This window comes from Gammaproteobacteria bacterium (assembly GCA_014075255.1).
GTDB lineage: Bacteria > Pseudomonadota > Gammaproteobacteria > UBA4575 > UBA4575 > JABDMD01.
In genome coordinates this window covers 70,001-185,343 of sequence record CP046178.1, presented here as the reverse complement: position 1 = coordinate 185,343, position 115,343 = coordinate 70,001, and the positions used below count along the sequence as shown (strand labels likewise).

The 115,343-nt window shown below is 39.8% G+C and carries 114 protein-coding genes, 5 tRNA genes, 2 rRNA genes and 2 pseudogenes (2 of these 123 running past the window's edge); 16 read left to right on the top strand and 107 right to left on the bottom strand.

Annotated elements, in window-relative coordinates:
- The 5 genes from ruvA to nudB form a co-directional block, all read right to left on the bottom strand.
- Positions 1 to 500 carry the 5' portion of a Holliday junction branch migration protein RuvA gene (gene ruvA / locus GKR92_00985; GenBank protein ID QMU60342.1) on the bottom strand. Its footprint begins 109 nt before the window's first position, so only the first 500 of its 609 coding nucleotides appear in the window; it begins with the start codon at positions 498 to 500; the stop codon falls past the left edge of the window.
- 37 nt (positions 501 to 537) lie between these two features.
- Positions 538 to 1,071 (bottom strand): crossover junction endodeoxyribonuclease RuvC, encoded by a 534-nt coding sequence (gene ruvC / locus GKR92_00980; protein ID QMU62677.1) that lies wholly within the window; start codon positions 1,069 to 1,071, stop codon positions 538 to 540.
- 41 nt (positions 1,072 to 1,112) lie between these two features.
- The gene (locus GKR92_00975; protein ID QMU60341.1) at positions 1,113 to 1,859 is read right to left on the bottom strand and encodes a YebC/PmpR family DNA-binding transcriptional regulator; all 747 of its coding nucleotides are present in this window, start codon (positions 1,857 to 1,859) and stop codon (positions 1,113 to 1,115) included.
- Between the two features lie 163 nt (positions 1,860 to 2,022).
- Entirely contained in the window at positions 2,023 to 2,646 is a 624-nt protein-coding gene (locus tag GKR92_00970) for an alpha/beta hydrolase (protein QMU60340.1), read from the bottom strand.
- An 80-nt stretch (positions 2,647 to 2,726) separates the two neighbouring features.
- The gene (nudB, locus tag GKR92_00965; protein QMU60339.1) at positions 2,727 to 3,152 is read right to left on the bottom strand and encodes a dihydroneopterin triphosphate diphosphatase; all 426 of its coding nucleotides are present in this window, start codon (positions 3,150 to 3,152) and stop codon (positions 2,727 to 2,729) included.
- Positions 3,153 to 3,203: 51 nt separating this feature from the next.
- On the opposite strand from nudB, the gene pilW reads away from it, so the two are divergent.
- Together pilW and GKR92_00955 are read left to right on the top strand one after the other, a co-directional pair.
- Positions 3,204 to 4,049 carry a type IV pilus biogenesis/stability protein PilW gene (gene pilW, locus GKR92_00960; GenBank protein ID QMU60338.1) on the top strand — a complete coding sequence of 282 codons (846 nt, stop codon included), beginning with the start codon at positions 3,204 to 3,206 and terminating at the stop codon, positions 4,047 to 4,049.
- Between the two features lie 20 nt (positions 4,050 to 4,069).
- Positions 4,070 to 4,435, top strand: coding sequence for a DUF2288 family protein (locus GKR92_00955; protein ID QMU60337.1), 366 nt, complete (start codon positions 4,070 to 4,072; stop codon positions 4,433 to 4,435).
- 31 nt (positions 4,436 to 4,466) lie between these two features.
- Here GKR92_00955 and aspS read toward each other — a convergent pair whose 3' ends face one another.
- On the bottom strand, positions 4,467 to 6,248 hold the full coding sequence (gene aspS / locus GKR92_00950) for an aspartate--tRNA ligase (GenBank protein ID QMU60336.1): 1,782 nt from the start codon (positions 6,246 to 6,248) through the stop codon (positions 4,467 to 4,469).
- Positions 6,249 to 6,385: 137 nt separating this feature from the next.
- Positions 6,386 to 6,763, bottom strand: a complete 378-nt coding sequence (locus GKR92_00945) for a zinc ribbon domain-containing protein (GenBank protein ID QMU60335.1) — start codon at positions 6,761 to 6,763, stop codon at positions 6,386 to 6,388.
- A gap of 159 nt (positions 6,764 to 6,922) precedes the next feature.
- On the opposite strand from GKR92_00945, the gene arsC reads away from it, so the two are divergent.
- Together arsC and wrbA are read left to right on the top strand one after the other, a co-directional pair.
- Positions 6,923 to 7,276, top strand: a complete 354-nt coding sequence (gene arsC / locus GKR92_00940) for an arsenate reductase (glutaredoxin) (GenBank protein ID QMU60334.1) — start codon at positions 6,923 to 6,925, stop codon at positions 7,274 to 7,276.
- On the top strand, positions 7,276 to 7,857 hold the full coding sequence (gene wrbA, locus GKR92_00935; GenBank protein ID QMU60333.1) for an NAD(P)H:quinone oxidoreductase: 582 nt from the start codon (positions 7,276 to 7,278) through the stop codon (positions 7,855 to 7,857). Before arsC ends, wrbA begins: the two co-directional genes overlap by 1 nt.
- On the opposite strand, the gene hda is transcribed toward wrbA, so the two are convergent.
- On the bottom strand, positions 7,854 to 8,576 hold the full coding sequence (gene hda, locus GKR92_00930) for a DnaA regulatory inactivator Hda (GenBank protein ID QMU60332.1): 723 nt from the start codon (positions 8,574 to 8,576) through the stop codon (positions 7,854 to 7,856). The two genes, wrbA and hda, sit on opposite strands and share 4 nt — an antisense overlap.
- A gap of 24 nt (positions 8,577 to 8,600) precedes the next feature.
- Positions 8,601 to 9,320, bottom strand: coding sequence for a CDP-alcohol phosphatidyltransferase family protein (locus GKR92_00925; GenBank protein QMU60331.1), 720 nt, complete (start codon positions 9,318 to 9,320; stop codon positions 8,601 to 8,603).
- A gap of 57 nt (positions 9,321 to 9,377) precedes the next feature.
- Here GKR92_00925 and purM point away from each other — a divergent pair, with 57 nt between their 5' ends.
- Genes purM through GKR92_00910 form a run of 3 tightly spaced genes read left to right on the top strand, consistent with a single transcriptional unit; the run spans position 9,378 to position 11,857 of the window.
- A complete protein-coding gene (gene purM, locus GKR92_00920; GenBank protein ID QMU60330.1) occupies positions 9,378 to 10,400 on the top strand; it encodes a phosphoribosylformylglycinamidine cyclo-ligase in 1,023 nt (340 codons plus the stop codon).
- Between the two features lie 7 nt (positions 10,401 to 10,407).
- Positions 10,408 to 11,091 carry a phosphoribosylglycinamide formyltransferase gene (gene purN / locus GKR92_00915; GenBank protein QMU60329.1) on the top strand — a complete coding sequence of 228 codons (684 nt, stop codon included), beginning with the start codon at positions 10,408 to 10,410 and terminating at the stop codon, positions 11,089 to 11,091.
- A 10-nt stretch (positions 11,092 to 11,101) separates the two neighbouring features.
- The gene (locus GKR92_00910; protein QMU60328.1) at positions 11,102 to 11,857 is read left to right on the top strand and encodes a DUF3108 domain-containing protein; all 756 of its coding nucleotides are present in this window, start codon (positions 11,102 to 11,104) and stop codon (positions 11,855 to 11,857) included.
- 8 nt (positions 11,858 to 11,865) lie between these two features.
- On the opposite strand, the gene pmbA is transcribed toward GKR92_00910, so the two are convergent.
- The 11 genes from pmbA to holA form a co-directional block, all read right to left on the bottom strand.
- Positions 11,866 to 13,203, bottom strand: a complete 1,338-nt coding sequence (pmbA, locus tag GKR92_00905) for a metalloprotease PmbA (GenBank protein ID QMU60327.1) — start codon at positions 13,201 to 13,203, stop codon at positions 11,866 to 11,868.
- A gap of 21 nt (positions 13,204 to 13,224) precedes the next feature.
- Positions 13,225 to 14,667 (bottom strand): metalloprotease TldD, encoded by a 1,443-nt coding sequence (gene tldD, locus GKR92_00900; GenBank protein ID QMU60326.1) that lies wholly within the window; start codon positions 14,665 to 14,667, stop codon positions 13,225 to 13,227.
- Between the two features lie 58 nt (positions 14,668 to 14,725).
- Positions 14,726 to 15,541: a carbon-nitrogen hydrolase family protein gene (locus tag GKR92_00895; GenBank protein QMU60325.1), complete on the bottom strand. Its 816-nt coding sequence runs from the start codon at positions 15,539 to 15,541 to the stop codon at positions 14,726 to 14,728.
- A gap of 115 nt (positions 15,542 to 15,656) precedes the next feature.
- A complete protein-coding gene (locus GKR92_00890) occupies positions 15,657 to 19,568 on the bottom strand; it encodes a TIGR02099 family protein (protein ID QMU60324.1) in 3,912 nt (1,303 codons plus the stop codon).
- Between the two features lie 40 nt (positions 19,569 to 19,608).
- Positions 19,609 to 21,117, bottom strand: coding sequence for a ribonuclease G (locus tag GKR92_00885; GenBank protein QMU60323.1), 1,509 nt, complete (start codon positions 21,115 to 21,117; stop codon positions 19,609 to 19,611).
- Between the two features lie 19 nt (positions 21,118 to 21,136).
- Entirely contained in the window at positions 21,137 to 21,718 is a 582-nt protein-coding gene (locus tag GKR92_00880; protein QMU60322.1) for a septum formation inhibitor Maf, read from the bottom strand.
- Positions 21,719 to 21,735: 17 nt separating this feature from the next.
- A complete protein-coding gene (rlmH, locus tag GKR92_00875; protein ID QMU60321.1) occupies positions 21,736 to 22,209 on the bottom strand; it encodes a 23S rRNA (pseudouridine(1915)-N(3))-methyltransferase RlmH in 474 nt (157 codons plus the stop codon).
- A 46-nt stretch (positions 22,210 to 22,255) separates the two neighbouring features.
- Positions 22,256 to 22,594 (bottom strand): ribosome silencing factor, encoded by a 339-nt coding sequence (rsfS, locus tag GKR92_00870; GenBank protein QMU60320.1) that lies wholly within the window; start codon positions 22,592 to 22,594, stop codon positions 22,256 to 22,258.
- Between the two features lie 9 nt (positions 22,595 to 22,603).
- Positions 22,604 to 23,269 carry a nicotinate-nucleotide adenylyltransferase gene (gene nadD, locus GKR92_00865; protein ID QMU60319.1) on the bottom strand — a complete coding sequence of 222 codons (666 nt, stop codon included), beginning with the start codon at positions 23,267 to 23,269 and terminating at the stop codon, positions 22,604 to 22,606.
- Between the two features lie 86 nt (positions 23,270 to 23,355).
- Positions 23,356 to 24,627, bottom strand: coding sequence for a glutamate-5-semialdehyde dehydrogenase (locus tag GKR92_00860; GenBank protein QMU62676.1), 1,272 nt, complete (start codon positions 24,625 to 24,627; stop codon positions 23,356 to 23,358).
- Positions 24,628 to 24,669: 42 nt separating this feature from the next.
- A complete protein-coding gene (holA, locus tag GKR92_00855) occupies positions 24,670 to 25,698 on the bottom strand; it encodes a DNA polymerase III subunit delta (protein ID QMU60318.1) in 1,029 nt (342 codons plus the stop codon).
- 175 nt (positions 25,699 to 25,873) lie between these two features.
- On the opposite strand from holA, the gene GKR92_00850 reads away from it, so the two are divergent.
- Both GKR92_00850 and GKR92_00845 read left to right on the top strand, forming a co-directional pair.
- Entirely contained in the window at positions 25,874 to 28,411 is a 2,538-nt protein-coding gene (locus GKR92_00850) for a DUF1631 family protein (GenBank protein ID QMU60317.1), read from the top strand.
- Between the two features lie 94 nt (positions 28,412 to 28,505).
- A complete protein-coding gene (locus tag GKR92_00845) occupies positions 28,506 to 29,384 on the top strand; it encodes an NAD-binding protein (protein ID QMU60316.1) in 879 nt (292 codons plus the stop codon).
- Between the two features lie 35 nt (positions 29,385 to 29,419).
- On the opposite strand, the gene GKR92_00840 is transcribed toward GKR92_00845, so the two are convergent.
- The 19 genes and pseudogenes from GKR92_00840 to GKR92_00750 form a co-directional block, all read right to left on the bottom strand.
- Positions 29,420 to 29,905, bottom strand: coding sequence for a hypothetical protein (locus GKR92_00840; protein QMU60315.1), 486 nt, complete (start codon positions 29,903 to 29,905; stop codon positions 29,420 to 29,422).
- Positions 29,902 to 32,373 (bottom strand): leucine--tRNA ligase, encoded by a 2,472-nt coding sequence (locus GKR92_00835; protein QMU60314.1) that lies wholly within the window; start codon positions 32,371 to 32,373, stop codon positions 29,902 to 29,904. The genes GKR92_00840 and GKR92_00835 overlap by 4 nt, the downstream gene beginning before the upstream one ends.
- Positions 32,374 to 32,484: 111 nt before the next feature.
- Entirely contained in the window at positions 32,485 to 33,909 is a 1,425-nt protein-coding gene (locus tag GKR92_00830) for a mannose-1-phosphate guanylyltransferase/mannose-6-phosphate isomerase (protein ID QMU60313.1), read from the bottom strand.
- Between the two features lie 30 nt (positions 33,910 to 33,939).
- Positions 33,940 to 35,433: an apolipoprotein N-acyltransferase gene (gene lnt / locus GKR92_00825; protein ID QMU60312.1), complete on the bottom strand. Its 1,494-nt coding sequence runs from the start codon at positions 35,431 to 35,433 to the stop codon at positions 33,940 to 33,942.
- Between the two features lie 52 nt (positions 35,434 to 35,485).
- Positions 35,486 to 36,325, bottom strand: a complete 840-nt coding sequence (locus tag GKR92_00820) for a CBS domain-containing protein (GenBank protein QMU60311.1) — start codon at positions 36,323 to 36,325, stop codon at positions 35,486 to 35,488.
- 7 nt (positions 36,326 to 36,332) lie between these two features.
- On the bottom strand, positions 36,333 to 36,776 hold the full coding sequence (ybeY, locus tag GKR92_00815; protein QMU60310.1) for an rRNA maturation RNase YbeY: 444 nt from the start codon (positions 36,774 to 36,776) through the stop codon (positions 36,333 to 36,335).
- 14 nt (positions 36,777 to 36,790) lie between these two features.
- Positions 36,791 to 37,757, bottom strand: a pseudogene (locus tag GKR92_00810) (AAA family ATPase).
- Between the two features lie 13 nt (positions 37,758 to 37,770).
- Complete coding sequence (gene miaB / locus GKR92_00805) at positions 37,771 to 39,102, bottom strand: tRNA (N6-isopentenyl adenosine(37)-C2)-methylthiotransferase MiaB (protein ID QMU60309.1); 1,332 nt, start codon at positions 39,100 to 39,102, stop codon at positions 37,771 to 37,773.
- Positions 39,103 to 39,117: 15 nt separating this feature from the next.
- Positions 39,118 to 40,527 carry an undecaprenyl-phosphate glucose phosphotransferase gene (locus GKR92_00800; GenBank protein ID QMU60308.1) on the bottom strand — a complete coding sequence of 470 codons (1,410 nt, stop codon included), beginning with the start codon at positions 40,525 to 40,527 and terminating at the stop codon, positions 39,118 to 39,120.
- A gap of 43 nt (positions 40,528 to 40,570) precedes the next feature.
- A complete protein-coding gene (locus GKR92_00795) occupies positions 40,571 to 41,326 on the bottom strand; it encodes a WecB/TagA/CpsF family glycosyltransferase (GenBank protein QMU60307.1) in 756 nt (251 codons plus the stop codon).
- A 19-nt stretch (positions 41,327 to 41,345) separates the two neighbouring features.
- A complete protein-coding gene (locus GKR92_00790) occupies positions 41,346 to 42,209 on the bottom strand; it encodes a glycosyltransferase (protein QMU60306.1) in 864 nt (287 codons plus the stop codon).
- A 123-nt stretch (positions 42,210 to 42,332) separates the two neighbouring features.
- Positions 42,333 to 43,421, bottom strand: a complete 1,089-nt coding sequence (locus tag GKR92_00785; protein QMU60305.1) for an aminotransferase class I/II-fold pyridoxal phosphate-dependent enzyme — start codon at positions 43,419 to 43,421, stop codon at positions 42,333 to 42,335.
- Between the two features lie 154 nt (positions 43,422 to 43,575).
- Positions 43,576 to 44,524, bottom strand: a pseudogene (locus GKR92_00780) (hypothetical protein).
- Between the two features lie 187 nt (positions 44,525 to 44,711).
- On the bottom strand, positions 44,712 to 45,377 hold the full coding sequence (locus GKR92_00775) for a transferase (protein QMU60304.1): 666 nt from the start codon (positions 45,375 to 45,377) through the stop codon (positions 44,712 to 44,714).
- Between the two features lie 125 nt (positions 45,378 to 45,502).
- Positions 45,503 to 46,762: a glycosyltransferase gene (locus GKR92_00770; protein QMU60303.1), complete on the bottom strand. Its 1,260-nt coding sequence runs from the start codon at positions 46,760 to 46,762 to the stop codon at positions 45,503 to 45,505.
- A gap of 157 nt (positions 46,763 to 46,919) precedes the next feature.
- Complete coding sequence (locus GKR92_00765; protein QMU60302.1) at positions 46,920 to 48,335, bottom strand: hypothetical protein; 1,416 nt, start codon at positions 48,333 to 48,335, stop codon at positions 46,920 to 46,922.
- A complete protein-coding gene (locus tag GKR92_00760) occupies positions 48,332 to 49,669 on the bottom strand; it encodes an oligosaccharide flippase family protein (protein QMU60301.1) in 1,338 nt (445 codons plus the stop codon). The genes GKR92_00765 and GKR92_00760 overlap by 4 nt, the downstream gene beginning before the upstream one ends.
- Before the next feature lie 205 nt (positions 49,670 to 49,874).
- Positions 49,875 to 50,318, bottom strand: a complete 444-nt coding sequence (gene ssb, locus GKR92_00755) for a single-stranded DNA-binding protein (GenBank protein ID QMU60300.1) — start codon at positions 50,316 to 50,318, stop codon at positions 49,875 to 49,877.
- A gap of 117 nt (positions 50,319 to 50,435) precedes the next feature.
- Positions 50,436 to 51,617 (bottom strand): glycosyltransferase, encoded by a 1,182-nt coding sequence (locus GKR92_00750; protein ID QMU60299.1) that lies wholly within the window; start codon positions 51,615 to 51,617, stop codon positions 50,436 to 50,438.
- A 171-nt stretch (positions 51,618 to 51,788) separates the two neighbouring features.
- On the opposite strand from GKR92_00750, the gene uvrA reads away from it, so the two are divergent.
- A complete protein-coding gene (uvrA, locus tag GKR92_00745) occupies positions 51,789 to 54,626 on the top strand; it encodes an excinuclease ABC subunit UvrA (protein QMU60298.1) in 2,838 nt (945 codons plus the stop codon).
- A gap of 351 nt (positions 54,627 to 54,977) precedes the next feature.
- On the top strand, positions 54,978 to 55,619 hold the full coding sequence (locus tag GKR92_00740; protein ID QMU60297.1) for an FkbM family methyltransferase: 642 nt from the start codon (positions 54,978 to 54,980) through the stop codon (positions 55,617 to 55,619).
- 15 nt (positions 55,620 to 55,634) lie between these two features.
- Here the strand turns inward: GKR92_00740 and rplQ are convergent, their stop codons facing one another.
- The 52 genes from rplQ to GKR92_00480 form a co-directional block, all read right to left on the bottom strand.
- Entirely contained in the window at positions 55,635 to 56,003 is a 369-nt protein-coding gene (rplQ, locus tag GKR92_00735; GenBank protein ID QMU60296.1) for a 50S ribosomal protein L17, read from the bottom strand.
- A gap of 37 nt (positions 56,004 to 56,040) precedes the next feature.
- Positions 56,041 to 57,033: a DNA-directed RNA polymerase subunit alpha gene (gene rpoA, locus GKR92_00730; GenBank protein QMU60295.1), complete on the bottom strand. Its 993-nt coding sequence runs from the start codon at positions 57,031 to 57,033 to the stop codon at positions 56,041 to 56,043.
- Between the two features lie 29 nt (positions 57,034 to 57,062).
- Positions 57,063 to 57,683, bottom strand: coding sequence for a 30S ribosomal protein S4 (gene rpsD / locus GKR92_00725; protein QMU60294.1), 621 nt, complete (start codon positions 57,681 to 57,683; stop codon positions 57,063 to 57,065).
- A gap of 11 nt (positions 57,684 to 57,694) precedes the next feature.
- Positions 57,695 to 58,084, bottom strand: a complete 390-nt coding sequence (gene rpsK, locus GKR92_00720; GenBank protein ID QMU60293.1) for a 30S ribosomal protein S11 — start codon at positions 58,082 to 58,084, stop codon at positions 57,695 to 57,697.
- An 87-nt stretch (positions 58,085 to 58,171) separates the two neighbouring features.
- Positions 58,172 to 58,528 carry a 30S ribosomal protein S13 gene (gene rpsM / locus GKR92_00715; GenBank protein ID QMU60292.1) on the bottom strand — a complete coding sequence of 119 codons (357 nt, stop codon included), beginning with the start codon at positions 58,526 to 58,528 and terminating at the stop codon, positions 58,172 to 58,174.
- Positions 58,529 to 58,664: 136 nt separating this feature from the next.
- Complete coding sequence (gene rpmJ / locus GKR92_00710) at positions 58,665 to 58,778, bottom strand: 50S ribosomal protein L36 (protein QMU60291.1); 114 nt, start codon at positions 58,776 to 58,778, stop codon at positions 58,665 to 58,667.
- Between the two features lie 23 nt (positions 58,779 to 58,801).
- Entirely contained in the window at positions 58,802 to 60,142 is a 1,341-nt protein-coding gene (gene secY / locus GKR92_00705) for a preprotein translocase subunit SecY (protein ID QMU60290.1), read from the bottom strand.
- A complete protein-coding gene (rplO, locus tag GKR92_00700) occupies positions 60,142 to 60,576 on the bottom strand; it encodes a 50S ribosomal protein L15 (GenBank protein ID QMU60289.1) in 435 nt (144 codons plus the stop codon). Before rplO ends, secY begins: the two co-directional genes overlap by 1 nt.
- A 46-nt stretch (positions 60,577 to 60,622) precedes the next feature.
- Complete coding sequence (gene rpmD, locus GKR92_00695) at positions 60,623 to 60,805, bottom strand: 50S ribosomal protein L30 (protein QMU60288.1); 183 nt, start codon at positions 60,803 to 60,805, stop codon at positions 60,623 to 60,625.
- A gap of 26 nt (positions 60,806 to 60,831) precedes the next feature.
- The gene (gene rpsE, locus GKR92_00690) at positions 60,832 to 61,338 is read right to left on the bottom strand and encodes a 30S ribosomal protein S5 (protein QMU60287.1); all 507 of its coding nucleotides are present in this window, start codon (positions 61,336 to 61,338) and stop codon (positions 60,832 to 60,834) included.
- A 53-nt stretch (positions 61,339 to 61,391) separates the two neighbouring features.
- Complete coding sequence (gene rplR / locus GKR92_00685) at positions 61,392 to 61,745, bottom strand: 50S ribosomal protein L18 (GenBank protein QMU60286.1); 354 nt, start codon at positions 61,743 to 61,745, stop codon at positions 61,392 to 61,394.
- A 53-nt stretch (positions 61,746 to 61,798) separates the two neighbouring features.
- Positions 61,799 to 62,326, bottom strand: a complete 528-nt coding sequence (gene rplF / locus GKR92_00680) for a 50S ribosomal protein L6 (GenBank protein ID QMU60285.1) — start codon at positions 62,324 to 62,326, stop codon at positions 61,799 to 61,801.
- Positions 62,327 to 62,370: 44 nt separating this feature from the next.
- On the bottom strand, positions 62,371 to 62,766 hold the full coding sequence (gene rpsH, locus GKR92_00675) for a 30S ribosomal protein S8 (GenBank protein ID QMU60284.1): 396 nt from the start codon (positions 62,764 to 62,766) through the stop codon (positions 62,371 to 62,373).
- Positions 62,767 to 62,808: 42 nt separating this feature from the next.
- The gene (gene rpsN, locus GKR92_00670; GenBank protein QMU60283.1) at positions 62,809 to 63,114 is read right to left on the bottom strand and encodes a 30S ribosomal protein S14; all 306 of its coding nucleotides are present in this window, start codon (positions 63,112 to 63,114) and stop codon (positions 62,809 to 62,811) included.
- 30 nt (positions 63,115 to 63,144) lie between these two features.
- A complete protein-coding gene (rplE, locus tag GKR92_00665) occupies positions 63,145 to 63,684 on the bottom strand; it encodes a 50S ribosomal protein L5 (protein ID QMU60282.1) in 540 nt (179 codons plus the stop codon).
- Positions 63,685 to 63,695: 11 nt separating this feature from the next.
- Positions 63,696 to 64,013 carry a 50S ribosomal protein L24 gene (gene rplX / locus GKR92_00660; GenBank protein ID QMU60281.1) on the bottom strand — a complete coding sequence of 106 codons (318 nt, stop codon included), beginning with the start codon at positions 64,011 to 64,013 and terminating at the stop codon, positions 63,696 to 63,698.
- Positions 64,014 to 64,066: 53 nt separating this feature from the next.
- Entirely contained in the window at positions 64,067 to 64,435 is a 369-nt protein-coding gene (gene rplN / locus GKR92_00655; protein ID QMU60280.1) for a 50S ribosomal protein L14, read from the bottom strand.
- A 2-nt stretch (positions 64,436 to 64,437) separates the two neighbouring features.
- Positions 64,438 to 64,701: a 30S ribosomal protein S17 gene (gene rpsQ / locus GKR92_00650; protein QMU60279.1), complete on the bottom strand. Its 264-nt coding sequence runs from the start codon at positions 64,699 to 64,701 to the stop codon at positions 64,438 to 64,440.
- Positions 64,702 to 64,781: 80 nt separating this feature from the next.
- Entirely contained in the window at positions 64,782 to 64,976 is a 195-nt protein-coding gene (gene rpmC / locus GKR92_00645; protein ID QMU60278.1) for a 50S ribosomal protein L29, read from the bottom strand.
- Positions 64,977 to 64,978: 2 nt separating this feature from the next.
- Positions 64,979 to 65,392 (bottom strand): 50S ribosomal protein L16, encoded by a 414-nt coding sequence (rplP, locus tag GKR92_00640; protein ID QMU60277.1) that lies wholly within the window; start codon positions 65,390 to 65,392, stop codon positions 64,979 to 64,981.
- An 18-nt stretch (positions 65,393 to 65,410) separates the two neighbouring features.
- Positions 65,411 to 66,124: a 30S ribosomal protein S3 gene (gene rpsC, locus GKR92_00635; protein ID QMU60276.1), complete on the bottom strand. Its 714-nt coding sequence runs from the start codon at positions 66,122 to 66,124 to the stop codon at positions 65,411 to 65,413.
- A 74-nt stretch (positions 66,125 to 66,198) separates the two neighbouring features.
- Positions 66,199 to 66,531 (bottom strand): 50S ribosomal protein L22, encoded by a 333-nt coding sequence (gene rplV / locus GKR92_00630; protein QMU60275.1) that lies wholly within the window; start codon positions 66,529 to 66,531, stop codon positions 66,199 to 66,201.
- A gap of 5 nt (positions 66,532 to 66,536) precedes the next feature.
- A complete protein-coding gene (gene rpsS / locus GKR92_00625) occupies positions 66,537 to 66,806 on the bottom strand; it encodes a 30S ribosomal protein S19 (GenBank protein QMU60274.1) in 270 nt (89 codons plus the stop codon).
- Between the two features lie 53 nt (positions 66,807 to 66,859).
- The gene (gene rplB, locus GKR92_00620) at positions 66,860 to 67,687 is read right to left on the bottom strand and encodes a 50S ribosomal protein L2 (GenBank protein ID QMU60273.1); all 828 of its coding nucleotides are present in this window, start codon (positions 67,685 to 67,687) and stop codon (positions 66,860 to 66,862) included.
- Positions 67,688 to 67,703: 16 nt separating this feature from the next.
- Positions 67,704 to 68,000, bottom strand: coding sequence for a 50S ribosomal protein L23 (gene rplW, locus GKR92_00615; protein ID QMU60272.1), 297 nt, complete (start codon positions 67,998 to 68,000; stop codon positions 67,704 to 67,706).
- The gene (gene rplD, locus GKR92_00610; protein QMU60271.1) at positions 67,997 to 68,602 is read right to left on the bottom strand and encodes a 50S ribosomal protein L4; all 606 of its coding nucleotides are present in this window, start codon (positions 68,600 to 68,602) and stop codon (positions 67,997 to 67,999) included. The genes rplW and rplD overlap by 4 nt, the downstream gene beginning before the upstream one ends.
- A 21-nt stretch (positions 68,603 to 68,623) precedes the next feature.
- Positions 68,624 to 69,355, bottom strand: a complete 732-nt coding sequence (gene rplC / locus GKR92_00605; GenBank protein QMU60270.1) for a 50S ribosomal protein L3 — start codon at positions 69,353 to 69,355, stop codon at positions 68,624 to 68,626.
- 298 nt (positions 69,356 to 69,653) lie between these two features.
- Positions 69,654 to 69,968: a 30S ribosomal protein S10 gene (gene rpsJ / locus GKR92_00600; protein QMU60269.1), complete on the bottom strand. Its 315-nt coding sequence runs from the start codon at positions 69,966 to 69,968 to the stop codon at positions 69,654 to 69,656.
- Positions 69,969 to 70,039: 71 nt separating this feature from the next.
- Positions 70,040 to 71,230, bottom strand: coding sequence for an elongation factor Tu (tuf, locus tag GKR92_00595; GenBank protein QMU60268.1), 1,191 nt, complete (start codon positions 71,228 to 71,230; stop codon positions 70,040 to 70,042).
- Between the two features lie 62 nt (positions 71,231 to 71,292).
- A complete protein-coding gene (gene fusA, locus GKR92_00590; GenBank protein ID QMU60267.1) occupies positions 71,293 to 73,392 on the bottom strand; it encodes an elongation factor G in 2,100 nt (699 codons plus the stop codon).
- 18 nt (positions 73,393 to 73,410) lie between these two features.
- Positions 73,411 to 73,881, bottom strand: coding sequence for a 30S ribosomal protein S7 (gene rpsG / locus GKR92_00585; GenBank protein ID QMU60266.1), 471 nt, complete (start codon positions 73,879 to 73,881; stop codon positions 73,411 to 73,413).
- Positions 73,882 to 73,961: 80 nt separating this feature from the next.
- Entirely contained in the window at positions 73,962 to 74,336 is a 375-nt protein-coding gene (gene rpsL / locus GKR92_00580; protein ID QMU60265.1) for a 30S ribosomal protein S12, read from the bottom strand.
- Positions 74,337 to 74,541: 205 nt separating this feature from the next.
- Positions 74,542 to 78,810, bottom strand: a complete 4,269-nt coding sequence (rpoC, locus tag GKR92_00575) for a DNA-directed RNA polymerase subunit beta' (protein QMU60264.1) — start codon at positions 78,808 to 78,810, stop codon at positions 74,542 to 74,544.
- A gap of 74 nt (positions 78,811 to 78,884) precedes the next feature.
- Positions 78,885 to 82,970 (bottom strand): DNA-directed RNA polymerase subunit beta, encoded by a 4,086-nt coding sequence (gene rpoB / locus GKR92_00570; GenBank protein QMU60263.1) that lies wholly within the window; start codon positions 82,968 to 82,970, stop codon positions 78,885 to 78,887.
- Positions 82,971 to 83,064: 94 nt separating this feature from the next.
- A complete protein-coding gene (rplL, locus tag GKR92_00565; protein QMU60262.1) occupies positions 83,065 to 83,442 on the bottom strand; it encodes a 50S ribosomal protein L7/L12 in 378 nt (125 codons plus the stop codon).
- A 63-nt stretch (positions 83,443 to 83,505) separates the two neighbouring features.
- A complete protein-coding gene (gene rplJ, locus GKR92_00560; GenBank protein QMU60261.1) occupies positions 83,506 to 84,036 on the bottom strand; it encodes a 50S ribosomal protein L10 in 531 nt (176 codons plus the stop codon).
- Positions 84,037 to 84,334: 298 nt separating this feature from the next.
- Positions 84,335 to 85,027, bottom strand: coding sequence for a 50S ribosomal protein L1 (gene rplA / locus GKR92_00555; GenBank protein ID QMU60260.1), 693 nt, complete (start codon positions 85,025 to 85,027; stop codon positions 84,335 to 84,337).
- Positions 85,027 to 85,461, bottom strand: a complete 435-nt coding sequence (rplK, locus tag GKR92_00550; GenBank protein QMU60259.1) for a 50S ribosomal protein L11 — start codon at positions 85,459 to 85,461, stop codon at positions 85,027 to 85,029. The genes rplA and rplK overlap by 1 nt, the downstream gene beginning before the upstream one ends.
- 69 nt (positions 85,462 to 85,530) lie before the next feature.
- Positions 85,531 to 86,064, bottom strand: coding sequence for a transcription termination/antitermination protein NusG (nusG, locus tag GKR92_00545; protein ID QMU60258.1), 534 nt, complete (start codon positions 86,062 to 86,064; stop codon positions 85,531 to 85,533).
- A 13-nt stretch (positions 86,065 to 86,077) separates the two neighbouring features.
- Positions 86,078 to 86,446, bottom strand: a complete 369-nt coding sequence (secE, locus tag GKR92_00540) for a preprotein translocase subunit SecE (GenBank protein QMU60257.1) — start codon at positions 86,444 to 86,446, stop codon at positions 86,078 to 86,080.
- Between the two features lie 57 nt (positions 86,447 to 86,503).
- Positions 86,504 to 86,579 (bottom strand) — tRNA-Trp (locus GKR92_00535).
- A gap of 138 nt (positions 86,580 to 86,717) precedes the next feature.
- On the bottom strand, positions 86,718 to 87,908 hold the full coding sequence (gene tuf, locus GKR92_00530; protein QMU60256.1) for an elongation factor Tu: 1,191 nt from the start codon (positions 87,906 to 87,908) through the stop codon (positions 86,718 to 86,720).
- Between the two features lie 73 nt (positions 87,909 to 87,981).
- Positions 87,982 to 88,057 (bottom strand) — tRNA-Thr (locus GKR92_00525).
- Between the two features lie 160 nt (positions 88,058 to 88,217).
- A tRNA-Gly gene (locus tag GKR92_00520) sits at positions 88,218 to 88,291 on the bottom strand.
- A gap of 60 nt (positions 88,292 to 88,351) precedes the next feature.
- A tRNA-Tyr gene (locus GKR92_00515) sits at positions 88,352 to 88,436 on the bottom strand.
- 263 nt (positions 88,437 to 88,699) lie between these two features.
- Entirely contained in the window at positions 88,700 to 89,590 is an 891-nt protein-coding gene (locus tag GKR92_00510; protein QMU60255.1) for a DUF3445 domain-containing protein, read from the bottom strand.
- Between the two features lie 29 nt (positions 89,591 to 89,619).
- Positions 89,620 to 90,369 (bottom strand): hypothetical protein, encoded by a 750-nt coding sequence (locus tag GKR92_00505; protein ID QMU60254.1) that lies wholly within the window; start codon positions 90,367 to 90,369, stop codon positions 89,620 to 89,622.
- A gap of 101 nt (positions 90,370 to 90,470) precedes the next feature.
- Positions 90,471 to 91,922, bottom strand: a complete 1,452-nt coding sequence (locus GKR92_00500; protein ID QMU60253.1) for a hypothetical protein — start codon at positions 91,920 to 91,922, stop codon at positions 90,471 to 90,473.
- Between the two features lie 332 nt (positions 91,923 to 92,254).
- Positions 92,255 to 92,330: transfer RNA gene (locus GKR92_00495), tRNA-Thr, on the bottom strand.
- Between the two features lie 137 nt (positions 92,331 to 92,467).
- Positions 92,468 to 93,220, bottom strand: coding sequence for a hypothetical protein (locus GKR92_00490; GenBank protein QMU60252.1), 753 nt, complete (start codon positions 93,218 to 93,220; stop codon positions 92,468 to 92,470).
- Positions 93,221 to 93,256: 36 nt separating this feature from the next.
- Positions 93,257 to 94,003, bottom strand: a complete 747-nt coding sequence (locus tag GKR92_00485) for a type III pantothenate kinase (GenBank protein ID QMU60251.1) — start codon at positions 94,001 to 94,003, stop codon at positions 93,257 to 93,259.
- Positions 94,000 to 94,845: a biotin--[acetyl-CoA-carboxylase] ligase gene (locus GKR92_00480; protein ID QMU60250.1), complete on the bottom strand. Its 846-nt coding sequence runs from the start codon at positions 94,843 to 94,845 to the stop codon at positions 94,000 to 94,002. Before GKR92_00480 ends, GKR92_00485 begins: the two co-directional genes overlap by 4 nt.
- Positions 94,846 to 95,055: 210 nt before the next feature.
- On the opposite strand from GKR92_00480, the gene GKR92_00475 reads away from it, so the two are divergent.
- Entirely contained in the window at positions 95,056 to 95,649 is a 594-nt protein-coding gene (locus GKR92_00475; protein QMU62675.1) for a transglycosylase SLT domain-containing protein, read from the top strand.
- A 2-nt stretch (positions 95,650 to 95,651) separates the two neighbouring features.
- On the opposite strand, the gene GKR92_00470 is transcribed toward GKR92_00475, so the two are convergent.
- Entirely contained in the window at positions 95,652 to 96,158 is a 507-nt protein-coding gene (locus tag GKR92_00470; protein QMU62674.1) for a DUF3465 domain-containing protein, read from the bottom strand.
- 108 nt (positions 96,159 to 96,266) lie between these two features.
- On the opposite strand from GKR92_00470, the gene GKR92_00465 reads away from it, so the two are divergent.
- Complete coding sequence (locus GKR92_00465; protein ID QMU60249.1) at positions 96,267 to 97,940, top strand: glutamine--tRNA ligase/YqeY domain fusion protein; 1,674 nt, start codon at positions 96,267 to 96,269, stop codon at positions 97,938 to 97,940.
- Between the two features lie 164 nt (positions 97,941 to 98,104).
- Here the strand turns inward: GKR92_00465 and GKR92_00460 are convergent, their stop codons facing one another.
- The 10 genes from GKR92_00460 to GKR92_00415 form a co-directional block, all read right to left on the bottom strand.
- Positions 98,105 to 98,638: a DUF1641 domain-containing protein gene (locus GKR92_00460; GenBank protein ID QMU60248.1), complete on the bottom strand. Its 534-nt coding sequence runs from the start codon at positions 98,636 to 98,638 to the stop codon at positions 98,105 to 98,107.
- Between the two features lie 12 nt (positions 98,639 to 98,650).
- Entirely contained in the window at positions 98,651 to 99,778 is a 1,128-nt protein-coding gene (locus GKR92_00455; protein ID QMU60247.1) for an NAD(P)/FAD-dependent oxidoreductase, read from the bottom strand.
- A gap of 88 nt (positions 99,779 to 99,866) precedes the next feature.
- On the bottom strand, positions 99,867 to 100,097 hold the full coding sequence (locus GKR92_00450) for a hypothetical protein (protein QMU60246.1): 231 nt from the start codon (positions 100,095 to 100,097) through the stop codon (positions 99,867 to 99,869).
- Between the two features lie 14 nt (positions 100,098 to 100,111).
- Positions 100,112 to 100,504 (bottom strand): hypothetical protein, encoded by a 393-nt coding sequence (locus GKR92_00445; GenBank protein ID QMU60245.1) that lies wholly within the window; start codon positions 100,502 to 100,504, stop codon positions 100,112 to 100,114.
- A 242-nt stretch (positions 100,505 to 100,746) separates the two neighbouring features.
- Positions 100,747 to 100,923, bottom strand: coding sequence for a zinc-finger domain-containing protein (locus GKR92_00440; protein QMU60244.1), 177 nt, complete (start codon positions 100,921 to 100,923; stop codon positions 100,747 to 100,749).
- Positions 100,924 to 100,941: 18 nt separating this feature from the next.
- Positions 100,942 to 102,027 carry a mechanosensitive ion channel gene (locus GKR92_00435; protein QMU60243.1) on the bottom strand — a complete coding sequence of 362 codons (1,086 nt, stop codon included), beginning with the start codon at positions 102,025 to 102,027 and terminating at the stop codon, positions 100,942 to 100,944.
- Positions 102,028 to 102,042: 15 nt separating this feature from the next.
- Positions 102,043 to 102,528, bottom strand: coding sequence for a phosphoribosyl-AMP cyclohydrolase (hisI, locus tag GKR92_00430; protein ID QMU60242.1), 486 nt, complete (start codon positions 102,526 to 102,528; stop codon positions 102,043 to 102,045).
- A gap of 81 nt (positions 102,529 to 102,609) precedes the next feature.
- Positions 102,610 to 103,536, bottom strand: a complete 927-nt coding sequence (locus GKR92_00425; GenBank protein QMU60241.1) for an NAD-dependent epimerase/dehydratase family protein — start codon at positions 103,534 to 103,536, stop codon at positions 102,610 to 102,612.
- 16 nt (positions 103,537 to 103,552) lie between these two features.
- Positions 103,553 to 104,635: a GDP-mannose 4,6-dehydratase gene (gene gmd / locus GKR92_00420; protein ID QMU60240.1), complete on the bottom strand. Its 1,083-nt coding sequence runs from the start codon at positions 104,633 to 104,635 to the stop codon at positions 103,553 to 103,555.
- Positions 104,636 to 104,670: 35 nt separating this feature from the next.
- On the bottom strand, positions 104,671 to 105,714 hold the full coding sequence (locus GKR92_00415; protein ID QMU60239.1) for an alpha/beta fold hydrolase: 1,044 nt from the start codon (positions 105,712 to 105,714) through the stop codon (positions 104,671 to 104,673).
- A gap of 80 nt (positions 105,715 to 105,794) precedes the next feature.
- Here GKR92_00415 and GKR92_00410 point away from each other — a divergent pair, with 80 nt between their 5' ends.
- A complete protein-coding gene (locus GKR92_00410) occupies positions 105,795 to 106,466 on the top strand; it encodes a DUF3047 domain-containing protein (GenBank protein ID QMU60238.1) in 672 nt (223 codons plus the stop codon).
- Position 106,467: 1 nt separating this feature from the next.
- Complete coding sequence (gene mnmH / locus GKR92_00405) at positions 106,468 to 107,550, top strand: tRNA 2-selenouridine(34) synthase MnmH (protein ID QMU60237.1); 1,083 nt, start codon at positions 106,468 to 106,470, stop codon at positions 107,548 to 107,550.
- Here the strand turns inward: mnmH and GKR92_00400 are convergent.
- A complete protein-coding gene (locus GKR92_00400; GenBank protein QMU60236.1) occupies positions 107,547 to 109,430 on the bottom strand; it encodes an ATP-binding cassette domain-containing protein in 1,884 nt (627 codons plus the stop codon). The two genes, mnmH and GKR92_00400, sit on opposite strands and share 4 nt — an antisense overlap.
- Positions 109,431 to 109,622: 192 nt before the next feature.
- Between GKR92_00400 and GKR92_00395 the strand changes: the two genes are divergently transcribed.
- Entirely contained in the window at positions 109,623 to 110,066 is a 444-nt protein-coding gene (locus GKR92_00395; GenBank protein QMU62673.1) for a group 1 truncated hemoglobin, read from the top strand.
- Positions 110,067 to 110,125: 59 nt separating this feature from the next.
- Here GKR92_00395 and GKR92_00390 read toward each other — a convergent pair whose 3' ends face one another.
- The 4 genes from GKR92_00390 to GKR92_00375 form a co-directional block, all read right to left on the bottom strand.
- Positions 110,126 to 110,791 carry a hypothetical protein gene (locus GKR92_00390; protein ID QMU60235.1) on the bottom strand — a complete coding sequence of 222 codons (666 nt, stop codon included), beginning with the start codon at positions 110,789 to 110,791 and terminating at the stop codon, positions 110,126 to 110,128.
- Positions 110,792 to 110,806: 15 nt separating this feature from the next.
- Positions 110,807 to 112,165 (bottom strand): hypothetical protein, encoded by a 1,359-nt coding sequence (locus GKR92_00385; protein QMU60234.1) that lies wholly within the window; start codon positions 112,163 to 112,165, stop codon positions 110,807 to 110,809.
- Between the two features lie 244 nt (positions 112,166 to 112,409).
- Positions 112,410 to 112,525: ribosomal RNA gene (rrf, locus tag GKR92_00380) — 5S ribosomal RNA — on the bottom strand.
- 133 nt (positions 112,526 to 112,658) lie between these two features.
- Positions 112,659 to 115,343, bottom strand: a 23S ribosomal RNA gene (locus tag GKR92_00375) (it continues 232 nt past the right edge of the window).

Below are 115,343 nucleotides of genomic sequence, written 5' to 3'. Positions count from 1 at the left end.
GAGACTAATGCTGAAACCGCATCTGCAATCGGATCTTGCACAAACCCATTTACGCCATTTCCATTTTTACCATTACTGGTAACTTGTAAGGTAACTTCTTTATCTAATCGATCGCGCATATCTAAAATTAACCGCTCCGCAGTCTTTTTGCCAACTCCCGGTATTCTCACAAGTGAATCCACATCGCCATGATGAATACATTGCGCAAAAGCATTCGAATCCATACCAGATAAAATAGCCAACGCCATTTTGGCTCCCACACCATTCACTTTTAATAAATTACGAAACAAACTTCGATCATGCACTTGTTTAAATGCATAAAGTGTATGCGCATCGTCACGAATCATTAAATGAGTATGCAACATCACCGACTGGCCGCACTCCGGTAATTCGTAAAACGTAGACATAGGTGCTTCTAATTCGTAACCTACACCGTTAACCTCTAATAGAAGATGCGGCGCTTGCTTTTCAATGATCTCGCCCTGCAAACGACCGATCATGAGCTCAGCCTTATGAACCTAGTGTCACGAAAAAACCTCATGCAATACTCTCAACAATTGATTTGCTAGAAGTCCGTCTGCTATTAAGCATTAAAGCAGTATGCGCATGGCATAAACTTACCGCTAATGCATCTGCCTCATCTGCTTGCAACTCTCCACGCAAGCCAAGCAAACGAAGCACCATGTGCTGGATTTGATCTTTATTGGCCGCACCATTTCCTACTACAGCTTGTTTCACAGAACGTGCACTATATTCGCTCACCGGAACACGTTGATGTACTGCTGCACAGATGGCAGCACCGCGTGCATGACCCAGCTTTAAAGAAGAAGATGCATTTTTATTAATAAACACCTCTTCAACCGCCACCTCATCTGGTTGAAATTGTTCAATCGCTTCTGACAATTTACTAAAAATAATACCTAAACGGTGCGGGATGGTTACATCACCCTCTTTGGTATTTTTAGCGCGAATGTTTGCACTATGAATATAACGGCTCGTTCTACCATCGCTTTCAATGATTCCAAAGCCTGTTATTTGTAATCCAGGGTCTATACCCAAGATTCGAATCATGTTGTCTTTCTTTTCAGGCACGTTGTATTGCATGCAATACTCTACGCAACAGCCTCGTAAACTGAATCTGGTATATCGGCATTAGAGAAAACATTTTGCACATCATCAAGCTCATCCAACATGTCCAAAAGCTTCAACATAGTTTCACCGTGCTTATCTGATAAAGAAGCTCTATTTTCTGCGCGCATTGTAAGCTCAGCCTCTACAGTTTCTAGACCTGCAGCAACCAAAGCATCTTTAACGTTTATAAATTCTTCAGGGGACGTTAATACTTCAATACTGCCATCATCCGAGGTGACGACATCTTCAGCACCAGAATCTAACGCCGCTTCCATTACCGCATCTTCATCCGTCCCAGGTGCAAACTGTATAACGCCCATCTTCTCAAACATGTAGGCAACCGAACCTGACGTGCCCATGTTGCCATTAAATTTGGTAAAAGCATGACGCACTTCTGCGACTGTCCGGTTACGGTTGTCTGTCATACAGTCCACTAAAATTGCGCTACCGCCAGGTCCGTAACCCTCGTAACGAATTTCCTCATAATCATCGCCATCCTGCTCACCCGCGCCACGCTTAATGGCACGCTCCACCGTATCCTTGTTCATGTTTGCGGATAGGCCTTTGTCTACAGCAAGACGCAGACGTGGATTAGCATCCATATCTGAGCCACCCATACGAGCGGCTACTGTGATCTCGCGAATAAATCGGGTGAATAACTTCCCGCGCTTAGCATCTTGCGCTTTTTTACGATGCTGGATATTGGCCCATTTACTATGACCCGCCATTGAAACTCCTCTAGTTTTCTACCTTCGATATACCTTGAGTAGGCATAGCAAAGCTCTCCCAAATCAACGGCAGTATTTTAGCACTTTCATCCTCATTAGTAGACCACCCTTATATAAAGGATAGGCTTAGATAAAATGAGCAAAGTTAAAATGGATAATTTTGTTAATGACAATCTCCAGTGCGAATAAACTCATCTACCAGTGTTGCCACATTTTTTGATAGCAGTAAACCAGTATGACTATAGGGCACCTGGATATGCACGGTACAGTTACTCACTTTGGTTTCAGATACCGCTACTGTGCCATCATTAGGCTTATCCAATGAAGCACCTAGCATTTGACCTACACCATAGCCTTTAGTACCCGCAATAACCGCCAGAGGATGCGTACCTTTCCAATTAGGCGCGCTCCCAAGTAAAGACTTAGAACTTGCTCCTAAGATATTATTTTTTAACAAATTGTTTTTTGATAAATGCTTTGCTACACCACTACCGGTTAGCGGCGATCCTAACATGACGACCCTACCTGGCTTCGCCGCATCAAACATTTGAAAATAATGCAGAAGAATGAGTCCGCCATAGCTATGGGCCACAAAATGTACGATATCAGCATCTAATTGTTGAACAAATTTGCCCAGCATCTGAGCATTTTCTTTAGGGCTGCGTCTAACACTCTTATAGGAGTACTCCACACACTCATGCCCATGGGTACTTAAATAACGCGATAGAGGTTTCATCACCCAGCCATTCATCCAAATACCATGTGTACAAACAACAACTTCGCGCATTATCTTAATACAATATTTAAGTTAACAATCAACCTTGGATGGCACTGAATTATAGAACCGTTCCATGATTATTACCTTGCTTAGGGAACCCAGCGCTTAATGGCTTCTTTATTGGTATGTGAGAACGCCAAATCACCTGCCTCTTGCTTCGATAACCAAATAAACTCTTCGTGCTCTCTAGGGTCCAACTGAATATCAATTTTTTCAGGAAGCTCTATAGCAAACACATGTTCTTTATTTTCGGTCACTCCAGGGGCATAGCGTTCACGCCAAATAGTATAAATCTCAAAATTTTGGGAAAACTCACAATCGTGAAGCGGGTTTCCAGAAATACCCGTTTCTTCTTGTAATTCACGCAGCGCAGCCTGCTGAGGACTCTCATCCAACTCAAGGCTTCCAGTAACCGACTGCCAAAAGTCATTAGGATATTTGCGTCGCAGCATCAAGACTTCACTGGCTTGCGTGTATACTAAGACAAGTACAGATTCTGGTCGTTTATATTCCATTTAAAACTAGATAAATTAGTATTTTATAACAGGCTTTACAAGAAACTTATTATGTTCCCATCGTTAAAGTGTACAGATAAAACACAGATTTTTCCTAAGCGTTTACCCTGTATTTTAATTGCCATCACACTCATTGGCTTACTCACATCCTGCGCAAGCACACCACCAAATACTGAAGTACAAGATGAGGGATATGTTATCCAAGCCGTGCAATATATGAATGCTGGCAGATTAGACGCGGCATTGGCATCTGTAAAGAAAGCTTTAGAACTCAACCCCAAGTCTGCCGATGCTTATACTGTAGCCGGCCTGATTTATAATAAGAATGGCCAAACTGAACAAGCCGAACGATATTTCAAACGCGCTTTATCACATGACCCCAATCATTCTGCGGCACAAACCAACTACGCAAGCTTTCTATGTAAACACGACAAACCGTTAGAAGCTGAGAAAATTTATGTTGCTGCAGCTAAAAATATGAATAATGCTCAACCCGATGTGGCACTCACTAATGCAGGACTATGTGTATTAGGGATACCAGACAAAGTGAAAGCCACTAACTATTTTAGTGCTGCATTAAAAATCAACCCAAAGTCTCCCGTACCGTGGTATCAACTTGCTAAAATCCAATATGGTAACTATAGCTACGACAATGCTTATAAGTTATTGCAAGAATATGAAAAAGTGGCTCAACCCACCCCTAAAACACTTTTGCTAGGCGCACAAATCAATGATGCAAATGGAAAACCAGACCAAGCAAACCAATACAAACTTTTATTAGTACAGCAATTTCCAAACTCTAAAGAAGCCAAGCAATTCTCTTCCTCATCTGATATTCAGCAACAACCTGCTGCCTACGATGTACGCGAATTACTAGAAAACGAACAAGCCTACTAAGATTTGTTTGGTAATTCTCAATGGATCAAGAAAATGACCAGGCAAAAGACCAGCAAGAAGATCAACCAAAAGATCAACTAGAAGAATTCATTCTACGAGAAAAAGCCAAAATTGTTAGCGAAACCGCAAAAGCACCCTGGAAAGAACTGGAAAGATTTTACGCGCAAGGCACCCTCATCTTAGTAAGCAATACTCTAGACTTGGTTGAAGTCGGCTATACCATCTCTATAGACGATGCAGATCAAATTAAACAATGGATGGTAACTGGACTGATAGCAAAAAACTTCGACCAACAAGCTATTGAATGGGAAAAAGACAATGCAGACGTGTGGACTGTAGTGATTAGACCTTGGATTTTAATACAAGAACCAAACAGTAAAAACTAATCGAGTCTGATGTACATAGAAGTACATATGCTTAACTCTTTTCAGATTTCGAAACACGCTTGCGAATATGCAGTTCTTTCAATTGACGTTCACTTACATCTGCAGGTGCATCGGTGAGCATACAAGTCGCATTTTGTGTTTTAGGGAATGGAATCACATCACGAATAGACTGGCTACCTGTCATTAACATTACTAAGCGATCTAAACCGAATGCGATACCACCATGTGGTGGTGCGCCGAATTTTAGCGCTTTTAGTAAGAAGCCAAATTTTTCTTCCGCTTCTTGTTCTTCTATACCCAACACTTTAAATACTGCAGCTTGCATATCTTGTTTATGAATACGCACTGAACCGCCACCGACTTCAGTGCCGTTTAATACCATGTCGTAGGCTTGTGACAAGGCTTCGCCAGGATTGTCGATTAGCTTTTGCGAGTCTGAAAAATCTGGCGCAGTAAATGGATGATGTAATGCTGACCAGCGTTTTGCATCTTGATCCCATTCAAACATCGGGAAGTCGACTACCCATAGTGGTTTCCAACCTTCTTCTACCATATTTAAGTCATGACCAATCTTTACACGCAATGCACCCAACGCTGCATTTACTACAACCTTCTTGTCTGCACCAAAGAATAACAAATCGCCATTCTCTGCTTTTGAAACTTCAACTAGTTGCTGAATGGTTTCTTCTGGTAAGAATTTTAATATTGGCGACTGCAAGCCTTCTTTCAGATCACTTACATCGTTGCATTTAATGTAAGCCAAACCTTTTGCACCGTATTGCCCAACATAATCGGTATAGCCGTCAATTTCTTTGCGTGAAATTTTTGAGCCATTTGGAACCTTAAGCATTGCAATACGACTTTCTTCGTCGTTTGCAGGTGCATTGAATACTTTAAATTCAACCGTTTTCATTAAGTTGGTTATATCTATAAACTCAAGCGGAATGCGTAAGTCAGGCTTATCACTTCCAAAACGATGCATCGCATCTGCATAAGTCATCCTTGGAAATGGATTAACAAAATCAACATTACAATTTTCTTTAAATGATTCACGCATCATGGTTTCCATAATGCTCATGATTTCATCTTGACTCATGAATGAGGTTTCGATATCTAACTGAGTAAATTCTGGTTGACGGTCGGCACGCAAATCTTCATCGCGGAAACAACGCACTACTTGATAGTAACGATCAAAACCACTCATCATTAAAAGTTGTTTAAACAACTGCGGTGACTGCGGTAACGCAAAAAATGAACCTGGCTGCGTTCGACTTGGCACTAAGTAGTCACGTGCACCTTCTGGTGTGGCCTTAGTAAGAATTGGTGTCTCAATATCTAAAAAACCGTTATCGTCTAAAAAGTTTCGAATACCGCTGGCAACTTTTGCTTTGGTACGAATACGCTCTTGCATGAATGGCCGACGTAAATCTACATATCGATATTTCAATCGATTTTCTTCATGCACATCATCATCGTCTAATTGGAATGGCGGTGTATCGGATTCATTTAAAACTTCTAAGGACTTTGCAAGTACTTCTATTTGCCCGGTAGGCAGATCTGAATTAATTGTACCTTCAGGTCGCATGCGCACACGGCCTTTAATATGCAACACAAATTCGTTACGAATTTGCTCGGCCAACGCGAATATTTCGGGAGTGTCTGGATCAAAAACGACTTGCAAGATGCCTTCTCGATCTCGAAGGTCAATAAAGATGACCCCACCGTGATCACGTCTCTTATTTACCCAACCGCAAGCAGATACTTCTTGATCGATCAGTTTTTCGGTGACCTGGCCACAATAATGACTTCTCATTCCTTACCTTATATATATGTATTACAAGCGGCGAATAGTACGTTTTGGAACTATTCTATGCAATATACGGGGCAACATAAGGCCTATGCAATATAGCTAATGATGGTCAGTCTGCAACCTATCTATGATTTGGCCTGCTATTTGGTCTTTTTTGATTTGGCTTTAGGCTTATCTGCTGTGGCTTTTTTATCTGTCGCCTTGCTATCCGTTTTTGATTTACTATCTTTTGACTTGCTATCACTAGCATCGGATTTCTTTTTGCCTTCCTTTTGGCTTTCTTTTTGGCTTTCCTTTTGAGAATCGTCCGAGGCAAGATTGCGCTTTTTGTCATTGTCTGTTTTGAAATCGGTCTCATACCAACCTGTGCCACTCAACCTGAAACTCGGCGCAGAAACTAATTTCTTAAGCTTTGGTTTTCCGCATTCGGGACACTTCTTTAATAGAGGGTCACTTATCTTTTGCAGGGCCTCATGAACAGCCTCACATACTTGGCATTGATATTCGTAAATTGGCATAAGTGGGATATTTTAAAAAATCTGTGGCAATAGCTCGACAATTGCTTAAAACTTGGAAACCTGATTGCTTTATTATATTGATCTATACAATCAAATTTAATCTTAGTCTATTTTAGACCAACTAAATATAACCGGATTTATACAGGAGAAAAAGCCGTAATGGGTACGAATCAGACCGTTATCTATTTCAATCCTCAATGCTCGAAATGTCGTATGACGTTAGAGCTATTGAATGAAAAAGAGACAGAACCTGAAGTTGTCGAATACCTACAATCGACCCCTTCAAAAGCAGAACTCACAGAGATTCTCACTAAACTAGGCATATCTGCTGACCAATTACTTAGGAAGCACGAAGGTGCTTATCAAGAAGCCGGTTTAAGTGACACCTCTTCTGAGGAGGATATCCTCAATGCCATGATGAAGTTTCCAATACTAATTGAACGCCCTATCGTGGTTCACAATGACAAAGCTGCAATTGGTAGGCCTCCTGAAAATATTCTGGATATTTTATAATGAAAAATATTTTAGTCTTATATTATTCACGCTACGGTGCCACCAAAGATATGGCACAGCATATTGCGAGAGGCGTGAACTCTGTAGAAGGTACAGAGGCTAAACTTCGCACCGTAGCACCTGTCTCTACTACCTGTGAAGCTATTGATGACAGCATTCCAGAAGAAGGACACCCCTATGCCGAACCTACTGATCTTGAGCAATGCAATGGTTTACTGATGGGGAGTCCAACTCGATTTGGAAATATGGCCGCACCGCTTAAATACTTTTTGGATAGCTCCAGCCCGCAATGGTTATCCGGTGCACTGATTGATAAACCTGCGGGATTGTTTACCTCTACTTCAAGCTTACACGGCGGACAAGAAACCACTCTGCTCTCTATGATGTTGCCCTTATTACATCATGGCATGATGATTGTCGGCATTCCTTATAGTGAAAGTGAATTACTCAGCACTAATACCGGTGGCACCCCCTATGGAGCAAGCCATTTAGCAGGGCCTGAAAGTAAAAACAAACTTAGTGAAGAAGAAAAGAAATTGTGTTTTGCACTGGGCAAACGAGTCGCCACTTTATCGCTTTAATTAATATTTAAAACTGATTTTACAAAAGGCACGGTAACCTTTTTTTGCTGAATTAAAGACGCTTCGTCAAGCTTATCTAGCAATCCTATAAGTTTGCTTAAGTCGCGTGGAAAACGCTTAAGCAAGAAACTACATACTTCATCTGATACTTCTAAACCACGTACTTTTGCATGTTCTTGAATCGCGCAACTTTTCTCATCATCTTCTAGTAAGTCTAGTTTATACACTGGACCCCACACTAGTCTTGAAGCTAAGTCTGGAAATGAAACCATAGCTTCGTGCGGATTATGTGCTGCAGTCATCACAGTACTTTTATTATTTGTACGCAGTTCGTTTATTAATAAAAATAATTGTCGATCCCATTCTTTATCACCTAATACAGCATCTATATCATCTATACACAAAACATCTAATTGCTGCATATCATTTAAGATAGTTGCCTGTTGATTAACCAGCTCCTTCATGGGTAAATAAATTACATTTTGCTCAGTGCTGACAAGTTGGTTACAAATTGCTTGAAGTAGATGTGTTTTCCCCGTACCAACCGATCCCCACAGAAAGTATTGGCGAGGTTCAGATAATGATTCTTGCGCTAATTGCTTTAGAACAGACAGAAGTTGACTATCGCTGGTGTCGATAAAGGTTTCAAAGGTTGCAAATTTTGGCAGTGCAATATCAAGTGAATATTGCATTGGCATCTGTAGACAGGAAGTTGTCATTCAAATTTGTAAAAAACTAAAAGCTTACGCTTGCTTACTGGATTGTTTAGATGCTCTTCTTGAGCGCTCTTCAACTAGATAGTCGTACCCACTTGCAATAGTCGTAAACAGAGTTAGCCCAACAAGCGTTTGAATAATAATCATTGGAAAAATATTTATTTGACTATAAATAACCGCAAGTACCAATAGGATTTGCACAAAAGTATTGAATTTACTGATAAGGCTCGGCTCAATTTCTAAACGTCTAGTCATCGATACATAGGAGACCGCACCGGAAAGCAACGCAACATCGCGCATAATGACAATTAATACCAACCAATGAGGCAGAAGATTTAATGCGCCCAAGGCTATGTAGGAGCTAATAAGCATTACCTTATCAGCTGCAGGATCTAGATATGATCCCAGAGTAGTCTTCCAATTAAAGGATCTTGCCAAGTATCCATCCAAGGCATCAGACAGACCCATCAATAAAAATAGCAATAAAGCGTTATTGAATTGGTTATCAAATAACCACCACACCAGCAGAGGCACCGCCGCGAAGCGTACCAAAGTAATCAGGTTTGGTATAAATCTCCAATAAGACATGTTATGTCTCAACTCCACTCGTAAAACAATGCATTGGGTAATACAATCCGCGCTTATACACAATTGAAAATGCTTTTTATTATTGTCATTCTGATGGTATAAGTAACCGAATAACGAAGCAATGGTAATTCTAAGCGACTCTATGCTGACATTAAACATCTAATTCGTATTCAATAATTTCAATTAGTTACAACACACACTTAAGCAAATAAATACATGGGTCTTAGCTACAAAAACGCTGGTGTCGATATCGATGCTGGAAATAAACTCGTTGATCTCATTAAACCGGCGATACGTTCTACGCACCGACCTGAGGTTATGTCGAGCATAGGTGGCTTTGGCGGCCTATTTGCACTTCAAAAAGATAAATACCAGGAACCTATTTTAGTCTCTGGAACGGATGGTGTAGGCACGAAATTACGCCTAGCCCAACAACTTAAGCAACACACAACCATTGGTATCGATTTGGTCGCAATGTGTGTAAATGACGTCATCGTGCAAGGTGCAGAACCTCTGTTCTTCTTAGACTACTTTGCGACCGGCAAATTATCTGTTGATGAAGCTAGAGTCGTTGTCGAAGGCATTGCTGAAGGTTGTCGACAGTCGGGGGCCGCATTGATTGGTGGCGAAACTGCTGAGATGCCTGGCATGTATGATGCAGGTGAATATGACCTAGCTGGATTTTGCGTTGGAGTTGTAGAACGCAGCAAGTTGATTGATGGCAGCAAAATCAATGATGGTGATGTAATTATTGGCCTTCCCTCTAGCGGTATTCACTCCAATGGATTTTCTCTTGTAAACAAGATCGTCGAAACTACAAATACTTCACTAGATGAAATGATTGATGGTAAAAACTTAGGTGAATTACTCTTACAGCCCACCATTATTTATACCAATGTCGTTTTATCCCTAATTGATAAGTTTGATATTCATGGCTTATGTCATATAACGGGTGGTGGACTAACAGAAAATGTTCCACGAGTAATGCCTGATGGCTTTCTTGCAGAAATTGATACCAATAGCTGGAAACGTCCTACTGTATTTGATTGGCTACAAAAAATGGGTCTGGTTGATAACGAAGAAATGCTACGAGTTTTTAACTGTGGCATAGGCATGTTGGTTGTATTACCTGAAGACCAAGCAAAAGAAGCCATTAAGCTCAGTGAAGAAAGCAGTCACCAGGCTATGAAAATTGGCGAAATTAAAAAGTCGTCTTCAGATCAAAAAGTTTCTCTGTAATAAATCTGTGTCAAAAGCCGAACCAGATCAAACATGCAAAATAGCTGTTCTAATTTCTGGCGGTGGCAGCAACTTACAATCGATTATTGATCATATTGATCAACGCAATATAAATGCCAGCATTGCTTGCGTAATAAGCAATAACCCTGATGTTTATGGATTGGTACGCGCACAACAAGCAAATATCCCCACCCATATCATTGAGCATAGTAAACATGACTCACGCGAAGCCTTTGATGTGGAACTCGTTAGAACTCTAGAGGTCTATAATATTAAGCTAATCATTTTGGCGGGATTTATGCGTGTACTCAGCCCAACTTTTATTAATGAATACCCAAATAATATATTGAATATTCATCCCTCCCTATTACCCAAATATCCAGGGTTACACACTCATGTTCGCGCCTTAAAAGCCGGAGAAAACGAACATGGTTGTTCAGTACATTTTGTTACTGCTGAATTAGATGATGGGCCTTTAATAATTCAAGCAAAGGTACCTGTAGAAAAGACAGATAGTGCAGAATCTTTAGCAGCACGCGTATTGGAGAAAGAACACATCATTTACCCGCTCGCCGTGAAATGGTTTTGCGATAAACACCTAGAGCTTAAAGCGGGGAAAGTTCACGTTGACAATTTACCGCTCAAACAAACCCTATTGCTTTCCCCTGAATATGAAGCCTTATTGAAATAGAAGATTCACAATGGAAAAAATAATTCTTACATTCATTGCTGTATATATCTTGGCTCAACCAGCTTGGAGTAATCCGACATCGGTGCTCAACGAAAGCAATCTACCACCAGAATTTGAAGCCACATATGATGTTCATAAAGGGTCCATGCGTGTTGGTAAAATGAATGTTAGCCTGAAAAAAGTTGGTGACGAACTAATTTATGAATCGATTACCAAACCTGTAGGCATGGCAGCACTATTTCTTGGCGATCAGGTCGTAACTGATCGTGCGATTTTAAAATTAATCGACAATAACTACCATACGGTTGAATTCACCCATGTTATGAAAAATAGCGATAAAGATCGAAACGAACATTACGTTTTTGATTGGAATAACAACAAAGTTGCAGTTAAATACAAAGGCAGAAATGATGAATTAGATGCCCCTGAATACACCTTTGATAACTACTCTGCTCAATTATTATTGATGCGTGAACCAGATGCAGATGTGTCTACCAATATCTATTCAGTAATTTCTAAAGGCAGAATTAAAGAATATAAATATCAACTAGAAAGTACTGAATTAATTGAAACAAAAATCGGAAAATTTAACGCAAATAAATATGTGCGCAAAAAAGATAATGACAAAAAAACCACTTACCTAGGATGGTACGCAGAAGAACTTAATTATATACCGGTAAAGTTGGATAAATTTGAAAATGAAAAATTAGATGTCTCTATTCGAATCACAAGCGTTAAATGGTTAAATGAAGAATCTTCAAATTAATTATCTATCTAGCTGCCTGCAACCATCATGTTGTCGACTAAAAGTGACGGTGTAATTATATTGCTACGTCGATCTATATCATTACCAACTTCAACAATACTTTGATACATATCCTTTAAATTTCCAGCAATGGTAATCTCATCTACTGGATATTGTATTTCACCATCCTCAACCCAATAACCTACGGCTCCACGCGAATAATCACCCGTTACCGTATTTACTCCATGGCCAATCAACTCTGTTATTAACAACCCTTTTTGCATTTGATTAACCAGTTGATCTAAATTTTTCTTGCCTGCTTGCAGCTCTAAATTATGCACTCCACCTGCATTGCCGGTAGTATGCATGGCTAGCTTTCTAGCTGAATAGCTACTTAAGACATAGCCTTTCAACACACCACTTTCAACTAACGTGCGTGCTTTTGTTGCTACTCCTTCCATATCAAATGAGCTACTACCAAAACCACTTCTAATAAATGGATCTTCAGTGATGGTAATGGAATCAGAAAAAACCTGCTTATCTAGGTGATCAATCAAAAATGAGGCTTTGCGGTATAAAGAGCTACCACTAACCGCTGAAATAAAATGCGATAACAATGATCGCGCCATATTAGCTTCAAAAATTACCGGTGTAGTTTGTGTAGATATTTTACGTGAGCCAAGTCGACTTACGGTTCTCTCTGCCGCTTTTTTGCCAATACTCTCCGCAGAATCTAGATGCTGTGGATCACGTGTAGTTGCATACCAATAATCTCTTTGCATATTGCCATCTTGTTCTGCAATGACAACACAAGACAAGTTGTGCCGGGTTGAGCTGTAACTACCTACAAAATTATGTGAATTCGCGTAAATCGTAGTGCCACGTGATGTAGTCAATGAAGCACCTTCAGAATTTGAAATTTTATCAACATCACGCGCGGCATTTTCGCACTCTATCGCCACCTCAAGTGCTTCTTCTGGTGATATACCCCAAGGATGATCAAGCTCTAAATCTTGCATCTCAGTCGCCATAAGCTTGGCATCCGCCAAACCTGCACAATCATCTTCTTCAGTAAAACTAGCAATATTACAGGCTGCTGTTACTGCATCTTTTATTGCTGAAGGCTCAAAATCAGTAGTGCTAGCACTACCTTTTTTCTGGCCCATATAAATAGTTATACCTAAGCCGCGATCATTGTGATGCTCCAATGTTTCTGCCTCACCCAAACGTGCGGTTACAGACAAACCATGCTCAACGTTTATACTTGCCTCAGCACTTGTTGCACCTTGTTGCTTAGCTTCAGCTAAACAAGATTGGACTAAGTCTTCTAATTTATCTTTTGTATATGGGGACGGTTGAACTTTCATTTAAGTAACTACAGTTAATTGTTATTTAGAGGTGCCGCCTACCGTAATGCCATCGATACGTAGAGTGGGCTGCCCAACCCCTACAGGCACACTTTGGCCTTCTTTACCGCAAGTACCTACGCCTTCATCAAGCTTTAGGTCGTTCCCTATCATGCTGACGCGCGTGAGAACGTCTGGTCCATCACCAATTAAGGTTGCGCCTTTAACTGGTTTTGTTACCTTACCTTTTTCAATTAAATAAGCTTCGGATGCAGAAAAAACAAATTTTCCAGAAGTAATATCTACTTGCCCTCCGCCAAAATTCACTGCATAAAAACCGGAATCAACAGAACTTATTATTTCACCAGGATCGTGTTCTCCAGCCAACATATAGGTATTGGTCATACGTGGCATAGGTAAATGTGCATAAGATTCACGCCTACCATTACCTGTTGGCTCGGTGTTTGAAAGCTTTGCATTAAGCTTATCTTGCATGAAGCCTTTCAATATTCCATCTTCTATTAATGTCGTACATTGTGTCGTTGTACCTTCATCATCGATACTTAGCGAACCTCTACGTTTTTCCAAGGTGCCGTCATCCACTACGGTTACACCTTTACTTGCTACTCGCTCGCCTATACGGCCACTAAATGCAGAAGTCTCTTTACGCGTGAAGTCTCCCTCTAAACCATGACCTATCGCTTCATGAAGCAATACACCTGGCCAACCTGGACCTAAGACGATATCCATTTCTCCCGCTGGTGCTTCGACAGCTTCTAAATTTAATAGCGCCATACGCACGGCTTCATGTACATATGAATGCGCATGATTTTCTTGAGTAAAAACGTCATAACCTACGCGGCCACCGCCACCGGCGCTACCCTGCTCCAAGCGACCATTATCTTCAACAATCACTGAAACATTTAATCTAACTAACGGCCTTATGTCTGCCGCCATTGAGCCATCACTATTTGCAACTAAAATTATCTCATGTGTACCTGCAATCGATGCCATCACTTGTTTAATACGGTCGTCTTGTTTGCGAGCTAAAGCATCGAGTGAGCGTAATAAATTAACTTTGTCAGCTTCAGTGATCGAATCTAATGGATTATCTGGCATGTAGAGTTGATTGCCAGAGTTAGATTTCCAAGTTTGCACTTGACCATTTTGATTTCCTCTAGCAATGGCACGCGCTGCTTTACAAGATTCTATTAAAGCTGGTAAAACAATTTCATCGGAGTAAGCGAATCCAGATTTATCACCTTTGATTGCACGTATCCCAACACCCTGACTTATATTGTAGCTGGCGTCTTTAACAATACCATCCTCTAATGACCACGCCTCATGCTTACGCATTTGAAAATAAATATCACCACTATCAGCTGATGAGTTTAATAATGTCGAAAAGGCTTGTGATAAATGAGATTCATCTAAGCCAGAAGGATCTAAGATGCTGCTTTTCGCAAGCTCTAGAGAATTGTGCATAATATATTTACTAAATTGAAAAGTTAAAAAACCATTTCATTATTTGTTATGAATTATTTTAAGTCATTCTTCTATGTTGAATGCACGGAAATGTTTTTCGTCTTGATTGCAAATAATCAAGATTAATTTCTGCAAGGGTAAAACCGGCACCATGTTCTATACGGTTTAATATCGCTCCCCAAGGATCAATGATCATACTATCACCATGGGTTGCACGACCATTTAAATGATAGCCACCCTGACCAGCTGCAACAATATACGTTAAGTTTTCAATTGCGCGCGCTCTAAGCAAACTTTCCCAATGCGCTTTACCGGTGGCAGCGGTAAATGCTGCAGGCAACACTATTAGCTCAGCACCAAGATCCAATAGACCTCTAAATAATTCTGGAAAACGCAAATCATAACAAACAGCCAAACCAATTTTTCCAAATGGTGAATCAACTACTTTTAAATCAAGACTGCCATATTCAATGGTTTCTGATTCGATATATTTTTCACCCGTATCCACTAAATCAACATCAAACATGTGTATCTTGTCATAACGCTCAACAAAATTTCCCTTATTGTCATAGACCAGACAAGCAGCAAGGATTTTATTTGGATCCTCACATTCCAAAGGTACCGTACCTCCCACTATCCATGCATTATGCTGCTTCGCTTGATCAGATAAAAACGTTTGAATAGGTCCATTACCGTGTGCTTCACGTACTGCTACTTTGTCACTTTCTTCAATGCCCATAATGGCAAAATTTTCTGGTAGTACAATGAGTTCAGCGCCTGCTACTGCTGCTTGAGAAATTAACCGACCGGCCTCATGTAGATTTGCATCCACATTAGGTCCAGATGCCATTTGGATTGCTGCTACTTTACTCAAAATACTTTAAAACCGATTTGCTAATGATTGATGCATTATCGCATAACCTGCCATTAATCCAGTCTATTAAAGTAGAGATATAAGCAAACCACTAATACAAATCTGTGAAAGACCTCTAGGGTTCTATTCGATTTGTATTTGGCTCTATTTGCGCAGGCGCTATTCGTGGTATTGAATCAGGTGACGGCTGGCCTTGAACTTGTGGGACAGATTTTTTTTCTGCAATTTTCTGAGCTATTGGCTCAATAACTGGCTCTTGCCAGCTACCCTTCATAGTGTATTTAACTTCAGTAACTTTATTCACATCCACACCAATTGATTTTGCAATTTTCTCACCGACGAGCACTCCTACTGCACCTAACGGCCCACCCACCGCTAAACCAATCCAGGGCAAGCCTCCACTAACATGAGGCGTCACGGTTACCACTTGGTCATAGTCTTGAGCTTCAATACCCGTACGGCCTTGAATTAATAAATCTGCTGAAGGTCCATTGATTTTTAAATTTTCGGTCGTTAAATTTGCATTTTCAAATTTTAAATCGCCACGTATTTTTTCAAATGCATATCCTTTCGAGAAAAAATCAGTAAAATCTAAAGACAAACGCTTTGATATTTCACCAAAATTGAATAAGCCGACTAATCGCCCTGCACCACCTGGCTCAACTGAAGAAATAGCGCCATCTTTAAATCTAAGATTTGCATCCCCAGTGACCGATTCTAATGAAAACTGGTATGGCGCTTTAGGCCATGTAAAATTAGCTACTACACCACCTTCTCCACCCGAAACTGAACTTCCAAAACCTAAACCTGCAAGTGAATTTTGCAAATTTTGTGAAACTAATCTTATAGTAAGTTTTGTTTCTTGCATATTCTCTGTATCAACTGCCCATATACCATTAGCAGAAACTTGTAACTCTCGACCACTACCTTGCAATGAATCTATCGTAAGCCCATTAGCCGATGGCTTTGTCTTTAAACTAACACCATTAAATACAGCATCCTTATACTCGAACTCTTTTGCATTAACGACTAGGGCAGGTAAAGTGCGTGGATCTAATTGAGTAGACTTCGATGATGGTAATATTTTTTGTTTAGATTTAAATCGCAAATAATCAAAGTTTGCAGTAGCTACACTGCCGCTTTTGGCGTCAATAGGATATTCAAATTTACCTTTAGCTACTGACGAGATAATATCGCCCACCCAGAACTGCGTGTTTTTTGTGGCATGAAAATCAACATTTTCTAGATTCAAGCCTCCTAGCATTGCACTATTAACAAATATATCAATCTCTTTAACTTCGATGGAATGATCTTCCTCAGATTGCATGAGCTCTCTCCAATCGGAAATATTAAAGTTATTCATCCTTCCTGAGATCTTTACACCCTCTTCAGGTAAATTAAACTGCTTATTGCCCATCCGCAGCTCCATGCTAGATAACTCGCTGGTATTTTTATCGATAATCGCCTGCATGAAAACTTGGTTTTCTAAACTAGCAAATATTTCGCTACTTAAGCCATGTGGATGCCTGGTTTGAATAGAAATATTTTTCGACTCATCAAATGCTTTTTTAAACGGCTCCGGAAGAAGTGTAGTCGCACCATACAAATCACTATCAATATTAACAAGCAATGTCTTGTCAGTATTGTTCTTACCAAAACGGGGAATATTAATTTGTGCCGAAACAGGCGCAATACCCTTAATATACTTATTAAACTTTGAATAATTGGATGAAAAATAAGTATCAAGATCAAAATCACCCGATACAGATAACAATGTGCGCCCACTATTTTCTTTTCTTGCATTAGCAATTATTGGTGCGCCATATAGCATTGCACTTAAGCCACTTCCTTCTGCACCACTCTTGTCAAAACTTAACTTTCCATTTAGATCTGTAAATGGAAGTGATAATGCATTTACCGTCAGACCAGCATTTACAAACTCGACGACACCTCCCACCAATATCTGCTTTTCTAACTTTTTAGTGAGCGTTAAAGAAAGGTCCAAATCAAGTTTAGTATTTCCGCTAGCAGTTATATGTTTTATTACCTTACTATCCTCTGGAAGGATAGAAGACTGTTGCAAGAATTGCAGTATATTACTGGCTGGCCCAGCTGCGTTACCATTAAGTATTAATCTTGGTAACTTTAAATCATTAATATATGCGTGCACTCGAGTTATTGATGAATCCAGTATCGTACCTTGCCTTGCACTTACTTCTAGGTAATTATTTTTAATTTCTAAATTAGCAATAATATCACTTGCTACCGGCCAATTTGGACGATAGGCCAATACACCATTTTCAATTTTTGCACTAATCTCAAACCTTCCAGGTTTATTTTTAAATGGAAAATTTTTCGGATTACCATGGAATAATAATTTTCCATCTTTAAGTGTTCCTTCTTCAATGCTTTCGCTTAACCATCTAGAAAGCTTTGGTTTCATTCTCTTATATGGGAAATATTGCTTAATCGTTTCAGCTTTTACATGAGGAACATTAATTTGAATATCTACATAAGGTTTATTTTCAATAATTTGCAAAATGCCTTGCAAATTTGCAACCATCTCATTCGATCCCACTATCAATTCTTGCATTGCCAGCAATACGTTGCCATCAATATGCTGCCAATGTACTGTCCCTCTTAGAATTTGATTATGCAGCGTCTGACTTAAAATTTTATCTATCTTTAAACCTAGGGAATCACAAGTTAAATTAATTTCACCCTTACGATGATCACCCATTACCTCTCCTACTATCGAAGTAACCGTAATGCCTTGCGCTGGAATAGAGATATTTGCTTGTTGTAATGATGATCTATAAGCATATTTTGTTAGTCGATTATTATTAAATTGCGCTGATAGTTGTGATGCATTCAATACACCATGAATTTCTATTTTATCTAGCACATCATTTAAGCGCTCAACAATAAATGGAAAATGTTGCAAGGTAGAAAGCAACTGATCTGTATCCATATAATCCAGTGCCGCTGATATAGTAAAATTTTGTTGGCCACAATCTACACAACTAAATTCATATTGTTTGCCAGGCCATTCATTTGTAGCTGTTTTAATACTTACATCATTTAATGCGAACCGCCAATCTTCTATATCTCCTTGAAACTTAAAACCTGTATCAATAGATATGATTTCTTCGTTTACAACAACATTTTTTATGGGCACCTCAATATCTTTATACACCAGATCATCCAGACCTAATCTACCAACAAATGTGCGCTGTTTTAAAGAATTAAAATTACCCCACACCTGAAAATCTGAAACACCATTGTGTATACCAACTTGAAGTTTTGGAAAAAAGTCATTCAACAGCTCTAAATTTATATTGTCGCCTTTACTATAAAGTTTGCCTTTTATGTTTTTAAAACCTTTATCCAAGTCTCGAATATCTGCACTTAAAATAAGCGAATCACCTAAAGTTTTCGGTAGCATGAACCTTGAAGAAACCTTAAAGTGATCGCCTGAAAACTTGAGCTCCACATCTACACGATCAAAAAAGTAGTCTAACTTTTTTACTTCATCAATGATTGAGATTGAACTATTTAATAAATTAATTTTTAGCTTATTACTCTGATTTAACTTTTTGCGTTCTGCCAATCTTTCGCTAATATCAATTCCATTTAATAGAATTCTTTCATCTTCTGTGCGAATCGCTTCAAGATTACCGCCCACAAATGTTAATTGATTAAGTATTACTTTACTTCTTGCGATACTTTTAAAGATATCGATTGAAATAATTGCTTTATCCACATTTAGAAGTTGATCATATCGATCATCATCTTCAAAAATAGATAAGTTCCGTGTTGTAATTTGTGGAGTAATACCGTGCCAATCAATTCGAATAGAATCTACATGCACAGGTTTACCTAATATTGATGAAATATTCTGTTGAATTTCCGGCAAATAATGTTGATAAATAGATGGATAACCACGCACGACACTCATGACAATCGCAAACAATATTAATATTGCAACTAGGATATACCAGCCGCTTAGGAATAATTTACGTAGCATAAAAATGACTTAGCGAAACAGATTAGTGACTACAAATAAGTTATAGGGGAACCACATCAAATTGCTCTTGAGAATAGAGTGATTCCACCTGCAGTTTAATGGTCTTGCCAATATAATCTTCCAATTCTGCCAGGCTTGTTGACTCCTCATCCAATAATAAATCCACTACTGGTTGAGACGCCAAAACCAGCAATTCGTTCGTCTCATATTGCCTTGCTTCACGCATAATTTCACGAAAAAGCTCAAAACAAACTGTCTCAGCTGTTTTAATATAGCCACGCCCTGAACAAGTTGCGCACGGTTCACACAGAATATGTTCCAGGCTCTCTCGTGTTCGTTTGCGCGTCATTTCAACTAAGCCTAAAGGTGAAACTTCGCATACTTGGCTTTTGGCACGATCCTTATCTAAGGATTTTTCAAATACACGTATGACTTGACGTTTATGTTCAACATCATCCATATCGATGAAGTCGATAATGATGATACCCCCAAGATTTCGTAATCTAAGTTGTCTTGCAATAGCTTGCGCTGCTTCAAGATTTGTTTTGTATATTGTCTCTTCTAAATTCCGATGCCCAACAAATCCACCTGTATTAATATCAATCGTTGTCATAGCTTCAGTCTGATCGAATATTAAATACCCTCCAGACTTAAGCGTTACTTTTCTATGTAGAGCTTTCTGCAATTCATCTTCAATTGAATATAGATCAAATATAGGCCGATTTCCTGAATACCTAGTCACACAATCAGATAGCTCTGGAACTAATTTTTCAGAAAACTCTTTTACAGTATCAAATGTTATGCGTGAATCTATTCTAATAATTTCAATATCATCTACCGAAAGATCTCTTAAGGTTCGCACTGCCAGAGGGAGATCGGAATACACCTCATCAACTGATGATGCTTTATTCACCTTATCGACAATCGTTGCCCAAAGATTAAGTAAGAACTTTAAATCTCTTCTTAATTCAGATTCGCCCACCCCTTCCGCTGCAGTACGCAGTATACATCCACAATTTGCATTAAGCTCATTAACTAAACTTTGTGTGGTAGTAGTCAATCGTTCACGCTCTTCTTCATCTTCTATGCGTGTTGAAAGGCGAACATCGTGTGAATAGGGCAATAACACCATATAGCGTGAAGGCAAGGTTATATTAGTAGTAAGGCGCGCACCTTTTGTTCCCAACTGATCTTTTACAACTTGCACTAACAGCTGCTGGCCTTCGTGCAACATTTTCGTAATATTATCGTTTTGTGACTGAAGGATTGTCTCATCCGGCTGGCTTATTTCCGCTTGTTGTCCTCGAGAACTTTTAGGCAGGAAAGCCACATCGGAACTATGTATAAAGGCCGCTTTGGTTAACCCAATATCAACAAAAGCTGCGTCCATACCTGGCATAACTCGATTCACACAACCTTTATATATATGTCCAACCAAGCCCTGCTTACTAACCCTTTCAACTTGCACTTCTTGTAATACCCCATTCTCTACGATCGCAACTCTAGTCTCCTGAGGGGTTACATTAATTAGAATTTCTTCACTCATTATTCATTGTACCCAGTCTTACTTAGACATCATCAAAATTATACAAATTAGATTGTTTTAGAAGGCGGCACAAATCCGACAACGGCAAACCTATAACATTGGTATAACTTCCAGATATATATTCAACAAATGAAGACGCTAAACCCTGAATGGCATATGCACCAGCCTTATCATAAGGTTCATCCGTTGAACAATAGGCATCTATTTCACCAATGGTAAGTTGTCTAAATTTAACTCTGGTTGCCACCATCACCTCATACTCATCATCTAGTGTTTTAAGACATAGTGCAGTTAACACTTCATGCTCAACTGCAGATAATTTTTGTAATATGTTTTTTGCGTGTTGAATATTTTCTGGCTTACCAATAATTTCCTCATGCAATGAAATAATAGTGTCGGCGGCCAAAACCACTTGATTAGTCGCGCACATTTCAAAAACCGCCAATGCTTTATTTCGCGCCATTCTGCATACATATTTTGTAGGTGTCTCGCCATTCATTACACCTTCATCGATATTTGGCGCAGATACACGATACTCTAGATTGAGTTTATTGATCAATGAATGCCGACGACTTGAGCCGGATGCAAGGATAAGCTCACGCATGAATTAATTATAAAGACTTATTCTCGATGATATGGATGGCCTTGGGTTATCGTCCACGCCCGATATAGTTGTTCTACCAACACCAAACGTACCAGCATATGTGGCATGGTTAATGAAGATAAAGACAATACCATGTCAACCCGATTAAGAAAGTCAGGTGTAAATCCGTCTGGCCCTCCTATATATATAGTGACTACTGGGGTATTTTGTAACCATGACGCTAACTTTGACGCCAAAACCGCTGTAGTCCATGTTTTCCCATGCTCATCTAAAGCGATGCGCAGACTATTATTAGGTGTATTTTTTAATAGCAAATCTTGTTCGCGTTCTTGAGCCTGTGGAATAGAGATATTCTTTACTCGCTTTGTTGTGGCAACCGTTACCAACTTAACCTTACATCCATGAGGCATCCGCAAAAGATACTCAGCCACTCCTGATTCAACCCATGCAGGTGATTTACCCCCTACAGCTAAAATATAGATCTGCACTATTTTATTAGTTAATTTCTATTAAGTTATCTGCTGAAAAACATCTAGATTACGAAACTTGTATTCGGTCTGTACTAATTTCCCATAGTTTTTCTAAACTATAAAACTCCCGTGTTTCTTCTAGCATAATGTGCACAATCACATCATATAAGTCCACTAGCACCCAAGAACGATCTTGCTCCACACCCAGCACACCCAAACTTTTACTTTTAACCTCTTTCACAACGTTGTCTGCTAAAGATTTCACATGTCGATCTGAAGTGCCAGTTACAACAATCATTGCATCAAACGCATCCGTTTTCCCTTGCGTGTCAATTACTGCAATATTAACACCCTTCATATTTTCAAGAGCGTTAACAGCAATTTTAACTGTGTCAGTATGTTTCATATATAATATTTATTTGTATAGTTTATTTCGGCGAATATAGTTCCAGACGTTACCCGGTAGCAAATACTTAGGTTGCTGCCCTTTGGAGATCATTCCTCTAATCATAGTCGACGAAATATCTATTTTCTCTATATCACTCGTATAGATTTTCCCGCTGGGTGTATTCGTTAATATTTTAAAATCATTAGTATTATTTTGCTCATAATACTCTTTCTCACATCCTAACCTTTGTAAATTATCTGGCGAACTATCTCGCGAACTCTCAGGCAGACTATAGCCAGGTCGTTGCATTAGCACTATATGGCAGAGTGATAATATTTCTTTATATCGATGCCATTTACAAAAGCTTAAAAAAGCATCTAATCCTAGGATCAATACTAGTGATTGCTGTTTACCATATTCCTCTCGCAACTCTTGCAAAGTATCAATTGTATATGACGGTGTTTTGCGCTTCAGCTCTCGATCATCTGCAATAAATCTTTCACTGCCACTGCAAACTAAATTTAACATCTGCCAACGGTGACTTGCACTTGCATGCACAGTTTTTTTATGTGGTGATAGTTGACAAGGGATAAAACGTATTATTTCAAAATCAAAACGTTCTATTAATGCTAATGCTGATTTGATATGACCGAAATGGATGGGATCAAAACTTCCACCAAAGATACCTAACATAAGAATCTCACAAATACAGGATCAAAGCTGCCGCGGTAAATACCTAACACACTCCTCCCTTATTAATGAGCGCATAGTAAAAAAAGTTATTCACGGATATTACCTTCCCCTAAAACGATAAACTTCTGAGTAGTCAGACCTTCAAGCCCTACCGGACCTCTAGCATGTAACTTATCCGTGCTGATACCAATTTCAGCACCCAAGCCATATTCAAAACCATCTGCAAAACGAGTCGAGGCATTTATCATTACTGAGCTAGAATCTACTTCACGTAAAAATTGCTGCGCGACTGTTTTGTTATTTGTGACAATTGAATCCGTATGATGAGAACCATACTTTTCAATATGCAACATCGCTTGAGAAACACCATCAACAACTTTAATTGCCAATACCGGCCCAAGATATTCTGTATACCAATCCTCATCAGTCGCAATTGAGATATTGCGGAGAATTTTGCGTGTTTCTTCACAACCTCTTAAATCAACATTTTTTTCAGTAAATTTTTTCTGCAAGCCAGGTAATATCTGTTGAGCTATATTTTTATCAAGCAACAATGTTTCCATTGCATTACAAACACCAAAACGTTGAGCTTTAGAATTAAATGCAATATTAGTTGCCATCTCTACATCCGCTTCTTCATGGATATATACATGACACACGCCATCTAAATGCTTAATTAATGGAATACGAGACTCTTGCATGATTTTTTCTATCAAACTCTTTCCGCCACGTGGGATGACTATATCTATATCATCATCCGCATGGAGTAATTCGGTTACTGCAGCTCTATCAGAAGTTGTAATAACTTGCACAATATCCTTAGAAAGTCCTGCTTTACTCAAACCTGTGTGAATACAATTTGCTATAGCCTGGTTTGAATTCAACGCCTCAGAACCGCCTCGCAATATGGTCACATTTCCTGACTTAATACATAATGCTGCCGCATCCGCTGTAACATTAGGGCGTGATTCATAAATAATAAGTATTACGCCTATTGGCACTCTCATCTTACCCACCTGAATACCACTGGGACGCGTTTCCAAATCGGTCGTTTCACCAACCGGATCTGCCAGTGTGCAGACTTGCATCAAGCCTTCAGCCATCGCGCTAATGCGCGCATCCGTTAATTCCAAACGATCGAGCAATGCACTATCTAGCCCACTTTTTTTTCCTGCTTGCAGATCAAGTTGGTTGTTTTGTTTTAATATTGCACTAGAACTCAAAACCTCATCCGCAATAAATTTCAATGCTTGATTTTTTGTTTCTGTACTCGCAGCAGCAATTTCAGCACGTACCGCAGCTGCCTGTAGAGTCACATTTTGAATGTAATCCTTAATTGATAATTGTTGCTTGTGCATTGCATTACTCATAGGTGCATATCTTTATTTTAAAGCCAATATTTATACTGAGTACCTTGTGGCGATACTCAATTGCAACAATTCTTGCCAAGGATCTCCGTAAGCACGACCCTTAATTACTCGATCCACTCGCGCGCATTGCTTCAACAAATCCGAGGTTTTAGATGCCAAATCTTGCCGACAAACACCAGTACTCTTTTGATGCAACATGCATAATGAACGCAAAGTATCTTGTTGTGTATTTTTTCGAATTTTAGAGTTTGATTCAGAAATATTAGAGGAAGTATTAGGTTTGCTCTCAACTAATTTTCTCACTTGCTCAGTAAGCCCCCACAATAACAATGGCGGCGCAACATCTTCTTTTTTAAGCCCTGCAATAATTCGAATAACTCTTGCCACATCACCTTTCAACACCACATCCATTAATTCATTCAACGAATAGTGACTACTATTCGTTAAAAGCGTGTGAACGCTTTTTAGATCTAAGTTTTTATCTTCACTTACGAGTGCTATTTTTTCAATTTCCTGCATTGCAGCAAGCAAGTTACCTTCAACCTGTTGCGTAATATACCCAACCACATCACTCGTTGCAGTTAGCCCTTTTGCACGTAGCTTTTGTTGAATCCAGTTGCGTGTTTCTATTTCATTTAATGGCCAAACGCGAAGTACACCGCCTATTTTTTCTATAGCCTTAACCCAAGCAGAATTAATTCCACTGCGGTCCAATCTGGGTACCTGCACAAGCAACATAACATCTTCATGTAAGTTTTCGATAAAATTGATTATTGCCTTCGAACCTGTTGCACCGGGCTTACCATTTACTATGCGTAAATCGATCAAAGTGCGCTCACCAAATAATGACATATTATTTTGTTCATGCTGCAGCTCAGACCAATCGAATCCTGTTTCTACAGTCAGTATCTTACGTTCTGAAAAACCAAGATCTTTTGCACGTGCGCGAAACATATCGCAGGCCAACATACTCTGATAAGGCTCATCACCACTAACCAGCAAAGGGAATATAGAGGATCGAGCTAACTTATCTTTTAAATGTGAAAAGCGAATTTGCATATGCGGTGGGCTTACAGGGTTGTTGAAATATTCATATTTAGCACAGGGTACATGATAGCCGATGAACGGCACAATGCCTTAGATTAAGCGATTGCCAATTAACATTATATTTAAGTGTAATACCCTACACTATTTCTTAGAAAAATATAGATATTCACCTGAAAATTACCTCTAAATGCCTGAACAGAACCACCAAGAAATTTTTGATAATGAAGGCCATATCAACTACGACAAAGTGGTTGAAATCGTTCATCTCAATTTAAAGAACTTTCTCAACGCAGTATTAGAAGAGAGTTTCGAATTAGCAAAGGACCCTAGCTATCGAGCCCAAATTAATGAAACCAACAGCAAAGTGCGCGATCAAGCATTGGACGCTTATATTGAAAGAAAGCATATTGTAGCTTCAGAATTTTATGTTGAATTAGAGTCGCAATTTTATACCTCTGGTGCAGAAGTTAAACGCTCAAAAACTACTGGTCAAGCTGATACCCATAGTATGGATACAGATTTGATTGAACTAACTCTTGCAATTGATCAACTTATCGATCGCAGTGTTGAAAGACACGCTGATCTGATTGAAATACTAACATTGCAACTAGAAGAATTATCCTTTATTTGTCATCAAGATTTTAATACTTACTGTCTTCAACCTCAGGACTATTATAAATTAATTCAAAACTGTATCTCACCATTAAATATCTCTGTAGATGGAAAAATTCTTATCAGTAAGTTGTTATATCAAAATATTTCACCAAATTTAAACGATTTTTATTCGGCAATGCACAATTTTTTATTAGACGTTGATATCAATCCAGCTGAAGACTCTAAAAACAAGAAAGATAAGCAAGATGATGCAAATGCTGTCCTCGATGATGACCCATCAAACTCATCGATTATGAGCATGTCCACGGGGCAATTTTTTGCCCCTGTAGAACAAGAGACATGGCAGCAGGAATATGAAACGAACACTGATTATGTAGGCAAGCAGTTAAACAGCACGCCTGAAATTATTGATGAAATTGCAATGGATGTATATGGTGCTGGTCAAACAGGCTTAGACGAAACAACAGTTAGTTTACTCCTACAACCATACAGTCCAAACACTCAATCAAATTCATCCCCTGCACAAAGAAGACAATTTGTACGAGCCTTATCCAGTGTGCAACGAGTCGAAGCGGCAAACAACGCTATTTTCCAAGCCAAGCAAATTAAAACTGCTGTACGAAGAACACTACACGAAAAAGGTGCATTAGATGCTATTGAAATAGTAGCCAATGAAGAAAAAGTCATTGACTTCGTTAGCAATATCTTCCAGGTAATTCTTGAAGATAATTCTATATGTGATGCCATAAAAGCTATCCTAGCAAGATTGCAGATATCTACTATCAAGCTTGCATTAATTGACTTCACTTTTTTCCAAAATGCAAAACATCCTGCAAGATTGCTACTTAATAAATTAACATCGATTGGAATAAGCGCTAGTGGTGATGAAAAATCACTATTTAAAAGGCTTACCACTATTGTCAGAAGCATTACTGAAGGTTTTGACACTGATGTGCAAATTTTTGAGCTGGCCCTATCTGAAATTCAACAAATTGACACAGCTTCACTAGAGCAACAAGCAGTTAATGAAGAAACGGGGCTGAATAAGCATAAACTCAAGTCTCAACGATCTGCAGCAAAACGCGTTGTTATCCATACAATCAAGAAACTTACTAAAAACAAAGAAATAGCCAATCAAGTTCTTGAATTTTGCTTAAAGTGCTGGGCACCCCATATGGCATATGTATATATGACCCACGGCAGGTCTGCAAAGCAATGGCGTAACTCCGTACGCACTTTACGCAGAATAATTGAAGTCTCTCAGGGCACACATTCACTTCATGATGTAAGCCAATACATCCAACACCCTAATGAGTTCTTTGAAAACATTCGCATTGAACTTGAGTACTTCACTAATCGCAACGACGAATTCGAAGATATTTTAGAAGAAACTGAAGTTTGGTATTTAACCTATTTGCGAAAAATAGAGCAAGAAACAAATAAAATAGAAAATAATTCTTCTGAGCAAGACGTAAAAATTAATGAGTCTAATGAAACACAAGATAATGTAATTCATTTATTTAAAAACCTTTCTCCCATCTCAGCGCCTGAAACAGCTTCAATTGAGGCCGAACAAACTGACCAAGCTACTGAATGTAATCATGCAGATGACGACCCTATTGTTAGTCATGAAGAGCCTTTGTCTGAATCTGCCGATAGTATAGCCCCACATTCAGATGAGCCAACGATAGCAACTAATGTGAGACAAGATATTGAAAAAGTTGATGAGATTGAAGAAAAACAAGATTTAGCGAGCGAGCTAGATTCAGAAGAAGAATTTGACGAAAATGATATAGAAGTAGAACCTGATCTTAATGTTGTTGAACACCTACCAGATAGTATTGTCCCTGGAGTATGGTTAGAAGTATATCAAGGGGAAGATAAAGCAAAACGTCGCTTAAAATTCTCTAAAGCAATCATAGAAACAAATTATTTAGTATTCAGTGATCGGTCAGGTGACTATAGTATAGAAATTGATTTGCAAACATTCTTAGATGATCTATCTACTGGAAGAAGCAGCTTAATAAGCGAAAGCAATCGTTTTGATCTTGCCTTAAGCTCTGTCATAAGCAATATTCGCTCTAGCCAAGACAATATCAACAGAAAGTAGTTTTATATATTACATTTATACTCAGACAATCGCTGTTAAATAACTAATCGTTTCTGCTAAGCTTTACATCGCTTAACACTCGAACTCTTATGAAATGACTATCAACCGAATTGGTCTTATCGGACTAGGTATCATGGGTAAACCCATGGCCAATAACTTACTTCAAGCCAATCATAATTTAGGCTTGTATGCTCGAAATCCCAAATCACTGCAAACTTTTTCTGCTAATAATATTGAGATATACAACAGCCCTGCTGAACTAGCCCAGCATTGCGACATTACCATTACCATGGTTGCAGATAGCCCTGATGTTGTTGAAATCGTCACAGGGGAAAAAGGAATCATTCGCGGCGCAAAACCCAGGCACCTGGTGCTTGATATGAGCACTATTTCGCCCGAAGTAACTCGCTCATTAGCACAAGATCTTGCATCTAAAGATATCGACATGCTGGATGCACCTGTCTCAGGCGGCGAACAAGGCGCTATTGATGGCACACTTTCCATTATGGTTGGCGGCAATGCTGATGCCTTTAACTATGCCTATCCAGTGCTTCAACTTTTAGGTAAAAACATTGTGCATATCGGCAGCCATGGGGCAGGACAAGTCTCGAAAGCTTGCAATCAAATTTTAGCTGCACAAACCGTAGCGGCAGTTGGCGAAGCATTTTTATTAGCGAAATCCTCTGGAGTAGACCCAAGCAAAGTAAGAGACGCGCTACTCGGCGGTTTTGCTAACAGCAAAGTTCTTGAACTGCATGGGCAACGCATATTAGACAACAACTATAAACCGGGTTTTAAAGCAGAGTTGCATTTTAAAGATATAAGCATTGCCCTAAAAAGCGCACAAGAAAACAATATTGTCATGCCTGGCACAGAGAGAGTAGAAAAATACTTAAGGAAACTTGTAGAACAAGGAGACGGAGAACTGGATTCTGCTGCTATTGGGAAAATAGTTCTAGACCAAATCAGTTAGATAGTTCATATCCCCAACTGAACACTTTAGCTAAATTAAATAGTTTGAAGTCGATAGACGATTAACTTTGCGGCATCCTTGCGCATTTCATCAAACAACTCTTGCTCTTCTTCATTGGTACCCAGCAAGTCACTTTTATCAAACACGAAATCACGATTCAGATCTATAGTTTGTTGGCCCAGCAAAATGGTATTGTCTTGCCTCTTAACATCAAATGTAATTCGCAACAACAGTTCAAACTCACGCGCTTTACCATCATTATCTACAGTGAGAACAACTTTTTCTGTTTCCTCATTAAGTATATGTAGTAACGCAGTTGCACTATCAATACCTACAATATTTATTTGGTTAGCTCTAAGATTCTTATCTAACAATCGTAATAATTCTTTACTGGAGGATGCACTTTTTATATGTGTGTGACTCAACTCACTAGCAAACTCACCCTCACCCGCCAGATGAAATCCACACCCAGAAATCATGCATATGGTAAGAAGAATTAGTAAAATTTTATTCATATTCATTTAACTACGATATTTACCAGACGACCAGGTACAATAATTACTTTAGCTATATTTTTATCTTCGATAAACTTTTTCACATTATCATCATCTAAGGCGGCAGCTTCTATTTGTTGTTTTTCAGCTTCCGCTGCAATGGTAATCGTAGCACGCTTTTTACCATTCACTTGAATCACAAGATCAATACTATCTTTTTTTAATGCATTCAGGTCTACGCCAGGCCATTGCGTCTTATATACAGCTTGTACATTTCCTAACCGTTGCCACATTGCATGACAAACATGAGGTAAAATTGGTGCCAACATAAGAACAATTGCCTCTAAAGCTTCTTGGCATACCGCCTTTCCTTGAGCAGAAGTATCTTCAAAACTCTGTAATTGATTTGTTAATTCCATATTTGCGGCAATAGCGGTATTAAAGGTAAAACGCCGACCCATATCATCAGTCACTTTCTTGATCGTTTCATGCAACTTGCGACGCAAGTTACTTTGGCTTTCATTTAAGTCATTTAAATTTACAGAGACTTTATCTTGCTCATTATCTGCGTAATCTTCTACCAATCGCCATAACTTATTTATAAATCGAAACGAGCCCTCAACCGCAGTATCTGACCACTCAAGAGAATGCTCAGGTGGTGCTGCAAACATTACAAATAGTCGCACTGTATCTGCGCCATATTTATTAATTAACTCTTCAGGGTCTACCGTGTTGCCTTTAGACTTAGACATTTTCGCACCATCTTTTAATACCATGCCTTGTGTTAAAAGATTTTCAAATGGTTCATCACATTTATATAAGCCTTCGTCTCGCATGAGCTTATTAAAGAATCTAGCATATAATAAATGTAATACTGCATGTTCAATACCCCCTATGTATTGATCTACTGGCATCCAGTAATCGACACGCTCATCAAGCATCACCTCATCGTTATTAACACTACAATAACGCGCAAAATACCAACTTGATTCAAAAAAAGTATCAAAGGTATCGGTTTCTCTTTTTGCAGGACTAGCACAATTTGGACAGTTAACATTTATGAATTCTGCTAAATTGTTTAACGGTGAACTCGCACCATCAAAATCTATATTTTCTGGAAGCAAAACTGGAAGATCTTGTTCAGGCACGGGTACAGAACCACATTGTTCACAATGAATCACAGGTATGGGACAACCCCAGTAACGTTGTCGCGACACCCCCCAATCTCGTAAGCGATAGTTCACTTGCTTACTGCCTTTGCCTTGGCTTTCTAATTGTTCAGCAATTTTTTCGAAAGCTTGCAGAGAACTTAAACCATCGAATTGGGCTGAATTAATCAACCAACCTTTTTCAATAAAAGCATTCTTAGACACATCAACACTCAATGCATCTTTTTCTTCTGCTATAACCGGCTTGATAGGTAATTTATATTTAGTTGCAAACTCCCAATCACGTTGATCATGTGCTGGTACTGACATCACAGCACCCGAACCATATTCTGCAAGCACGAAGTTTGCGATCCAGACTGGAATTTTTTCACTTGTAATAGGATGTGTCGCAAGCAAACCAGTATCTATACCTCGCTTTTCTATAGTACTCATTTCAGCTTCTGATACTTTTGTTTGTTTGCAACTAAAAATGAATTCTGCAACTTCATTAGATTGCTCCGCCGCAAGCTTTGTAAGTTTATGTTCCGCTGCAATCGCCACATAAGTCACACCCATTAAGGTGTCAGGGCGGGTGGTATACACATCTATAGAATCTTGACCATCGCCATGCATATCTTCTATAGCAAAATTTATTTTCACTCCTTCTGAGCGACCCACCCAGTTATTTTGCATAACCTTTACTTGCTCAGGCCATCCTTCAAGCTTATCAAGATCTTTAATTAGCTCATCGGCATAAGCGGTTATTTTAAGAAACCATTGTTCAATTTCTTTTCGTTCAACTACAGCGCCAGAACGCCATCCACAACCATCAATAACTTGTTCATTTGCGAGCACTGTTTGATCAACCGGATCCCAATTCACAGTAGCTTTTTTCTTATATACCAGCCCCTTCTCAAATAACTTAGTGAAAAACCATTGTTCCCAGCGATAATATTTCGGATGACAAGTGGCTAATTCACGACTCCAATCATATGCAAAACCCAAGCGCTTAAGCTGGGAACGCATATAATCAATATTTTCATAGGTCCATTTAGCGGGTGGAACATTGTTTTTGATCGCAGCATTCTCAGCTGGTAGTCCAAACGCATCCCAACCCATGGGCTGAAGCACATTCTTACCTTGCATACGCTGGTAACGACTAATCACATCACCGATGGTGTAATTGCGTACATGCCCCATATGCAACCTGCCACTAGGATATGGAAACATTGCTAAACAATAAAATTTTTCTTTCTTATTGTCTTCAAGTGCTTTAAAGGCTTGAGTATTTTCCCAATAATCTTGAACAGAACGTTCAATTTCTTGTGGGTTATATGAATTTTGCATGCAGGTACAAGTCAGCGTTGCCAAAAGCTAGCAAGCATAACAGCTAGGATCGCTTCATCTCAATAAAAATACTAGAAAGTAAGCTTATAATTCAAAGATTAAATGAAGTACTTAACGACCATAATCATCATCATATCTTTCGATATCATCTTCACCTAAATAAGTACCAGATTGCACCTCGATGAGCTCCAGGGGAATTTTACCCGGGTTTTCCAATCTGTGCTTGGTGCCGATAGGTATGTAGGTGGACTCATTTTCGCTGAGTAAATATTCTTTTTCTCCGCAGGTGACTCGTGCAGTTCCTTTTACGACTATCCAATGCTCAGCTCGATGATGATGGCTTTGTAGGGATAATTTCTGTAACGGAGAAACCGTGATGCGCTTTACCTGGAATCGATCTTCAATATCAATGGTTTCATATGCACCCCAGGGGCGATAAACCTTGGGATGAATATCTACTTCGTCACGCTTCGCTTGCTGTAGTTTATTGACAATCTTCTTAACATCTTGAGCCCGATCTCGTGGTGTAACTAATACTGCATCAGCTGTTTCAACAATAACATGGTCTTGCATACCCACCGCTGCTACAAGTCGATTGCTTGCATGAATAAAACAACCATTGCAATCTTCTTCAACCACATCGCCAGAAGTAGCATTGTGGTTCTGGTCCTGCTCAAAAGATTCCCACAGCGCATGCCATGATCCAACATCGCTCCATCCACTTTCTAATGGCACTACAGCTGCCTTACTAGTTTTTTCCATTACTGCGTAATCAACTGAGATACTCGGCGCCTTAGAAAAAACTTGCTCGTCTAAACGAATAAAATCGAGATCTTTTTCACCACTTTCATAAGCCTGTTTACAGGTTGCATATATTTCAGGTTGGAATTGTTCGATCTCTTGCAAAAACATATCCGCACGAAATAGAAACATGCCGCTATTCCAAAGATAGTTACCACTCTCTATATACTTCTCAGCAGTTTTAAAATCTGGTTTCTCAACAAAGTCTGTCACAGAGAATGTATTATCTGTAACTTCCTCTGGCGCATGTTTTATATAGCCATAACCTGTTTCAACGCGAGATGGGACAACTCCAAATGTTACTAAATGATTTTCTGCAGCTCGATATGCTTGCTTCACAGCTGATGAGAATTTTTCTCCATCACCCAATATATGATCTGCAGGCAACACTAATAAATGCGCATCAGCTTGCTTATTTAAAGCATGTAATGCCGCAATGGTAATTGCAGGAGCGGTATTACGCCCAACAGGTTCCAAAATAATATCGGAGTTTTCGATATTTGATAAACGCGCTTGCTCAGCCGCCATAAACCGATGCTCATCATTGCAAATGGTTACAATATTCCCCACACCATCTAAATCCACGATTCGCTCAAGTGTAGATTGATATAAGCTTGTTTCACCTCTTAAAGGAATAAATTGCTTAGGATAGAGCTTTCTAGATAAAGGCCATAAACGTGAGCCAGTACCACCAGATAAAACCACTGGAATGAGAGAAGACAATGACTTAGACATACTTTATTAAGCTACAATATTTTTATAAATTTAATGTGTTCTAGTTAACCATCTTAAAATACCAAGACCCGCTAGACAGCTAAATACGATACTTACAATGCCCCAATTTCCCCAACGAGCATAGGGCGTGACGCCGCTATAAGGACTAATGGTTGCTCTTATCACATCATCTTGAAATTGTACTGATTTATTAACAATAATACCGTTCGGATTAATCACTGCAGATATCCCTGTATTAGTCGCACGTAATAAATATCTACCCGTCTCCACCGCTCTTGAGCGTGTTATTTCCAAATGTTGGTGCGGCGCTAGTGAATCTCCAAACCAGGCATCATTACTCACATTAACTAGAAATTTAGCTTCCGGCATCGCCTCAATCACTTGATTTCCGTATACCGCCTCATAGCAAATAGAGCTGCCCACCGGATAACCTTTTAATCGTACCAAAGGCCTGCCCTCACCACTCGAAATATCTGCCATCGGAATATCAATATAACGCTCTAAAAAAGTCAACACGCCGCGAAAAGGTAAATATTCTCCGAAAGGAACTAAGCGCTGCTTGCGATAAAAACTAAGTTCGCTCCCCAGCGTCATTACGCTATTGTATACATGCCCATTTGCGGGGTCGAAAGTAAACACTCCGATCAAGTAATCTATATTATTTTGATCAGCAGTTTTGCCCACTTTTTGAATAAAAGAATCTTTTACCATTGAATAATATGTTGGAATCGCGGTTTCTGGCCAAATGATAATATCGGCATCGAAATGTTTTTTACTCATTTGCAAATACTTTTCCATAATATAAGTGTGCTTACTTTGATCCCATTTCATCTCTTGGGAAATATTTCCTTGCACTAACACTACATCTAACTTTTCATCATCTGCGTGCGTCCATGCTATTTGATTTACAAAATATAACGATATTGCGATTACTATTATAGATAATGCAGAAAGTATCTTTTGTTTAAACTTAGCAAATAGAATTACAGCGACTAAGCATCCAAATAAAACACTTAGCCAACTTGCGCCATACGTTCCAAATACAGGCAATATACCTTGCAATGGTCCCGAATGATGCACATGCCCTATCAACAGCCATGGAAATCCGGTAAATATCCAGCTACGTATCCACTCAAAGCCTACCCATAAGCACGCAAAAGTCACAACTGTAGAAAAGCTAAAATGTTTTTTTGAATTCAGGTAAACCGTTAAACCTGCAGCACCTGCTGGAAATAAGGCTAGGACAATTACCATCAATCCAGCAAGAAACGCACTAAGTACTAATGGCGCATGACCAAACTCATGAATACTATTAAAAGTCCATGGCACACCAAAACCAAAAAAGAACAACCCAAAGATAAAACCAAATGTCGCAGCAATGCCAGCAGATTGGCGCGCGATCGCCACATACAAAACTACAGGACAAACAAACGTAAGCCACCCAATAGAAAATGGCGCATAGGCAAATACAAGAATCGCACCCGCTATAGAAACAAGTAAAGCTTTCAGACCCAATACTGACATTTATACTTAATCTTAGTGGCTTTTATTTAAATAAGCTTATTAAAATAATCGCTCAAGTACGATGAGAAACGTTTAGTAAATGTAACCTTCGCCTGTCTGCACGTAACACTTCAATCTCAAATTTATCAAACTCTATTTTTTCACCTTTTTTAGGCAAATGACCAAATTTACTCAGCACCAACCCACCAAATGTTTCAAAGTCATTATCACTGTATGCAGTTGAAAAAAACTCATTAAAGTCCTCTATTGGTGTCAAAGCTTTTATACCGTAGTGGCCTTTGGAATGCTCAAATATATAGCGTCCTTCTTCAATGTCATGCTCATCAGTAATTTCACCAACAATTTGTTCCAGCACATCCTCAATGGTAACCAGTCCTGAAATGCTGCTGTATTCATCTACAACAATGGCCATATGATTACGGCCGTCCTTAAATTCGCTTAACAAGGTGTTTACACGTTTTGATTCTGGCACGATTACCGCCGGCCTAAGCACATCATCCAAACTAAACTCTTCTTGTTTCCCATCAATAAAAAACCGCAGCAAGTCTTTAGCAAGTACAATCCCCAAAACCTCATCACGACTATCTCCCACAACAGGAAATCTTGAGTGCGCTGAATCAATAATAATTGGAAGCATATCTTGCAATGTTGCATCTTCACGAACCACCACCATATGTGACCGTGGAATCATAATATTTTTAACTTGAATTTTTGAAACTTGAAATGCACCTTCTATCATTTCAAGTGTATCTTTATTTAATACATTTTTAATTTCAGCATTGCGCAACAACTGAATGATGTGCTCACGACTCTGTGGAGTTCCGCTCAGAAGTAGCTTTACAGACGCAAGCAGACTTGGTCGCATCGTATTGTTATCACTATTACTCATCATGTTTTACTTATTGATATGGGTCTGGGATATTTAATTTTTGCAGTATCTCAATTTCTAAGGATTCCATCTCATCCGCAGCCTGCTCATCCTCATGATCATAGCCTTGTAAATGCAATATTCCATGCACTAATAAATGCGCCCAATGCGCACTCAACTGCTTTCCTTGCTGCTGTACCTCATCATCCACTACTGGTGCACATATTACGATATCACCAAGAAAGTTCATCTCTACTTGTGAGGGTATTTCTGCTGGGAATGACAGCACGTTGGTTGCTTTATCGATATGGCGATATTGATTATTAAGCGCTTTAGCTTCTGATTCATCCACAATACGAAGGCAAACATTTGTCTCAATATTTGTAGGCACTGTATTTGCCCAATACTCAAAGTCAGTTACATCAGGTATGCCTGTTTCTTGCGAAACAACTTGCACATCTAAATGGATGGTCATCGTTTTATTGTTGTCTACGCTTTCGTATGCTTAGCATAAGCTCGAATAATTTTTTTAACTAAAGGATGCCTTACAACATCTCGCGCCTGAAAGTTACAAAAAGAGATTCCTTCCGTATCATGTAAAATACGTATTACATGCTTAAGGCCAGATTCCTTAGTATTTGGTAAATCAATCTGAGTCACATCTCCAGTTACAATCGCTTTTGAACCAAAACCTATACGTGTAAGAAACATTTTCATTTGCTCTACAGTAGTATTTTGCGCTTCATCTAAAATAATAAAAGCATCGTTCAAAGTTCGTCCTCGCATGTAGGCTAAAGGCGCAATTTCAATCACATTTCTTTCGACCAGTTTACTTACTTTTTCAAAGCCCATCATTTCATAAAGCGCGTCATACATAGGTCTAAGATATGGATCTATTTTTTGCGCCAAATCACCAGGCAAAAAAACCTAAACGCTCACCGGCCTCTACCGCTGGCCGCACTAATACAAGCTTACGAATATTATCTCTTTCTAAAGCTTCAACTGCACAAGCCACTGCCAAATAAGTTTTACCTGTACCCGCAGGACCAACACCAAATACCAAATCTCGCTCTTCTATAGCACGGATATATCTTTCTTGATTATCGCCTCTCGCCTTAATGACACTACGCTTGGTATGCACCGCTGCACGATTATTACTTTGGCTTTGTTCAGCTATGTTTGCTAACTCCGACTCTTGTAAATATAGGTGTACATCTGACGAAGAAAGAGTGCTTTTTTTGGTTGAATCGTACAACTCTTTAAGTACTTCCGCAGCAGCATTACTCGATTTAGCATCGCCACGAATAGAGAAAGCATTACCTCGGTTGTTAATTTCCACACCAAGTCTGCTTTCAAGCTGATCAAGATGCTCGTTTAGCGGCCCGCAAAGGTTTGCAAGTCGTGGATTATCGACAGGCTCGAGCACGATATCTATCGAATAGATTTCAGCAGACAAGTACTACGCATCCTTATTGCAAGGTTTCAAGATAGCTGCCACGCAGAGAATTTGAGAAAATATCAGTAATATTAAGACGAACAAATTTACCAATAACTTCATCTGGTGCTTTAAAGTTCACCACGCGATTATTTTCTGTTCGACCAGAGAATTCTTGATCTGATTTTTTAGATAAACCTTCAACCAAAACCACCTGCTCAGTTCCAAGCATAGCCTTCGAGTATTTTGCAGCCATACTATTCACTAGTTGCTGAAATCGGTGCAATCTTTCTTTCTTAAGCTCAAGAGAAACATCATCTTCTAGTGAAGCCGCAGGAGTTCCTGGCCGACGGCTGTATATAAAACTATATGACTGATCAAAACCTATTTCTTCAACAAATTTCATAGTATCCTCAAATTCTTCATCGGTTTCGCCAGGGAAACCGATAATAAAATCAGACGAGATACTGACATCAGGTCGCTGTTTACGTAACTTTTTAATTATTGATTTGAACTCTAATGCAGTGTGCCCGCGCTTCATTGCCGCTAACACACGATCCGAACCACTTTGCACGGGTAAATGCACATGATTTACCAACTCTGGTACATCCCTATAGGCATCAATAAGATTGTCTGAAAATTCAATTGGGTGTGAACTGGTATATCGAATCCTTTCCACTCCCTCCACTTTACTTACAAAATAGATAAGCAATGAAAAATCTACAATATCGTTATTTTCGTCTAAGCCTCGATAACCATTTACGTTTTGACCTAACAGAGTAATTTCTCGCACTCCTTGACGAGCCAATTCTTCTATTTCTTTCATGACATCTACAAGAGGACGGCTAAACTCCTCCCCTCTTGTGTAAGGCACAACACAATACGTACAATATTTACTACAGCCTTCCATGATCGACACAAAAGCAGTTGGGCCATCCGCTCTTGGTTTAGGTAAACAATCAAATTTTTCAATTTCAGGAAATGAAATATCAACAATCGCTTTCTTACTAGCTTTTGCCTGATTAAATAACTCTGGTAATCTATGAATGGTCTGAGGACCAAATACAACGTCCACCTGTTGAGATCGTTTTGCTAATGCCTCGCCTTCTTGACTCGCAACACAACCACCTACGCCTATTAATAAGTTAGGGTTACTCTCTTTTAATTTACGCCATTGGCCTAACTGTGAAAACACTTTCTCTTGGGCCTTCTCACGTATAGAACAAGTATTAAGTAATAACACATCAGCTTCAGACGGATCCTGAGTAGTCTCCATACCACACTCATAATTAAGCACATCCAGCATTTTTTCTGAATCATACTCATTCATCTGGCAGCCTTGTGTTTTGATATAAACTTTTTGCATTCTTAGCTAATCCATTTAATAGGCATTCTTATGCGTAAATCCCTTAAAAATTGTAAGAAAAAGAATCTTCAGATCTAGCCATAGCGACCAATTTTCAATGTAGTATATATCGTATTCAACCCGTTTTTTCATTTTGTCTATAGTATTCGTTTCACCACGATAACCATTAACCTGAGCCCATCCCGTAATACCAGGCTTAACCTTATGGCGGAGCATATATTGATCAATTTTTTCTCTGTAATCCAAATTATGCTCAATAGCATGAGGTCGTGGTCCAACCAGCGACATTCTACCTTGCAGTACATTATATACTTGAGGCAATTCATCCATACTGGTTCGACGCAGAAACTTGCCAAGTCTTGTTACTCGATGATCATCAGACATTGCTTGTGTAACAATGCCACCATTTTCAGCATGAAGATGCATAGTCCTAAACTTATATACATTAATGACACGCCCATCCCAACCATGGCGTTTCTGCTTGAACAACATTGGACCCTTTGAAGTTACTTTCACAAGTATTCCGATTATTAGCATTATTGGAAAAAAAACAATAAATATAATAAGTGCTAAAATTCCATCTTCGATTACTTTAACAAACTTATTCATTCCAACCATCGGAGAGACCGACAAATTTATAACCGGATATCCAATCACTTCTGTAATGGAGTGATTAAAAAGATTTAATCCAAAAATATCCGGAACATATCTAATATCTACTGTACTCAGTCTCAATTCATTGAGAATGCGCATTACTGCTTCTTCTTCTTTTAATGGCATAACTATCCAGACCTGGTCAATATTATTTTCTTCAACATATTGAGCCATATTCTTGATTCCACCTAACACTGGATGTCCAACAACAGTATCCTCAGGATCAAAATCTTTTATAAACACACCCTTTAAGTTAAATCCCGCCCATATTTCTTTTTTAAATTTAGCTGCGATTTCTTCAGACAATTTATTATTGCCAACTAAAACTATATTGCGAATATTTAAACCTTTTTCACGCATCCAACCTAAAGCGTTTCTTGCAATTACGCGAGAGATGATTAAAACAATCCATGTCGAAACAGACCAACCAACCAACCATATGCGCGAATACTCTTCACTTGACTTAGTGAGAACTGAAATACCAAGCATTAATAGAACTACAACCAACCATGCAAAACTAAGTGTCCTTATTTCCTCAAATAATGATGCGCCTCTCCATGCTTGGTACAAAGAAAAATATGGGAATATTGTATAGACCAAAATGGCTGCAACAGCTAGAGCCGAAATATAAAATTTTGATAGAGGCCACTGACCAGGATAGATTGCAAATACAATCAAACCACAAGTTATAATCACCAACCAGTCTAACGACCGATGAATTAAATTAATTACATCAGAATGTCTATTCAACAACCCTCTACGCATAATGATTTCTAAGCAGAATATTAATTACGAATATAAAACATCATTATACTCAAAAATCGCCTGATAATTTTTGCCTTATCACCATAGCTATAAATCGAGAATTTAGTATTACATAGCGGCTAAACAGCCTTCGAGGCTCTTGCATTAAACGATATGCCCACTCTAACCCTAATTTTTGCAGCCAATTAGGAGCTCTTTTTTTGGTGCCAGCCAGGAACTCAATTACAGCTCCAACACCTACCATCACAGCACGAACTTCTTTAGCATTATCATGCATCCATTTTTCTTGCTTCGGGCAACCAAGTGCAACAAACAACACCTCAACACCTGAATCATTTATACCTGTCACTAGAGATTCAGTCTCTTGCTGTGACTGATCTCTAAATGGAGGGGAGTATGTGTATGGTATCTTCAAATTCTCATTATTCATTTTTAAATTTTCAACAGCTTCTATTAAAACCTTTGGCTCACCACCTAAAAACCCGATTCGCATCCCACTATTTGCTGCTTCTCTAATAATATTTATTGTAATATCGTAGCCTGTAATTCTCTGTTGCGTATAGATACCCAGCTTCCTAAGGACCCAAACAATCGGCATCCCATCAGGACAAATAATTGCTGCAGTATTAACTATATTTTTAAAATCTCTAGAATCCTGCGCCTCCATTAGCATATGAACATTTGCAGCACAAACATATCCATATTTTGAATTTTTAACTAATTGAACCACCTTTCGAACAACCTCTTCGATATTTATACAATCAATTCGAACACCCATTACATATTTACTGAGATTCTGTTCCATATAACTTAGCTAAATAATATTATCCAACTTTCTTGCTAACTTTTTTAGAATAATAATGAACTAACCCATGCACTTTTCTTTTCCCATAATACAAATATGAAGAATATAAAAATGATGCAAAAACATGAACCAGTCGAATTGGAAGCCATGCCATTAATCGTAAAAAATAAAAGTTTTTTATGCCAGCTTCATTTAAGTAACTACGAAGATCATTTGACTTGTTATCTTGGTGCATCCTAAACCCGGAGATAACAGTAGGAATGGTTTTCAGTGACGAATGTTTTGCGAAACAACGCCATAGGTAGTAGTCGCCAGCACTCTTAAAGGATGAAATTTGATTTAATTCTTGCTTACCCAATGATTGATATAATTCTTTGGAAAAAAAAGTACTTTCTTGTTGTATACAACCTAACGCCAAGTGATGAAAAAAACCTCTTTTGATTAGATATCTGGGGTACCAACGAATTTTACCCACAAAACTTAATTCCCCATGCTCACCCCAAAATCCCGGTATACCAGTCACCCAACTTACATTTTTAGATTTAAACTCATTTGCTACCACTTCTAAAGCCCATGGCATAAGTTTATCATCAGCATTAATCCAACAAAGTATCTCACCATGAGCTAACGCAAATCCTTTAAACAAGGCATCATACATACCATCATCAGGCTCACTTACCAAACAATTTATTGAGCTTTCAAATTTATTAATTATCTCAAGTGTTTTATCTGTAGAACTACCATCTATAATGATGTATTCATAGTTGTTATATGATTGTGCGACTACACTCCTTATCGTCTCCTCAATATATCGCTCGCCATTATATACAACTGTAATTATTGAAATTTTAGGGGAATCAGCATCTGCACTGTTTATTATCATATTTTCGCGGACATATAGTCTATAGGTATTTATATTTTGCTATATATAAAGAATTTTTTTTAATAACAGAATTTTCATCAATTTCATTACTTCAATCAACTTCTCATTATCACTAGAAAATAATTACAAAAACTTATTAATTAAATTACATATATAGGTGATCTGCTCAAAACTCAAACCAGGCCAACTAGGCAGGCTAACACCTTGTGCACTTATCCTTTCAGCAATAGGGTAATTTCCTTCTTTGCTTAAGTACATCGGCATTAAATGAATAGGCCTAAATACAGGCCGAGTCTCAACCTCATTATCTGCAAGATGGTTTCTTAATTTTTCAACTTTTCTAGCATCATTAACTAGCACGGTTACCAACCAGTAAGAATGAATAATATTTTTTGACTCTCTTTGAACCACAACTTTTTGCGCATCCAAACCTTTTTTATACCAACTAGCAAGCAATCTCTTTTTCTCACATATCTCACTTATCCTCTCTAATTGCGCCAAACCAATTGCCGCGCATAGATTTGTCATCCGATAGTTGTATCCAACAACATCATGCCAATAGTCCCCCTCCATACGAACCCCTTGAGTTTTAAACTGCACAGCTCGATCAAAAATATCTATATTTTGCGCAACAAGCATACCTCCTTCTCCAGTTGTAATTGTTTTATTGCCAAAAAAACTATAACAAGATACATCGGCCTGTCTTCCTACATGCTCACTGTGGTAATATGCGCCAAGTGCTTCTGCACAATCCTCTATTAAATAGATATTATTTTTTGTACATATATTTTTAATACTACCTATATCACACGGATGTCCATACAAGTGCACCGACATAATAGCTTTAGTATTGTCATTAACTTTTCTCTCGACATCTGCGACACTCATTTGCCATGTATCATCTTCAGAATCCACAAACACAGGTGTCGCACCAACATAGATAATTGCATTAACTGAAGCAATATACGTAAGTGTAGGTACAATTACCTCATCCCCTCTGCCAATTCCCAATGCTAATAAAGCCAGATGTAACGCAGTTGTCCCATTACATACTGTCGTGCAATTAGAAACACCAACAAATTTTGAAAAACTCTCTTCAAACCTATTTACAAACTTCCCCTTAGATGAAATCCACGTAGAATCGAATGCCTCCAATAGATAACCTCTTTCTAGATCAGATAAATATGGCTTGTAAAGTGGTATTTTATTCATTTTATTTTTCGTGGCTGAAAGAGCTTTTAGATATAGTCTTCATAAATAAACAAACCAGCAGCTTAGAATACAGTCCAGGTGCTCACATTTGATTTAACAATTTAAGGTAAATTATCTATACACAGATTTAAAAAAACATTTGAAAACAAGATTATTAATTTTCAACAAAAAGATTTTCCACCCTTCTTGTCTTCCCCGTTTCAAAATCATGCAATGCACATTCATTGATTTCTTTAAGCGCCTCTTTCTTACTTAGAAACGTCAACTTACCGCTCTTAGATCTTGATTCCCTTACATTGCACTTTACATAAGTATCAGAAACAGTTTTTGAATTAATAAATTTTGACATATCGTTTCTTACAAAGAATAAATTTGTGCCAACTGAATTAGAACCTACCAAAATATAACCTTTGTTTTCAGCCAACAACTGCAATGCTGAAATTGATGCACCATAATAGAGATTCGAGTAATGTGCGTTAGATCGCTCAAAATCTGATTTATATGGCACAGTAACCTTTAAATCTGGGCCAAATAGATTGTTATATTCACAAATCACAATGACTGGTGATATGCATTCTATAGCATCCCATACCCAGTAATCGTTACCGTCTATATCGATTGATAATAGACCAATATTAAAAGGGACATCTGTAGCTTCAATCACTTCATTTATATTCTCACGAGATATAAAGGAATGAATTGCATTAATTGAGTATTTCCAATAGGTCGCATCATCTTTAATCGACTGAATATCTTCCTTCGAAGCATCAATCAAGACACCTTCCCAATTGTTATTTTTTAACAAAAAACGAGTATTTGATTCTTTAATAGTCCTGCACACCAATTTCGATGAACACCTTATTTTTTATTGGAACATAATCTAGTAGATACTGAATTATCCCATCTTCACCCCATTGCGAAAATACTTTGAATTCCGCATTTTCTATTTCGTTGGACTTCATCATCTTGATTTGCCTCAGCTCAATCCTACCAATCGCAGTCTGCATCTCCTCCAACCTTCCTTCAAGATTCGTCAATTCAGCAGAATTCAAAAATACACTGCGAACTGCACGTAGTACTTTTTTTAAAATATCTTTGCTCATTTTTCCAACTTAATAAAAGAACTTTTTACATGCACTAGTATTATAATTTATTAAATAGATAATGCTCGACTTATACCAAAAGAACATAATTAAATGTCACACACACTAACAAGTTATGCTCGTTTAGCTTACTATTTACTATATTTACGATGAGCACTATATAATCATAATGGCATCCGGAAATAATCTATAAATATACTTCTTGTAGCTCCCGAGTTCTTATAAATTTTGCTGGAGAACCGTATACAACCATATTGTCACCAACATCTGATAGCACTAGCGATGACGCCCCTATTACTGAATTGCTGCCAATCTTGATATTATTAGAAATTGTTGCGCCAATACCGACAGCTGTGCAATCGCCTATAGATGTACACCCACCTGCAACTGAATTAGGCGCCAAACTTGAGAAATTACCAACGACTGAATCATGATCTATCGAACTATTTGTATTAACTATACAAAATTCTCCAATATTGCAATTTGGGTTTAACACACAACCTGCCATTACTACAGTCCCATGCCCTATTCTAGCGCCACTAGCTATCACCGCATCTGGATGAATGACAGTTATAAATTTTATATTTGAAACGCTCTGGTATATGTAATTAACCAATACTGATCGAGTATAGTTGTCGCCCACTGCGACACTAATACTATCAATATTCTTACTTTTTATGATTGACTTAAGATCCGTGTCTATGCCCAGAAAAGGAACACCTAAAATTGGCGGCCTTTCCAAGTCTCCATTTTTTTCAACATATCCAACAATATTTACTTCAGGATTTAATTTCAATGCGTCAATAACTGCAGAAGAATGCCCGCCGCCGCCTATAATTAATATGTTATTCATTATTCAAGCATCTCCAAATGTATAAATTAAAGATTACAAAGTAATGTGCCAGCGTTAAACTATTTGACTCAATAATTTAACAAAAGCTGTCACCCAGACCAACTCATATACTACTTATTCGCACTTTATTGATATTTTAGTGCCTGATAAGCTGCCCTCATCACTTTTTTCCCTAATTTTTCTGCTTGCTGATATCCATCATGTATTAATTTTTGTTTATCAACTACTACTGTTTCTTTTTCAAGAAGATCGCGCATCTTATTCGCTAAATCCTCAGAAGAATTCGACTTAAAAAAGATAACTCGCTCCCCCTCTATCTCCATGTTTACTGTTATGTCTGAAACAATTACATAAGCTCCAATAGACAACGCATCATAAACACTTCCGCCACCTGGGCCTCCTTCAAACAATGTTGGTTGTATTAGCGCAACACTTCTCTTGATAAAACCAATCTGCTCTAATTTATCTAGATGTCCTAAAAAATGAATATTTTTACTCATTCCCATATTACGTACTTCTCTTTGTACAGAATCATAATATCCAGCATCCCTATACTCATCCGGACTACCCGTGCAAACAATATGAATATTCCTACTCCCTTCTTGCAACAGTAAATTCAACGACTTGAATGCTGTAATATGCGACTTATGCATCCAAAATTGATTTGATATTATAAAATATTTATTACCATTACACGCCCATGACTCACTCACCTCTGATCCACATTCTAACCACACACTCTCTGGATTTGGGGAAAATGGCAATGCAATTATCTCAACAGCGTCAGTTTCATAATTTCTTTCTAGGTCTTCTTTAACAAACTGAGAATTCACGACAACCACGTTGGCACTGAATAGCATATCTTGAAATACTTGATCTCTACTGTCTCGCTCTTTATCTGTGAAATTATCCTTTAAATGCAAATGCTGTAAGTCGGGAATATATCCGACCCATGGTATATCAAAGTTTATTCCAAGGTTTTTAATAGAAGGAATTATTACATCAATATTTAATCTATGTGCCGTCTCTAATAAACATTTGTTTGAATATTTATAAGCAACCAAATTAACATTTTTAGATTTATCAAATAAACCACACGTCTGGTCTGGTGATAACATTTTAAAGGCTACTTTTTTCAAAGCTGTAAAATTAGTATTTTTAGATGAATAAATAAAACTAGCTCGCAATATACTAAGCTTACGCCTAGTCTGATAACCAACTCCACTTGGAACTAAAAGATAAATACTTATGTTGCACTCATTTTGAATAGACTCTAATGACCGAATTATTGATTTTATGAGATCAACCCCACCCCCCCATGTTATAAATCCATCTGCCAAAACACCAATATTCAAACACTTCTTGCTCCTCACATACTCAAACATACATACAGTCACTCTAAATGTTTAATTCTCATAACTACTCACCATATAATTCGGATATACTGCATATTGTTCAAATACAATACATCCTCACTCTTACCATAAAGTTAATAATGGCGAAATGCACAAGTACTTTCATATACTTAAAAAATAGCACTTGTCATTTTTTCCTCGCAACAAATATAACCCTATTTTCCTCTAATTTTTCTTCTAAAATCACTTCAGCTTGCAAATTTAGAGCTTCCCTAAACCAATCTACAGTATACCACGACGGTATTTCTTGCCCGCGCACACCATCCCACAAACCTAATGGCATAAATTCAATAAACGCCAAACTTGATGAGTACGAAAGAATTATTTCTAACACTCGATTAATAGAAAATTTTTGGCTTAAGAGCAAATGGTGTGTAACAGCCAACGAAATTACCGCATCCGATTTTAATCTTTCGTGCGGAGGGTCTCCATTATACGTTGTAAAAGGCGACACAAAGTTCGACAAGACCGGGGTTATTTTCTTTTTGCTTTTTTTGACTCTGTTATAAATTCCATCAACTGCCACCTCATCGCTATCAATACATACAACATTATTTACACAAGTTCTTTCTAACAATAACTCAGCAAATGCCCCTCTATTACACCCAAGATCTGTGATAGACTCTATTTCATACGAGTTGACCAACTCCAATATTCTTTCAAATCTTTTAGTTCTTAAAATATCACGCTCTTTGAAGTAAATATCATCATAATTAGACCATATCGTCTTTGATTTCTTCTTATTAATTTTATTTATCTTTTGTTTAAGCTTTGTGATCTGTTGTCTATGATTCGGCAGTATTCTTAGAGCATTTAAAACTGAAAAAATCTTTTTCCCATATTTTGGCATTTTTTCTTGTATTCTTTTTTCTGAAACACAAGCCATCTTGTTTCTAATAAATCGATTGTCCGCAACTTTTCTAACGTAATTGTTTTTGACTACTCTCGATATTGGATATCTATACTGCAAATACGAGTGATGCGGCATTAGTTCTACACCTAATTGAGCTCGCCTTGCCATAAATTCATTTCCAGTACTCCATACATACAATGGATAGTAATACCAACGAATAAACTCTTCATAGGCCAGCCAGCCAGAGCGTGCGGTATCCAGTTTTTCTAAGCTCCCCAAATCAACAAATTTCGGAATGCAATTATCAAATACAACATTAAAGCCATGACAGTCTTTTGTTTGAAAATTAAACTCCTGGGTAATCGAATTTATATTAAGCACCAATAAAGCCGCATCCTTAAGCATAGAGAAAGTCCATTCATACGGGTATGTTACATTTAAAATCTTTTCATGCTCTACAAGCAACTCATAATCATGTAGCTTATTATCTGAAATCCATGAATTAGGAAACATATCACAATCAATCAACTTGGATACCATATCACTGCTTAGAAGAGCCTTAATTTTATCTCCATAGCTATAATTAATTCCTCTAAATAATCGGCCTCTCCAGAGAAAAACATCCCCTACATCATCTACTGCAGATAAATTAGCAAATGAGATTTCATCAGAATCAATTTCTTTTGTCATTTTGTAATCGCGTTTAAAGTAAATGATTTTAAAAACATTTGAACAGACTCTGATGCTTTTGAATTAAACAATGGAGAGAAAATTGCACTTACAAACCACGACAATAACGAAGCAATCGCTGCACCGATTCCACCGTATGATGGTATTAATAATAAATTAAGTATAATATTTATTGCTACGAGCATGCCATAATCTATAGCAATAAATTTGACTAGACCCTCTAGCAAAAAAACCCTTGCGCGCATAGAGATATGAAAAATAAAAATGAGACTCATGATATGTATAGCAAGCATTTTCCCACTACTCATATATTGGTCGCCGAATAGTGTAATTACAATTTGGTCAGAAAATAAAATAAACGGCGTAGAAATTATAACTGCCGATAAAGTTAGAAAGCTATAAATCTTTTGAAGTTTTAATTTGAACAATTTAACACTACTATTTCTTTTAGATATTAGAGTTGGAAAAACTGACATTCCAATTACCATAGGTATAAAATACCAAATTTGTGATAGTTTCGTAGCTATAGCGTAGTAGCCCACCTCAAAATTTCCATACAGCCCTCCAATCATAATCTTATCTACTTCCATGTTTATCAAAACAAAAATTGCAGATAGTGCCATAGGCCATCCGTTCATTAATAGCTCTTTCGCAAGTGATGTGTTGAAATTCTTCAACCCCAAGCTGCTGCTCCCTCTTTTCTTAAATATCCAATACATCCCTATAGTTGCAATGATTGACTCAATTGTCATTACTATTGCAAACATAACTAACGTGGATTGCATTACTACTAGAAAAACCCTGACAAGAGCCATAATCAAATACGTAGCAGACCTTACAAATACAGAATATTTTGAGAGCATTTCAGCCTGAAAACATAAATCAATTATTTCAAATGATTTAAATGGTATTGTTAAAGCAATTATGATCACCAAGACAGTCGTCGGATCATATAAATCTTTCAGTAAAACGATGGAAATGAGAACAAAAAAATATCCAACAAACCCAGCACTGAGCTTAAGCACAAATGCTGTATCAACAATATCACTCAAACTATCTTTTTCGACCAACTCCTTAACTACAATTACATCTAAACCTAAACTTGAAATAGAAGAAAATAATGCCACAATCGCAATTGCATAGCTCAGCATTCCATATTGCTCTACACCTAAATAACGCGCCACTAGAATACCCACACCCAATCCAACTACCAATCGAATTGCTTTTTCAACGAATAACCAGCTTGAATTAGCTAAAATTTTCCTGACATTCTCTCTACCTTCAATGTATTTCTTTAAAGTCAGATAAATTGAATCAATCATGTTCCATAACATACAAATATCAAAGAATTAAGGAAGTTACGATGTGTAAGAATAGCTTTGCTAAAAGCAAAGCTATATTGCATGCAGTTTATAAGATTAGGCTTTTATACTAAAATACTAGCTCTTAGATAAAATAATAGAATTGAAAATTATAGTTTAACAGTCAATACTTTCTTGCAAAATCATGACTTAGATTCAAGCAATTCTTTCTCTATCTTTAAAATGGAATATCATCATCAAAGTCATCAGAGGACGAGCCAGCCGTTGCAGGTTCTGGCTGAGAAGACGAAGAGCCAGATTCAGGCATAGAAGCTACACCACCACCTTTACCACCTAACATTTGCATTTCGTTTGCAACAATTTCAGTGGTGTAGCGATCATTACCGCCTTGGTCTTGCCACTTACGGGTTTGCAATCGACCTTCAACATATACCTGCGAACCTTTTCGTAGATACTCACCAGCAATTTCGGCTAAACGGCGAAAAAATACGATTCTATGCCATTCAGTTTTTTCGACTTTTTCGCCCGAAGTTTTATCATTCCAAGACTCTGTTGTGGCAATACTGATGTTGCAAACAGCTTGACCACTAGGCATGTATTTAATTTCTGGATCTTGCCCTAGATTGCCTACTAATATTACTTTGTTTACGCCTCTTGCCATCTCGAATCACCTTGTGCTTAGATTTTTATAATGAACATATTCTACGGGCAAATAACGCAAATCTCACCATATTCTGAATAATATATTTAGATAATAATACTTTTAGTTAACATGAATTTAGCGACTTAAGCTCTCAAATAAGTTTACATACTCCGTCGTGACACCTTGAATTGAATATTTTTTAGACAACTCTACAACGTTTTGATTAAGTGCTTGATGGGCTTTAAATAGACCACTCGCCACCTCTTCTGCATTTCTAGCATCTACTATATAGATATATGGCGAAATACATTGAGATTCATGCAAATACTCTGAAGCCACAACCGACAAACCTGTGGCAAGTGCTTCAAGTATATTCAATGGTGCACCTTCAACTCTCAATGTTGGAAACAAGAAAATATCTCCCATTTGAAAATATTGTGGCATTTGAGAATATGGCTTTGCGCCTGCGAAAGTCACTTTATTATCTAATGAGCACTTTACGACCAGTTGTTGGAACTTGTTCTTATCTGGTCCATCTCCGATTATAAGTAGATGCGCATTCGGTACTTTTTCTAAAAATTTTTGAAATCCTAAAATTCCCTGCGTTATGCCTTTTTGTAGGATAAGTCTTGATGCTGAAATAATCAGCGGCCCATCTAGACATATATTATATTTATTGCGCAACTCATCTCTAATAGTGGATGAAGGATGGAATTTTCGTATGTCAATTCCATTTTCTATAAGTATTATTTTTTCTTCATTTAAATATTGCGTATAAGGTTTACTTTTAAAAGTACGTTCAACAATTTTTCCTACAGTTACAATTTTATCAACTTTTCTTAATGCCCTATATTCACGGATAAAGTATTTAATTTGTCTTAAACACTTTAAAATTTGAATAGGGTTCCTTGTGCGAAGTTTTGAAATCACTTCACCTACAACAGAGCCATGTGCCTGCCATACGATTGGCACATCACTAAATTGTTCGCGTTGAAACAAAAGACCACACGCGCCCATGGCGACACTCACTACACAAGTCGTATCTTTACGTAAATTTTGATCAAAGTAATCTGCTGAAAGCCTCCAAAACTTTCTTGTATAACGACGTGGCTTTACACCCGGTATAGCAACTACATTCACACCCTCCTCAACAAACTTTTCTGGCTTATCAGGAATAGTGGTTGTTACAACTGTAACTCTACCCTGGCCACTTCTTGATATCTCTGTAAGCAAGTCCCATACGACAATTTCCATTCCTCCTATACCATGGAAGGGCAAAGTGCGAGAAAAAAAAACGTAGTGCTGATTGCTAGACATGCAAATTTATAAGATAGGAATTAGTATTGTTATATACAGCAGCATTCTCAAGCTGTATAGGCTAAGAATAAAATAGTATTGATCTAATACCATGTAAATAGGCATCTAGATTTTTGTACTCAAGAAGCAAAAAGCCGTATATTAGTCTGTTTGCTTGTATGTGCCTAAAATATGAAAGAAATTAGTATCCGTGGAGCACGAACCCATAACCTACAAAACATCGATGTTAACCTCCCCAGAGATAAGCTAATTGTCATTACGGGCTTATCAGGCTCAGGTAAGTCATCTCTAGCCTTTGACACCATTTTTGCTGAGGGACAGCGACGCTATGTAGAGTCGCTATCAGCCTATGCTCGTCAATTTTTGGCCCGTATGGATAAACCTGATGTAGATTCTATTGACGGATTATCTCCTTCTATATCCATTGAGCAAAAAGCCACCTCCCACAACCCTAGATCTACTGTAGGCACAATTACCGAAATATACGACTATCTTCGCTTGCTGTATGCACGAGCAGGTACCCCAAGATGTCCTAGCCACAATATTGATTTACATGCTCAAACCATCAGTCAAATGGTGGATAAAGCTCTCTCCTTCGAAGAGGGTAAGAAATACATGTTGCTTGCCCCAGTAGTACAGAACCGAAAAGGCGAGCATGTTCAACTGCTTGGCAAGTTACAGGCAGAGGGATTTATTAGAGCGCGTATAGATGGCGAAATTTATGAATTGGACACGCCGCCCAAATTAGATCTGCGGAAAAAACATAACATTGAAGTCGTTGTAGACAGATTTAAAATCAAACAAGACTTAAAGTCGCGCTTAGCGGAATCTTTTGAAACCGCCCTTAAGCTTGCGGATGATATTGCCATCATTTGCTCTATGGATAACCCAAAAGAAGCTGAACTAGTATTTTCGGCAAAATTTGCCTGTCCAAAATGCGGCTATAGCTTAAATGAGCTCGAACCGCGGTTATTCTCATTCAACAATCCTGTTGGTGCTTGCAGCGATTGCGATGGATTAGGTATTGAAGAGTTTTTTGATCCAGATTTAGTGATTGTCAATGAAGATATCAGTCTTGCTGGAGGAGCGATTCGAGGCTGGGATCGACGCAATGCTTATTATTTTAACTTAATTCAATCGCTCGCAGACCATTATAAATTCGATATCGAGTCTGCATATAATGAGCTAGATGAAGAAACCCAAGAAATTCTTCTGTATGGCAGTGAAGAGGAAGAAGTACAGTTTAAATATACTGGTGAAAATGGCAAAGCCTATAAGCGCAAGCATACATTCGAAGGCATTATTCCCAATATGGATCGGCGTTTTAATGAAACCGAATCCAGCGCGGTTCGTGAAGAGCTGAGCAAATATCTCACTACTCAAACTTGTCAAAGCTGTAACGGTGAGCGTTTAAATACTGAAGCTAGAAGTGTATTTATTAAAAAAACCAACCTTCCCACTATCACCTCATGGTCTACAGAGGATGCATTAACGTTTTTTGGTTCATTGAAACTTCCTGGCCACCTGGAAAAAGTAGGTGAGAAAGTTATAAACGAAATCAATGAACGACTAAAATTTCTAGTCAATGTAGGATTAGATTATTTAACACTTGATCGCAGTGCAGACACTTTATCTGGCGGTGAGGCTCAACGTATACGATTGGCTAGCCAAATTGGTTCGGGTTTAGTCGGCGTCACCTATATTCTCGACGAACCTTCAATAGGCTTGCACCAACGTGACAATCAACGCTTAATCGGTACGTTGAACTATCTCAGAGATCTTGGCAATACTGTAATAGTAGTTGAGCATGACGAAGAAGCCATTTGCAGTGCAGACTATGTGTTAGATATTGGCCCTGGCGCAGGTGTACATGGTGGTAAAATTATTGCTCAGGGCACACCCGCTGAAATTGAGAACAACTCAGCTTCCCTTACAGGACAGTATCTTTCAGGCAAGAGGAGTATTCCACTTCCTGAAATTAGACTCCCTTTTCAGAGGTCTAAAGCTATAAAGATAGTCAAAGCCTCTGGGAATAATTTAAAAAATGTAACCGTTGAATTACCGCTAGGTTTGCTTACCGTAATCTCAGGTGTTTCGGGATCAGGCAAATCTACACTAATTAATGAAACATTATATAAGTACTGTATGAGGCATTTACATGGCTCTGGCATTCTTCCAGCAGAATGCAGTGATATCAAAGGTTTAGATCAAATTGATAAAGTAATTGATATAAGCCAAAGTCCAATCGGACGCACTCCACGTTCTAACCCTGCAACCTATGCCGGTTTATTTACACCTATTCGAGAGATATTTTCTAATACTAAAGAATCACGTTCGCGTGGTTATTCACCAGGAAGATTTAGCTTTAATGTCAAGGGAGGACGTTGCGAAGCATGCCAAGGAGATGGCGTTATTAAAGTTGAAATGCATTTCCTACCAGATGTTTATGTGCCTTGTGACATATGCCATGGCAAACGCTATAACCGCGAAACACTTGATATACGTTTCAAAGGTAAAAACATTCATGAAATTTTACAAATGACTGTCGAAGATGCTGTGGAATTCTTTGACGCCATACCATTAGTAAAGCGCAAACTTGATACACTTATGGATGTAGGACTGTCTTATATCACTCTGGGACAAAGTGCTACAACACTATCAGGCGGTGAAGCACAACGCGTTAAACTTTCACGAGAACTCTCTAAGCGCAGTACTGGCAGCACACTTTACATCTTAGACGAACCAACCACTGGATTACATTTTTATGATGTGGAACAACTTTTAAAAGTACTACATCGCCTTAGAGATCAAGGAAACACAGTTATTGTCATCGAGCATAATCTAGATGTAATCAAAACAGCAGACTGGGTAATTGATCTTGGCCCTGAAGGTGGGCATCGTGGCGGCACTATTGTTGCTAAAGGTGCACCGGAAGAAATTGCTAACAATAAAAATTCATCAACGGGCCAATATTTGAAGCACATTCTTAAGATCAAAAAAGCCACCTAATCAAATACTTTTACACTTAAAGAATACTTGCTTTTTGATCTCCGGTTTTCAATTGAAAATTCTCTGCTGCTGATTTGCTCTTAACGGCGATCTCTACCTATATTGTGCAAACACATTAGAGACATAGCGTATAAATATGCTAGTTAAATGATAGTTTACGTTTATTATTCTTTAGTCCTAAATTAGATAATATCGTATATAATCAGAACAACTTTCCACATTTAATTATTAGGTCACCCTCTTAAAGTGAATACAAATCATCTAAAAAGATTTTTTACATTAAAAGTAAAGAAATTATTTAATTCGATCGGATTGGATATCGTTAGGTCTCGTGGGAAATCCAATGGCTCTATGGAAACTGCAATGCGTAATATTTCGAGCAAATATCGTACAATCAATTCTGTAATTGATATAGGCGCTTCCAATGGATCATGGTCATTATCACTAAAGAACCACTTACCTAATTGCAAATATTTACTAATTGAAGCACAAGAATTTCACAAAAAAGCTTTACACAAAACTTGCGAAATACATGAGAACTTTCAGTATATATTGGCTGCTGCAGGAAAATCTAAAGGTAAAATTTATTTTAACGCGGAAGACCCACTAGGAGGGCAAGCTTCATATACGCCTTACGAATCTCATAATATTGAAGTAGATGTAACTAGTATAGATAGCGAGGTTCAATCAAAAAACCTCAAAGGTCCTTTTTTATTAAAGTTTGATACCCATGGCTTTGAGGTGCCAATATTAGAAGGTGCTAATAAAACCCTAGAACAAACTGAGGTTATAGTTATGGAATGCTATAACTTTAACATTGCACCAGAATGCTTATTGTTTTATGAGATGTGTGCGTACTTAAATGAAATTGGATTTAGATGTGTTGATCTAGTAGACCCATTACATCGTCCTATTGATAATGCCTTTTGGCAAATGGATTTAATCTTTATTAAAAATGATAGCACTGTGTTTTCCAGTCTTACGTATGATTAATTTAGAATTAAATAACTACTCTTCTACAGGTCGATCGACAAGCTCTACAATTGCCATAGGGGCTTTATCACCGGTGCGAAAGCCACACTTAAGGATTCGCGTATAACCACCTGGACGTTCTTTGTATCTAGGGCCCAGTTCGGTAAATAATTTACCCACAATCGCTTTATCACGTAGACGTGAAAAAACTAATTGCCTCTTAGCCACACTATCTTCTTTTGCAATCGTAATGATTGGCTCGGCAAAACGGCGTAACTCTTTTGCTTTAGGCAACGTTGTACGAATCACTTCATGTGAAAATAATGAGGTCGCCATATTGCTCATCATCGCTTTACGATGCGAGCTATTACGATTGAGTTGTCGACCTGATTTACGATGTCTCACGATACTTACCTATTTCTTCTTGGCCTGTCTTGGCCTATTAAATTATAACTTTATGTTCTTCACGCAAATTTGCTGGTGGCCAGTTTTCAAGACGCATTCCCAAAGACAAGCCATGAGTTCCAAGAACATCTTTGATTTCAGTTAAAGACTTTTTACCTAAATTAGGCGTCTTTAATAACTCAACTTCGGTGCGTTGAATTAAGTCACCAATGTAATAAATATTTTCTGCTTTCAAACAATTTGCTGATCGAACCGTTAGCTCAAGATCATCTACTGGACGAACCAAGATTGGATCAATTTCAGTTTCACTCTTCTCATCCTCAACTTCCTCATCACCTTGCAGATCAACAAATACAGATAGCTGTTGTTGTAATATTCCAGCCGCCTTACGAATAGTCTCTTCTGGATCTACGGTTCCATTCGTTTCTAGATCAACAATAAGCTTATCTAAATTAGTACGCTGTTCAACTCGTGCGGTATCAACAGAATACGCAACTTTACGAACTGGACTAAAGCTCGCGTCAATTAAAAGCGAGCCAATTGCACGCTCATCTTCGTTTTTGCGTTGTGTTGCAGGCTGATAACCACGACCTTTAGCAATTTTAAGCGTCATGCTTAATGAGCCTTGCTCCGTTATATGTGCGATCACATGCTCTTTATTGATAATTTCTACATCATGATCTGCTTCGATATCACCAGCAGTGACTACGCCAGGACCAGTTTTGTTCAAGGTTAGCATGGCTTCATTTTTATTATGCATAACCGCGGCAACGCCTTTAAGGTTAAGCAAAATATCCACTACATCTTCTTGAACACCTTCGATAGCAGTGTACTCATGTAATACACCATCTATTTGTGCTTCAACAACTGCACAACCCTGAATAGATGAAAGTAAAATTCTTCGCAGAGCATTTCCAAGTGTATGTCCAAATCCGCGTTCTAGTGGCTCGAGTACAACTTTTGCGTGACATTCATCCGTTACCTGAACATCCACTACTCTAGGCTTTAGTAATTCATTTGTTGCGACCATCGATGAAACCTCTTTAACGCTATTAACTTTTACTTAGAATACAATTCTACTACGAGTGATTCATTGATATCTGGTGGCAAATCACTTCGTTCTGGCACAGATTTAAATGTGCCTTGCATTTTCTTAATATCCACTTCAACCCATTCTGGCAAACCAATTTGATCCGCAGTATTTAACGCATCTTGGATACGTAACTGCTTCTTAGCTTTTTCTCTTACCGTGACCACATCGCTAGCTGAAACTTGATAGGAAGGAATATTCACAACTACACCGTTTACTTCGATGGCTTTATGGCTGATTAACTGACGGCATTCTGCACGTGTCACACCAAAACCCATACGGTATAAAACATTGTCTAATCTGCATTCAAGTAATGTCAGCAGGTTCTCACCCGTTGAGCCTTTAATACCTGATGCTTTCTTATAATAATTTCTAAATTGCTTCTCTAACACACCATAGATACGACGTAGTTTTTGCTTCTCACGAAGCTGCACGCCATAGTTAGATGGACGCCCACGCTTGTCTCCATGCTGGCCTGGCTGTTTATCTAATTTACATTTTGAATCAAGTGGCCTTGCTCGACCTTTCAAAAACAGATCGGTGCCTTCACGGCGACTTAATTTACACTTTGGTCCTAAATAACGTGCCATAACATTAACCCCTAAACACGACGTCGTTTTGGTGGACGACAACCATTATGAGGAATGGGCGTAATGTCGTTGATATTAGTAATTTTATAACCTACCGCATGTAAAGCACGTACCGCTGATTCACGACCTGGGCCTGGACCTTTAATGCGTACTTCTAAATTCTTAAGACCGTATTCAAGAGCGGCCTGCCCTGCACGATCAGCCGCAACCTGTGCAGCAAAAGGTGTGCTTTTACGAGAACCTCGGAAACCAGAACCACCTGATGTAGCCCACGAAAGTGCATTACCTTGTCGATCGGTAATGGTCACAATGGTGTTGTTAAAAGACGCATGCACGTGTGCAACGCCGTCCGTAACAACGCGTTTAACTTTTTTACGAGTTCTTGTTGGTGCCTTAGCCATATATATTTGCCATATTTAATCTGTTAATTCTTCAGTCTTGGTTACGTAAATTTACTATCGTTTTATAGGTCTTATCTTTTAATTGGTCTATCTTTTAATAGGCCTTCTGGGACCTTTCCGTGTACGCGCATTGGTTTGAGTGCGTTGGCCACGTAGTGGTAATCCACGACGATGACGAATGCCTCTATAAGTACCTAGGTCCATCAATCTTTTAATATTTACGGTAATTTCGCGACGCAAATCGCCTTCAACTCGATATTTAGCTACTTCAGTTCGTAACTTACCTACTTCATCTTCACTAAGATCTTTAATCTTAGCGTCATGAGCGATACCGGTTGCATCACAAATTTTACGTGACGAGGTACGTCCAATTCCATAAATTGAGGTTAATGCAATCACGGTGTGCTTATGCACCGGTACATTAATGCCAGCAATACGTGCCATTTATTTAAGCCCCTTAAACGGTGACAAACATGTGAATGATAGATGTAAAACGACCCCTTGCTTTATCGAATGCTGAGGAGCGCGGATTCTATCAGTGTAATCAACAAAATACATATTCTTTACTCTTTAACCCTATTTAGCCTTGTCGCTGCTTATGGCGAGGATCTTTGCATATCACCCTAACTACACGATTACGTCGAATAACCTTGCAATTGCGACACATTTTTTTAACGGATGCTCGTACTTTCATTATAACCTCTTTAGCTTACTCTCTTATCGACCTGCACCTGATCGGCCAGAACCTTTAAGATTAGCTTTCTTCATTAACCCTTCGTATTGATGGGACATTAGATGTGCTTGCACTTGCGCCATAAAGTCCATTACTACAACAACAATAATTAATAGCGAAGTACCACCGAAATAAAATGGCACACCATATTTTAAAATCAAGAACTCTGGCAATAAACACACCAAGGTAATATAGATTGCACCAACAGCAGTTAAACGCGTTAATACATTATCGATATAGCGTGCAGTCTGTTCACCTGGGCGAATCCCAGGTATAAAAGCTCCTGAACGCTTCAAGTTATCCGCTGTTTCACGCGAATCAAATACGATTGCAGTATAAAAGAAACAGAAAAATACAATCGCTAGTGCATATAACATCACATACAAAGGTTGCCCTGGCGAAATCGCAGTAGCAATATTTTGCAGAAATGAGAAATTTCCTGTTGGACTACTAGACCACTGCAGTAAAGTGGAAGGAAACAATATGATACTCGATGCAAAAATAGGTGGAATTACACCAGACATATTCAGCTTTAAAGGTAAATGTGTAGATTGTGCAGCCATCATTTTTCTACCCTGCTGCCTACGTGCATAGTTAACCGTAATGCGGCGTTGAGCACGTTCCACAAAAATTACAAATGCGGTAACAAGAACTGCCATCATAAACAAAAACAATGCAAATCCTGCACTGAATGCACCTTCATTTACTTGCTCTAAAGTCCCACCAACTGCAGCAGGCAAACCTGCAACGATCCCTGCAAAAATGATAATTGATATACCGTTTCCGATACCTCGTTCCGTAATTTGCTCACCTAACCACATCAAAAACATTGTCCCAGTAACTAATGTAATGGTTGCCGTAAATAGAAATCCAATGCCTGGTGATAATGCCACTTGCTGGTTTTGCAACGCAATTGAAACACCAATCGCCTGGAATGTTGCAAGAAACACCGTCCCATAACGTGTGTATTGAGTAATTTTTCGACGCCCAGCTTCACCTTCTTTCTTTAACTCTTTTAAAGAAGGTACTACTGCACTCATTAACTGCATAATGATAGATGCAGAAATGTACGGCATAATCCCTAATGCAAATAAACTTAATCTTTCCAGTGCGCCACCGGAAAACATGTTGAACATTCCAAGAATAGTACTACTCTGTTGTTCAAAAAATCTCGCCATGGAAGCAGGGTCAATTCCTGGTACAGGAATAAAAGTACCAATGCGATACACAATCATCGCAAACAAAACAAATAGCAAACGTTTACGTAATTCTGATACTTGCCCTAAACCAGCAAGAGAACCTACATTGGCAGCTGCTCGAGACATTAAGCTTCTATAGCCCCGCCAGCAGCTTCAACTGCTTTTTTTGCACCTGCAGTGAATGTTAAACCTTTTGTTTTCACCGATTTTTCAATTTTTCCAGATAAAATTACTTTTACTTTTTTAGTTGTAGCAGGCACTAACTTCGCATCTTTAAGCGCATCAATATCTACAACTTCTTCGCTCACCAACTCAAGCTCATGCAAGCGTATTTCTGCTGTTAAACTGGCTTTGCGTGATCGGAAACCAATTTTAGGTAATCGTCTTTGCAAAGGCATTTGACCACCTTCAAAACCAACCTTGTGATAACCACCTTTACGTGATTTTTGACCTTTGTGCCCACGGCCACAAGTTTTACCAGAACCCGAACCTATACCACGACCAACGCGATTACGGTTTGGTCGACTGCCATCGGCTGGCTTTAATGTATTTAAATTCATGTCTATGTTTCTTGTCTTATTTAACTATTGAACTAAACCAATTCGACTACGCTTCTTCAACTTTGAGCATGTAACTAATTCTGTTAATCATGCCGCGATTACCAGGCGTATCTATAACATTTACTGGATTATGGATTCGTCGAATCCCTAATCCTCGCGCACAAGCTTTATGAGCAGCCAAACGGCCATTCAAACTCTTAACAAGCGTAACTTTTAATTGCTTACTCATAATTTATACATCTATAATTTTAGGGCTTACGACAATACATCTTCAATTGTCTTTCCGCGCTTTGCAGCAATATAGTCTGGCGATTGCATACTGTTTAACGCATCAATGGTTGCTTTAACCACGTTAATTGGGTTTCTAGACCCAATACATTTAGACAACACATTTTTAACACCAACCACTTCAAAAACTGCACGCATCGCTCCACCTGCAATAATACCTGTACCCACTGAAGCAGGTTTCATAAAAACTTTAGCTGCGCCATGAATACCGATCGCTTGGTAATGCAAAGTTCCATCAACAATAGGAACTTGTTTCATATCTTTACGTGCTTTTTCCATCGCCTTTTGAATAGCTAGAGGAACCTCACGCGCTTTACCGTAACCAACACCCACCTTACCGTTACCATCTCCAACAACCGTTAATGCAGTAAAACCAAATTGACGGCCGCCTTTAACCACCTTCGCTACGCGGTTAACTGAAACCAATCTCTCTTCGAGACCGTCTGATATTCTTGCTGGTTCGTTTGCAGCCATATTCTCTTAGACCTAGTTGCTCTTATATTTAGTAATTAAAATTAATCTTTTACTTAGAATTTAAGTCCAGCTTCACGCGCTGCATCAGCGAGCGCTTTAACACGTCCGTGGTATCTAAACCCTGAACGATCAAAAGCAACAGACTCAATACCTTTTTCTTTTGCACGTTGGGCAATTTTTTCACCAACGGCTTTAGCAGCATCCACATTGCCACTGTACTTAATAGCACCACGCACTTCTGGCTCAACAGAAGATGCAGCAACTAGTGTTTGATCACCAGTAGGCGCAATTACCTGTGCATAGATATGTTTAGAGGTACGATGAATACTTAAACGATGCACACATAACTCAGCAATTTTACTGCGTGTTCTAAGCGCTCTGCGCAGTCGCGATTTTGTTTTATTCATCTTCATCGTATTAACTAACTCTTATTTATTTCAGCTTTTTTACTTTTTCTTACTTATTTCTTTTTAGCTTCTTTACGTACAATTCGTTCATCAGCATATTTAACACCCTTACCTTTGTATGGCTCCGGCGGTCTATAGGCACGTATCTCAGCAGCTACTTGACCGACCTTTTGTTTATCAGCACCACTAATCACAACTTCTGTCTGACTTGGTGTTTCTACTTTAACGCCCTCAGGAACTGGATAATTCACCGGGTGCGAAAAACCTAAATTTAGATTCAAGGTTTTACCTTTAGCTTGTGCTCGATAACCAACACCCACTAGCTCTAACTTCTTCTCGAAACCATCAGTTACACCAACCACTATATTATTAATCAGCGATCGCATGGTTCCAGCCATAGCTATATTTTTTGTCTTCTCAAGCTGAACATTAATTTCGTTGTCACCATATTCCACACTCACATCTTCGTGGATATTCATAGACATCTCACCTTTAGAACCCTTAACTGCCAAGTGTTGGCCATTAAGTTTCACGTCTACTCCCGAAGGAATTAAAACTGGTTGTTTAGCGATTCGTGACATATATATTCTTAATCTTTAAATATTAATTCGTTTTAACTCAACTATTACTCAACTGTGCAAAGCACTTCACCACCATGCCCCGCAGCTCTTGCTGCACGATCACTCATCACACCATTAGAAGTCGAAATAATTGCAATACCCATTCCACCAATGACTCGTGGAAGTTCATCTACGCTTTTATAAGTACGAAGACCAGGACGACTCACACGCTGAACTTTAGAAATTACTGGCTCACCCATGTAATACTTAAGTGTTACAACTATCGTTGACTTCACACCCTCTTTACTTACCGAGAAATCTTCTATAAAACCTTCATCCTTAAGTACTTTCGCTATCGCTTGCTTAACATTAGACGAAGGTACATCAACGGTAACTTTGTTTGCGCCTTGTCCATTACGAATACGCGTTAACATATCGGAAATGGGATCACTCATACTCATAATGCTTCCTTAATCTTTATCTAACAGCACTTAAAATTATGTTTACCAACTGGCCTTAACTAAGCCTGGAACATCACCACGCATTGCAGCTTCGCGTAATTTATTTCTACCTAAGCCAAATTTACTGTAATAACCTCTAGATCGACCAGTCAAACTACATCGGTTGCGCATTCGAACCGGGCTAGCATCCCTAGGTAACTTTTGTAGCTGTAATACCGCAGCTTCTTTTTCTTCGTAACTAGTCGTCGGGCTTTTAATAATTGCCTTTAACACAGCACGTTTTTTCGCACAACGATTCACTTCTTTTTCACGCTTCGTATCGCGTGCAACCATTGAAAGCTTAGCCATAAATAAATCTCAGTTTTAAATCTAATATAATTATTTTCTAAATGGGAAACTAAAGGCTTCTAACAAAGCCTTGGCTTCTTCATCTGTTCTTGCACTGGTTGTAATGGCAATATCCATTCCACGAAGTGCATCAATTTTATCGTAATCAATTTCTGGAAAAATAATCTGCTCAGTTATACCAAGACTGTAGTTTCCACGCCCATCAAATGCTTTGGCGCTCATGCCTCTAAAATCTCGAATACGAGGGATCGCAATACTAATTAGGCGGTCTAAAAACTCATACATTCGTTTTTTACGCAAGGTAACCTTTACACCAATTGGATATTCATCGCGAATACTAAACCCTGCAATTGATTTTTTCGCTTTAGTAACCACAACTTTTTGGCCTGCAATCTGCTCCATATCAGAAACAACTTTTTCAATTAGTTTTTTGTCGCGCACTGCTTCACCCACACCTGTATTGAGTGTGATTTTTTCAATGCGAGGCACTTGCATAACATTCTTGAAACTAAACTTATCCATTAGCTGGTCACGAACAGTTTCATTGTAAAATTCTTGTAAACGAGCCATATTGTTAATCTCTATACGTCGACCACTTCGCCATTCGATTTGAAAAAGCGTACTTTTTGATTGTCTTTAAGAAACTTATAGCCAATTCGATCACCCTTGTTGGTGGTTGGGTTAAACACCATTACATTAGATATATCGAGCGGCATTTCGCGCTCAACGATGCCACCTGAAACACCAGCATTCGGATTCGGCTTTTGATGCTTCTTAGCAATATTGATGCTTTCCACCACAACACGTTTATCGTTTAGCACTTTCAAAACCGTTCCGCGCCGGCCCTTATCTTTACCAGCGATAACGATCACATCATCGCCTCTATGTATCTTGTGCATATCTATGTACTTCTTTAAATAATCTGACTTAAATTGTCTTTATTATATTTTCTCTAAAGCACTTCGGGCGCTAAAGAAATAATTTTCATAAACTTTTCAGTTCTTAATTCACGTGTTACCGGTCCAAATATACGTGTGCCAATAGGTTGTAAATTTGCATTCAACAATACAGCAGCATTTGAATCGAAACGAATCAATGAACCATCAGTGCGTCTAACACCTTTTGCTGTACGCACAACAACTGCGTTATACACTTCACCTTTTTTAACTTTGCCACGTGGAATGGCATCTTTAATGCTAACTTTAATAACGTCGCCAATTCTGGCATAACGTCTGTGCGAACCACCAAGCACCTTGATACACATTAATTTGCGTGCACCACTGTTGTCTGCTGCTTCCAACGTTGTTTGCATCTGAATCATAACTAGACCTCAGCACCTGTCTCTATAACTTCAACTAAAGTCCAAGATTTAGTTTTAGATAAAGGTCGGCATTCGCGGATCGATACCATGTCACCAATCGAACACTCATTATTTTCATCATGCACATGTAATTTAGTTGAACGCCGAATATATTTTTTATATAACGGATGCTTCACTTGGCGCTCTAACAAGACCGTGACGGACTTATCCATCTTGTCACTAATAACTTTGCCCTGCAGAGTGCGTATCTTCTTTTCTTCAGACATTTGGTACTCTCAACGACAAGATATTTATATTAAGCATTTGCATATGATTTCTTATACTTTCATTAGTAAATTTTTAAAAACTATTTCTGAGATAATTTCTCATTCATAATCGTTTTTACGCGTGCAATATCTTTCTTGTTTAACTTAAACTGATGTACGCGTGTTGCTTGACCAACACCTTTTTGCATTCGTAAGTTAAACTGCTCTTTGCGCAACTCAAGCAACTCAGAACCAAGCTCTTTAACTGATTTACTTCTTAATTCTTCAACTTTCATGATCACATTACCGTACGCGAAACAAAGGTAGTTTTAATTGGCAACTTAGCAGCTGCAAGTTTAAATGCTTCACGTGCAGTCACCTCATCTACGCCTTCCATTTCATATAACATTTTCCCTGGTTGAATCTTTGCTACCCAATATTCAACATTACCCTTACCTTTACCTTGTCTAACCTCTAGAGGTTTTTTAGTAACTGGCACATCTGGAAATATTCGAATCCAAATCTTTCCGCCACGTTTTACATGGCGTGTCATGGCACGTCGGGCCGCTTCTATTTGACGTGCAGTAATACGACCACGTGCTGTAGCCTTTAAACCATATTCTCCAAAACTAACCTTATTACCATTCAACGCAAGACCACGATTGCGGCCTTTAAATTGTTTGCGAAATTTTGTACGTTTAGGTTGTAGCATGACTAGTATTTATTTGTATTAATTTGTTTTTTGTTTTGGTTTTTTAGCTGCTGTTTGTTTCTTATCAGCAGTGTCTTCGTTTTCTTTTGCATTTAAATCAAATACATCACCCTTATATATCCAGGTTTTAATACCAATAATCCCATAAGTGGTTAACGCTTCAGCAAATCCATAATCAATATTGGCTCGCAAAGTATGTAGAGGCACACGACCTTCTCGATACCACTCACTGCGTGCAATCTCTGCGCCATTTAAACGGCCGCCGACATTCACTTTTACACCCAATGCACCTAAGCGCATTGCATTACTAACCGCACGCTTCATTGCACGTCTAAACATGATGCGACGCTCTAATTGCTGCGCGATGCTTTCTGCAACAAGTTGCGAATCAATTTCTGGCTTACGAATTTCTTCAATATTAATCTTTACATTATTTACGCTAAGCCCAGTTCTGCGTGCCACTTCCTTACGAAGTGCCTCTATATCCTCGCCCTTCTTACCAATAACGATCCCAGGACGCGCAGTGTGAATAGTAATAAAAGCAGCTTTAGCTGGACGATCAATTTGAATTCGACTAACCGACGCTTGCGATAATTTCTTTTTTAAATATTCACGTATTTCTAAATCACTCTGCAAAAATTCTGCATAGTCTCTACCTTCTGCATACCACCTTGATGTCCATTCGGTGGATATTCCTAAACGCATTCCAGTTGGATGTACTTTTTGACCCATGATCTAGCACTTACCTTCGTTTAGAGTTAACAATGTAGTGGTTTTGCACATAAAACTTCTCGTTATTTAATAATTTAACTGTCACTGACTTCAACAGTAATATGACTAGTACGCTTCAAAATTTTTGCCGCACGACCCTTCGCTCGCGCTCTAAAACGCTTATGCGTTGGACCATCATCCACACATATTTTTGAAACCTTAAGTTCATCAATATCTGCACCTTCATTATGCTCAGCATTCGCAATTGCAGACTCAAGCACCTTCTTAATTAATACAGCGCCTTTCTTTTGACTGAACTTTAAAATTCCTAATGCGCGATCTACTTTTTGACCACGAACTTGATTTGCCACAAGACGAGCCTTTTGCGGTGCAATTCTTATAAAGGTTAATTTAGCTGAAACTTCCATTACGATTATGCCTTACGATCTCCAGAATGACCTTTAAATGTACGTGTGATTGCAAACTCACCCAACTTATGGCCTACCATATTTTCACTTATTAAAACTGGTACATGTACACGGCCGTTATGCACACCAATGGTTAAACCCACCATATCGGGCACAACTAAAGATCGTCGCGACCAAGTTTTAATTGGCTTGCGATCATTATTGGCTGCTGCCACTTCAACCTTCTTCATCAAGTGATGATCTATATAAGGTCCTTTACGTAACGATCTTGGCATTTGTCTATCTCTATAAATATTTAGTTATTTCTTGTACGTCTATTTCTTACGCTTTACTTTTTATTTCGGCGACGCACAATTAAACGATCCGTTCGATGATTCTTTCTAGTCTTATAACCTTTAGTTGGCATCGCCCACGGAGACACTGGATGTCTACCACCTGACGTTCTACCCTCACCACCACCATGTGGGTGATCAACTGGATTCATCGCAACACCACGAACGGTTGGACGCACACCTCGCCAACGCTTGGCACCCGCTTTACCTAACTTACGTAAATTATGTTCTGCGTTACCTACCTCACCGATCGTCGCACGACACTCAGATAAAATTTTGCGCATTTCACCAGAACGTAAACGCAAGGTTGCATAGTTACCTTCGCGGGCAATAATTTGAATGGCAGCACCTGCGCTTCTACCAATCTGCGCACCTTTACCAGGCTTCATCTCAATGTTATGAACAATAGTTCCCACTGGTATGTTGCGAATCTGCGATGTATTGCCAACCTTAATTGGAACTTGAACACCTGAAACTACCTCATCATTTACCTGCAGACCCTTAGGCGCAATGATGTAGCGACGCTCACCATCTGCATATTTCAATAATGCGATATGCGCACTTCGATTTGGGTCATACTCTAATCTTTCAACTTTCGCTGCTATTTCATCTTTATTGCGTTTGAAATCAACAATGCGATAACGCTGTTTATGGCCACCACCACGATGCCTTGTGGTAATTCGACCATTATTATTTCTACCACCCGTTCTACGCTTTTCATCCAAAAGCGGCTTATAAGGTCCATCCTGATATAAACCAGGTGTAGTGACCTTAACTACAAATCTGCGTCCTGGTGAAGTTGGTTTTGCTTTCTGTAATGCCATAACGTTAGTTCTTTATTTACTCAAATCCACCAAAATCAATATCGTGGCCAGCCTCTAGTGTCACTATTGCTTTTTTCCAATCCGAACGTTTACCAGCTCGCTGACCAAAACGTTTCTTCTTACCATTCATATTTATGGTATTCACCGCAGCAACTTTAACGTCGAACAACTTTTCAACTGCTTTTTTAATTTCTGGTTTTTTTGCGCCACGAATCACTTTAAAAACATGCTGATTATTTTTATCAGCTGCAATAGAAGTCTTTTCTGAGATATGTGGACCAAGTAAAACGGTCAATAGACGTTCTTGATTCATTGCAACCACTCCTCGATAGCGCCTAGAGCATCTTTGGTGACAATTACATGCTCATACTTAACTAAACTAACAGGGTCTAAACCGCCAATTTCAGTTACATCCACATGCGGCAAATTACGCACTGACAAATATAAATTTTTATCTGCTTCTTCAGTAATAATTAATGCAGAAGTAACAGAAAGTTTACCCAAAAGCTCTAAAGCTTGTTTTGTCTTTGGCTCGGTTACTGCGAATGCATCAACAACTTGCATTCGGTCTTGACGAACCAATTGAGAAAATATTGATGCGTAGGCTGCACGCACCATTTTTTTATTTAATTTTTGCTTATAGTTTCTTGGTCTAGCTGCAAAGGTAACACCACCTGAACGCCAGATTGGACTGCTTGATGTACCCGCACGAGCACGGCCGGTACCTTTTTGACGCCACGGCTTTGCGCCACCACCTCTTACATCGCTGCGGCTTTTATTTGCTTTAGTACCTTGGCGACCTCCAGCTAGGTATGCCGTGACTGCTTGGTGCACTAAATCTTCGTTATACTCACGTGCAAATATATCATCTGACACATTTACAGTAGCTTTAGAGTTAGCAAGTGATAGTTTCATGATAATTTCTTAAGACTCTGGTTATTCTTCTGTGCTGGCAACCGCATCTTGTGCTGCTGTTTCTTGCTCGTTAACTGGTTCTTCATCAGTAGGAAGATTGATTTCACTTGCTACAACAGGCTTAACAATTACATCACCACCTGGTGCACCGGGAACTGCGCCTTTAATTAGTAACAAATCTTTTTCGGTATCAATCTGAACGACTTCTAAATTTTTTGTGGTCACACGCTCGCTACCCATGTGGCCGGCCATTTTTTTACCTTTGAATACACGGCCTGGATCTTGACATTGACCCGTTGAACCGTGTGCACGATGCGAAATTGAATTGCCGTGCGTTGCATCTTGCATATGAAAGTTATGACGTTTTACTGGACCAGCAAATCCTTTACCTTTACTTACTCCTGCAACGGAAACTTTTTGTCCAACCGAAAATAATGCTGCATTTATTTCTGTTCCCACTTTTAGCCCATCATATGCATTGGCAGCTGGAGTGGCCTCTAATCTAAATTCGCTTAAGCCTCGTCCGGCTTTAACTCCTGTTTTTGCATACTGACCAGAAATAGGTTTATTTATTCTTGAAGGTTTTTTGTCTCCATACGTCACTTGTACAGCATGATAGCCATCCGTTTCTGGTGTACGCACTTGCGTAATTCTATTAGCAGGCGCATGCACTACTGTCACTGGCACCGATACACCCGCTTCTGTAAAGACGCGCGTCATACCTACTTTTTTACCTATTAAACCTAATGACATAATTTTGTATTACTTGCCTAATTTATCTTGCCTATTAATTTTGGCCCAAGCTTATGAAGCCGAACATATGCTCTGAACACATATTCAAGAATCATGGTTGTTAATGATTTCCCTATTCCTGGATAACCAAGGCCCGGCATGAGTTACCTCATAGCCGGGCCGTAGTAAGCCGTGCATTATCACAAAAATCAGCGTGTTAGAAAACCATTTTCTCTACTCAATAAGCTATATTTTCTCAATATTTTCGTACTATTTTCGGTGTTATTACCGTCTATTCTTGATTGTGTCAAAAGACCGCTTAATTCAGCTTAATTTGCACATCTACACCTGCTGCTAAATCCAGCTTCATTAGCGCGTCTACCGTTTTATCCGTAGGCTCAACAATGTCCATGATGCGTTTATGTGTACGAATTTCATACTGATCCCGAGCGTTTTTATCCACGTGTGGAGAAATCAGGATCGTAAAGCGTTCCTTTTTTGTGGGTAACGGAATCGGCCCTTTTACCCTCGCACCAGTTCGCTTAGCCGTTTCAACGATCTCGGTCGCTGAGCGATCAATCAGTCTGTGATCAAACGCTTTCAAGCGTATACGTATTATTTGTCCTGCTGCCATGCTCTTTACTCTTCGGTTTTAATGAATACTCTAATTTAACGTTTTTGCAAACAATCTCTATTCAATGATCCTTACTCAATAATTTTGGCCACGACACCAGCACCTACGGTACGCCCACCTTCACGGATCGCAAAGCGTAAGCCTTCGTCCATCGCAATCGGGGCAATCATGGTCACGGTCATTTGTACGTTATCACCCGGCATGACCATCTCGGTCCCTGCAGGAAGTTCACATGCGCCGGTCACGTCGGTAGTTCTGAAGTAGAACTGGGGACGATAGCCGTTGAAGAATGGGGTATGACGCCCACCTTCTTCTTTGCTCAAAATGTAGATTTCCGCTTCGAATTTGGTGTGAGGATTGATGCTACCAGGCTTACACAGCACTTGCCCGCGTTCCACTTCTTCACGCTTGGTGCCACGTAGTAATACCCCTACGTTGTCACCCGCTTCTCCACGATCCAGTAGTTTGCGGAACATTTCCACGCCGGTACAGGTGGTCTTGGCGGTCTCTTTGATGCCTACAATCTCAATTTCATCCCCTACATTCACTACACCACGCTCAATACGACCGGTTACTACGGTGCCACGTCCTGAGATGGAGAATACGTCTTCCACCGGCATGAGGTAGTCACCTTCGATCGCACGCACTGGTTCTGGAATGAAAGCATCCATTTCTTCTACGAGTTTGATAATCGACGGTACACCGATATCGGAGGTGTCGCCTTCTAGGGCCTTAAGCGCTGATCCGATCACAATCGGAGTGTCGTCGCCTGGGAATTCGTAGGTAGAGAGTAGATCTCGGATTTCCATTTCTACTAATTCAAGTAATTCGGCGTCATCCACTTGATCGGCTTTGTTCATGTATACCAGGATGTACGGTACACCGACTTGTCGTGCAAGAAGGATGTGCTCACGCGTTTGTGGCATCGGGCCGTCGGCAGCACTGCATACCAAAATCGCTCCGTCCATTTGCGCTGCACCGGTAATCATGTTCTTTACGTAATCCGCGTGTCCCGGACAATCTACGTGTGCATAGTGGCGATTCGTGCTTTCGTATTCTACGTGAGCCGTTGCAATGGTGATGCCGCGCTCGCGCTCTTCCGGAGCATTGTCAATCTGATCATAGGCTTTGAATTCGCCACCTTGGGCCTCGGCCATCACTTTAGTTAACGCCGCCGTTAAGGTGGTCTTGCCATGGTCTACGTGACCGATCGTGCCCACATTCACATGCGGCTTATTACGCTCAAACTTCTCTTTCGACATTTTCTTTTACCTCACAAAAGATATCTAGATCCATAATTTACAACAAATATTTTACAAACTTATTAAAAATTCTTTTTAATCATACCGTCAGAAAGCTTATTAGGAACTTCTTTATATTTATCAAATTCCATTGAGTAGGTCGCACGACCTTGAGTGGCTGAACGCAAATCCGTCGCATAACCAAACATCTCTGACAATGGCACTTCGGAACGTATCACTTTGCCCGAAGGACTTTCTTCCATTCCACCTACCATGCCTCGGCGACGATTAAGATCACCTACCACATCACCCATGTATTCTTCGGGTGTAACTACTTCCACTTTCATAATCGGCTCTAACAACACAGGATCTGCTTTCTGCATTCCCTCACGAAAACCCATTGAGCCAGCTATTTTAAACGCCACTTCTGATGAGTCCACTTCGTGAAATGAACCATCGTATAAAGTCACTTTGACATCAACAACCGGATAACCAGCGATTACCCCGTTATCCAGCGCCTCTTTTACACCCTTCTCTACGGCAGGTATATATTCACGAGGCACTACACCACCCTTAATCTCATTTACAAATTCAAATCCACCACCCTGTGGCTGTGGCTCAATGCGTAAATACACATGTCCATATTGGCCTTTTCCACCAGACTGTCGCACAAATTTACTTTCATGATCAACACTCGTGCTAATGGATTCACGATACGAAACTTGTGGTGCACCCACATTTGCTTCAACACTAAATTCACGCCTCATGCGGTCAACAATAATATCTAAGTGCAGCTCTCCCATCCCGGAAATTATCGTCTGCCCTGATTCTTCATCCGTCTTCACCCGAAAAGAAGGGTCTTCTTGCGCTAACTTTTGCAACGCAACACCCATCTTTTCTTGATCGGCCACCGTCCTTGGCTCCACCGCAACTGAAATCACCGGCTCAGGAAACTCCATACGTTCTAACTTGATGACATGTTTTGAATCACACAGCGTTTCTCCCGTGGTCACATCTTTTAAACCAACGGCTGCAGCAATATCTCCTGCACGCACCTCTTTAATCTCTTCACGTGAGTTGGCATGCATTTGCAATATTCGCCCTACACGCTCCTTCTTTCCTTTAATGGAGTTATAAACTGAATCTCCAGATTTCATTACACCCGAGTAGACTCTAAAAAAGGTTAAGGCGCCTACATAAGAGTCCGTTGCAATCTTAAAAGCCAACGCAGCAAACGGCTCTTCATCCGAAGACTTTCTTTCAGCCTCCGTTTCCTTACCGTCATCCAAAATACCCTGAATGGCCGGTACATCAATGGGTGACGGCATATAATCAATTACCGCATCCAACATCGCTTGCACGCCTTTATTTTTAAACGCTGAACCGCATAAGGTCGGTACGATTTCGTTGGCTAATGTTCGGTGGCGCAATCCCTTGCGAATATCATCCACTGATAAGGTTCCCTCTTCTAAGTACTTATCCATAATCTCTTCTGAGGACTCGGCTGCAGCTTCTACCATTTCCTCACGCCATTTTTGACATTCTTCCATCATGTCTGGCGGTATTTCTTTCTCTTCAAAGGTGGCACCAAGATCAGCCTCATTCCAATAGACCGCTTTCATCTTGACCAGGTCAACCACACCCTGAAAGTTTTCTTCTGCACCAATCGCTAACTGAATCGGCACCGCATGCGAACCAAGTCGTTCACGAATTTGCTCCACCACGCGCAAAAAATTTGCGCCAGTTCGATCCATCTTATTCACAAATGCCATACGTGGCACATGATACTTATTGGCCTGGCGCCATACCGTTTCCGATTGCGGCTCGACTCCACCTACCGCACAAAAAACAGCGCATGCACCATCCAGCACACGTAATGATCGCTCCACTTCAATAGTAAAATCTACGTGCCCAGGGGTGTCGATAATGTTAATACGGTGCTGGTCGAACTGACCTGCCATTCCGTTCCAAAAACAAGTGGTTGCTGCAGAAGTAATGGTTATTCCGCGCTCTTGCTCTTGCTCCATCCAATCCATGACAGCGGCACCGTCATGAACTTCACCTATTTTGTGCGATATTCCCGTGTAAAAAAGAACACGCTCTGTTGTTGTAGTTTTGCCTGCATCAATGTGCGCCATGATACCGATATTACGGTACCGCGAGATTGGGGTCTTGCGCGCCATGAGAAGATACTACTCACGCTACCAACGATAATGAGAAAAGGCCTTGTTAGCTTCGGCCATGCGTAAAGTTTCTTCACGTTTCTTCATTGCTGAACCTTTTTGTTCAGATGCATCCACTAACTCACCCGCCAACTTGTTAATCATAGATTTCTCACCGCGCTTTTTCGCTGCTTCGATTATCCAGCGCATTGCCAATGTGGTTTGGCGTACTGGGCGAACTTCCACAGGAACTTGGTACGTCGCACCGCCGACACGACGTGATTTTACCTCTACAAAAGGACGCACATTCTCAAGTGCTTTTTTAAATACCTCTAATCCATCCTGCCCGCTTTTACTACTTGCACTATCAAATGCTAAATAAAGAATTTTCTCAGCGGTGGATTTTTTACCGTGCTTCATCAATATATTTACAAATTTAGCAACTAGTAGATCACCAAATTTCGGGTCAGGTAATATTTCTCTTTTTGGTATTTCTCTTCTACGCGACATGGCAACTTACTCTTTATAAATCTTTTCGATTAGTTTAGTTAATGAACGGGAACGGTTCGTGGTTTAAGACTTAGACTTCCCTAAGCTTTAGGTTTTTTAGTACCGTACTTAGAACGGCCTTGCATTCGATCTGACACACCTTGTGTATCCAAACTTCCACGTACGGTGTGATAACGAACACCAGGCAAATCTTTTACACGACCACCGCGAATTAATACTACAGAGTGCTCTTGTAGATTATGCCCCTCACCACCGATATAACTTGTTACTTCAAAGCCATTGGTTAAGCGCACACGTGCGACTTTACGCAATGCTGAGTTAGGCTTCTTAGGAGTAGTGGTATACACACGTGTACATACTCCACGTTTTTGTGGACAGCTTGCCAAGGCAGGAACATTACTTTTTTCCACCTTGCGTTTACGCGGTTTACGTACTAATTGATTCGTTGTTGCCATAAAATTTTCTACTTTAAATTAGCATGGGGCAAAATAAACACAGGCCGATGAAACATCGGCCTGTGTGTAGCCGCGGAATTGTAGAAATCCGCAGCTACACTGTCAAGCAAACCCTTGCTTTAATTATTGAAATACATTGCCTCTTATAGGTTTATACCCATTAAGAACCTGTTTTGATCCCTCTCCTACAATAGCTAGAGCTAATTTAGCCTTCAGCTGAGGGACTCTCTTCTCCTGCGCTACTTGTTTCAGCATTTGCCTCTGCATTAGTCAGCTCTTCTGCCAATGCCTCTTCCATCATCGCTTCTGACGGCATTGCCGTTTTTTCTTGGTCCTCATCAGATGACGCCATGTTCGCCAATGAGTCTAAACGGCGCTTCTCGTGATAAGCCAGACCCGTACCAGATGGAATTAAACGGCCCACAATTACGTTCTCTTTTAGGCCGCGCAACATATCTCTTGAGCCTCTAACCGATGCCTCGGTAAGCACGCGAGTAGTCTCTTGGAATGATGCTGCAGAAATAAACGATTCAGTAACCAAAGATGCTTTAGTAATACCTAACAATACGGGATTATAGGTTGCTGGTTGCTTACCTTCAGCTTCTAATTTGTCATTGATATCTAATAAACGCGATTTTTCAACCTGCTCATTACGCAAGTAATTAGTATCTCCCGGATCAACTATTTCCGCTTTACGCAACATCTGTCTTGAAATAACCTCGATGTGTTTGTCATTAATACCTACGCCTTGAAGTCGGTATACATCTTGTATTTCTTTAACCAAATACTCAGCAAGTGTGGTTACACCCAATAAGCGCAAAATATCATGTGGGTTAAGTTCGCCGTCAACAACAACTTCACCTTTTTCAACATGCTCACCCTCGAACACATTGATTTGTCTCCACTTAGGAATCAACACTTCAGTTGACTCACCTTCTTCATCAGTTACAACTAAACGTTCTTTACCTTTTGTATCCTTACCAAAACTTACCGTTCCGGTTTGTTCTGCTAATACCGCTGGCTCTTTCGGTTTACGCGCTTCAAACAAATCAGCAACACGTGGAAGACCACCGGTAATATCACGAGTCTTAGAAGATTCTTGTGGAATGCGCGCAATCACATCACCCACATCCACTGAATTACCGTCTTGCAAATTAACCAATGCGCCTGGCGGCAAAATATATTGCGCTGGAATCTCAGTACCTGTGAAGGTTAGAGGTTCGCCATTCTTATCTAATAAATTAAGTGAAGGTCGCAAGTCTTTACCCGCAGCAGGGCGACTCTTTGGATCTGAAATTACGGTGGAACTTAAACCGGTTACTTCATCTGTAAATGATTCAACCGTCACGCCTTCAGCAAAGTCCGTAAGATGAACTTGGCCCGCAACCTCGGTAATGATCGGATGGGTGTGCGGATCCCAAGTCGCTACAACTTGTCCCGATGTAACACTATCACCATCATTTACAGAAATGGTTGCCCCATAGGAAATCTTATAACGCTCTCTTTCACGACCTTGGTCATCGATAATACCGATTTCACCGGAACGCGATACCGCAACATTGTGGCCATTTTTATGTTGCACAAGTTTAATATTGTGCATACGTATCGTACCGGTAGATTTAATCGTGATATCACTTGCAGAGGCTGCACGACTCGCCGCACCACCAATATGGAAAGTACGCATGGTTAACTGTGTGCCAGGCTCACCAATCGATTGCGCTGCAATTACACCAACTGACTCACCCATATTTATTAGATGTCCACGTGCAAGGTCGCGACCATAACACGATGCACAAACACCATAACGTGTATCACAAGTTATAGGGGTGCGCACCTTAACTTCGTCAATACCAATTTCTTCAAACCTATCTACCCATGCTTCGTCCAAGAATGTTCCAGCTGGTACCGCTACTTTGCCTTTAACATCCATCACATCTTCTGCAGTCACCCTTCCAAGCACCCTGCTAGGTAAAGTCTGCACTACGTCGCCACCCTCAATAATTGGAGTAAGTAACAAACCATTTGTTGTCTCGCAATCATCTTCAGTAACTACTAAATCTTGCGAAACATCGACCAAACGACGTGTCAGGTATCCAGAGTTAGCCGTTTTAAGAGCAGTATCGGCTAAGCCTTTACGCGCACCGTGTGTTGAGATGAAGTATTGCAATACATTCAATCCTTCACGGAAGTTCGCAGTTATCGGTGTTTCAATAATCGAACCATCAGGTTTTGCCATCAATCCGCGCATACCTGCGAGCTGGCGAATCTGTGCCGGGGAACCCCGCGCTCCAGAGTCAGCCATCATATAAATTGAGTTGAAGGAATCTTGCTTTACAATTTTACCCTCAGCATCTTCCACTTCTTCGTGACCTAAGCTATCCATCATCGCTTTGGCAACTTGATCATTAGTACGTGACCAAATATCAATTACTTTATTATAGCGCTCACCTTTGGTTACTAAACCAGATGAATACTGTGAAGCAATTTCTTTCACTTCATTTTCTGCTTCTGCCAAGATAGTTTGTTTTTCAGAAGGTATGACCATATCATCTGCACAGAACGACACGCCCGAACGCGTTGCAAATTTAAACCCGGTGTACATCAGTTTATCTGCAAATATAACCGTGTCCTTTAATCCTACACGTCGATAACAAGCGTTTAACAAACTTGAAATTGCACGCTTATTCATATCACGATTTACTAATTCGTATTCCAAGCCTTTTGGCAGCACTTGCGACAAAATACCGCGCCCCACTGTAGTCTCTATAATTCTACGAATTGGAGTACCCTTGCCATCCTCATCAATATCATAATCATCAACACGAATTTTCACTTTTGCATGCAAATGAACTTTGCGATTCTCATATGCGCGTTCTGCTTCTTCAACATCTGCAAAAATCATGCCCTCACCCGGAACATTAACTTTTTCACGCGTGAGATAGTAAAGACCCAATACAATATCTTGAGACGGAACAATAATCGGTTCACCATTCGCAGGTGACAGAATATTATTGGTAGACATCATTAATGCGCGAGCTTCAAGCTGAGCTTCTATAGATAACGGCACGTGCACAGCCATTTGGTCGCCATCAAAATCAGCATTAAATGCCGCACATACTAGAGGGTGCAATTGAATTGCTTTTCCTTCAATAAGAGTCGGCTCAAATGCTTGAATGCCTAATCTATGTAGCGTTGGTGCACGATTAAGCATCACTGGATGCTCACGAATCACTTCTTCTAGAATATCCCAAACTTCAGGACCTTCTTTTTCTACGACTTTTTTACATGCCTTAATGGTAGGCGAAATACCACGCATGTGTAATTTACTAAAGATAAATGGCTTAAATAATTCCAACGCCATTTTTTTCGGTAGCCCACACTGTTGCAAGCGTAAGGTTGGCCCTACAACAATTACTGAACGACCCGAATAGTCAACACGTTTGCCTAATAAGTTTTGACGGAAACGACCTTGCTTACCTTTTATCATATCGGCAAGAGATTTCAGTGCGCGCTTATTGGTGCCGGTAATGGCGCGACCGCGACGACCATTATCTAACAATGCATCAATCGCCTCCTGCAACATGCGTTTTTCATTGCGCACGATAATGTCAGGAGCATTTAACTCCAATAACCTTTTTAAACGATTATTACGGTTAATAGCGCGACGATATAAATCATTCAAATCTGAAGTCGCAAAGCGACCGCCATCCAAAGGTACCAATGGACGTAAATCTGGCGGCAATACTGGTAATACGGTTAATACCATCCACTCAGGCTTATTACCTGATTCTAGTAGCGACTCAACTAACTTAATACGCTTAGACAAGCGCTTAAGTTTCGCCTCCGAGCGCGTTTCTTTTATTTCATCACGCAGCTCAACAACCTGCTCTTCCAAATTAACTTGCTTAAGCATGTCTAGAATCGCTTCTGCACCCATACGCGCATCGAACTCATCACCATACTCTTCAATCGCTTCAAGGAAGGTGTCATCAGAAAGAAGCTGCTTGTGCTCAAGACCTGTCATACCAGGGTCAACCACCACAAATGCTTCAAAATAAAGAATGCGCTCTACGTCACGTAAGGTCATATCCAACAAAAGACCAATACGCGAAGGCAGAGATTTCAAAAACCAAATATGCGCAACAGGACTGGCTAATTCAATGTGGCCCATGCGCTCACGTCGCACTTTAGTAAGCGTTACTTCAACACCACATTTTTCACATACCACGCCACGATGTTTAAGACGCTTATACTTACCACATAAACATTCATAGTCTTTATTAGGACCAAATATTTTTGCGCAAAACAAACCATCACGTTCAGGTTTGAAAGTTCGGTAGTTTATCGTCTCTGGCTTTTTAACTTCTCCATACGACCATGAACGAATCATGTCAGGCGAAGCTAAGCCAATACGAATCGAATCAAAATCTTCTACCTGACCTTGATTCTTTAATAAACTAAGTAAGTCTTTCATTACATCTCCAGTAACTACGTCTTTAATGCAATCTTAGTTGCAACTTAAATAACAAATACTTTTAAACTTTATCGTTAAAACTTTTCTTGCTCAAAGTCTATATTCAATCCAAGAGAACGAATCTCTTTCATCAATACATTAAACGATTCTGGCATACCGGCATCCATACTATGATTACCGTCAACAATATTCTTATACATCTTGTTTCGACCGGTAACGTCATCCGACTTAACCGTTAGCATTTCCTGCAAGGTGTAAGAAGCGCCATAGGCCTCAAGCGCCCAGACTTCCATTTCTCCGAATCGCTGACCACCAAACTGTGCTTTACCGCCAAGAGGCTGTTGTGTAACCAAGCTATAAGGACCGGTTGAACGTGCATGCATCTTGTCATCAACCAAGTGATTCAATTTCAACATATGCATGTAACCAACCGTTACTTTGCGCTCAAACGATTCTCCTGTACGCCCATCCCACAAAAGGGTTTGACCATCTTCAGGCAGATCAGCAAGTTTCAGCATGCGTTTAATTTCTGATTCTTGCGCACCATCAAATACTGGGGTAGCCATTGGTACACCAGTACGCAAGTTATTCGACATGTTCATGATTTCATCATCATTGAATTCATTAAGATCTACGGATATACCTTCATCTTTATTGTAGATTTCATCCAGGAATGAGCGCAGCTGTTGCACATCTCCATTCTTCTTCAGCATGCCATCAATCTTCAAGCCCAAGCCTTTAGCCGCCCAACCCAAATGTATCTCTAGAACCTGACCGACGTTCATTCGTGAAGGAACACCTAATGGATTCAATACAATATCTACTGGCGTACCATCTTCTGTATGCGGCATGTCTTCGACCGGTACAATCATAGAAACAACACCCTTGTTTCCATGGCGGCCCGCCATCTTGTCGCCTGGTTGCATGCGACGTTTTACCGCAATATAAACCTTAACCATCTTTAACACGCCTGGCGCTAAATCATCACCTTGAGTGATTTTTTCCTTCTTAGCTAATAAGCGTTGGTCAAATGATTCGCGCTGTTCTTTTAACTGCGTAGCAAGCTTTTCTAATTGAGCATTTACATCTTCATTCTGCATGCGAATTTCAAACCATCGCTCACGCTCTAGACCATCTAGATACGCCTTAGTTACTTTAGAACCTGCAGCCAATTCATCTGGTCCACCATCCGTTACTTTATTAGTAATTAAACGCTCAATACGCGAATAAATGTCAGCCTCATAAATACGTAATTGGTCATTTAGATCTTTACGTACTTGCTCAACTTCTGCTTCTTCAATTTGCAAGGCACGCTTATCTTTTTCTACGCCGTCACGAGTAAATACTCGCACATCAATTACCGTACCTTCCATACCAGACTTCACGCGTAATGAAGTATCTTTTACATCAGAAGCCTTCTCACCAAAAATAGCCCTTAGAAGCTTTTCTTCAGGAGTAAGCTGCGTCTCACCCTTAGGGGTAACCTTGCCTACCAATATATCACTTGGCTTTACTTCAGCACCTACATAAACTATTCCCGAGTCATCCAACTTGGCTAACAAGTTTTCACTCACATTTGGAATATCTGCTGTAACTTCTTCGGAGCCAAGCTTGGTATCACGAGCCACACACGTCAGCTCTTCAATATGAATTGTTGTAAAACGGTCTTCTTCAACTACACGCTCTGAAATAAGAATCGAATCTTCAAAGTTGTATCCATTCCATGGCATGAACGCAACCAACGCATTTTGGCCTAAAGCCAACTCGCCTAAATCTGTTGATGGTCCGTCTGCTAATACATCGCCACGCGCAATTACATCACCCGGGCGCACCAAAGGTTTTTGATTAATACATGTGTTTTGGTTTGAACGAATATATTTAGTGAGATTGTAAATATCTACGCCAGGCTCACCCGCTTCTGTTTCTTTATCATTAACGCGAACCACGATACGGCCAGCATCAACCGAATCCACAACTCCACCGCGGCGTGAAGATAATGCTGCGCCTGAATCGATCGCAACTGCACGCTCAATACCGGTTCCAACCAGTGGTTTTTCTGCGCGCAATGTGGGCACCGCTTGGCGTTGCATATTTGAACCCATTAATGCACGGTTCGCATCATCGTGCTCCAAGAATGGAATCAATGCTGCTGCTACCGAAACAATCTGTTTCGGCGATACATCCATGTATTCCACTTTTTCAGTGGTCGCTAATGAAAATTCATTTAAGTGTCTTACCGACGCCAATTCATTTACAAATTTACCTTTTTCATCTAACGGCGCATTGGCTTGCGCAATGGTAAACTGACTTTCTTCAATTGCAGAAAGGTATTCAATTTCATCGGTAACCTTGCCGTTAATTACTTTGCGATAAGGTGTCTCCAAGAAACCATAGTCATTAGTACGTGCAAAAATGGCTAGCGAATTAATTAATCCAATATTTGGACCTTCAGGAGTTTCAATCGGACATACCCGACCATAATGAGTTGGATGTACGTCACGCACTTCAAAACCTGCTCGCTCACGTGTTAATCCGCCTGGGCCTAATGCTGAAATACGACGCTTGTGGGTGATTTCAGATAATGGATTGTTTTGATCCATAAATTGCGACAACTGACTAGAACCGAAAAATTCTTTAATCGCTGCTGCAACTGGCTTAGCATTAATCATTTCCTGAGGCATTAAACCTTCAGACTCTGCCAAGGTTAAACGCTCTTTAACGGCACGCTCAACACGCACTAAACCAACACGGAAAGCATTTTCTGCCATTTCACCTACGCACCGCACACGTCGGTTACCAAGGTGATCGATATCATCAACAATGCCATTACCATTACGGATATCAATCAGCACTTTCATGACATCTAAGATGTCGTCATTATTTAAAATACCTGACCCTGTTTGCTCTTCACGTCCAACGCGTCGATTAAACTTCATTCGACCTACAGGCGATAAGTCATAACGTTCTGGCGCAAAGAATAAATTCTGAAATAAATTTTGCGCAGCCTCTTTAGTCGGCGGCTCGCCAGGACGCATCATGCGATAGATTTCCACCATCGCTTCTAATGCATTACTAGAAGGATCAATGCCTATCGTTGATGAGATATATGGTCCTCTATCAATGTCATTGGTATACAACAACTCCAACACATCAACAGATGACTCTAGAATCTTTTCAATATTTTCTTCAGTTAATTCATCATTTGCTTTACAAACTAACTCGCCAGTATCGGTATCAACTAAATCTTTCGCTAAAAATTTATTTAATAAGTATTCAACCGGCACTTCCAAAGTTTTTATATTTGCCTTTTCAATCTTACGCACATGACGCACAGTAATCCGACGACCCGCCTCAACAATTACTTTCCCGCCAGCTTTAATATCAAGCGGTGCAATTTCACCACGTAGTCGCTCTGGTATTAAATCAAGAATGAACCCTTTATCCGTAATATTTACGGTATTAGTTTCAAAGAACATCGATAGAATTTCTTCGCTACTGTAACCAATCGCACGCAACAGGATAGATGCAGGTAGTTTTCGACGTCGATCGATGCGTACAAACAAGCAATCTTTATGGTCAAATTCAAAGTCCAACCATGAGCCACGGTATGGAATCACTCGAGCAGAGTATAAAAGCTTGCCTGAAGAGTGCGTCTTACCTTTGTCGTGATCAAAGAACACTCCTGGAGAACGATGCAACTGAGAAACAATTACCCGTTCTGTGCCATTAATAACAAACGCACCGGTGTCCGTCATAAGCGGCAATTCGCCCATGTACACTTCTTGCTCTTTTACATCTTTAACCTTCTTAGCACTTGCAGGCGCATCTTTATCATAGATAACAAGACGCAACAGCACCTTCAAAGGAGCACTATAAGTCAATCCACGCAGCTGGCATTCCTTTACCTCAAACGCCGGCTCTTCTAAACGATAACTTACATACTGCAGTTCAACATTACCGGAATAACTTATGATTGGAAAAATGGAGCCAAACGCACCATTCAAGCCAGAAGTCTGACGATCTTCTTTCGTAGCATCTTCTTGCAAAAACCGGCGATAGGAAGCCAGTTGTATTTGCAACATATATGGAACAGCTAAGATTTCAGGACGTTTGCCAAAATCTTTGCGAATTCTTTTCTTCTCGGTATAGCTATACGCCATGGAATTACCCCGTGGTCAAAATGCAGACACAAATATAACCAAACAACGCATGAATACGTTGTTTGGCAAAATTAAACACTAACGCTAGTAGCAACTACTTGAGCTCTACAGCTGCGCCAGCCTCTTCCAATTGCTTTTTGATATCTTCAGCTTCGTCTTTCGTTGCTGCTTCCTTAACAGTTGAAGGCGCACCTTCTACCATTTCTTTTGCTTCTTTCAAGCCAAGACCAGTAACTGCACGAACGACTTTAATGACAGCAACTTTGTTGCCACCAAAACTACTCATTACAACATCAAACTCAGTCTTCTCTTCTGCTGCTGCACCGGCGTCACCGCCAGCTGCAGGTGCTGCTGCTACAGCTGCTGCTGCAGATACACCAAACTTTTCTTCCATAGCAGAGATTAGATCTACCACTTCCATTACGCTCATTTCTGAAATCGTCTCAAGTATGTCTTCTTTTGAAACAGCCATTTTCTACTCCTAAATTAAAAATAATTACCCAAATCAATAACGCTTAAAACTTAACTTTAACCATTAATCAGCAGATTGCTTTTGATCTCTCACCGCAGCAATAGTCCGAACCAGTTTTCCATGCGGCTCATTAAGAGTACGCACAAATTTCTCAACTGGCGCTTTCATAACAGCCATAAGCAAACTAATTGCCTGATCTTTAGTTGGTAAGCTAGATAACTTCGTTAGTTCTGAAACATCTAATAACTCTCCACCAATGGAGATCATCTTTACCGCAAGCAAATCGTTTTGTTTCGCAAAATCTTTCACAAGTCTTGCCGCAGAACCGGGGTCTTCTTGCGAAAACGCCAACACTAGCGGACCAACCAAACCATCGCGCATACACTCATATGGCGTACCTTCTAAGGCACGTTTGGCTAGAGTGTTTTTTACGACTTTTAGATAAACGCCTGTTTCACGCGCCTTAGCACGCAATTCAGTTAGTTCACCAACGGTTAGTCCACGGTATTCTGCTGCGATAGCAGAATGCGCATCAGCTGCAACTTGCGAGACTTCGGATACGATCGCCTGCTTTTGTTCAAGTTGTAAGGCCACAATGGGGTCCTCTGAGTTAACAATACACACAAGGTGTTTATAAAAACATGAATGCGATTTAGCCTTTTCAAAAGACCAATCAATGCATTCCCCTTACAGTGCAACCAACTCAGGAATTTATGTTCCTGATTTGGGGTACACAGTCTACGCAGGCTGAGCCTCCTCATTAAGCAACACCCATATGATGCTGCACCTACGGTCTTGGACGGTTGTTTCTTAATTCAATAATCTAGAAACAACACCCAATTACTTATATATAAAAGCAACTACAGTTACTTTTATATATTTCAATTTCTATCTATGCCAAAGCTGTTTGATCTAAGGTCACGCCTACACCCATGGTAGATGAGATCACAACTTTCTTAATGTATACACCTTTAGCAGAAGATGGTTTGGCTTTTACTAAATCTGCAATTAAGGCTTTTAGGTTCTCTTCAAGTTTCTGTACTTCAAATTGCACACTACCTATAGAGCAATGCACAACTCCGCCTTTCTCGGTTTTAAACTGCACTTGACCCGCTTTAGCGTTCTTTACCGCCGTGGCAACATCCGCAGATACAGTGCCTACTTTAGGGTTAGGCATTAAGCCACGCGGGCCGAGAATCTGCCCTAATTGGCCCACAACACGCATCGCATCCGGTGCCGCTATAGCAATATCAAAATCCATCTCACCTTTTTTAACTTGCTCTGCTAAATCTTCTAAACCCACTAGATCTGCACCCGCAGCTTTCGCTGCATCCGCTTGAGCACCTTCCGCAAACACTGCGACACGAACTGTTTTACCTGTGCCATTCGGCAATACTGTTGATCCTCTAACGTTTTGTTCAGATTTTCTAGGGTCAACACCAAGGTTTATACTTACATCAACAGACTCATTAAATTTTGCAGTTGCGCATTCTTTGACTAAGCTAATGCCTTCAGTCGGCATGTAAGACTTTTCCAATTCAACTTTTTCGCGCGCAGCGCGTAAATTTTTTCCTTCTTTTGCCATTACGATACTCCCTCAACGTCTATTCCCATACTTCTAGCACTTCCTGCAATGGTGCGAACGGCTGCATCCATATCGGCAGCAGTGATATCAGGCATTTTTGTCTTCGCAATTTCTTCAAGTTGCGCACGATTTACTTTGCCAACTTTTTCAGTGTTTGGACGGCCACTGCCTTTAGCTAAGCCTGCTGCTTTCTTAAGCAAGATGGCTGCAGGTGGTGTTTTAGTTATAAACGTAAAACTCTTATCGGTATAGACAGTAATTACGACAGGTACTGGCATGCCTTTTTCCATATTTTGAGTTTGCGCGTTAAATGCTTTGCAAAACTCCATAATATTTACGCCATGTTGACCTAGCGCAGGACCCACTGGTGGACTTGGGTTTGCCTCACTCGCAGGAACCTGTAATTTTATGTATGCGTCTACTTTCTTAGCCATTATCTTTTAATTTTCGCTTGTTTATTCATCGGGTTTATTTGCCGAGTAAATTTCTTTTTTAATCTTTCTTTAGCCTTTCTCAACCTGACCAAACTCAAGCTCAACTGGAGTCGATCGACCAAAAATCTGTACTGCAACTAACATGCGACTCTTTTCATAGTTCACTTCTTCAACTACGCCATTAAAATCATTGAATGGCCCATCGGTAACACGTACCACTTCTCCAGGCTCGAATAGAACCTTCGGTTTCGGCGCATCCACACCTTCTTGCATACGCTGCAATATGTTTTGAGCCTCTGCTTCACTTATTGCCGCAGGCTTGTCTGATGAACCGCCAATAAAACCAAGCACTTTTGGACAATCTTTCACTAAGTGCCAACTGTCGTCGTCCATTTCCATTTTTACTAAAACATAACCGGGGAAAAACTTTCGTTCACTGCGACGCTTCTGCCCCTCTCGCATCTCTACCACTTCTTCAACTGGCACCATAATTTCGCCAAACTTTTCCTGCATGCCTAGGCGCTCAATTCTTTCACCTAACGCTCGCTGTACCTGATTTTCAAAACCAGAATACGCATGCACTACATACCATTGCATAGACATCAATAAACTCTTATCAGATTACGTACTGTATTAAAGCCGTTAATATGCGATCAATGATCCATAAAAATAGCGCCAAAAGAATGACTACTACAAATACCACAAGAGTAGTTTGCAAGGTCTCACCTCTCGTTGGCCAAACCATTTTGCGTACCTCAGTACGCGCATCTTTCATAAAACTTGCTAGTGTTCGGCCACGCTCAGTTGTAAACGCAATTATCGCTGCAACTAATACAGCAGCCACTATTCCTAGTACCCGATATAACAACGGATAATCTACGTACACATAAAATGCCGCTAGACCTGCCAGTACAATTGCAGCAGCAATTACCAGCTTAAAGACATCCATGCCGCCTGCAGTTGTTGCTTCAGCTTTTCCAGTCATATCAAAATAATTTACGTGTAGGGGTTACTCGTGATTTAGCTCAGATTTCACACATTATGGCAGGCCAGGAGGGAATCGAACCCCCAACCTGCGGTTTTGGAGACCGCCGCTCTGCCAATTGAGCTACTGGCCTTTAACCGATATACGCCTAGCAATCGCCAAACAAGAAATTATAACGTGTTTATTGACTCAGATTAAATCTATTTTTACGCTATCAGAAGAGATAGGCAGTATGGTTTTTAACCAACCACTCTATCCCTGAAACTATATCTTACTCAATAATTTTGGCCACGACACCAGCACCTACGGTACGCCCACCTTCACGGATCGCAAAGCGTAAGCCTTCGTCCATCGCAATCGGGGCAATCATGGTCACGGTCATTTGTACGTTATCACCCGGCATGACCATCTCGGTCCCTGCAGGAAGTTCACATGCGCCGGTCACGTCGGTAGTTCTGAAGTAGAACTGGGGACGATAGCCGTTGAAGAATGGGGTATGACGCCCACCTTCTTCTTTGCTCAAAATGTAGATTTCCGCTTCGAATTTGGTGTGAGGATTGATGCTACCAGGCTTACACAGCACTTGCCCGCGTTCCACTTCTTCACGCTTGGTGCCACGTAGTAATACCCCTACGTTGTCACCCGCTTCTCCACGATCCAGTAGTTTGCGGAACATTTCCACGCCGGTACAGGTGGTCTTGGCGGTCTCTTTGATGCCTACAATCTCAATTTCATCCCCTACATTCACTACACCACGCTCAATACGACCGGTTACTACGGTGCCACGTCCTGAGATGGAGAATACGTCTTCCACCGGCATGAGGTAGTCACCTTCGATCGCACGCACTGGTTCTGGAATGAAAGCATCCATTTCTTCTACGAGTTTGATAATCGACGGTACACCGATATCGGAGGTGTCGCCTTCTAGGGCCTTAAGCGCTGATCCGATCACAATCGGAGTGTCGTCGCCTGGGAATTCGTAGGTAGAGAGTAGATCTCGGATTTCCATTTCTACTAATTCAAGTAATTCGGCGTCATCCACTTGATCGGCTTTGTTCATGTATACCAGGATGTACGGTACACCGACTTGTCGTGCAAGAAGGATGTGCTCACGCGTTTGTGGCATCGGGCCGTCGGCAGCACTGCATACCAAAATCGCTCCGTCCATTTGCGCTGCACCGGTAATCATGTTCTTTACGTAATCCGCGTGTCCCGGACAATCTACGTGTGCATAGTGGCGATTCGTGCTTTCGTATTCTACGTGAGCCGTTGCAATGGTGATGCCGCGCTCGCGCTCTTCCGGAGCATTGTCAATCTGATCATAGGCTTTGAATTCGCCACCTTGGGCCTCGGCCATCACTTTAGTTAACGCCGCCGTTAAGGTGGTCTTGCCATGGTCTACGTGACCGATCGTGCCCACATTCACATGCGGCTTATTACGCTCAAACTTCTCTTTCGACATTTTCTTTTACCCTCAATTTATTAACTCACCCACTATCTGGGCCTACATTTTTTGAAGTTGTCTTCTTTATTCATGGAGCCCGCAAACAGAATCGAACTGTTGACCTCATCCTTACCATGGATGCGCTCTACCGACTGAGCTATGCGGGCAAATAATTATTGGGCGCAATTGTAAACGCAGAATTTAGTCGTTGCAGCACTATTTATTAGTGCTCTTGGGATAGTTGATGGATATTGGATCATCTTTTATTAGCTTTCGCTGCTGCTAGGCCGTTAGGATAATGAATTCGAAAGTACCCAATAAGAATTATGGAGCGGGTGATCGGGATCGAACCGACATCATCAGCTTGGAAGGCTGGGGTTCTACCATTGAACTACACCCGCAAAAACTAGAAAGCATGACTTTGTCATACTTAATTCGCGCATAGTAGCCATGCGCATGTCTGGTGGAGGGGGCTGGATTCGAACCAACGTACTCAGAGAGAACGGATTTACAGTCCGTCGCCTTTAACCACTCGGCCACCCCTCCATGGTGAAATATTGTGTGTGACTTATCTGTGAACTGTCAATAGTGTGAAGTTCAGCATAGTTCAAACCCAAATATTACGCGGTGGTAGCTTAATGCATTGTTAAGCGAACGTAAAATGATTACGTAACATTCGTAGACTAAGCAGTTAAATACAGATAAGTCACTAACTTGTAATTATTGATGGCCGAGGTCTTACAAATCTGGGTGCTAGAATTCATATATATTGCAGTTGGTGTTTCAACAGCATTTAAAACACTCACATCCTACAAGTACTGTTGTAGATAACTTACAAGAGAATTTTCTACAAACTCAATTCCTAAAGCATGTTTTTGTTCTGCTGTCATAGTGTTTAGCGCAATGACTAAATCTTTTGCAATTGCAGGATGCTTTTTTACAATGCTTATAGACTCAACATACACCTTAATGCCAAATACAATGGTATTTGTGTTCTCTAATCTACGAAAAGTTTGTCGCTCGCTACGCAGATACAGTCGATCTTCAATATTCTCTAGATCGACATTAACCATGCTTTCATACATATCAAAACTATTTGGGAACACGCAAAGATCAGGGCGCGAAAATAAAAACCAATTTGAGCGCTGATAACAATCTTCAACCTTCAAGTTCTTTAAAAAATGGCGAATCATACGGCCAATTTTTTCTTCTAGATTTGCTATAGGAGCATGAATACTTGCAAGTGACTTGCCCATTTTTTCTGCAAGTGTCCACCATGTTGGTGCACAAATAGATGCTGCAACAAGTTTATAATCTTCATCAACCTCCTCTAACAAACAAAAATCGTCTGCCACCAAATAACTTACCAACTCAAGCGGATTATTTTCATAACTTGCGATAATGTAACGTTTATTATTATTTTTGCTTGCAATTTCACCATCAGAGACCACAAATCTAGCTGCATGGTAGCGTTGTATATTATCCAGCAAGATATTCAAGAGCTCTTGTTGCGCCGCAAGACTAGCAGGCACTGCATCCAAGACTTTCTTACCTTGAGCCTTTATAAGATTCTCTTTCTCTTTAATTCTATCAGCGAAATCATCTTCATACTGAATCCATTCAGAACATTCAATAGTGCTCAGACCAAGACGTAATCGCCCTCGCTCACCATTAAAAGGATAGTATTTTGCGACAGACATAGTCGTATTGCCTGTTAGTAAAGATGTTATTATTTTTTCTCAAATGCATAGAACAGCGCATACTTTTTATTAGCGATTTGTACCGCCAATGTATTTTCATTTATAAAAGCAACTCCTTCGTATTCGTCATTCACCGATCCACATTCAATCACTTCAAGCTTGGCACGGTATACATTGTATCGAGGATTAATGAGATCCAAGTAACCAAGATACTCACACCCATCCGAATCATGGCCGGTTAAAACACCTTCTTCATCAATAAAGATAGTACTAGTCAATTGGTCACGATCTGTATAAGACCAATTGCCTTTTAAATATTCCAATGAAGATGACTTATCATAAAGTTCGCTATATGCAACTTTAAGTGCACCAGTATCACCGCCACTAAGCGTTTTAAAATAAGTAGAAATTGTTTTTGGATTTTCCCCATCATCCTCGAACGTTCCTGTAAGGTTCGCCCAATCAAACGGACCACCATCTAACGCAAATAATACATACTTGTTCAGGACATGTTTGCCATCAAACTCTAGCGTTCCCACGCACATCGCTTTTGCATTCAGACTGAATGCGTAGGCTTTATCTTGCAAATGAACAGCAGTGAAATCGTATGGTCCTTTCCCGCGGATATCGAATTCTCCAATCCAGATGCCATCCAATGGAGCGCGAAGTTTAAGTTCAGGATCCTCAGTATCTTTGGTTACGTTAGAAATAACACAACCATTAAGCACTATATATGCACTTAAAATTAGAATTGTAATTTTTAATTTAATTAGTAACATTTTAAATTAAGCGCTTATAATAAAAAATAAGATTTTCTAAAATATAGTCGCAAGAACATCCCCCAAACATCAGCTAAAAATATAATTATTATATTTACTTACTAATACAAGTAATCCAGTATTTTTTTTGCAACAGACCCAGAAACTGGATTCGGAATAACACCAATTTCTGCTGCAACAGCATCCTGATTATATAGAAAATTTTTCATAACTTTATTTTCATATGAATCTAGCGGTAACCCAAATCCTGGAGCAACTTCACCTGTTAATGCAACAATGTGATGTGCCCTCCCTCCTATACCAAAAACTTCATGACAACTTATGCAATTCCCCAGCAACACATTACTTAAATCTGAATCCAAGTCATCAAAGCTATCTAGAGGATTGTTTTTTGTAACTTCAATTGTCTCAAGCATAATTTGCCCATATTGTGATAAGGGCAGTTTAAGATTTGCAGGAAGCGGTTTCTCGAAAAACAAAAAAGGCCCCAAGGACTCTACAAATTGGTGCCTAGGTGCATCTTCAGGAACCCATGAATAAGATTTTTTAGTTCTATAAAATCTTGTAAGCGAATACAAATTTGACACATGATCTAAACCAACAACAATCGCTGGTTTATATTTAGCATAAACACTTAGATCAATAACGAAATATCTTCCTTTTTTATTCTTGAATGTTAAATACATATCGCCATCTTTAGAATGCTCATAACTCAAGAATTTTAAAACATCGAATGCAGAATACGATTCAAGAGGAAATTGATTTAGGTAATAAGGTGTTTGTGAAAAAAAATTCACCAATATATTCCACAACTCCTCATTAATAGGTTTCTTATGAATATAATTTAAATTTGAGTAAAACTCTTCATTAGATACAAGTGGGTCCTGCCACTTTCTCTCAGCACTTAAGAATTGTTGATAATTATTATCTACACCTATACCCAAAACATTTGAAGATATTACGGTTAACTGTGGGCTTGAAATAGAAATATTGCCGTTAGTATTTCGTGGGTAAGGAGTCAACCATGTTGACCATACTGACAGGCCTTTCTCTCTCAATTTAAATGCAGTCTTATTAGAGCCTATAATTACTTCGCGATCATCCGTTGCCCCAACCAGAATAACTAGTGGTGGATGCAGATTATGTACATCAAGCTTATTTACATCTAACTCCCCTGGTCTAAATGAAATTAACAGCGATAATTGCTTACTAACATTTTTATTACCAAAAATTTCTAATAATGCTTCAGACTTTAAATCTGTTATTAAAATTATATTGTCTTGTGGACCCAATCTTTCTACTACCTTACGCAATCTGTTTTCGACACACGTGCTTAAATTTACTGAAAATAATAAACAGTCAGACAAAGTCTCAGACTTGAAATTTAATTTTTTCCAATAACGATTTGTTACTTTTGAAAGCTTCTCCATGTCTTTAGTTAAATATATAGCAACGCCATTCTCTGTATTATCAGAACTCGAATTAACCGCGCCTTGGACTACAAATAAAATAAGAAATACCAAACTTATTCGTAGAAATTTCTGAATACTCATAGTTTTTTTAAAAAGAATAGATTATTTATACGCATAAATACTAAAAAGACAGTAAAACGCATCTGTATACAAAACAATAGGATTGATATTTCTCTCCGACCTGTACACTAATATACGATTCATTTCAGCCGTTGTATTTAGAACTTCCATAGAAAATTGTAGCACTGGCTATCAACACTTCACACACAAACCTAACCAAACAAGATATATAGGTTAACTTTCTGAAACCAGATGACCTAAAAATAAAGCAGAAGACAACACCACTAATATGAACATCATTTAGTTGACACTTCCATATTAAAAAAGCCCTCATAAAGAGGGCTTTTTTAATATGGAGCTGGCGAGAGGATTCGAACCACCGACCTGCTGATTACAAATCAGCTGCTCTACCAACTGAGCTACGCCAGCACACAAGCCAAGGAGTTTAATGCCTTTACCTACATCAGGCAAAGTGAAAAAAAGTAATATATCTAGATTAATCGATGATCAATTTAAAATTAGCGACCTGCAGTCTCACACTGCCTTTTGGGCAGCCAATTTTTCAACTACTTTGACGACGAGCTAGTTTTCTTAGGAGCTGAAACAGCACACGGTCTAGCTAATTTTTGTAATGGGTTATCATCTTTTTGTACTTTTTCCCAAATACTGGTTTTCAGACGTTTCTGATCGGTTTCTTGAAAATCTAGCCAATGTCTAGTCACTTCTTTATAACGTGTTTGAATTTTTGGACTGAACCCGAGCTTTTTTAGCCTGCCTACTCGTATCTTTGCGCGACTATAACCGTTGTAAAGCCCTAAAGAGATCGCATTGGTATATTTGCCTTTGCGAATTATAAAATAGTCATCCGCATTGGCAATTTTTAATTGGTTTTCCACTGCTTTCGCATCTTGCAAAGTTTTTTCTGCAGGAAAATACACCCAATAAGATTTAGGCTCTTTATCTGTAATCGATTTATGTTTTGGCTCAAACCCATTTTGCTTTAATTTTTGTTCTAACTTTATACTGTTCTTCTCATCTAAAATAGGACCCAGCGAATAACATGTTTTTGCCGATGTTATTGATGGAGATAACTTTTTACCCACCTTTGCATTTGGTTTAGATATTTTTGGCGCTTCTTCTAACGACTGTATGTTTACACTTGCAACTGTTTCGTCTGGTCGCTCACTTAACAAAATAAGTGTTTGCATACCTTGAGGTTGTTGCACAATAACAGGGGTATTATTTTTTTCTGAAAAAGCAACTCCCCACACCAGATAGCTTAAATTGATAACCAATAACAGTATAAATAAAGAGCGCATACTTATTTCACATAGCCATAGCTTATTTATATATATTTAAATATTTTGTGATACAACTTTCAGGCCATCCAGCACGAGTGATTCATCAAATTTCACAGGCAGAGAAAGATATGACTCTATAAATTCAGCATCACCACCCGTCAACACAACCTGATCAAAACCATCGTAATCTGACACCATTCTATTTACAACATACTCAATACCACCGACAACAGCACTTATACAACCAGCGCGAATTGCACTCCCCGTAGTCTTGGAAAACACATTAAATTCCGCCTCTTCCGTGTTAGTAATTTCTATTTTAGTATTTTCCATCAGTGTCTTTCTCATACTTTCTATGCCTGGCAATATCACCCCACCTTGATGAACCCCTTTAGCATCTAAAGCATCAATCGTTACCGCTGTGCCACAATCTACAATACAGTTATTTCCAGAATACTTTTCATTTACGGCAATCAACGCTGCAACACGATCCACACCCAATGTACTTGCATCTGCATACGCAAGGCTTATACCAAAGCTATTTTCTGTAGGATCTAGAAAATAAATATTCTTCACACTATCATTTAATAGGGTGTCTTTAATTTGCGAATTCATTTCTGCACTAAGCACCGAGCTAATAATGACTTCACTAGCATCACTATATTGATCACATAAAGACTTAACACTATAGAGTTTTCCAAATGGCCCATAGTTATGTGTGTCGTTTTGTTCCAGTCTGCCATTTTCAACAATGGCAAATTTACAACGACTATTACCTAAATCTAATAATAATTTCACTATGAGTTTCCAATTGGCTTGATTTCACTTATATATGTGCTATGCATATGCTCAAACTTACCATTAATATCTAGAACAATCTGACCCAGATTGTTTATTCCTTTTACACATCCTATATTAATTTTTTCTTTATGAAGAAACTCGATTTTTTTATTCATCAACATATCGTATTGTCGCCACTTATTATTTAAATCACACAATTGGTTTTCTTCGAGCTTTGCCAAGGTTTTCAAAAATGAAGATATTAGCTCTGCTGCAAGCTCATTTCTTGATAACTGCCAATCAGGTTTAATAGATATTAAGTCAACCCAGGGGGTTTCAATCTCCACATTATCATTTAAGGACATGGCAACATTTAAACCCACACCAATAATTAAATTATTTCTCGTTTGATTAACTTTTCTTTCAATCAAAATCCCAGCTAGTTTATTGCCTTCCACGCAAACATCATTAGGCCATTTTAGTTGAATATGCTTGCATCCGTGTTTTTCCAATAACTCAGCAATAGCAATCAACAACCATAGGCTAAGCGTTTCATATTCTTGCCTCCAAACCTGCAAAGGCCATGACATAGATAAGTATAGATTTACTGCTGCAGGAGACACCCACTGATGCCCATATCGCCCTCGACCTTGCGTTTGTTGCTCAGCCACACACACACTAACTTGCTTGCAATCTAGTGCATTCTCTAGCAAATAATCATTTGTAGACGAAATATTTGGAAAGACATGTATAGATTTTATATCATCTCTATCCTGGGCACTTAGATGCCTACGAATACTTTTCTCACGCAATGGCTCAGAGACCGTTTCGCAATTCTTGGGGTTAACTAAAATTTGTGCCATTTAATAAAGAGACAATACCCACAGAATGCATTTGTTTCGAAATTTACCCTTAGAAAAATAGAACTTAACGAGATAAATGGTAATATTCATAGCATGGAAAGGATATTTATAAAATAATAATTAGATACAATCATACCTTAACCTCTCTTCCCATATATGAATCACAAATACATCAGCAGCTTTTTAGCTAATTGTCCAATATACCTAGGCATGTTACTCATTTGCCTGCCGTTGCAAATTCAAGCTGAATTTTATGTATATAAAGAGGACGATGGCACCAGTTGGATAACAGATCGAAAAATGCCACAGGAAAAATACACCCTTATGGCCACTATAGGCAGACCCACTGCCGTCGTGTCGTGTAGAAAGATGACTCCAACAAAATTAGAGAAACGTGCCAGCAGTTATACAGATACCATTGAAGCCTATTCCATCGCATACGAGGTTGATCCAAAGTTGGTTAAAGCAATTATTGCAACCGAATCATGCTTTGACCGTAAAGCAATCTCTTCTGTTGGCGCTCGAGGACTCATGCAACTGATGCCTGCTACGGCGAAAGAACTAGGCGTAAAGGATTCTTTCAATGCCAATCAAAATATCCGCGGCGGGATAAAATATTTCAGCCAAATGCTTACGCGATTTAATGACAATACGGAATTAGCGCTCGCAGCATATAATGCTGGCCCTAATGCAGTAGAAAAGTACGGCGGCATCCCGCCCTATGCAGAGACTAAAGGTTACGTAAAAAAGGTCTTAAAACGCTACGCAAATTATGTAGCGAAAAGTAGCACAGCGGCCTACTAGGCTTATTCGTACTTTTTACCTTGATAAATGATCCAGCCTTCTGGATGAGTATTATTCGGATCATGATGCGTCCAATGCAGCACCCCACCTTTATTATTCCATTCATACTGACCATAGATCGAAACTCGACTATCTACACCAAGTGGCACGCGTGGCGCGAGATCAATATTATGCGCAACTAAAAGAGTTAATCCATCTGGCGTCCTAATTAAAAAACGTTGATGACGGGAACCATCATTATCATCCTTTAAAATTCGTGTAACATTAGCAACTGTCGAAACCATAACTCCGGACCGTTGTGCATCATAAAGGGAACGAATATCTGACTGGCTAACATTAGCCGATTGGGAGTCACTTGGATAATTAGCACCTACTTCAGGCTCAGCTAAGCTGAAAGGGTATTGAAAAAACACCCATACCCCACCGATTAAAAGCAATAGCACCAACCCAATATATTTAAATAATTTATTCCCGCGGAATAATTTCCGCAGCAAAAATGGCGCACCCATAATTAATATTTTTTTTAACAGTGAATTCAACTCTATTCCCTTTTTATTTTCTGAATTTATTACGCTAATAAATATATAATATTCCTAACTACACTATTACTAGCATACATGAGCTATACACCAGAACAGCCTTCAAACTTTATTCGCCATATCATTGATGAAGATATTGCTAATAACAAGAATAATGGCAAGGTAGTCACCCGATTCCCTCCAGAACCAAATGGCTATTTACATATCGGCCATGCAAAGTCTATTTGCCTAAATTTTGGCGTAGCCCGCGACTACCAAGGTCAATGCAATCTTCGGTTTGATGACACCAACCCTGAAAAAGAAAGTCAGGAATACATCGATGAAATCAAAAAGGATGTGGAATGGCTAGGATTTAATTGGTCGGAACTTAGACACGCCTCAGACTATTTTGAAAACTTATACGAATATGCAGTTGAACTCATAAAATTAAATAAAGCTTACGTGTGCAACTTAGACGCAGAAGAGATTCGCAAACAACGAGGCACTTTAACCGAGCCAGGTATTGAAAGCCCTTATCGCAATAGAAGTATAGATGAGAATTTAGCAATGTTTGCTGATATGCGCGCAGGAAAACACAAAGAGGGTGAGCATGTGCTACGTGCAAAAATTGATATGGCTTCAGGCAATATCAATATGCGTGATCCCGTTTTATATCGCATTAAATACGCCACCCACCCAAGAACTCAAGATAATTGGTGTATTTATCCCATGTACGATTACACGCATTGTATTTCAGACTCCATCGAAGGAGTCACTCATTCATTGTGCACGCTAGAATTTGCAGATCATCGCCCCTTATATGATTGGGTGCTAGATGAATTAAGCACCCCTTCTCATCCACAGCAGATTGAATTTGCCAGGCTATCTGTCGAATACACTATTAGCAGCAAACGAAAACTAAATCTCCTGGTAAGTGAAAATCATGTAGATGGCTGGGATGATCCACGTATGCCGACAATTTCTGGCATGCGACGTCGCGGCATCACGCCCGAATCAATTCGAGAATTTTGTGACCGCATCGGGATTACAAAAAAAGATGCGTTTATCGAAATGAGTGTGCTAGAAAACTGCATTAGAGAAGACCTAGATCCCCGTTCAAATAGACTAATGTGCGTAATCGACCCGTTGAAAGTTGTCATTGAGAATTATCCAGAAGATAAAGAGGAAGAATTCTCAGCGAGCAATCACCCTAAAGATCCAGAACAAGGCAAACGATCTATACCATTCTCAAAAACCATTTATATAGAACGTGATGACTTCATGGAACAACCGCCAAAAAAGTATTTCCGACTAGGCCCAGGGAAAGAAGTTCGCTTACGAAATGCTTACGATATTAAATGCATGCAAGTAATTAAAAATGATGCCGGCAAAATTATAGAACTACGCTGCGAATATGACCCTGACAGTGCAGGCAAAAATAAAAAGAAACTGAAAGGAATCATTCATTGGGTTTCTTCCAAACATGCAATAGATATAGAGACACGCCTTTATGACAGATTATTTAATGTGCCAAATCCAGGAGCAGCAGAAGACATTACATCAACTTTGAACAACCGATCACTTTCCATACATCCAAATTCAAAGATCGAACCACATGCTACAACTATTGATTTGGGAGATCGCGTGCAATTTGAACGACAAGGATATTTTTGTTTAGACAGTAAATATACTTCTAAAGATAAGATGGTCTTTAATAGAATTACTACGTTAAGAGATAGTTGGGCAAAGGCTGATAAATCCTTCAAAAAATAATCATCGCACCCCGACAGGGCAAAGACAGACAAAACCACCAAGAAATAGTTATCGTACCTCGGCTGGACAAAGGCCGATAAATCAGCAAAAAATAACAGATATAAAAAAACCTCTGCCAAAGAACTCTTCTTCAACAGAGGTTTTAGTAACTCAAAAGCAATGTGCTAACTGTTTTTAAATCCAGCGCTGAACTTAGACATAAACTGCAACGCTTGTTGCACCTCCGGGTCCTTCATAGTCTTCAACAAGCCCATGATTCCTCCAGCAGATGGCGTATCGTGACTCGCTTTTGCCGATGCTGCCGCTTCACACATGCTAGTCAACATATCTATCATGTAGTCACGCTCTAGTAGATCTAGCAATTTATTAATATTTTCATTTCGTGAAATACGATCTGCAATAATCATTAATGAACTCGCCATTTCACCAAGTCTACCGACGATATCATCACTCATTGCATCACCTGCTGCACCGAGCACACGCACTAAATTAGCTGCACGCTCTAAATCGCCAGTTTCAACAAGATGATCAATTAAAGGGATTGCCTTATCTAAATTACTGCGACTAACTTGATCCAACAACATAAGCCCATCGCCCATGGTGCTGCCAAGTCTACCGACAATATCATCCGAAAGCGCATCCGCTGCACTTTCAAAAATACGCTCAGCTTCTGTCTGCATTGATTGAAATTCGCTCATGACAATGTCCCCCTATAGTAAACCGCGCGCAGTGGCCCAGTACATTTTGTTATAAGCCGTCTTAAACCAATGAATACCTTTAGTAGGCGCCTTTGGATCAGGTGGGTTCTGATAGTTGAACATCGCATACGTTGCCCTACCTTCACCTGCCTCAATGAAGCAGAACACTTTGCCATCGTAATCACGAACCGGAGTTCCGATTTTAATAGTAGAGGCAATGTTTTCGGCCAAGGCTTCAGCTTCATAGTGCGCGGTAGAGCCTGCTTTACTAATTGGCAAGTTAGTAGTGTCACCTATTACAAACGCATTTTCATAACCTTCGATATTCAGACGTGTGCGATTTGTTGGGATAAAGCCACCTGGACCTAGGTCACTATCTTCAATTACTTGCATACCTTTATGCGCAGGTACCGTAACTAGTAAGTCATATTCTTCCTCAGTTCCTTCTTCACTAAGCACTTTACCTGGCTGAACCTCTTTCATATTAAATAGGGTTTCATAGGTAATACCGAGACGGTCAAATTCTGGCTGCGCCCATTTGGCTACAGGCTCTAAACTATGCACGCGACCAATTGGGTAAGTGTAGTGCAATTGAACCTTGTCCCAGATACCACGTTCTTGAAAGTAATCTGCCAACATAAATGTAATTTCTAGTGGTGCCATTGGGCATTTGTGAGGCACACCCACTGCAACCACTACCTTACCACCTTCAAAGTTCTGCAAAGTCTTAAACATTTTCACTGCATCTGCCTCAGTATAAAACTGAGCTGCATTTTCATTTAGGCCTGGTGTCCCTTCAGCATGTGCACGTGAACCGGTAGAAATAACAATAATGTCGTAGTCATATTGCTTACCACTTTCAGTAACAACATTATTTTCTTTAAGATTAAATTTAGTAACCGGATCAACACGAAAGGTAATGCTCGACTCAAGTAGACTTACTTGATCTCGATACAATTCATCGGGTGACATTTTACCAACCGCTACATAGAGAAGACCTGGTTGATACATATGCTTATCGGATGCCGACAACATAGTAATACTTGCTTTACCAGCTTTTATTTCACCAGTTAATCTTCTTGCTAGATTGTTAGCCAGAATAGTTCCGCCCATTCCGCCACCTACAACGAGTATTTTCATGTTTAACCCCTCTTCTTATATTTATAAGTATTGATTCGTTATTCTCTTAAAAGTTTTGGTAAATGTTTTGACCAATGTCTTAATGAATCTATTTGGTTTTCTTAACAACAATGTGCCAAACACCATCGTTTTCAAAACTTTCCACCATTTCATGACCTACTTTATTAATCCATTCTGGGATATCCGCTGCTGAACCTTGATCAGTAGACAAAATTTCTAATTCATCCCCAATCTCTGCCATTTTCATTTGCCCAATTAGCTCCATTAAAGGGCCTGGACAAAATGTATTTTTTGCATCAACTAATTTTCTTTCCGACATGTGTTCTCCTTAACTTAAAAATGCCAAACTTGGCCTTCAGAGGCGTCACTCAAAAAGGCAGTTAAACCTAATGGTTCTGAGACAAAACTTTGCAAATCATCTGGCTTTAGCTCGAGTATATCGACCGCCATTGAGCATGGGGAAATTTTAGCATCTCCGTACTCCACAGCTTGCCCAAACAATTCCATAAAATCTGGTGCATTTTTCTCTTCTAATAGAACACCCATTTCACCTTCAGCAGGTGCTTTATCAGATGAATCTTTCACAAAAAACTTTAACGCATTCATAGACAGAAATACGGTTACGTCATTGCCACTAACAGCTCCAACTGAAGCTACCATAGCTGCCATTTGTAGTTGTTCGCGGCTACCGGATGTAACCATCACACTTATCCTATCTGATGCCATATTTCCCTCACTTAATTTAGGCTTATTAAAATTTGAAATCCTTTCGAAGGGGTGCAAATGTACATGATCAGCTTACAGACGAAAAGCTTTTACATTAGTCTATAAAAAAGAAACTTAATTCCTATCTAATATAGATAGGTTATTTTAGATAGCTTGTATAGATTAGGTTGCGATTAACGTTAAGAATAAATATTCAAATAACTATAAGTTATTAGTCTTATTTTACTTACCTATTTACCTGTTTATTTTTTAGGCAGACTTTTCTCAAAATGTTTTCCACAGTAATAACATTCTACTGATGAATTTTTACCAAACGGCAAATAAACCATGGGATGACCCAACACACCGCCGCCGCCATCACAGGCAACTTCCTTATCGTTTGGATTTACTTGTGCAACGCTAGCAGCTGTTTTCATCATTATATATTTTCGTTTTTATTAAGCTTGCGGCATACTCTTTATATACACATCTTGCTTACTATAAGGAATCTCGATGTTATGTTCCATGAACTTCTTATACACATCTGTATATAACTGATCTAATACCTGCCCACGCAACACAGGTTGATCGATCCAACCTAATAATTCGAAATCTACACTTGAAGCACCAAAGTTCCGACACCGCACCCGTGGCTCTGGCAAACCGCAAATCTTCTCATTATCTTTGGCAACCTGTTCTAATACATCACGAACTTGGTCAATATCACTCCCATAAGCAACGCCCACTTTTACCCTGATACGTCTTTTACTATTTGGTCCTCCCGCCTCATTGGTAATTTTTGCATTACCCATAACCGAATTAGGAACGGTAATTTCAATATCATCACGCGTGAGCATCCTGGTACTACGAATTCCAATATGCGTTACTTTGCCCCGTTCACCTGTATCTAGGACAATATAATCACCTAATTTATAAGGTGAATCCGCCAATATAAACACACCTGCAAATAAATTCGCCAAGGTGTCTTTCGCAGCAAAACTAAGCGCTAAACCTATAATTCCCGCAGAAGCCAACCAAGCCGTTACATCAACCCCCCAAGCCAAAAACAACATATATATTGTTGCCGCCACAATAATCATTAGGGCGAGATTACTAAATAAAGGCAGAGTGCTATGCTGTATTAACTGACTTTTATTTTTATCAGTGCTTTTTCTAGAACTAATTGCTTGTAATAAGAATCTTGAAAACTTTATAGCAAAGGATGCCCAAAGAAGAATAACGATCGTCTTTAAAATAGCCTCCGTTGTAGACACAACATTCTCAGGCATTTGCAAAACTTTTATGGCTTGCACAAACCCGAATATCACTAAACTTACAAAAATAGGTTTTTGTATAAGTTCAAGAATATGGTCGTCACCTTTGATCGATGTCTTAGCAGTTATACGTTTTAAAAAACGAATAACTACAAGGTTAAAGATTAAGGCAAAAGCCGCAAATGCTAGAACAATTCCAAATGCTTTGAAATACGGGTTTGGCCCAAAGATTGCGAGCCAAGAACCATAAAGCGTCTGAATTTGTTCCATAAGAAATAATCCTAGTTATAGCTTAGTTGGATTTGGAGCATCTCCGTACACTTCCTTAGGATCAAACATTTTCTCGTATTCTTTAAATTCCATTTTAATTGGTGTTTCGCCAGGATTATCACCGGTAGGTATCGCACGGTAAAAACACGAACGATAACCAACGTGGCAACTCGCATCACCCACCACATCTACTCGCAGCCAGACCGCGTCTTGATCATCATCAATGCGCAACTCAACTATCTTTTGCACCAAACCACTGCTAGCACCTTTATGCCATAAGCATTCACGGCTACGACTCCAATAATGAGCCTCGCCAGTTTCAATTGTCTTTTCTAATGCCTCAGCATTCATATAACCAAGCATCAGCAACTCACCAGACTCCGCCGCAGTGGTGACCGCCGGAACCAGACCATGTTCATCAAATTTAGGTGCAAGTGTTTTACCCTCTTCCACCTCTTCAACGGATTCACGTTTTCCAAACCATTTAAAATGTGCAGTCATAAATTTGTAACAGATTATTCAAACAAAAATGGAATTATACAGGCTTATTTATTAGAACAGTCTAATAAGTAATGGATATACTTATTGATTATTTAAGAACCATTGATAAGTATGCTCCAGGCCTTCCCTTAGTGGAATTTTTGCCTGCCAGCCCAAATCATTAATTTTAGAAACATCTACCAACTTCCTTGGTGTTCCGTCAGGCTTATTTGTGTCGTACTCAATATCTCCATTAAAACCAACCACTTCTTTGATTAATTGAGCCAAGTCCGTTATTGACAAATCTAATCCAACGCCAATATTTACAATTTCACCACTGGAGTATTCACGCATCAAGAAAATACATGCATCCGCACAATCATCCACATGACAAAACTCACGTCTAGGGACCCCTGTCCCCCACACTATAACTTTTTCATCACTATTAATTTTTGCCTCATGAATCTTTCGCATTAGGGCTGGCAATACATGGGATGTCTCAAGATCAAAATTATCACCCTGACCATATAAGTTAGTAGGCATTGCCGAAATGAAATCCGCATTGTGCTGTTTACGGTATGCTTGGCAGAGCTTAATACCTGCAATTTTTGCAACTGCATACCACTCATTGGTTTCTTCCAATGGCCCACCTAGCAAATACTCTTCTTTTAGAGGTTGTTTAGCTAATTTAGGATAAATACAGGTACTTCCTAAAAATAACGCTTTTTTAGTATTTGCTTCATATAAAGCATGTATCAAATTCCCTTCTATCATTAAATTATTATAAATAAAATCTGCTGCGTAATGATCGTTAGCATGAATTCCACCTACTTTTGCAGCAGCAATGTACGCGTACTCAGGTTTATGATCTTGGCAAAACTGATACGTTTGTTTTTGATCTACTAAATTAAGTTCATTTCTTGTAGCTGTAAGTATGTTTTCAAAGCCTAGTGATTTAAGCTTTCGGACAATCGCTGACCCGACCAAGCCTCGATGCCCAGCGACATAAATTTTTGCATCTTTATCCATTTAGGCGAATCGAAAATTATTCTTTATAGTCAAAGGTCTTATAGCCTTTCTCTTTAATCATGGCATCGCGTTGCGCAAGAGCCAAATCTTCTTGAACCATTTCACGAACTAACTGTTTGAAACTAACCTTACACTCCCAACCTAGTTCTTGTTTGGCTTTACTCGGATCACCTAATAATGTTTCTACTTCTGTCGGTCTAAAATAGCGTGGGTCCACTTTAACTATTTCTTTACCAGACTCATCTTTACCTACTTCTTGCAAGCCACTGCCCGACCACTCAATATTCATAGCAAGCTCTTCTGCTGCAATACTTACAAATTCTCTAACACTGTGCTGCTCACCGGTAGCTATGCAAAAATCTTCAGGCTTATCTTGTTGCAGCATCAACCACTGCGCTTCAACATAATCGCGTGCATGCCCCCAATCTCGCTTTGCATCTATGTTTCCTAAAAACAAAGCATCTTCTAAGCCCAGTTTAATACGGGCAAGTGCACGTGTAATCTTTCTTGTTACAAATGTTTCTCCGCGAACAGGTGACTCATGATTAAATAAGATGCCATTACACGCAAAGATATCGTACGCCTCACGATAATTCACAACAATCCAATATGAATAAAGTTTAGCTACAGCATAGGGAGAACGAGGATAAAATGGTGTGTTTTCATTTTGAGGAATTTCCTGCACCTTCCCATAAAGCTCTGAAGTAGATGCCTGATAAAACTTAGTTTTCTTCTCTAACCCAAGAATTCTAATCGCTTCTAGTAAACGTAGCGCGCCCAAAGCATCCGAGTCTGCCGTATATTCCGGCTCCTCAAATGAAACCGCAACATGACTTTGTGCAGCAAGGTTATAAATTTCATCAGGTTGCACCTCTTGCATAATCCTAATTAAACTTGACGAATCTGTCATATCCCCATGATGCAAAATAAACTTACGATTATTCTCGTGCGGGTCTTGATATAGGTGATCAATACGGTCCGTATTAAACAGCGAGGTTCGGCGCTTAATGCCGTGCACTTCATATCCTTTATCCAACAAAAACTCAGCCAAATAGGAGCCATCTTGCCCAGTAACCCCAGTTATCAATGCTTTTTTCATTTTTCAGTTTTATTCAAATCCTATTTATAAAATTTTTAACTGCTCAACAACGACATGAATGTATCATTAATCGCTGCAAAATCTTCTTCCAGCAAACCTAACATGGCGAAATGCCCCATTAAAGATGGAATCACTATTAATTCACTATTTGCAATATACTTCTGTTCATATTTGCAATCCTTCACAGGTACAAACATATCCTGCTCGAATGCAATAACATAGGTTTTTGCCTTAATTCTTTTAAGCGCTTGAACTAAATCTCCTCCAGCGTGCTTGCTAGAGTCTCCACTTTTCCATTTTTTAGCTTGAGTTAAAAGTGCGTTGGCATCCATCGGCTGAAACCAAGCATGCCAAAAACCTTCTAACATTTTCTGCATAGAGCCAAAACCTAATTTTACCCACTGTTCTTTATTATAGAACTCTGTGCAGCAACCCATCAAAGCAAACACGTTCGCTAAACGCTTCAGCCCGAGTTTGCAACTATGCACTTCAGTATAGTTGCCGCCATTCCAAGCAGGGTCAGACTTCAGCGCATCACTAAATACATCTACATATAATGCATCATGCGACGTGCATTTAGCTGTTCCAGCAATAGGTGCCGCACGTTTAACCATATCTGGATAGCGTATTGCCCACTCATAGGTCTGTTGCGCACCCATCGACCAACCGGTTACTAACTGTAGTTCTTGAATTCCAAAATACTCAGTTAGCAATTTACGCTGCGCAGCTACATCGTCGGCTATGGATATATTTGGAAAACCCGTCATGGCTTGTGACCCATCTATATTATGCGGGGATGTAGATAAACCACCGCCCAGCTGATTAGGAAGTATGATGCAATACTTTTCAGGATCTAGCGCCTTACCTGCGCCTATATAATGCTCCATATTCTTGGACGTGCCTGAGAACATGATGGTGAATAGAATGGCATTATCTTTCGCTTCATTTAACTTGCCATGAACTGCAAAAGCTAATTGTGCATTATTTAAGATCTCACCCGATTCAAGCTGAAAATCACCTAAGGCATAGAACTCATAGGGCCCATGCTGGTCTTGAGTATAGTATTTGTTATTTAGCATTTAATTAATGGACTATAAAAATAGAAGCTTACTAGGAAAAGCGTTAATTGGGAAAATGATTGATTGAAAAAAGGATATACATGACAACCCTTAAAAAATACATATTGGCTCTTTTAGTTGCTCTAATCACAATATTGGCAATGGATGTTACTGCTGATTTATCGAATGAAGAAACCATCCTGATTGCACACTTCTCAGAAATGGACCTTGACGACTGGGAAAACAAATCATTTAAAGGTGAAACGCAATACTCTATTAAAAGTGAAGAACAGAATTCTTATTTACATGCAGAGAGCAAGCAATCCGCATCTGCTTTATACAAAAAAATAAAGGTTAACATACATGAAACTCCTTTTTTGAATTGGAGTTGGCGGATAGACAAAGCCTTGCCAGAACTCAATGAAAAAGACAAAAGCGGCGATGATTACGCGGCAAGAATTTATGTTGTATTTAAAACAGGATACACACCATTAAGCGCAAAAGCTTTAAACTATGTATGGTCTAGTAATGACTCCTCAGAATCACATTGGCCCAATGCTTTTACCGACAAAGCAATTATGATCCCTCTTAGATCCAACCGTGATGAAACAAATATTTGGCAGCACGAAAAAATTAATATCAAAGAAGACCTGATGCTATATTTTAAAAAACTACCAAAATATATCGATGGTGTTGCCATCATGACCGACACCGATAACTCCAAAGGCATTGCAAGCGCGAGTTACGGTGATATTTATTTTTCCCGCGACTAGCATGCAAGAAAACTATCAGCTCTACACAGAATTATTTTTAAATAATTCCCCCATGATGGACGTACGGGCTCCAATTGAATTTGAGCGTGGCGCATTCCCTACATCTAAGAATCTACCAATCATGGATAACCAACAACGTGAGATTGTAGGCACTTGCTATAAAAATCTTGGCCAAGACAGAGCAATAGAGAAAGGCCACGAGCTGGTACAAGGTGAAATACGCGAAGCACGAATCGCTGCCTGGGTAAAATTTGCAAATCAAAATCCGAACGGTTCGCTATATTGCTTTCGTGGCGGTTTACGCTCCAGAATAGCCCAACAATGGATGCAAGAAGCTGGTGTAGATCTGCCCATCGTAACCGGAGGATTCAAAGCCCTACGAACATTCTTATTAAATGAACTTGATCATGCTGCAAAAGATTGTTCTTTTATGCTCGTAGGCGGTAAAACAGGCTCCGCTAAAACTATACTTATCAATAAACTAGACAATGCGATAGATTTAGAAGCGGCTGCTTATCATCGCGGCTCAAGTTTTGGTGGCCATGCGCAACCTCAAAACAACCAAGTAAATTTTGAAAATATTTTAGCGATAGATTTTTTGAAGCTAAGACACAAAAATATCTTAAATATCATTTTAGAAGATGAGGCTCGCACCATTGGCAAAGCAGGACTGCCAAAATCTTTATTTGGAAAAATGCGTGAGTCTCAGTTAGTAGTTATTGAAGAGCCTTATGAAGCAAGGCTAGAAAGATTGATACAAGAGTATGTAATAGACATGCATTCTGAGTTTGAATCTTTAGACTCAAACAGTGCACTTCAATCATTTTCTAACTATTTACTACTCGGGCTAGAAAAAATACAAAAGCGCTTAGGACCGGCGCGTTATGAAGTTGCTTACAAAGCAATGCAACACGCACTTAAACAACATTCTCTCACAGGCGATATCTCAAACCATTATGACTGGCTAAAAATCATCTTGGAAAACTATTATGACCCTATGTATGAAGACCAATTAAAAAAACGCGAGGAATTTATTTGCTTTCGTGGAGACTACCAAGCCTGCAAAGAATACCTAGAAAGCTAACTCTCCAACTCTGACCATCTCTGCATTGCCGTATCGTGCTCTTGTTGTGCAGTCGACAATTGCTCAAGCACTTCACTCGTTTCATCATAAGGTTTGTCATAAAAATCAGGTGTTTCAACTTTAGTCGTCAACCCCTGAATAAACTTTTCAAGCTCTTCAATCTTCCCGGGCAACTCATCTAACTCACGTTGTAATTTATAACTTAACTTCTTAGGTTTTCTCTCTTCTTCTTTTGCAGCCGATGAAGCAGCATTATTCACGCCTACTCCAGCAGGAGCGTCGGTTTCTAAAAGCTGTTTGCCGCGGCGCGCCCAATCTTTGTAGCCGCCCACATACTCTTTCACACTACCATTTTCTTCAAAAACCAACGTACTGGTTACTACATTATCTAAAAAGTCACGATCATGACTTACCAATATTAACGTTCCTGAGTACTCAACCAAACGCTGCTCGAGCACTTCCAACATTTCTACATCTAAATCGTTGGTTGGTTCATCTAATACCAAAAGATTTGCAGGTTTAGTAAACAGTTTTGCCAATATGACCCTATTGCGCTCACCACCTGACAATGCTTTTACCGGTGTCATTGCGCGTTTTGGGCTAAATAAAAAATTTTTCAAATAACCAATTACATGTCGTTGCTTACCATGTAGCGTCAAATAATCTTTCCCATCACCAATATTTTCTGCAATGGTCTTATTTAAATCCAAGTCCTGCCTAAGTTGATCAAAGTAGGCAATTTCTAGATTCGTACCAAGCTTAACCGTACCTTTTTCTGGAATGATTTCACCCAATAGAATTCGCAACAACGTGCTTTTACCGACACCATTATTACCAATTAAACCAATTCGATCTCCACGCTGGACTTTAAGTGAAAAATCTTTAATTAACGTTCTATCGCCATAACCATGTGTAACATTACGCACAGCAATTACTTTCTTTCCAGATTTTTCAGCTGTTTCAAGATGCACACGTGCTGAGCTTTCCCGTTTAATTCGTTTACTACGTTCCTCACGCATCGCTTTAAGCGCCCTAACTCGGCCCTCATTACGTGTACGTCTTGCTTTAATACCCTGACGTATCCAAACCTCTTCTTGTGCAAGCTTTTTATCGAATAATTTATTGCTCGTTTCCTCTTCTTCTAGCACCTTTTCTTTTAACTTAAGGTAATTTTGATAATTCCCGGGCCAACTAATTAGCTTGCCTCGATCAATTTCAACAATACGTGTCGCAAGCTTTTGTAAAAAAGTGCGATCATGAGTAATAAAGATTACGCTGCCTTGATAACCCCGCACATGATGTTCCAGCCATTCAATCGTACTGATGTCCAAATGATTAGTGGGCTCATCCAACAAAAGTAATTCTGGTTGCGAGACCAATGCTTTCCCCAACGCTACACGACGACGCCAGCCACCTGACAATTCACTCAACTTTTGTTCAGCAGGCAACTGTAGTTGCGTCATGATGGTTTCTACACGTTGCGCCAGCTGCCAACCTCCACAAGCGTCGATAAGGAGTTGCAAATCATGCAATTCATTCAGACCTTGTTTATCTAAATCTTTATGAGATAGTTCATTATATTGATCAATTAACTTTTGTTGCTCCTGCAATCCGTGCAATACAACATCTTTCACAACCTCATCAGAGCTTTCTAATAAATTCTGCTCAAGTGTGCTGACACGCAGATTACCTTTCCATTGCACCAAGCCATGATCCGGTTGCAGCTCGTTGGCAATCATCTTCAGCATCGACGACTTACCCGCACCATTACGACCAATCAGGCACACGCGCTCCTTCGCCTCAATGGCAAAATTGGCTTCCATTAATAATGGCGTGTCACCAAACTCAAGCGACACCTCATCAAATCGAACTAAGGTCATGTTTGCTTTATAGTCTTATTTGTTTAAATTAGCATATACAAATCAATGATATAGGCCATATACAAGAGTAGTAAGAAAGTCTGAATATGAGTACTATATATGAATAAATAAAATCGAAATTCTCGCTGAGAACACGGAGTTTACAAAATGAAAATTATCAGCCTCATACCAATATTTTTTGCAGCAACACTAATGGTTGCATGCTCATCAGAAACACCCGATTCATCTACTTCTGCTGCTGCCCCAGCAGCTAAATCTTTATATGACCGTATTGGTGGCAAAGATAAGGTTAAAGCTATTGTAGAAGATATATGGAACAACCATGCTAAAAATCCAATCGTGAAAGATCGCTTCGCTGGCAGCGACCCTTCTTACGTAAAGAAAAGAGTATTTGAAATTTTTGCTGCAGCAACTGGTGCGACCGATGTTGAATATAAAGGCATGGACATGAAGTCTGCTCACAAAGGCATGAACATTAATGAAATGGAATTTAATGCAGTAGTAGATGACGTGCTAGCAGCATGCGCAATGCATAAAATGGCGCAACAAGAACAAAATGAAGTACTTGCTATTCTATGGTCAGTTCGCAAGGACATTGTTAACTCTCATATCATTACAGACACTCTTGTTAACTAAAATATACTTACAATAGCTCGATGCACCTCGCAATATCTGCGAGGTGCATTTACAACAATCTAATACTTCTCACCAGGCTTCCAACCTTTTTTCCACACTTTATGTGGAACAACTTCAGCCGGCTCACCATTATCATGGAACCAAGAATCGATAATATATTTTTGACCGGTTTTTTTATCAATAATTAAAACTGCTGTATGCGGATAACCCGCCCTAATACCTCCCCGACCACTTAATCCATAGATATCATGCCAATATAATTTTCGCTGTTGCTGTAAAATTCTTAAATACAATAAGGTATTTGCAGATTCATCTATACAATCCATTTGCTCGCTTTTACCCTGACCTGGATTTAAGTAAATATTAAACGTCCCACCAACATCGCTGTGCGTATTGTTCTTAGCACCTACAATAGCCTCTATTTGCCCAATAACAACTGACAACAATTTTCGCTCTTTCGCAGCTGATACAGTACGAGTATTAAACGCAGCAACGACACTTCCCCACTGCTCATTGGTTAGTGACACATTCGTAATTTTTAAACAGCCGTACCTTGAACAAACAGGAAGACTGTTTAAATCAAATATGGTTTCAGAGTCATGTAATTTTTTAACGTGTAATCTTGCTATTTCTGATGCATTGGGCATGCCCTTCCCAAAAGCACAAAAAGAACCCAGCACCAAACCAAGAATAAAGCTTACCTTTGATACATTCATAACAATCATCAGTACATTGAAATCTTAATTATTTGCTAAATAACTATTCTTAAGAAATTTCGTAACTTGTTGCTTGTTAGTTTCCAAATCATTCACGTTTTGCACACCAAAAATTGCCACGGCATCGAACATTTGGGTATCAAGCGCTAAATCACATAAATCTTCTGCAGATAACGTTGGCCTTCCCGCGCGCTCTTTAAGCTCAATCTTCATATGCTCAATTTCATCATAGGCTCGATAAGTAAGCTCTGTACAAACTAAACGATCAGAACGAAAGAAGTCGAAATCAAAATTATACTGCTTACCCTCGTGAGCAATAACTCTTTCTATGGCTTGCTTAATTCCCTTTTGTGACACAGTGGGACGCAACACTACAAACCCATCCACAGCTAATGTATTTTCCAATGTTCGCATTCGAACACCGTCCTTGAGTGCTTCAAATGTGCAAATGCTTCCTTGCCATTTTTCTTGTATTTGAGTTGACACTTCAATACCCAATGCTTCACGCTCGTTTTCTGTACCAATATAGATGGCTGAGTGTGGCCAAAACCCAGGAAGAAATACGTTCGTCAGCGCGTATTTATGCCTGGTTACAAACACATCCCCAGGTTTTAAAAATTGACGAAGTTGTTCTCGAATCTCATGTGTGACTTGCTTATTCGTCTTATTCACACATTCTGACAATACTCGTCCAGACACTTCTAAAAGTCTAAACTGTGTCTGCTGTTTTATGCGGGCACCCCGCCTACGAAAAGCGTGCCGAAAAAAGTCCACGCTGCGTTTTAAATAGTTTCTCTTGTGTTCATCTAGATAATTACGATATTGCGGAAAAGCTCTAACAAAATTACCCACCTCCTCATCATCCAATAAGCTACCTATCTTGCTACGATTGCGATCTAGAAACCGTATCGCTTGTAGAATCTTATGCGCATTTCTTACATCTACGAAAGCCTCAAAGATATTGGTGAACTGTTTCGGTTCAATATTTTTCTCAGGAATTTCTTCGTTTAACTTACGTTGAATAAAAGTATGGGTAGCTACCCTTTCTAACAACAAACGATCCAATCTAACGACCTGGCAAGCCGCACTAAAACCTATTATAAATAATCGAAATTCATCATCTGTTTTAATATCATTAATATTTATGGCGGCTTGCTGATGAACTTCATCTATGATTTCCCAAAGGCTTTCCCGCAATGTTAGAAATTTAGTAAACCACTCTTTAATGCGCTCATCTTGATCAGGTTTAAAATATTTAGCAGTAATAATTCCTTCGCGTTCGTTTTTAGCGCTTGCAGCTTCTTGCTCAAGTTCTGGCAACATAGTTTCTATTGAAAGAAAAGTACGTGCTAATTTTTTAATACTTGGCGTATGCTCAGTCACTCATCACCAGCCAATATTTGTAAATGATAAATCATGTATGCAATTATATAAGTAAGCATAAAAAAAGCCCTGCAATAAATTACAGGGCTTTTCTAATATGATGCCTGGCAATGCCCTACGATGTGCAGGATGCACAAGTGCCGTGTAGGCCAGGGATGGCCGAGAACGGCCTCGAGCAACGAGAGCTCACCACCGTAAATAAAAAAACCCTCAGCACTTAAAAGCACTGAGGGTTCAATTTGATGCCTGGCAATGTCCTACTCTCGCATGGGGAGACCCCAAACTACCATCGGCGATACGCCGTTTCACTTCCGAGTTCGAGATGGGATCGGGTGGTACCAACGCTCTTTGGTCACCAGGCAAACTGGCTGAACTTACTGAAATTAACTTTCAGTAAATTCTAATTTTGGATTGTAACTAGGTTTCAAGTATAGACTTGTCTTGCCAAGATATTTTTCTTGGACTTCAACTTTATTCATAAACAACTCAATTCGCTTGAGTGTTATATGGTCAAGTCGCACGGGCAATTAGTACTGGTTAGCTTCACGCATTACTGCGCTTCCACACCCAGCCTATCAACCTTGTAGTCTTCAAGGGCCCTTCAGGGGAATTAAATTCCCAGTGAGATCTCATCTTGGGAGAGGCTTCCCGCTTAGATGCTTTCAGCGGTTATCCCTTCCGAACATAGCTACCCGGCAATGCCACTGGCGTGACAACCGGAACACCAGAGGTTCGTCCACTCCGGTCCTCTCGTACTAGGAGCAGCTTCCCTCAAATCTCAAACGCCCACGGTAGATAGGGACCGAACTGTCTCACGACGTTCTAAACCCAGCTCGCGTACCACTTTAAATGGCGAACAGCCATACCCTTGGGACCTGCTTCAGCCCCAGGATGTGATGAGCCGACATCGAGGTGCCAAACACTGCCGTCGATATGGACTCTTGGGCAGTATCAGCCTGTTATCCCCGGCGTACCTTTTATCCGTTGAGCGATGGCCCTTCCATTCAGAACCACCGGATCACTAAGACCTGCTTTCGCACCTGCTCGACGTGTCTGTCTCGCAGTCAAGCACCCTTATGCCTTTGCACAAACCGTACGATTTCCGACCGTACTTAGGGTACCTTCGCGCTCCTCCGTTACTCTTTAGGAGGAGACCGCCCCAGTCAAACTACCCACCATACATGGTTCCCGATCCCGATAAGGGACCTGGGTTAGAACTCCAAACGTGCCAGGGTGGTATCTCAAGGTTGGCTCCACAACCACTGACGTGATCGCTTCGAAGCCTCCCACCTATCCTGCACAAGCAGGTTCAAAGTTCAATGTAAAGCTGTAGTAAAGGTGCACGGGGTCTTTCCGTCTAGCCGCGGGTACACTGCATCTTCACAGCGATTTCAATTTCACTGAGTCTCGGGTGGAGACAGTGTGGCCATCGTTACGCCATTCGTGCAGGTCGGAACTTACCCGACAAGGAATTTCGCTACCTTAGGACCGTTATAGTTACGGCCGCCGTTTACCGGGGCTTCGATCAAAAGCTTCGTCCGAAGACTAACCTCATCAATTAACCTTCCGGCACCGGGCAGGCGTCACACCCTATACGTCCACTTGCGTGTTTGCAGAGTGCTGTGTTTTTAGTAAACAGTCGCAGCCACCATTTTATTGCAACCTTAGCCAGCTCAGAGAGCAAGTCTCATCACCAGCCAAGGCGCACCTTCTCCCGAAGTTACGGTGCTATTTTGCCTAGTTCCTTCACCCGAGTTCTCTCAAGCGCCTTAGAATTCTCATCCCACCCACCTGTGTTGGTTTGGGGTACGGTTCTGTATTACCTGAAGCTTAGAGGCTTTTCTTGGAAGCATGGCATCAACAACTTCTCGGTACAAAGACCGATGGTCTCGTGTCTCGACATTAAGATCCCGGATTTACCAAAGACCTCTGCCTACACACTTTCCCCGGAACAACCAATGTCCGGTATGTTTAGCCTTCTCCGTCCCCCCATCGCAGTAATACAAAGTACTGGAATATTGACCAGTTTTCCATCGACTACGCCTTTCGGCCTCGCCTTAGGAACCGACTAACCCTGCGCCGATTAACGTTGCGCAGGAACCCTTGGGTTTTCGGCGTGCGGGTTTTTCACCCGCATTATCGTTACTCATGTCAGCATTCGCACTTCCGATACCTCCAGCATGCTTCTCAACACACCTTCAACGGCTTACGGAACGCTCCTCTACCATGCATACATTCCTAAGAATGCAGCATCCGCAGTTTCGGTATACAGCTTAGCCCCGGTAAATCTTCCGCGCAGGCCGACTCGACCAGTGAGCTATTACGCTTTCTTTAAAGGATGGCTGCTTCTAAGCCAACCTCCTGGCTGTTTTAGCCTTCCCACATCGTTTCCCACTGAGCTGTAATTTTGGGACCTTAACTGGCGGTCTGGGTTGTTTCCCTTTCCACGACGGACGTTAGCACCCGCCGTGTGTCTCCCATGATTGAACTTCCAGGTATTCGGAGTTTGCAATGGGTTGGTAAGTCGGGATGACCCCCTAGCCATAACAGTGCTCTACCCCCTGGAGTTATACATGAGGCTCTACCTAAATAGATTTCGAGGAGAACCAGCTATCTCCGAGCTTGATTAGCCTTTCACTCCTATCCACAGTTCATCCGATAATTTTTCAACATTACCCGGTTCGGGCCTCCAGTAAGTGTTACCTCACCTTCACCCTGACCATGGATAGATCGCCCGGTTTCGGGTCTACTCCTAGCGACTAATTCGCCCAATTAAGACTCGGTTTCCCTACGCCTTCCCTATGCGGTTAAGCTTGCCACTAAAAGTAAGTCGCTGACCCATTATACAAAAGGTACGCAGTCACACCCGAAGGTGCTCCCACTGCTTGTATGCATACGATTTCAGGTTCTATTTCACTCCCTTCACCAGGGTTCTTTTCGCCTTTCCCTCACGGTACTAGTTCACTATCGGTCAGTAGAGAGTATTTAGCCTTGGAGGATGGTCCCCCCATGTTCAAACAGGATTTCTCGTGTCCCGTTCTACTCGATTTTACTTAATCAGTGCTTTCGTATACCGGGCTATCACCGTCTTTGGCCGCACTTTCCAGAGCGTTCTACTAGCAATCAATAAGCTTAAGGGCTGGTCCCCGTTCGCTCGCCGCTACTTAGGGAATCTCGG

Coding starts and splice junctions, on each gene's coding strand:
- ruvC (QMU62677.1), bottom strand. CDS start 1,071: ATGATTCGAATCTTGGGTATAGACCCTGGATTACAAATAACAGGCTTT.
- GKR92_00975 (QMU60341.1), bottom strand. CDS start 1,859: ATGGCGGGTCATAGTAAATGGGCCAATATCCAGCATCGTAAAAAAGCG.
- GKR92_00970 (QMU60340.1), bottom strand. CDS start 2,646: ATGCGCGAAGTTGTTGTTTGTACACATGGTATTTGGATGAATGGCTGG.
- nudB (QMU60339.1), bottom strand. CDS start 3,152: ATGGAATATAAACGACCAGAATCTGTACTTGTCTTAGTATACACGCAA.
- pilW (QMU60338.1), top strand. CDS start 3,204: ATGTTCCCATCGTTAAAGTGTACAGATAAAACACAGATTTTTCCTAAG.
- GKR92_00955 (QMU60337.1), top strand. CDS start 4,070: ATGGATCAAGAAAATGACCAGGCAAAAGACCAGCAAGAAGATCAACCA.
- aspS (QMU60336.1), bottom strand. CDS start 6,248: ATGAGAAGTCATTATTGTGGCCAGGTCACCGAAAAACTGATCGATCAA.
- GKR92_00945 (QMU60335.1), bottom strand. CDS start 6,763: ATGCCAATTTACGAATATCAATGCCAAGTATGTGAGGCTGTTCATGAG.
- arsC (QMU60334.1), top strand. CDS start 6,923: ATGGGTACGAATCAGACCGTTATCTATTTCAATCCTCAATGCTCGAAA.
- wrbA (QMU60333.1), top strand. CDS start 7,276: ATGAAAAATATTTTAGTCTTATATTATTCACGCTACGGTGCCACCAAA.
- hda (QMU60332.1), bottom strand. CDS start 8,576: ATGACAACTTCCTGTCTACAGATGCCAATGCAATATTCACTTGATATT.
- GKR92_00925 (QMU60331.1), bottom strand. CDS start 9,320: ATGTTTAATGTCAGCATAGAGTCGCTTAGAATTACCATTGCTTCGTTA.
- purM (QMU60330.1), top strand. CDS start 9,378: ATGGGTCTTAGCTACAAAAACGCTGGTGTCGATATCGATGCTGGAAAT.
- GKR92_00910 (QMU60328.1), top strand. CDS start 11,102: ATGGAAAAAATAATTCTTACATTCATTGCTGTATATATCTTGGCTCAA.
- pmbA (QMU60327.1), bottom strand. CDS start 13,203: ATGAAAGTTCAACCGTCCCCATATACAAAAGATAAATTAGAAGACTTA.
- tldD (QMU60326.1), bottom strand. CDS start 14,667: ATGCACAATTCTCTAGAGCTTGCGAAAAGCAGCATCTTAGATCCTTCT.
- GKR92_00890 (QMU60324.1), bottom strand. CDS start 19,568: ATGCTACGTAAATTATTCCTAAGCGGCTGGTATATCCTAGTTGCAATA.
- GKR92_00880 (QMU60322.1), bottom strand. CDS start 21,718: ATGCGTGAGCTTATCCTTGCATCCGGCTCAAGTCGTCGGCATTCATTG.
- rsfS (QMU60320.1), bottom strand. CDS start 22,594: ATGAAACATACTGACACAGTTAAAATTGCTGTTAACGCTCTTGAAAAT.
- nadD (QMU60319.1), bottom strand. CDS start 23,269: ATGTTAGGTATCTTTGGTGGAAGTTTTGATCCCATCCATTTCGGTCAT.
- GKR92_00860 (QMU62676.1), bottom strand. CDS start 24,627: ATGCACAAGCAACAATTATCAATTAAGGATTACATTCAAAATGTGACT.
- holA (QMU60318.1), bottom strand. CDS start 25,698: ATGCAAATTCGCTTTTCACATTTAAAAGATAAGTTAGCTCGATCCTCT.
- GKR92_00850 (QMU60317.1), top strand. CDS start 25,874: ATGCCTGAACAGAACCACCAAGAAATTTTTGATAATGAAGGCCATATC.
- GKR92_00845 (QMU60316.1), top strand. CDS start 28,506: ATGACTATCAACCGAATTGGTCTTATCGGACTAGGTATCATGGGTAAA.
- GKR92_00840 (QMU60315.1), bottom strand. CDS start 29,905: ATGAATATGAATAAAATTTTACTAATTCTTCTTACCATATGCATGATT.
- GKR92_00835 (QMU60314.1), bottom strand. CDS start 32,373: ATGCAAAATTCATATAACCCACAAGAAATTGAACGTTCTGTTCAAGAT.
- GKR92_00830 (QMU60313.1), bottom strand. CDS start 33,909: ATGTCTAAGTCATTGTCTTCTCTCATTCCAGTGGTTTTATCTGGTGGT.
- lnt (QMU60312.1), bottom strand. CDS start 35,433: ATGTCAGTATTGGGTCTGAAAGCTTTACTTGTTTCTATAGCGGGTGCG.
- GKR92_00820 (QMU60311.1), bottom strand. CDS start 36,325: ATGATGAGTAATAGTGATAACAATACGATGCGACCAAGTCTGCTTGCG.
- ybeY (QMU60310.1), bottom strand. CDS start 36,776: ATGACCATCCATTTAGATGTGCAAGTTGTTTCGCAAGAAACAGGCATA.
- miaB (QMU60309.1), bottom strand. CDS start 39,102: ATGCAAAAAGTTTATATCAAAACACAAGGCTGCCAGATGAATGAGTAT.
- GKR92_00795 (QMU60307.1), bottom strand. CDS start 41,326: ATGGAACAGAATCTCAGTAAATATGTAATGGGTGTTCGAATTGATTGT.
- GKR92_00790 (QMU60306.1), bottom strand. CDS start 42,209: ATGATAATAAACAGTGCAGATGCTGATTCCCCTAAAATTTCAATAATT.
- GKR92_00785 (QMU60305.1), bottom strand. CDS start 43,421: ATGAATAAAATACCACTTTACAAGCCATATTTATCTGATCTAGAAAGA.
- GKR92_00775 (QMU60304.1), bottom strand. CDS start 45,377: ATGAATAACATATTAATTATAGGCGGCGGCGGGCATTCTTCTGCAGTT.
- GKR92_00770 (QMU60303.1), bottom strand. CDS start 46,762: ATGTTTGAGTATGTGAGGAGCAAGAAGTGTTTGAATATTGGTGTTTTG.
- GKR92_00765 (QMU60302.1), bottom strand. CDS start 48,335: ATGACAAAAGAAATTGATTCTGATGAAATCTCATTTGCTAATTTATCT.
- GKR92_00760 (QMU60301.1), bottom strand. CDS start 49,669: ATGTTATGGAACATGATTGATTCAATTTATCTGACTTTAAAGAAATAC.
- ssb (QMU60300.1), bottom strand. CDS start 50,318: ATGGCAAGAGGCGTAAACAAAGTAATATTAGTAGGCAATCTAGGGCAA.
- GKR92_00750 (QMU60299.1), bottom strand. CDS start 51,617: ATGTCTAGCAATCAGCACTACGTTTTTTTTTCTCGCACTTTGCCCTTC.
- uvrA (QMU60298.1), top strand. CDS start 51,789: ATGAAAGAAATTAGTATCCGTGGAGCACGAACCCATAACCTACAAAAC.
- GKR92_00740 (QMU60297.1), top strand. CDS start 54,978: ATGGAAACTGCAATGCGTAATATTTCGAGCAAATATCGTACAATCAAT.
- rpoA (QMU60295.1), bottom strand. CDS start 57,033: ATGGTCGCAACAAATGAATTACTAAAGCCTAGAGTAGTGGATGTTCAG.
- rpsD (QMU60294.1), bottom strand. CDS start 57,683: ATGGCACGTTATTTAGGACCAAAGTGTAAATTAAGTCGCCGTGAAGGC.
- rpsK (QMU60293.1), bottom strand. CDS start 58,084: ATGGCTAAGGCACCAACAAGAACTCGTAAAAAAGTTAAACGCGTTGTT.
- rpsM (QMU60292.1), bottom strand. CDS start 58,528: ATGGCACGTATTGCTGGCATTAATGTACCGGTGCATAAGCACACCGTG.
- rpmJ (QMU60291.1), bottom strand. CDS start 58,778: ATGAAAGTACGAGCATCCGTTAAAAAAATGTGTCGCAATTGCAAGGTT.
- secY (QMU60290.1), bottom strand. CDS start 60,142: ATGTCTCGAGCAGCTGCCAATGTAGGTTCTCTTGCTGGTTTAGGGCAA.
- rplO (QMU60289.1), bottom strand. CDS start 60,576: ATGAATTTAAATACATTAAAGCCAGCCGATGGCAGTCGACCAAACCGT.
- rpmD (QMU60288.1), bottom strand. CDS start 60,805: ATGAGTAAGCAATTAAAAGTTACGCTTGTTAAGAGTTTGAATGGCCGT.
- rpsE (QMU60287.1), bottom strand. CDS start 61,338: ATGGCTGCAAACGAACCAGCAAGAATATCAGACGGTCTCGAAGAGAGA.
- rplR (QMU60286.1), bottom strand. CDS start 61,745: ATGAATAAAACAAAATCGCGACTGCGCAGAGCGCTTAGAACACGCAGT.
- rplF (QMU60285.1), bottom strand. CDS start 62,326: ATGTCACGAATCGCTAAACAACCAGTTTTAATTCCTTCGGGAGTAGAC.
- rpsH (QMU60284.1), bottom strand. CDS start 62,766: ATGAGTATGAGTGATCCCATTTCCGATATGTTAACGCGTATTCGTAAT.
- rpsN (QMU60283.1), bottom strand. CDS start 63,114: ATGGCTAAGCTTTCAATGGTTGCACGCGATACGAAGCGTGAAAAAGAA.
- rplE (QMU60282.1), bottom strand. CDS start 63,684: ATGGCTCGTTTACAAGAATTTTACAATGAAACTGTTCGTGACCAGCTA.
- rplX (QMU60281.1), bottom strand. CDS start 64,013: ATGCACAAGATACATAGAGGCGATGATGTGATCGTTATCGCTGGTAAA.
- rplN (QMU60280.1), bottom strand. CDS start 64,435: ATGATTCAGATGCAAACAACGTTGGAAGCAGCAGACAACAGTGGTGCA.
- rpsQ (QMU60279.1), bottom strand. CDS start 64,701: ATGTCTGAAGAAAAGAAGATACGCACTCTGCAGGGCAAAGTTATTAGT.
- rpmC (QMU60278.1), bottom strand. CDS start 64,976: ATGAAAGTTGAAGAATTAAGAAGTAAATCAGTTAAAGAGCTTGGTTCT.
- rplP (QMU60277.1), bottom strand. CDS start 65,392: ATGCTACAACCTAAACGTACAAAATTTCGCAAACAATTTAAAGGCCGC.
- rpsC (QMU60276.1), bottom strand. CDS start 66,124: ATGGGTCAAAAAGTACATCCAACTGGAATGCGTTTAGGAATATCCACC.
- rplV (QMU60275.1), bottom strand. CDS start 66,531: ATGGAAGTTTCAGCTAAATTAACCTTTATAAGAATTGCACCGCAAAAG.
- rpsS (QMU60274.1), bottom strand. CDS start 66,806: ATGCCAAGATCGTTACGTAAAGGACCTTATATAGATCATCACTTGATG.
- rplB (QMU60273.1), bottom strand. CDS start 67,687: ATGGCATTACAGAAAGCAAAACCAACTTCACCAGGACGCAGATTTGTA.
- rplW (QMU60272.1), bottom strand. CDS start 68,000: ATGAATCAAGAACGTCTATTGACCGTTTTACTTGGTCCACATATCTCA.
- rplD (QMU60271.1), bottom strand. CDS start 68,602: ATGAAACTATCACTTGCTAACTCTAAAGCTACTGTAAATGTGTCAGAT.
- rplC (QMU60270.1), bottom strand. CDS start 69,355: ATGTCATTAGGTTTAATAGGTAAAAAAGTAGGTATGACGCGCGTCTTT.
- rpsJ (QMU60269.1), bottom strand. CDS start 69,968: ATGGCAGCAGGACAAATAATACGTATACGCTTGAAAGCGTTTGATCAC.
- tuf (QMU60268.1), bottom strand. CDS start 71,230: ATGTCGAAAGAGAAGTTTGAGCGTAATAAGCCGCATGTGAATGTGGGC.
- fusA (QMU60267.1), bottom strand. CDS start 73,392: ATGGCGCGCAAGACCCCAATCTCGCGGTACCGTAATATCGGTATCATG.
- rpsG (QMU60266.1), bottom strand. CDS start 73,881: ATGTCGCGTAGAAGAGAAATACCAAAAAGAGAAATATTACCTGACCCG.
- rpsL (QMU60265.1), bottom strand. CDS start 74,336: ATGGCAACAACGAATCAATTAGTACGTAAACCGCGTAAACGCAAGGTG.
- rpoC (QMU60264.1), bottom strand. CDS start 78,810: ATGAAAGACTTACTTAGTTTATTAAAGAATCAAGGTCAGGTAGAAGAT.
- rpoB (QMU60263.1), bottom strand. CDS start 82,970: ATGGCGTATAGCTATACCGAGAAGAAAAGAATTCGCAAAGATTTTGGC.
- rplL (QMU60262.1), bottom strand. CDS start 83,442: ATGGCTGTTTCAAAAGAAGACATACTTGAGACGATTTCAGAAATGAGC.
- rplA (QMU60260.1), bottom strand. CDS start 85,027: ATGGCAAAAGAAGGAAAAAATTTACGCGCTGCGCGCGAAAAAGTTGAA.
- rplK (QMU60259.1), bottom strand. CDS start 85,461: ATGGCTAAGAAAGTAGACGCATACATAAAATTACAGGTTCCTGCGAGT.
- nusG (QMU60258.1), bottom strand. CDS start 86,064: ATGTCTATGCAATGGTATGTAGTGCATGCGTATTCTGGTTTTGAAAAT.
- secE (QMU60257.1), bottom strand. CDS start 86,446: ATGACTGGAAAAGCTGAAGCAACAACTGCAGGCGGCATGGATGTCTTT.
- tuf (QMU60256.1), bottom strand. CDS start 87,908: ATGTCGAAAGAGAAGTTTGAGCGTAATAAGCCGCATGTGAATGTGGGC.
- GKR92_00510 (QMU60255.1), bottom strand. CDS start 89,590: ATGTCTGTCGCAAAATACTATCCTTTTAATGGTGAGCGAGGGCGATTA.
- GKR92_00505 (QMU60254.1), bottom strand. CDS start 90,369: ATGTTACTAATTAAATTAAAAATTACAATTCTAATTTTAAGTGCATAT.
- GKR92_00500 (QMU60253.1), bottom strand. CDS start 91,922: ATGAGTATTCAGAAATTTCTACGAATAAGTTTGGTATTTCTTATTTTA.
- GKR92_00490 (QMU60252.1), bottom strand. CDS start 93,220: ATGCGCTCTTTATTTATACTGTTATTGGTTATCAATTTAAGCTATCTG.
- GKR92_00480 (QMU60250.1), bottom strand. CDS start 94,845: ATGGCACAAATTTTAGTTAACCCCAAGAATTGCGAAACGGTCTCTGAG.
- GKR92_00475 (QMU62675.1), top strand. CDS start 95,056: ATGTTACTCATTTGCCTGCCGTTGCAAATTCAAGCTGAATTTTATGTA.
- GKR92_00470 (QMU62674.1), bottom strand. CDS start 96,158: ATGGGTGCGCCATTTTTGCTGCGGAAATTATTCCGCGGGAATAAATTA.
- GKR92_00465 (QMU60249.1), top strand. CDS start 96,267: ATGAGCTATACACCAGAACAGCCTTCAAACTTTATTCGCCATATCATT.
- GKR92_00460 (QMU60248.1), bottom strand. CDS start 98,638: ATGAGCGAATTTCAATCAATGCAGACAGAAGCTGAGCGTATTTTTGAA.
- GKR92_00455 (QMU60247.1), bottom strand. CDS start 99,778: ATGAAAATACTCGTTGTAGGTGGCGGAATGGGCGGAACTATTCTGGCT.
- GKR92_00450 (QMU60246.1), bottom strand. CDS start 100,097: ATGTCGGAAAGAAAATTAGTTGATGCAAAAAATACATTTTGTCCAGGC.
- GKR92_00445 (QMU60245.1), bottom strand. CDS start 100,504: ATGGCATCAGATAGGATAAGTGTGATGGTTACATCCGGTAGCCGCGAA.
- GKR92_00440 (QMU60244.1), bottom strand. CDS start 100,923: ATGATGAAAACAGCTGCTAGCGTTGCACAAGTAAATCCAAACGATAAG.
- GKR92_00435 (QMU60243.1), bottom strand. CDS start 102,027: ATGGAACAAATTCAGACGCTTTATGGTTCTTGGCTCGCAATCTTTGGG.
- hisI (QMU60242.1), bottom strand. CDS start 102,528: ATGACTGCACATTTTAAATGGTTTGGAAAACGTGAATCCGTTGAAGAG.
- GKR92_00425 (QMU60241.1), bottom strand. CDS start 103,536: ATGGATAAAGATGCAAAAATTTATGTCGCTGGGCATCGAGGCTTGGTC.
- gmd (QMU60240.1), bottom strand. CDS start 104,635: ATGAAAAAAGCATTGATAACTGGGGTTACTGGGCAAGATGGCTCCTAT.
- GKR92_00415 (QMU60239.1), bottom strand. CDS start 105,714: ATGCTAAATAACAAATACTATACTCAAGACCAGCATGGGCCCTATGAG.
- GKR92_00410 (QMU60238.1), top strand. CDS start 105,795: ATGACAACCCTTAAAAAATACATATTGGCTCTTTTAGTTGCTCTAATC.
- mnmH (QMU60237.1), top strand. CDS start 106,468: ATGCAAGAAAACTATCAGCTCTACACAGAATTATTTTTAAATAATTCC.
- GKR92_00400 (QMU60236.1), bottom strand. CDS start 109,430: ATGACCTTAGTTCGATTTGATGAGGTGTCGCTTGAGTTTGGTGACACG.
- GKR92_00395 (QMU62673.1), top strand. CDS start 109,623: ATGGTTGCATGCTCATCAGAAACACCCGATTCATCTACTTCTGCTGCT.
- GKR92_00390 (QMU60235.1), bottom strand. CDS start 110,791: ATGATTGTTATGAATGTATCAAAGGTAAGCTTTATTCTTGGTTTGGTG.